Source organism: Arthrobacter sp. 05T410 (assembly GCF_056396505.1).
Genome location: NZ_JBFTLP010000006.1, coordinates 169,502 through 281,074, shown reverse-complemented (window position 1 = coordinate 281,074; position 111,573 = coordinate 169,502). Strand labels below are relative to the sequence as shown.

Annotated in this window: 106 protein-coding genes and 1 pseudogene (2 of these 107 only partly in view); 64 read left to right on the top strand and 43 right to left on the bottom strand. The window is 67.8% G+C overall.

Features of this window, described 5'->3' with window-relative positions; all coding sequences use genetic code 11:
• From AC1DFR_RS11510 to AC1DFR_RS11495, 4 genes and pseudogenes are all read left to right on the top strand, one after another.
• Positions 1–82, top strand: partial view of an iron-containing redox enzyme family protein gene (locus AC1DFR_RS11510; RefSeq protein ID WP_476859570.1) — the 3' end only. The gene continues 983 nt to the left of window position 1, outside the view; 82 of the gene's 1,065 nt are visible here — the last part of the coding sequence; the start codon falls outside the window, past its left edge; it ends in the stop codon at positions 80–82.
• 30 nt (positions 83–112) lie between these two features.
• The gene (locus tag AC1DFR_RS11505; RefSeq protein WP_476849986.1) at positions 113–361 is read left to right on the top strand and encodes a CDGSH iron-sulfur domain-containing protein; all 249 of its coding nucleotides are present in this window, start codon (positions 113–115) and stop codon (positions 359–361) included.
• Between the two features lie 520 nt (positions 362–881).
• Positions 882–2,480: pseudogene (locus tag AC1DFR_RS11500) on the top strand (glycoside hydrolase family 68 protein).
• Positions 2,481–2,619: 139 nt separating this feature from the next.
• Entirely contained in the window at positions 2,620–4,233 is a 1,614-nt protein-coding gene (locus AC1DFR_RS11495; protein WP_476873354.1) for a glycoside hydrolase family 32 protein, read from the top strand.
• On the opposite strand, the gene AC1DFR_RS11490 is transcribed toward AC1DFR_RS11495, so the two are convergent.
• Entirely contained in the window at positions 4,234–5,109 is an 876-nt protein-coding gene (locus AC1DFR_RS11490) for a PhzF family phenazine biosynthesis protein (RefSeq protein ID WP_476873353.1), read from the bottom strand.
• 147 nt (positions 5,110–5,256) lie between these two features.
• Between AC1DFR_RS11490 and AC1DFR_RS11485 the strand changes: the two genes are divergently transcribed.
• Positions 5,257–6,057: a glycoside hydrolase family 25 domain-containing protein gene (locus AC1DFR_RS11485; RefSeq protein WP_476856060.1), complete on the top strand. Its 801-nt coding sequence runs from the start codon at positions 5,257–5,259 to the stop codon at positions 6,055–6,057.
• Between the two features lie 41 nt (positions 6,058–6,098).
• Here AC1DFR_RS11485 and AC1DFR_RS11480 read toward each other — a convergent pair whose 3' ends face one another.
• Entirely contained in the window at positions 6,099–6,560 is a 462-nt protein-coding gene (locus tag AC1DFR_RS11480) for a hypothetical protein (RefSeq protein ID WP_459383551.1), read from the bottom strand.
• Between the two features lie 489 nt (positions 6,561–7,049).
• On the opposite strand from AC1DFR_RS11480, the gene AC1DFR_RS11475 reads away from it, so the two are divergent.
• On the top strand, positions 7,050–7,868 hold the full coding sequence (locus tag AC1DFR_RS11475; RefSeq protein WP_476859566.1) for a GAF domain-containing protein: 819 nt from the start codon (positions 7,050–7,052) through the stop codon (positions 7,866–7,868).
• A 56-nt stretch (positions 7,869–7,924) separates the two neighbouring features.
• On the opposite strand, the gene AC1DFR_RS11470 is transcribed toward AC1DFR_RS11475, so the two are convergent.
• From AC1DFR_RS11470 to glyA, 9 genes are all read right to left on the bottom strand, one after another.
• A complete protein-coding gene (locus AC1DFR_RS11470; protein ID WP_476856062.1) occupies positions 7,925–8,518 on the bottom strand; it encodes an NADPH-dependent FMN reductase in 594 nt (197 codons plus the stop codon).
• 100 nt (positions 8,519–8,618) lie between these two features.
• Complete coding sequence (locus AC1DFR_RS11465) at positions 8,619–9,884, bottom strand: N-acetylglucosamine-6-phosphate deacetylase (RefSeq protein ID WP_476849978.1); 1,266 nt, start codon at positions 9,882–9,884, stop codon at positions 8,619–8,621.
• 10 nt (positions 9,885–9,894) lie between these two features.
• On the bottom strand, positions 9,895–10,770 hold the full coding sequence (gene purU, locus AC1DFR_RS11460) for a formyltetrahydrofolate deformylase (protein WP_476856229.1): 876 nt from the start codon (positions 10,768–10,770) through the stop codon (positions 9,895–9,897).
• 2 nt (positions 10,771–10,772) lie between these two features.
• The gene (locus tag AC1DFR_RS11455) at positions 10,773–12,188 is read right to left on the bottom strand and encodes an L-serine ammonia-lyase (protein ID WP_476849977.1); all 1,416 of its coding nucleotides are present in this window, start codon (positions 12,186–12,188) and stop codon (positions 10,773–10,775) included.
• On the bottom strand, positions 12,188–12,823 hold the full coding sequence (locus AC1DFR_RS11450; protein WP_476870248.1) for a sarcosine oxidase subunit gamma: 636 nt from the start codon (positions 12,821–12,823) through the stop codon (positions 12,188–12,190). Before AC1DFR_RS11450 ends, AC1DFR_RS11455 begins: the two co-directional genes overlap by 1 nt.
• Positions 12,816–15,770 carry a sarcosine oxidase subunit alpha family protein gene (locus tag AC1DFR_RS11445; RefSeq protein WP_476873352.1) on the bottom strand — a complete coding sequence of 985 codons (2,955 nt, stop codon included), beginning with the start codon at positions 15,768–15,770 and terminating at the stop codon, positions 12,816–12,818. Before AC1DFR_RS11445 ends, AC1DFR_RS11450 begins: the two co-directional genes overlap by 8 nt.
• A complete protein-coding gene (locus AC1DFR_RS11440; RefSeq protein ID WP_476870246.1) occupies positions 15,767–16,111 on the bottom strand; it encodes a sarcosine oxidase subunit delta in 345 nt (114 codons plus the stop codon). The genes AC1DFR_RS11445 and AC1DFR_RS11440 overlap by 4 nt, the downstream gene beginning before the upstream one ends.
• A 15-nt stretch (positions 16,112–16,126) precedes the next feature.
• Positions 16,127–17,347, bottom strand: coding sequence for a sarcosine oxidase subunit beta family protein (locus AC1DFR_RS11435; RefSeq protein WP_026539064.1), 1,221 nt, complete (start codon positions 17,345–17,347; stop codon positions 16,127–16,129).
• Positions 17,344–18,684: a serine hydroxymethyltransferase gene (gene glyA / locus AC1DFR_RS11430; RefSeq protein ID WP_476856067.1), complete on the bottom strand. Its 1,341-nt coding sequence runs from the start codon at positions 18,682–18,684 to the stop codon at positions 17,344–17,346. The genes AC1DFR_RS11435 and glyA overlap by 4 nt, the downstream gene beginning before the upstream one ends.
• A gap of 143 nt (positions 18,685–18,827) precedes the next feature.
• Here glyA and AC1DFR_RS11425 point away from each other — a divergent pair, with 143 nt between their 5' ends.
• The 4 genes from AC1DFR_RS11425 (at position 18,828) to AC1DFR_RS11410 (ending at position 23,758) form a co-directional block, all read left to right on the top strand.
• Positions 18,828–19,499: a GntR family transcriptional regulator gene (locus tag AC1DFR_RS11425; RefSeq protein ID WP_476873351.1), complete on the top strand. Its 672-nt coding sequence runs from the start codon at positions 18,828–18,830 to the stop codon at positions 19,497–19,499.
• 625 nt (positions 19,500–20,124) lie between these two features.
• The gene (locus AC1DFR_RS11420) at positions 20,125–21,534 is read left to right on the top strand and encodes an MFS transporter (protein WP_476873350.1); all 1,410 of its coding nucleotides are present in this window, start codon (positions 20,125–20,127) and stop codon (positions 21,532–21,534) included.
• Between the two features lie 63 nt (positions 21,535–21,597).
• Positions 21,598–22,854 carry an aminopeptidase P family protein gene (locus AC1DFR_RS11415; RefSeq protein ID WP_476873380.1) on the top strand — a complete coding sequence of 419 codons (1,257 nt, stop codon included), beginning with the start codon at positions 21,598–21,600 and terminating at the stop codon, positions 22,852–22,854.
• Between the two features lie 94 nt (positions 22,855–22,948).
• Positions 22,949–23,758 carry an IclR family transcriptional regulator gene (locus AC1DFR_RS11410; protein ID WP_476856070.1) on the top strand — a complete coding sequence of 270 codons (810 nt, stop codon included), beginning with the start codon at positions 22,949–22,951 and terminating at the stop codon, positions 23,756–23,758.
• 36 nt (positions 23,759–23,794) lie between these two features.
• Here the strand turns inward: AC1DFR_RS11410 and AC1DFR_RS11405 are convergent, their stop codons facing one another.
• Positions 23,795–25,339, bottom strand: coding sequence for a PucR family transcriptional regulator (locus tag AC1DFR_RS11405; RefSeq protein ID WP_476873349.1), 1,545 nt, complete (start codon positions 25,337–25,339; stop codon positions 23,795–23,797).
• Positions 25,340–25,446: 107 nt separating this feature from the next.
• Here AC1DFR_RS11405 and AC1DFR_RS11400 point away from each other — a divergent pair, with 107 nt between their 5' ends.
• Both AC1DFR_RS11400 and AC1DFR_RS11395 read left to right on the top strand, forming a co-directional pair.
• The gene (locus tag AC1DFR_RS11400; RefSeq protein WP_476873348.1) at positions 25,447–26,976 is read left to right on the top strand and encodes a purine-cytosine permease family protein; all 1,530 of its coding nucleotides are present in this window, start codon (positions 25,447–25,449) and stop codon (positions 26,974–26,976) included.
• 15 nt (positions 26,977–26,991) lie between these two features.
• Positions 26,992–27,963 (top strand): polysaccharide deacetylase family protein, encoded by a 972-nt coding sequence (locus tag AC1DFR_RS11395; protein WP_476856072.1) that lies wholly within the window; start codon positions 26,992–26,994, stop codon positions 27,961–27,963.
• A 113-nt stretch (positions 27,964–28,076) separates the two neighbouring features.
• On the opposite strand, the gene AC1DFR_RS11390 is transcribed toward AC1DFR_RS11395, so the two are convergent.
• The 4 genes from AC1DFR_RS11390 to uriH form a co-directional block, all read right to left on the bottom strand.
• Complete coding sequence (locus tag AC1DFR_RS11390; protein WP_476873347.1) at positions 28,077–29,237, bottom strand: M20/M25/M40 family metallo-hydrolase; 1,161 nt, start codon at positions 29,235–29,237, stop codon at positions 28,077–28,079.
• Positions 29,238–29,538: 301 nt separating this feature from the next.
• The gene (locus AC1DFR_RS11385; protein ID WP_476856074.1) at positions 29,539–30,495 is read right to left on the bottom strand and encodes a ribokinase; all 957 of its coding nucleotides are present in this window, start codon (positions 30,493–30,495) and stop codon (positions 29,539–29,541) included.
• A complete protein-coding gene (gene uriT / locus AC1DFR_RS11380) occupies positions 30,492–31,916 on the bottom strand; it encodes a uridine transporter UriT (protein WP_243178258.1) in 1,425 nt (474 codons plus the stop codon). The genes AC1DFR_RS11385 and uriT overlap by 4 nt, the downstream gene beginning before the upstream one ends.
• Entirely contained in the window at positions 31,913–32,926 is a 1,014-nt protein-coding gene (gene uriH / locus AC1DFR_RS11375) for a uridine-preferring nucleoside hydrolase UriH (protein ID WP_243178259.1), read from the bottom strand. The genes uriT and uriH overlap by 4 nt, the downstream gene beginning before the upstream one ends.
• Before the next feature lie 166 nt (positions 32,927–33,092).
• Between uriH and AC1DFR_RS11370 the strand changes: the two genes are divergently transcribed.
• From AC1DFR_RS11370 to AC1DFR_RS11345, 6 genes are all read left to right on the top strand, one after another.
• Positions 33,093–34,142 (top strand): LacI family DNA-binding transcriptional regulator, encoded by a 1,050-nt coding sequence (locus AC1DFR_RS11370; protein ID WP_243178260.1) that lies wholly within the window; start codon positions 33,093–33,095, stop codon positions 34,140–34,142.
• A gap of 50 nt (positions 34,143–34,192) precedes the next feature.
• Positions 34,193–35,392, top strand: a complete 1,200-nt coding sequence (locus tag AC1DFR_RS11365; RefSeq protein ID WP_476870239.1) for a metal-dependent hydrolase family protein — start codon at positions 34,193–34,195, stop codon at positions 35,390–35,392.
• A 319-nt stretch (positions 35,393–35,711) separates the two neighbouring features.
• Positions 35,712–36,806, top strand: a complete 1,095-nt coding sequence (locus AC1DFR_RS11360; RefSeq protein ID WP_018775012.1) for an extracellular solute-binding protein — start codon at positions 35,712–35,714, stop codon at positions 36,804–36,806.
• A 1-nt stretch (position 36,807) separates the two neighbouring features.
• Positions 36,808–37,695, top strand: coding sequence for an ABC transporter permease (locus AC1DFR_RS11355; RefSeq protein WP_476873346.1), 888 nt, complete (start codon positions 36,808–36,810; stop codon positions 37,693–37,695).
• Positions 37,682–38,509, top strand: coding sequence for an ABC transporter permease (locus AC1DFR_RS11350; RefSeq protein ID WP_026539571.1), 828 nt, complete (start codon positions 37,682–37,684; stop codon positions 38,507–38,509). The genes AC1DFR_RS11355 and AC1DFR_RS11350 overlap by 14 nt, the downstream gene beginning before the upstream one ends.
• Before the next feature lie 9 nt (positions 38,510–38,518).
• Positions 38,519–39,640 carry an ABC transporter ATP-binding protein gene (locus AC1DFR_RS11345; RefSeq protein ID WP_476873345.1) on the top strand — a complete coding sequence of 374 codons (1,122 nt, stop codon included), beginning with the start codon at positions 38,519–38,521 and terminating at the stop codon, positions 39,638–39,640.
• A gap of 210 nt (positions 39,641–39,850) precedes the next feature.
• Here AC1DFR_RS11345 and AC1DFR_RS11340 read toward each other — a convergent pair whose 3' ends face one another.
• Complete coding sequence (locus tag AC1DFR_RS11340; RefSeq protein ID WP_476849961.1) at positions 39,851–40,693, bottom strand: alpha/beta hydrolase; 843 nt, start codon at positions 40,691–40,693, stop codon at positions 39,851–39,853.
• Positions 40,694–40,949: 256 nt separating this feature from the next.
• Between AC1DFR_RS11340 and AC1DFR_RS11335 the strand changes: the two genes are divergently transcribed.
• Positions 40,950–41,366, top strand: coding sequence for a DUF7793 family protein (locus AC1DFR_RS11335; RefSeq protein ID WP_476849960.1), 417 nt, complete (start codon positions 40,950–40,952; stop codon positions 41,364–41,366).
• Positions 41,367–41,385: 19 nt separating this feature from the next.
• Here AC1DFR_RS11335 and AC1DFR_RS11330 read toward each other — a convergent pair whose 3' ends face one another.
• The gene (locus tag AC1DFR_RS11330) at positions 41,386–42,279 is read right to left on the bottom strand and encodes a helix-turn-helix transcriptional regulator (RefSeq protein WP_476873344.1); all 894 of its coding nucleotides are present in this window, start codon (positions 42,277–42,279) and stop codon (positions 41,386–41,388) included.
• Between the two features lie 144 nt (positions 42,280–42,423).
• On the opposite strand from AC1DFR_RS11330, the gene AC1DFR_RS11325 reads away from it, so the two are divergent.
• Positions 42,424–43,467 (top strand): NAD(P)-dependent alcohol dehydrogenase, encoded by a 1,044-nt coding sequence (locus tag AC1DFR_RS11325; protein WP_476849958.1) that lies wholly within the window; start codon positions 42,424–42,426, stop codon positions 43,465–43,467.
• 86 nt (positions 43,468–43,553) lie between these two features.
• Positions 43,554–43,961, top strand: a complete 408-nt coding sequence (locus tag AC1DFR_RS11320) for a (R)-mandelonitrile lyase (protein ID WP_476856078.1) — start codon at positions 43,554–43,556, stop codon at positions 43,959–43,961.
• Between the two features lie 107 nt (positions 43,962–44,068).
• Here the strand turns inward: AC1DFR_RS11320 and AC1DFR_RS11315 are convergent, their stop codons facing one another.
• The gene (locus AC1DFR_RS11315; protein WP_476849956.1) at positions 44,069–44,389 is read right to left on the bottom strand and encodes a GYD domain-containing protein; all 321 of its coding nucleotides are present in this window, start codon (positions 44,387–44,389) and stop codon (positions 44,069–44,071) included.
• A 228-nt stretch (positions 44,390–44,617) separates the two neighbouring features.
• Between AC1DFR_RS11315 and AC1DFR_RS11310 the strand changes: the two genes are divergently transcribed.
• Complete coding sequence (locus tag AC1DFR_RS11310; RefSeq protein WP_028275943.1) at positions 44,618–44,947, top strand: antibiotic biosynthesis monooxygenase family protein; 330 nt, start codon at positions 44,618–44,620, stop codon at positions 44,945–44,947.
• Between the two features lie 50 nt (positions 44,948–44,997).
• Here AC1DFR_RS11310 and AC1DFR_RS11305 read toward each other — a convergent pair whose 3' ends face one another.
• Both AC1DFR_RS11305 and AC1DFR_RS11300 read right to left on the bottom strand, forming a co-directional pair.
• Positions 44,998–45,600: a DUF6919 domain-containing protein gene (locus AC1DFR_RS11305; RefSeq protein WP_476849955.1), complete on the bottom strand. Its 603-nt coding sequence runs from the start codon at positions 45,598–45,600 to the stop codon at positions 44,998–45,000.
• The gene (locus AC1DFR_RS11300; RefSeq protein ID WP_476849954.1) at positions 45,601–46,140 is read right to left on the bottom strand and encodes an SRPBCC family protein; all 540 of its coding nucleotides are present in this window, start codon (positions 46,138–46,140) and stop codon (positions 45,601–45,603) included. It abuts the gene before it with no gap.
• A 283-nt stretch (positions 46,141–46,423) separates the two neighbouring features.
• Between AC1DFR_RS11300 and AC1DFR_RS11295 the strand changes: the two genes are divergently transcribed.
• The gene (locus tag AC1DFR_RS11295) at positions 46,424–47,407 is read left to right on the top strand and encodes an ABC transporter substrate-binding protein (protein WP_476849953.1); all 984 of its coding nucleotides are present in this window, start codon (positions 46,424–46,426) and stop codon (positions 47,405–47,407) included.
• A 170-nt stretch (positions 47,408–47,577) separates the two neighbouring features.
• Here the strand turns inward: AC1DFR_RS11295 and AC1DFR_RS11290 are convergent, their stop codons facing one another.
• The 7 genes from AC1DFR_RS11290 to AC1DFR_RS11260 are packed head-to-tail and all read right to left on the bottom strand — an operon-like array spanning position 47,578 to position 55,246.
• Positions 47,578–49,023: an NtaA/DmoA family FMN-dependent monooxygenase gene (locus AC1DFR_RS11290; RefSeq protein ID WP_476873343.1), complete on the bottom strand. Its 1,446-nt coding sequence runs from the start codon at positions 49,021–49,023 to the stop codon at positions 47,578–47,580.
• Positions 49,024–49,033: 10 nt separating this feature from the next.
• On the bottom strand, positions 49,034–50,194 hold the full coding sequence (locus AC1DFR_RS11285; RefSeq protein WP_476873342.1) for an LLM class flavin-dependent oxidoreductase: 1,161 nt from the start codon (positions 50,192–50,194) through the stop codon (positions 49,034–49,036).
• Positions 50,191–51,078, bottom strand: coding sequence for a DUF1684 domain-containing protein (locus AC1DFR_RS11280; RefSeq protein ID WP_476873341.1), 888 nt, complete (start codon positions 51,076–51,078; stop codon positions 50,191–50,193). Before AC1DFR_RS11280 ends, AC1DFR_RS11285 begins: the two co-directional genes overlap by 4 nt.
• The gene (locus AC1DFR_RS11275; protein WP_476873340.1) at positions 51,062–52,222 is read right to left on the bottom strand and encodes an LLM class flavin-dependent oxidoreductase; all 1,161 of its coding nucleotides are present in this window, start codon (positions 52,220–52,222) and stop codon (positions 51,062–51,064) included. Before AC1DFR_RS11275 ends, AC1DFR_RS11280 begins: the two co-directional genes overlap by 17 nt.
• The gene (locus tag AC1DFR_RS11270) at positions 52,219–53,277 is read right to left on the bottom strand and encodes an ABC transporter substrate-binding protein (protein WP_476873339.1); all 1,059 of its coding nucleotides are present in this window, start codon (positions 53,275–53,277) and stop codon (positions 52,219–52,221) included. Before AC1DFR_RS11270 ends, AC1DFR_RS11275 begins: the two co-directional genes overlap by 4 nt.
• A 14-nt stretch (positions 53,278–53,291) precedes the next feature.
• Positions 53,292–54,152, bottom strand: a complete 861-nt coding sequence (locus tag AC1DFR_RS11265) for an amino acid ABC transporter ATP-binding protein (RefSeq protein WP_476859542.1) — start codon at positions 54,150–54,152, stop codon at positions 53,292–53,294.
• Positions 54,149–55,246, bottom strand: coding sequence for an amino acid ABC transporter permease (locus AC1DFR_RS11260; protein WP_476873338.1), 1,098 nt, complete (start codon positions 55,244–55,246; stop codon positions 54,149–54,151). The genes AC1DFR_RS11265 and AC1DFR_RS11260 overlap by 4 nt, the downstream gene beginning before the upstream one ends.
• 241 nt (positions 55,247–55,487) lie before the next feature.
• Here AC1DFR_RS11260 and AC1DFR_RS11255 point away from each other — a divergent pair, with 241 nt between their 5' ends.
• From AC1DFR_RS11255 to AC1DFR_RS11245, 3 genes are all read left to right on the top strand, one after another.
• A complete protein-coding gene (locus AC1DFR_RS11255) occupies positions 55,488–57,494 on the top strand; it encodes an FAD/NAD(P)-binding protein (protein WP_476873337.1) in 2,007 nt (668 codons plus the stop codon).
• On the top strand, positions 57,491–58,069 hold the full coding sequence (locus tag AC1DFR_RS11250; protein WP_476873336.1) for a GNAT family N-acetyltransferase: 579 nt from the start codon (positions 57,491–57,493) through the stop codon (positions 58,067–58,069). Before AC1DFR_RS11255 ends, AC1DFR_RS11250 begins: the two co-directional genes overlap by 4 nt.
• An 80-nt stretch (positions 58,070–58,149) precedes the next feature.
• Positions 58,150–58,725 (top strand): LacI family DNA-binding transcriptional regulator, encoded by a 576-nt coding sequence (locus tag AC1DFR_RS11245; RefSeq protein ID WP_476873335.1) that lies wholly within the window; start codon positions 58,150–58,152, stop codon positions 58,723–58,725.
• Between the two features lie 5 nt (positions 58,726–58,730).
• Here the strand turns inward: AC1DFR_RS11245 and AC1DFR_RS11240 are convergent, their stop codons facing one another.
• Positions 58,731–59,780 carry a bile acid:sodium symporter family protein gene (locus tag AC1DFR_RS11240; protein ID WP_476873334.1) on the bottom strand — a complete coding sequence of 350 codons (1,050 nt, stop codon included), beginning with the start codon at positions 59,778–59,780 and terminating at the stop codon, positions 58,731–58,733.
• Between the two features lie 251 nt (positions 59,781–60,031).
• Between AC1DFR_RS11240 and AC1DFR_RS11235 the strand changes: the two genes are divergently transcribed.
• Both AC1DFR_RS11235 and AC1DFR_RS11230 read left to right on the top strand, forming a co-directional pair.
• Positions 60,032–61,552 carry a SulP family inorganic anion transporter gene (locus AC1DFR_RS11235; RefSeq protein WP_476873333.1) on the top strand — a complete coding sequence of 507 codons (1,521 nt, stop codon included), beginning with the start codon at positions 60,032–60,034 and terminating at the stop codon, positions 61,550–61,552.
• A 126-nt stretch (positions 61,553–61,678) separates the two neighbouring features.
• Complete coding sequence (locus tag AC1DFR_RS11230; RefSeq protein ID WP_028275954.1) at positions 61,679–61,963, top strand: DUF1540 domain-containing protein; 285 nt, start codon at positions 61,679–61,681, stop codon at positions 61,961–61,963.
• A gap of 171 nt (positions 61,964–62,134) precedes the next feature.
• Here AC1DFR_RS11230 and AC1DFR_RS11225 read toward each other — a convergent pair whose 3' ends face one another.
• Positions 62,135–63,241 (bottom strand): GTP pyrophosphokinase, encoded by a 1,107-nt coding sequence (locus tag AC1DFR_RS11225; RefSeq protein WP_223914734.1) that lies wholly within the window; start codon positions 63,239–63,241, stop codon positions 62,135–62,137.
• Positions 63,242–63,496: 255 nt separating this feature from the next.
• Between AC1DFR_RS11225 and AC1DFR_RS11220 the strand changes: the two genes are divergently transcribed.
• The 9 genes from AC1DFR_RS11220 to AC1DFR_RS11180 all read left to right on the top strand — a co-directional run bounded on the left by AC1DFR_RS11220 (position 63,497) and on the right by AC1DFR_RS11180 (position 71,594).
• Complete coding sequence (locus AC1DFR_RS11220) at positions 63,497–64,294, top strand: alpha/beta hydrolase (protein ID WP_223914733.1); 798 nt, start codon at positions 63,497–63,499, stop codon at positions 64,292–64,294.
• A gap of 136 nt (positions 64,295–64,430) precedes the next feature.
• Positions 64,431–65,813: a Na+/H+ antiporter NhaA gene (gene nhaA / locus AC1DFR_RS11215; RefSeq protein WP_476859535.1), complete on the top strand. Its 1,383-nt coding sequence runs from the start codon at positions 64,431–64,433 to the stop codon at positions 65,811–65,813.
• A 140-nt stretch (positions 65,814–65,953) separates the two neighbouring features.
• The gene (locus tag AC1DFR_RS11210) at positions 65,954–66,256 is read left to right on the top strand and encodes a rhodanese-like domain-containing protein (RefSeq protein WP_028275958.1); all 303 of its coding nucleotides are present in this window, start codon (positions 65,954–65,956) and stop codon (positions 66,254–66,256) included.
• A 30-nt stretch (positions 66,257–66,286) separates the two neighbouring features.
• Positions 66,287–67,648 (top strand): MBL fold metallo-hydrolase, encoded by a 1,362-nt coding sequence (locus AC1DFR_RS11205; RefSeq protein WP_476873332.1) that lies wholly within the window; start codon positions 66,287–66,289, stop codon positions 67,646–67,648.
• Between the two features lie 97 nt (positions 67,649–67,745).
• Entirely contained in the window at positions 67,746–68,699 is a 954-nt protein-coding gene (locus tag AC1DFR_RS11200) for a carbohydrate kinase family protein (RefSeq protein ID WP_476873331.1), read from the top strand.
• Positions 68,700–68,712: 13 nt separating this feature from the next.
• Positions 68,713–69,225: a YbhB/YbcL family Raf kinase inhibitor-like protein gene (locus AC1DFR_RS11195; RefSeq protein WP_223914728.1), complete on the top strand. Its 513-nt coding sequence runs from the start codon at positions 68,713–68,715 to the stop codon at positions 69,223–69,225.
• Positions 69,226–69,389: 164 nt separating this feature from the next.
• Positions 69,390–70,208, top strand: coding sequence for an HAD family hydrolase (locus AC1DFR_RS11190; protein ID WP_476859533.1), 819 nt, complete (start codon positions 69,390–69,392; stop codon positions 70,206–70,208).
• A gap of 187 nt (positions 70,209–70,395) precedes the next feature.
• The gene (locus AC1DFR_RS11185; RefSeq protein WP_476849936.1) at positions 70,396–70,659 is read left to right on the top strand and encodes a hypothetical protein; all 264 of its coding nucleotides are present in this window, start codon (positions 70,396–70,398) and stop codon (positions 70,657–70,659) included.
• Between the two features lie 92 nt (positions 70,660–70,751).
• Positions 70,752–71,594: a glycerophosphodiester phosphodiesterase family protein gene (locus AC1DFR_RS11180; RefSeq protein WP_476873330.1), complete on the top strand. Its 843-nt coding sequence runs from the start codon at positions 70,752–70,754 to the stop codon at positions 71,592–71,594.
• Between the two features lie 77 nt (positions 71,595–71,671).
• Here the strand turns inward: AC1DFR_RS11180 and AC1DFR_RS11175 are convergent, their stop codons facing one another.
• Positions 71,672–72,403 carry a histidine phosphatase family protein gene (locus AC1DFR_RS11175; RefSeq protein WP_476873329.1) on the bottom strand — a complete coding sequence of 244 codons (732 nt, stop codon included), beginning with the start codon at positions 72,401–72,403 and terminating at the stop codon, positions 71,672–71,674.
• 184 nt (positions 72,404–72,587) lie between these two features.
• On the opposite strand from AC1DFR_RS11175, the gene AC1DFR_RS11170 reads away from it, so the two are divergent.
• Positions 72,588–73,712 carry a glycerate kinase gene (locus AC1DFR_RS11170; protein ID WP_476873328.1) on the top strand — a complete coding sequence of 375 codons (1,125 nt, stop codon included), beginning with the start codon at positions 72,588–72,590 and terminating at the stop codon, positions 73,710–73,712.
• A 37-nt stretch (positions 73,713–73,749) separates the two neighbouring features.
• Here AC1DFR_RS11170 and AC1DFR_RS11165 read toward each other — a convergent pair whose 3' ends face one another.
• Together AC1DFR_RS11165 and AC1DFR_RS11160 are read right to left on the bottom strand one after the other, a co-directional pair.
• A complete protein-coding gene (locus AC1DFR_RS11165; protein WP_476873327.1) occupies positions 73,750–74,457 on the bottom strand; it encodes a DUF6766 family protein in 708 nt (235 codons plus the stop codon).
• Entirely contained in the window at positions 74,454–74,954 is a 501-nt protein-coding gene (locus tag AC1DFR_RS11160; RefSeq protein ID WP_223914724.1) for a DUF6328 family protein, read from the bottom strand. The genes AC1DFR_RS11165 and AC1DFR_RS11160 overlap by 4 nt, the downstream gene beginning before the upstream one ends.
• A gap of 221 nt (positions 74,955–75,175) precedes the next feature.
• On the opposite strand from AC1DFR_RS11160, the gene AC1DFR_RS11155 reads away from it, so the two are divergent.
• Positions 75,176–76,093, top strand: a complete 918-nt coding sequence (locus tag AC1DFR_RS11155; protein ID WP_476873326.1) for an SDR family oxidoreductase — start codon at positions 75,176–75,178, stop codon at positions 76,091–76,093.
• A gap of 83 nt (positions 76,094–76,176) precedes the next feature.
• Positions 76,177–76,698 carry a hypothetical protein gene (locus AC1DFR_RS11150; RefSeq protein WP_476859526.1) on the top strand — a complete coding sequence of 174 codons (522 nt, stop codon included), beginning with the start codon at positions 76,177–76,179 and terminating at the stop codon, positions 76,696–76,698.
• Positions 76,699–76,828: 130 nt separating this feature from the next.
• Here the strand turns inward: AC1DFR_RS11150 and AC1DFR_RS11145 are convergent, their stop codons facing one another.
• On the bottom strand, positions 76,829–78,184 hold the full coding sequence (locus tag AC1DFR_RS11145) for a uracil-xanthine permease family protein (RefSeq protein ID WP_223914722.1): 1,356 nt from the start codon (positions 78,182–78,184) through the stop codon (positions 76,829–76,831).
• Positions 78,185–78,415: 231 nt separating this feature from the next.
• Between AC1DFR_RS11145 and AC1DFR_RS11140 the strand changes: the two genes are divergently transcribed.
• From AC1DFR_RS11140 to AC1DFR_RS11130, 3 genes are all read left to right on the top strand, one after another.
• Positions 78,416–79,021 (top strand): malonic semialdehyde reductase, encoded by a 606-nt coding sequence (locus AC1DFR_RS11140; RefSeq protein WP_476873325.1) that lies wholly within the window; start codon positions 78,416–78,418, stop codon positions 79,019–79,021.
• A 217-nt stretch (positions 79,022–79,238) separates the two neighbouring features.
• Entirely contained in the window at positions 79,239–79,808 is a 570-nt protein-coding gene (locus AC1DFR_RS11135) for a hypothetical protein (protein WP_476873324.1), read from the top strand.
• Between the two features lie 168 nt (positions 79,809–79,976).
• Entirely contained in the window at positions 79,977–81,125 is a 1,149-nt protein-coding gene (locus AC1DFR_RS11130) for a GGDEF domain-containing protein (protein ID WP_476873323.1), read from the top strand.
• 1 nt (position 81,126) lies between these two features.
• Here AC1DFR_RS11130 and pgm read toward each other — a convergent pair whose 3' ends face one another.
• Positions 81,127–82,776: a phosphoglucomutase (alpha-D-glucose-1,6-bisphosphate-dependent) gene (gene pgm, locus AC1DFR_RS11125; RefSeq protein ID WP_243178293.1), complete on the bottom strand. Its 1,650-nt coding sequence runs from the start codon at positions 82,774–82,776 to the stop codon at positions 81,127–81,129.
• A 148-nt stretch (positions 82,777–82,924) separates the two neighbouring features.
• On the opposite strand from pgm, the gene AC1DFR_RS11120 reads away from it, so the two are divergent.
• A complete protein-coding gene (locus AC1DFR_RS11120; RefSeq protein ID WP_476873322.1) occupies positions 82,925–83,617 on the top strand; it encodes a DUF4190 domain-containing protein in 693 nt (230 codons plus the stop codon).
• A gap of 31 nt (positions 83,618–83,648) precedes the next feature.
• Here the strand turns inward: AC1DFR_RS11120 and AC1DFR_RS11115 are convergent, their stop codons facing one another.
• The 4 genes from AC1DFR_RS11115 to AC1DFR_RS11100 form a co-directional block, all read right to left on the bottom strand.
• A complete protein-coding gene (locus AC1DFR_RS11115) occupies positions 83,649–84,503 on the bottom strand; it encodes a phosphotransferase (RefSeq protein WP_476873321.1) in 855 nt (284 codons plus the stop codon).
• A 4-nt stretch (positions 84,504–84,507) separates the two neighbouring features.
• Positions 84,508–86,013 (bottom strand): peptide MFS transporter, encoded by a 1,506-nt coding sequence (locus tag AC1DFR_RS11110; protein WP_218670209.1) that lies wholly within the window; start codon positions 86,011–86,013, stop codon positions 84,508–84,510.
• Between the two features lie 127 nt (positions 86,014–86,140).
• Positions 86,141–87,286 (bottom strand): alcohol dehydrogenase catalytic domain-containing protein, encoded by a 1,146-nt coding sequence (locus tag AC1DFR_RS11105; protein ID WP_476873320.1) that lies wholly within the window; start codon positions 87,284–87,286, stop codon positions 86,141–86,143.
• 602 nt (positions 87,287–87,888) lie between these two features.
• Positions 87,889–89,364 (bottom strand): amidase, encoded by a 1,476-nt coding sequence (locus AC1DFR_RS11100; protein WP_476873319.1) that lies wholly within the window; start codon positions 89,362–89,364, stop codon positions 87,889–87,891.
• Between the two features lie 288 nt (positions 89,365–89,652).
• Between AC1DFR_RS11100 and AC1DFR_RS11095 the strand changes: the two genes are divergently transcribed.
• The 3 genes from AC1DFR_RS11095 to AC1DFR_RS11085 all read left to right on the top strand — a co-directional run bounded on the left by AC1DFR_RS11095 (position 89,653) and on the right by AC1DFR_RS11085 (position 91,297).
• Entirely contained in the window at positions 89,653–89,979 is a 327-nt protein-coding gene (locus AC1DFR_RS11095; RefSeq protein ID WP_223914713.1) for a rhodanese-like domain-containing protein, read from the top strand.
• Between the two features lie 18 nt (positions 89,980–89,997).
• Positions 89,998–90,981, top strand: coding sequence for a prephenate dehydratase (gene pheA, locus AC1DFR_RS11090; protein WP_476873318.1), 984 nt, complete (start codon positions 89,998–90,000; stop codon positions 90,979–90,981).
• A gap of 94 nt (positions 90,982–91,075) precedes the next feature.
• Entirely contained in the window at positions 91,076–91,297 is a 222-nt protein-coding gene (locus AC1DFR_RS11085) for a hypothetical protein (protein WP_018774949.1), read from the top strand.
• 50 nt (positions 91,298–91,347) lie between these two features.
• Here the strand turns inward: AC1DFR_RS11085 and AC1DFR_RS11080 are convergent, their stop codons facing one another.
• On the bottom strand, positions 91,348–92,412 hold the full coding sequence (locus AC1DFR_RS11080) for a diacylglycerol/lipid kinase family protein (RefSeq protein WP_230008895.1): 1,065 nt from the start codon (positions 92,410–92,412) through the stop codon (positions 91,348–91,350).
• Positions 92,413–92,490: 78 nt separating this feature from the next.
• Between AC1DFR_RS11080 and serS the strand changes: the two genes are divergently transcribed.
• Both serS and AC1DFR_RS11070 read left to right on the top strand, forming a co-directional pair.
• Positions 92,491–93,771 carry a serine--tRNA ligase gene (gene serS / locus AC1DFR_RS11075; RefSeq protein WP_230008894.1) on the top strand — a complete coding sequence of 427 codons (1,281 nt, stop codon included), beginning with the start codon at positions 92,491–92,493 and terminating at the stop codon, positions 93,769–93,771.
• Between the two features lie 145 nt (positions 93,772–93,916).
• Positions 93,917–94,837, top strand: coding sequence for an HAD family hydrolase (locus AC1DFR_RS11070; RefSeq protein WP_476873317.1), 921 nt, complete (start codon positions 93,917–93,919; stop codon positions 94,835–94,837).
• 51 nt (positions 94,838–94,888) lie between these two features.
• Here the strand turns inward: AC1DFR_RS11070 and AC1DFR_RS11065 are convergent, their stop codons facing one another.
• The 3 genes from AC1DFR_RS11065 to AC1DFR_RS11055 all read right to left on the bottom strand — a co-directional run bounded on the left by AC1DFR_RS11065 (position 94,889) and on the right by AC1DFR_RS11055 (position 96,942).
• Positions 94,889–95,488, bottom strand: a complete 600-nt coding sequence (locus AC1DFR_RS11065; RefSeq protein WP_223915353.1) for a hypothetical protein — start codon at positions 95,486–95,488, stop codon at positions 94,889–94,891.
• Between the two features lie 79 nt (positions 95,489–95,567).
• Positions 95,568–96,323, bottom strand: coding sequence for a DUF429 domain-containing protein (locus AC1DFR_RS11060; RefSeq protein WP_476873316.1), 756 nt, complete (start codon positions 96,321–96,323; stop codon positions 95,568–95,570).
• A gap of 127 nt (positions 96,324–96,450) precedes the next feature.
• A complete protein-coding gene (locus tag AC1DFR_RS11055; RefSeq protein WP_018774943.1) occupies positions 96,451–96,942 on the bottom strand; it encodes an inorganic diphosphatase in 492 nt (163 codons plus the stop codon).
• 142 nt (positions 96,943–97,084) lie between these two features.
• On the opposite strand from AC1DFR_RS11055, the gene dacB reads away from it, so the two are divergent.
• The 15 genes from dacB to AC1DFR_RS10980 all read left to right on the top strand — a co-directional run.
• Positions 97,085–98,578, top strand: a complete 1,494-nt coding sequence (gene dacB / locus AC1DFR_RS11050) for a D-alanyl-D-alanine carboxypeptidase/D-alanyl-D-alanine endopeptidase (RefSeq protein WP_476873315.1) — start codon at positions 97,085–97,087, stop codon at positions 98,576–98,578.
• 207 nt (positions 98,579–98,785) lie between these two features.
• Positions 98,786–99,946: a zinc-dependent metalloprotease gene (locus AC1DFR_RS11045; RefSeq protein WP_476856110.1), complete on the top strand. Its 1,161-nt coding sequence runs from the start codon at positions 98,786–98,788 to the stop codon at positions 99,944–99,946.
• Positions 99,947–100,044: 98 nt separating this feature from the next.
• Positions 100,045–101,079 (top strand): tRNA lysidine(34) synthetase TilS, encoded by a 1,035-nt coding sequence (gene tilS, locus AC1DFR_RS11040; protein WP_476873379.1) that lies wholly within the window; start codon positions 100,045–100,047, stop codon positions 101,077–101,079.
• A gap of 30 nt (positions 101,080–101,109) precedes the next feature.
• Positions 101,110–101,661: a hypoxanthine phosphoribosyltransferase gene (gene hpt, locus AC1DFR_RS11035; protein ID WP_018774939.1), complete on the top strand. Its 552-nt coding sequence runs from the start codon at positions 101,110–101,112 to the stop codon at positions 101,659–101,661.
• Positions 101,662–101,859: 198 nt separating this feature from the next.
• Positions 101,860–103,926 carry an ATP-dependent zinc metalloprotease FtsH gene (gene ftsH, locus AC1DFR_RS11030; RefSeq protein ID WP_028276931.1) on the top strand — a complete coding sequence of 689 codons (2,067 nt, stop codon included), beginning with the start codon at positions 101,860–101,862 and terminating at the stop codon, positions 103,924–103,926.
• A gap of 9 nt (positions 103,927–103,935) precedes the next feature.
• Complete coding sequence (gene folE / locus AC1DFR_RS11025; RefSeq protein ID WP_230007204.1) at positions 103,936–104,580, top strand: GTP cyclohydrolase I FolE; 645 nt, start codon at positions 103,936–103,938, stop codon at positions 104,578–104,580.
• Positions 104,581–104,591: 11 nt separating this feature from the next.
• Positions 104,592–105,533 (top strand): dihydropteroate synthase, encoded by a 942-nt coding sequence (gene folP / locus AC1DFR_RS11020; RefSeq protein WP_230007205.1) that lies wholly within the window; start codon positions 104,592–104,594, stop codon positions 105,531–105,533.
• Positions 105,534–105,546: 13 nt separating this feature from the next.
• Positions 105,547–105,906 carry a dihydroneopterin aldolase gene (folB, locus tag AC1DFR_RS11015; protein ID WP_476849912.1) on the top strand — a complete coding sequence of 120 codons (360 nt, stop codon included), beginning with the start codon at positions 105,547–105,549 and terminating at the stop codon, positions 105,904–105,906.
• Entirely contained in the window at positions 105,903–106,472 is a 570-nt protein-coding gene (folK, locus tag AC1DFR_RS11010) for a 2-amino-4-hydroxy-6-hydroxymethyldihydropteridine diphosphokinase (RefSeq protein ID WP_476870204.1), read from the top strand. The genes folB and folK overlap by 4 nt, the downstream gene beginning before the upstream one ends.
• Positions 106,469–106,993, top strand: coding sequence for a DUF3180 domain-containing protein (locus AC1DFR_RS11005; RefSeq protein ID WP_223914701.1), 525 nt, complete (start codon positions 106,469–106,471; stop codon positions 106,991–106,993). Before folK ends, AC1DFR_RS11005 begins: the two co-directional genes overlap by 4 nt.
• Positions 106,974–107,486: a PH domain-containing protein gene (locus AC1DFR_RS11000; protein WP_476859510.1), complete on the top strand. Its 513-nt coding sequence runs from the start codon at positions 106,974–106,976 to the stop codon at positions 107,484–107,486. Before AC1DFR_RS11005 ends, AC1DFR_RS11000 begins: the two co-directional genes overlap by 20 nt.
• Before the next feature lie 18 nt (positions 107,487–107,504).
• On the top strand, positions 107,505–109,103 hold the full coding sequence (locus tag AC1DFR_RS10995; protein ID WP_476873314.1) for a PH domain-containing protein: 1,599 nt from the start codon (positions 107,505–107,507) through the stop codon (positions 109,101–109,103).
• Positions 109,096–110,016: a Rossmann-like and DUF2520 domain-containing protein gene (locus tag AC1DFR_RS10990; RefSeq protein WP_476859508.1), complete on the top strand. Its 921-nt coding sequence runs from the start codon at positions 109,096–109,098 to the stop codon at positions 110,014–110,016. The genes AC1DFR_RS10995 and AC1DFR_RS10990 overlap by 8 nt, the downstream gene beginning before the upstream one ends.
• 1 nt (position 110,017) lies before the next feature.
• The gene (panC, locus tag AC1DFR_RS10985) at positions 110,018–110,920 is read left to right on the top strand and encodes a pantoate--beta-alanine ligase (RefSeq protein WP_476856118.1); all 903 of its coding nucleotides are present in this window, start codon (positions 110,018–110,020) and stop codon (positions 110,918–110,920) included.
• A gap of 182 nt (positions 110,921–111,102) precedes the next feature.
• Positions 111,103–111,573, top strand: the start of a protein-coding gene (locus AC1DFR_RS10980) for an MDR family MFS transporter (protein WP_476873313.1). Its footprint extends 1,029 nt past the window's final position; the window shows 471 of its 1,500 coding nt (coding positions 1–471); it begins with the start codon at positions 111,103–111,105; the stop codon falls past the right edge of the window.

Sequence of the window (111,573 nt, the reverse complement as noted above, 5' to 3'; positions counted from 1 at the left end):
CGCCCGACTCACCGCGCACATCATGGGGGCGTGGGAGAGCGGCACGTCGTCGCTGAAGCCGCCTGTCCCCGCCGGGGTCTGACCCGGGCACGAACCCAGTCAGGGAGCATCTATGAACCAGAACCCGCAGGAATCGTCCAACGACGCCGCCATTGTTATTTGTCCCGATGGACCGATCCTGGTCCGCGGCGAGTTTGAGATCGTCACCCCGTCCGGGGGAGCAGTGCCGCGGTCGCGCAAAACAGTCGCCCTGTGCCGCTGCGGCGCGTCCGCGATCAAACCCTACTGCGACGGCACCCACAAATTGATCGGGTTCCGAACCGAATTCCCTGCCACCCCGGGGACGAGAGAAGCGACGTGAGGCACCCCGGGAATGGTTGGGGATCTGTGGCACTTATCGCCGGATTCGTGGCCTCCGGTGACCGGAGTACGAACGCTTTGGACACCCGGCGCCTCACTCAAGGCGCCGGCGTCGTGCTCCGCAGTGTGGGCTGGGTGAAGGACGGCTGCGGGGCAACGAACGGGCAAACAGCGGGCGACTTGAAAAAGAAAGCATATTTTTTAGGAAATATTTGACTCAATCTTAGAGTCGTGGCACGCGCGCGGAGAGTTTGTGCAAGCGCTTACATCGACCGGGGTATGAGCCGTTTTGGTGTTTGAAATGTGGTTTTGAATCCTCGCCGGCACTGTCTACGGTGATGAACGTCCAGGAGGTCAGCACCCTCCCGGGCCACCGACGGGGCCCTACCGAGGCCCCGTCCCCTCGACACGATGGCGTCCTCGATGACGCCTGCGGTGTCATCGGGGCTGCCGGAGTTTCGGGGAATGAGGGCATATGCCCGTCTTCCACGAATGGTCTCAACTCCGCGAGAAGAGCAAAAATGCACGAGCACCCCAATACACACCGGAAGCTGCGGTGGCGTTCTGTCGCCGCGGCACTGGCGGCGGCCGTGGCGGCCTCCGTCTTCCTTGCCGTTCCGTCAGCCCAGGCAAACACGCCCTCGGATCCGCCGAGCGGCGGGCAGATGCCGGCTCCGACACCCGGCTTCCCCCTGCCCACGAAGCACACCCAGCAGGCGTTCGATCCGGCCGCGGCCTTCACCTCCAAGTGGACGCGTGCCGATGCCAAGCAGATTATGGCCCAAAGCAGCACAAGCGTAACCCCGGGCCAGAACTCCATGAGCCCGAACGTCACCATGCCGGAAATCCCCCAGGACTTCCCGGCCATGAACGACGACGTCTGGGTTTGGGACACGTGGTCCCTGACCGACGAGAACGCAAACCAGATCAGCTACAAGGGCTGGGACGTGATCTTCTCACTCGTTGCCGACCGCCACGCCGGCTACGGCTTCGACCAGCGGCACTGGAACGCCCGGATCGGCTAGTTCTTCCGCAAGACCAACGCCGATCCGGCCAAGGACAAGTGGAACTACGGCGGACACCTGTTCCTGGACAACACCTCCGTCGGCAACACCGAATGGTCCGGTTCCACCCGCCTCATGCAGGGGAACCACGTCAACGTCTTCTACACCGCAACGACGTTCTACGACGTTGCCGAGCGCAACGCCGGCGGCGGCGGAATCGCCCCGGATGCCGTGATCGCCAAGGCACTGGGCAACATCCACGCTGACAAGAACGGCGTGAGCTTCGACGGCTTCGAGCACACCAAACTCCTTGAGCCGGACGGCGTCATGTACCAGAACAAGGCCCAGAACCCAGGGTTCGCCTTCCGGGACCCCTACACGTTCGTAGACCCGGCGCACCCGGGCAAGACCTTCATGGTCTTCGAAGGCAACACCGGCGGCCAGCGGGGCGACTACAAGTGCACGGAGCAGGACCTGGGCTACCAGCCCGGGGACCCCCGCGCCGAATCCGCGAACACCGTCAACGCCACCACCGGTGCATGGTTCCAGACGGCCAACGTGGGCCTGGCCGTGGCGGACAACAAAGACCTGACCAAATGGCACTTCCTGCCGCCGATCCTGTCCGCCAACTGCGTCAACGACCAGACCGAGCGTCCGCAGATCTTCATCCAGAGCGAGGGCGGCAAGAACAAGTACTACCTGTTCACCATCAGCCACCAGTTCACCTATGCGGATGGAATGCGCGGCCCCGACGGAGTTTACGGCTTTGTAGGCGACGGCGTCCGTTCCGACTACCAGCCCATGAACAACAGCGGCCTGACGCTGGCATCCCCCACGGACCTGAATATGCCAGCCAATGCGCCCGAAGGGCCGGATCCCCGGCAGAACGGCCGCCAGTTCCAGGCCTACTCGCACTACGTGCAGCCGGGCGGGCTGGTGCAGTCCTTTATCGACAACGTGGACGGCGTCCGCGGCGGGTCCCTCTCGCCCACCGTGAAGATCAACTTCCGCAACGGAGTTTCGGCCGTTGACCGCAGCTTCGGCCAGAACGGCCTGGGCCCGTTCGGGTACCTGCCCACGAACCTCAACGTCGGCGGTGCCGGGCTGTACAAGTAGTGCAGTAGGCAGTCATGAGGCGGAAGCGCCCGGATTTCCGGGTGCTTCCGTCCCCCCGCAGGCCCTGGACCGACAGGGCCTAGACCGACGGGCCATAGATGGGCGGGATGGCTTCCACCAAGACCAGGAATGTTAAATCATGAAAAACCATTGGACGATCTGGATGGTGGCCGCCGTGGCCGCCGCCGCGGCCGTTCTGATCGCGGTGGCGCTGGTCCCTTCGCCGGGATCCAGCCCGGGTTCCCAGAGCCACGCCGGGCAGGCGCAGCCAGCTTTCGACCGGCCCGAGGGGGCATCCGAGTTCCGGCCGAGCTATCACATAACGCCCGGGAAGAACTGGATGAATGATCCGCAGCGTCCCATCCTGCTCGACGGCGTGTGGCACTACTACTACCTCTACAACGCCGGGTACCCGAAGGAGAACGGCACCGAGTGGTACCACCTGACCAGCACGGACCTTGTGCACTGGAAGGAGGAGGGAGTGGCGATCACCAAGTACAAAAACGGGCTGGGCGACATCGAAACCGGAAGCGCCGTGGTGGACCAGGACAATTCGGCCGGCTTTGGCAAGGGGGCTGTCATCGCGGTCATGACGCAGCAGGACCAGGGAATCCAGCGGCAGTCCCTGTTCTATTCCACTGACCACGGATACTCCTTCACCGCCTATGCGCAGAACCCGGTCATGGAAAACCCGGGCGAACCGGACTGGCGGGATCCCAAAATCATTCGGGATGCGGCCCACGGCCAATGGGTGATGGCCCTGGCCGAAGGCGACAAGATCGGCATGTATACGTCGTCGAACCTGTTGGACTGGCACTACGCCTCAGGCATCGAACGCAAAGGTCTGGGCGTCCTAGAGTGCCCGGACCTCTTCCAGTTGGATCTCGACGGTGATCCATCCAAACGGACCTGGGTCCTGGCCGCCAGCGCCAACGGGAGCGAAGAGGGCTTCACCACGGGCGTTGCCTACTGGACTGGCGAATGGGACGGAACCCGATTCACCCCGTCTGACGGGCCGCACCAGTGGCTCGACGCCGGCTCCGACTTCTACGCCGCCGTGACGTGGGATGATCCCAGGCTCACCGAAAGCCAGCGGATGTCCTCGCGGCACGCCATCGGGTGGATGAACAACTGGCAGTACGCCCGGCAGCTGCCCACTCAGGACTGGCACGGCGGCGCCGACTCCATAGTGAGGGACATACGGCTGCAAAAAATCGCCGGAAAGCCAACGCTGGTGTCGAGCCCCACGACTGCCATGAAGTCCCTTGAAGGCCCGGCGGCAACCACCGGGGAACGTCGACTGACACCGGATGGCGCAGGACAACTGCCGGTCCCGGAAGGCGGGGCGTACCGGCTCGATGTAACTCTAGAGCGGACAGCGCAGGACGACGGTTCCGTTGCCAGGATCGAACTCGAAAGCGGCGGGGGCACGTTTGCCACCGTCGGATACGACTTCGCCACCGAGTCAGCATTCATCTCCCGGGAGTCCGATGTTGCCGCCACCGGCAAGGCAGAACTCAGCCCCGACTATCGGGCATCGCGGCGCGCAGCCAGCCCAGCGCGGAACGGGACGGTGGAGCTAACGATTTTCGTCGACTATTGCTCGGTGGAGGTTTTCATCAACGGCGGGGAAAAGACCATGACGTCACTCGTTTTCCCCGCTGCGGGGACGCCGGGGGTCAAAGCCGTCACGGCAGGGGGCACGCTGACGCTGAAGTCCTTCAGCTACCGGCGCTTAGCCTCCACCCAGTGATCAGCTGTTGCCCGCAGCGGCGGAGATCCGGACGGCCCTGCCGCTGACCACTATTCCGCCGGCAGCGGGAATGTCCACGGTGAGCAGGCCCGGACGGCCGACGTGCCGTCCCTGGTGGATGAGGACTCTCGACGGGGGATCGACCAGGCCCAGGATGCGCAGGTAGGCGCCAACGGCCGCCGCGGCCGCCCCGGTTGCGGGGTCCTCCGTGATGGCACCCACCGGGAACAGGTTCCGGGCTTCGAATTCGCCATCTGCAATCGGGTGCAGGACGGTCACCGTCGCGGCCCAGCCCTGTGCGTCCATCAGCCGGCGCACGGCCTCCGGATCGAAGGAAAAGGAGTCGAAAAGATAGCGGTCCGCGACGACCAGCACCGGATGCCAGTTCCCCGAATACGCGATCCGCGGCGGATAGGCCGGATCGAGATCGTCCAGACCGAAACCGAGCAATCCAAGAAGTTCAGCCAGGACGTCGTCGTCGAAGGCGGCCAGTTGCGGTTCAACGCCCGTGAACGATGCCGTGATCTCGGCACCGTCCCCCGCCGTTTCAATGCGGACGGGGCCGACGGGGGTCTCGAAGGTGAAGGCGCCCGCCCCGTCGCGTGCGCTCAGCGCAACGGCCAGCGCAATCGTCGCATGCCCGCAGAATGGCACCTCGGCGATCGGCGAGAAGTACCGAACCCGGCTCCGGCGCGGGTCGCCGTCGACACCCGGCTCCGTCACGAAAGCCGTCTCTGCGTACCCGATGGCGGCCGCCACCGCCAGCATCCCGGCATCATCCAGATCACGGGCATCCAGCACCAGGCCTGCAGGATTTCCGCCGTTGGGCGTCGTGGAAAAGGCCGCATAGCGCAGGACCTCCGGGGTGGTTTCCATACACCGATCCTCCCATGCCGGGCCACCGCGTCTGTGGGAGCCGCCGGCGGACCGGCCCATGAACTCACTACCGAAAGCCTTGACCGGGCAAACCTGCGGCGGCCATGCTGTGCTAACTGCTCAGCAGCATCGACGGGAAGGCCCACCATGTCCCTTGCACCCTTTTCCTCGCGTTGCCGGGTGATCCTTGCGGCCGCCGCAAGCTTCGCGCTGATGCTGGCCGGAACGCCGGCCCACGCAGCCGGGGCTGCGGGCCCGGGCAACGATGTGTCGTGGCCCCAATGCGGCAAAACGCTGCCCCGGGGCCAGACGTTCGCCGTCGTCGGCGTGAACAATGGGCTGGCCAACACCACCAACCCGTGTCTGGCGACGCAGCTGTCCTGGGCCGGGACGTCCACCGGCGGGACTGGCCAGCCCCTGGTCGCGCTCTACGTGAACACCGCCAACCCCGGTACTTCAGGATCCTGGTGGCCTACCAGCAACAACTACGGAGGAACCACCGTCGCCAACCCCTACGGACAGTGCACCGAGGGTTCAGTCGAGGAAGCCTGCTCCTACATGTACGGCTATGCCAAGGCCTACGACGATGCCAACATCCGGGGGATAAGCAACGCGGCGGCCTACACGTGGTGGCTCGATGTCGAGACCGGCAACAGCTGGTCAACCCGCCCGGCGGCGAACCGTGCCGATCTGGAGGGGATGGCGGCCTACTTCGCGAGTGTCGGAGCCCGAACGGGCCTTTACTCCGCCAAGACGCAGTGGACCCAAATTGTGGGAACGGTGCCGTCCTCGAGCAACCTTTACACGCTGCCCAGCTGGCTGGCCGGGGCGAAGTCACTCGCCGTGGCAAAACGCAAATGCTCCGAGGCGCCACTGACGGCCGGCGGGAAAGTCACCATTGCCCAGTACGTGTCGGGAGGATTCGACTACGACCATTCCTGTATCTGAGGGCCCAACGGGCACCGATTGGGACAAGACATGTCAGACCGCTAACACTTGACCTCAGTCCGGAGGTCGCGGATCGCGGCCTCGACGTTGGAGGCTTCGTCCCGGAGGGAATCAGCTGCTTGAGTCAACGTGGCATTGTCAGGCACCGCGGCGACTGCGGCATTGAACTTGGCTTCGGCGGCCATAACCGCCTCCGCCCGTTGCTGGGCGAGGTTCTCGCTTGCCTTGGCCAGCTCTTCATAGGTCTTGGAGACTTGGTCTTGGGCCGCGCGCACCTGCTCGATGGTGGCGTCCGGCTTGAGCGTGGCCTTGAAATTCGCCAGGGCCGCGGCATGGGCATCGGCAGCAGCGCAGATTTCCGACACGCTCGCGGGCGGGCTCGAGATGGCCGCGGTGGGGCTTGGGGTGGCAGCCGGCGGACTCGTGGGGCTGCATCCGGTGAGCAGTACGACGGCGGTCGCAAGCGCGATGGATCCCACGGTGATTGCGTGCGGTCTTGACATTTGGAGGCTCCTCTCCCAGCTGGGATCGCCCCCGAGCAGTGGGGCATCGAAGGGCATATCCATCGTCTGCCCGGACGCGCGTGCGGACCTCATCCGCCGGGGGTGAAATGGGCGGTAGTGCGCTGCCGGCCGGCACGGGCCCAAAGGCCCTTTTGGGACCTGCGGAACGCGGGTATTAATGGTTGTGCCACGGCGGGACGGGTCCTCCGCGACTGGTGTTGAAGCCGGGGCGGGCGGTCCAGGGCGGATGTTAAAAGCCTCCCTGGGCCGCCGCGGCGCTGAAGCAGATTTCCCGCTGTCTCGGGAACAGCTCAGCGGAACAGCTGAGGAACAGTTCATCGAAACAGGTCGCCGGGACAGCCCGGAACCATACCAAAACGACAGAGGCCCTGGCTCTGACAAATGGGAGGCGCGGCGGTGTCCGCCCGGACGTATGCTGTTTTCATCGGTTCAGCAGTGAGCTGCGTGCTTTGATCTCGAGCGTGGAACATGACCCAAGGAATTGCAGGAGACGGCCGGCAGGATCGTTATGCCTCCTTCTGGGAGCTGCACTTCAACGACCCGGATGTCGGTGCCTTCCTCAGCGAAGCCGTGAGCGAGTTTGTCGACGACATCGGTGGTCCCGGCCGTGGGATCAGCTGGGCAGTGACACTGGTCGGGTCCGCGGAGGCCCTCACGCTGACTGCGGGCAGCGCACCGGCGCGGGCCGCCGACGAGGCGCAGCGTTCCTTCGATGACGGGCCCGCCCGCACGGCGGTCCGAACCGGCGAATATGTGTTCGTGGGCGACACTTCCCTGGAGCGGCGCTGGCCCGGGTACGCCAGCGCTGCCGCAGCCTTCGGGGTCCGGTCCCTCGTATCCGTTCCACTGGCACCACAAGCGGTCTTCCATGCCGCCGTGAACCTGTACGCCGCGTGGCCGCACGTCTTCACCAGCGCAGACATCATCGCAGCGGCTCGGCTGGCCCGCTACATCTCCCGTGCACTGCGTTTGGTCCAGGAGTTGGCGCTGAGGTCCGGGGGCGGCGCAGATCTCTCTTCGGCGCAGCTCTCCCGGGCACTGGCAGGGCTGGCGCTGCGGACGCTGGTGCGGGAGTACGGGTTCAGTGAAGAAGGGGCGCTTGACTACCTGCGCAGCGTCGCGGGCGGAGCCGCGCGGGAATCATCCGGCGCCACGGTCCACGTCCTGGTGCCCGATTCCGTTCCGGGCCAGAACGTGCCCCTGCCCAGTCCCTATGCCGCGGCGCCACACGGCGGAGACACGCCCCCCGTCCGGCGGCGGCGGCGCAGGACGGGGACTCCGGCGTAGGCGGACACCGGCACGCGGCCCGCGGGACGGCAAACCGGGCCCAGCCAGGGCAGGGGTCACGCCGCGCTGGCGTCTTCTGTTCCGTGGGCATGGCCTGGCCGGAGGACCTTCAGCGCGCCGGCCCACGCGATCACCTGGTCAAACAGGATCTGCAGGCTCTTTTCCGCGGCCGCCGTCGGGATGAATGTGCGGTAATTCGCGAACTCCGTGGCCAGGGGCAGCGCCACCTGGGCCCGGACGTCGGCCATCTGCAGCTCCGCGGACACTCCGCGGAAGTGTTCGACGGCGCGGATGCCGCCGCTGCTTCCGTAGCTGACAAACCCGGCCGCCTTGTTGTTCCACTCCTTGTAGAGGTAGTCCACAGCGTTCTTCAGTGCGCCGGGAATCGAGTGGTTGTACTCGCCCGTGACGAAGATGTAGCCGTCGAATCCGTCGACAGCTTCGGACCAGGCCTTGGTGTAGGGCTGGCTGTACCGGCCGAAGGAGGGTGGCAGCGGCTCGTCCAGCAGCGGAAGATCAAAATCGGCGACGTCGAGGACGTCAAAGGTGGCATCGCCGCGTTCTGATGCCCGGGCACTTACCCAGTCGGCGACGGCCTTTCCGAGGCGACCGGGCCGGGTGCTCCCGAGCACGATAGCGATGCGGATCATGGCGGGCTCCTTTCCGGAAGTAATGTTTGCCCACACTCAGAACAACAAAACGAAGGGCTCGAAACTTCCGCAACCGCCGTGGGCCCCGCGGGTTCAGGGGCTAACGCGCGGCACGTCGATGGTCCGCCAGGATCCGTCCGCCGCGCAGCACGGCCACGATGTCGAAGCCCGGGTCAACGGCGATGATATCGGCGCGCATTCCAGCCCGGAGGGCGCCGATCTCCGTCTCCAGGCCCAGGACCCGGGCCGGGACCAGGGTGGCCGCCGCGACAGCGTCGGCCGGACTCACCCCCGCCGCGATGGCCATGCGGACAACCTCCAACAGGGTCGCCGTGCCCCCGGCAAGGGCGCCGTTGCTCCGCAGGGTGGCCACGCCGTCGTGCACCACCACTTCCACGGGGCCGAGTTCGTAGTCGCCGTCGGGCAGCCCGGTTGCCGCCATGGAGTCCGTCACCAGCGCGATGCCCCCGGCTCCGACCAGGTCAAAGACCATCCGGACCGTCTCCGGGTCGAGGTGGACGCCGTCGCCGACGAGCTCGACCACGACCGTGCCGGCGGCCGCCAGCCGCAGGCACGCGGCCGCCGGTCCGGGACTCCGGTGATGCAGGGGAGGCATGCCGTTGAACAGATGGGTCACCGTGGGCCGGGCCCGCGGCCCGAAGACCCCGGAAGCCGCGCCCCCGCGGATGAGGTCCGCGGCTTCCGCCAGTGAGGCCGCGGCAACGGGGGCAGCGGCATCGGTATGGCCCAGTGAGGGGATCACCCCGTGGTCCGTGAGGATCCGTAGGAGCTCACTCGCGCCGGGCAGTTCGGGGGCGTACGTCATGGTCCGCAGGGCTCCGCCGGCCGCCGCCACCAGCCGCCGGAGCAGCGCAGGGTCGGGGGCGCGGAGCCAGCGCGGGTCCTGCGCGCCGCACCGGGCGGCGGAGAGGAAGGGCCCCTCGGAGTGCACGCCGGCGATCAGTCCCTCGGCCGCCAGGACGTTGAGTACGCCGAGCGACCCCACCAGCTCATCTTCCGGGGCGGTGACGAGGCTCGCCAGGAGGGTGGTGGTCCCGTTGCGGTGCAGGAAGTCCACGGCCGCCCGGCAGCCCCGGTCATTGCCGGCCGGGAATCCGCCGCCCGCGGCGCCGTGGCAATGGAGGTCGACAAGCCCGGGAAGCAGGGAGCTGCCGGGCGGCAGCGGGAGCTCCTCCGCATCCGGGAAATGTGCGGCGTCAAAGCCGTCGCCGGGTCCCGCGTAGGCGATCCGGCCGCCGTTCACCGCCACCACGCAGCCCGGTGTGCAGGCGCCGTCCGTGATGAGGGCACCCCGCAGGATGTAGGCAGGGGCGGCGGCTTCGCGGTCCTCGAGGGGCAGGATCATGGTGCCAAACCTAGCGCAGCACGACGGTCCTGTTGCCCTGGAGGATGACGCGTCCCTCGCAGTGCCAGCGGACGGCATTGGAGAGTGCCCTGCATTCGGTATCGCGCCCGGCGGCCACGAGATCGTCCGGACTGAAAGTGTGGTCCACCTCCACCACTTGCTGGGAGATGATGGGCCCTTCGTCCAGTTCCGCGTTGACATAGTGGGCGGTGGCGCCGACCGTCTTCACGCCCCGGGCGTGCGCCTGGTGGTAGGGCTTCGCGCCCTTGAAGCTGGGCAGGAAGGAGTGGTGGATGTTGATGGCGCGGCCATCCAGCTGGCGGGTGAGGTTGTCGCTGAGGACCTGCATGTAACGGGCCAGGACCACCAGTTCGACGTCCATCCGGTCGATCAGTTCCAGAAGCCGCTGTTCGGCCGCGGGCTTGGTGTCCGGCGTGATCGGCACATGGAAGAACGGGATTCCGTGCCACTCGACGGTCCGCCGGTGGTCGGGGTGGTTGGAAACGACGCCGACGATCTCGATGGGCAGTTCTCCGGTGCGTGCCCGGTACAGCAGATCGTTGAGGCAGTGCTCGAATTTCGAGACCATGATCAGCACGCGCCGTTTGGTCCCGTGCCGCCGAAGCTCCCAGCGCATGCCGAATTTTTCGGCGACCGGCACAAATGCGTCCCGCAGCAAAGCCAGGGTGGTTTGGTCTCCGGCCGACGCGCAATGGACCCGCATGAAGAAGTGGCCGTCGAGCTGTGAGTCGAACTGCTTGCTTTCCAGGATGTCGCAGCCCTGGTCCAGCAGGAAACCGGACACGGCGTGGACTATCCCGCGCGTTTCCGGGCAGTCCAGTGTCAGGACGTGCTCAACGGTGTCGGGTGTCTGGTCCGGGACCATGGTCAGCACTCCACGACGTTCACGGCGAGGCCCCCGCGGGAGGTTTCCTTGTACTTGGTTTTCATGTCTGCTCCTGTTTCGCGCATGGTCTTGATTGCTTTGTCCAGCGAGACTTTGTGGCTGCCGTCGCCGTGGAGGCACAGGCGGGCGGCGTTGATGGCTTTGACGCTGGCGATCGCGTTGCGTTCGATGCAGGGGATCTGCACGAGCCCGCCGACGGGGTCGCAGGTCAGCCCGAGGTTGTGCTCGATCCCGACTTCGGCGGCGTTTTCCACCTGCTCCGGGGTCCCGCCCAGCACTTCGCAGAGTCCCGCCGCCGCCATGGAGCAGGCGGATCCGACTTCGCCCTGGCAGCCGACCTCTGCCCCGGAGATGGAAGCGTTGATCTTGAACAGGATCCCGACGGCGGCCGCCGCCAGCAGGAAGCGGATGACGCCGTCGTCGTTGGCGCCGGGGACGAACTTGACGTAATAGTGCAGCACGGCCGGCACAATGCCGGCGGCACCGTTGGTGGGCGCGGTGACGATCCGGCCCCCCGCGGCGTTTTCCTCGTTGACGGCCAGCGCGAAGAGGTTCACCCATTCCATGGCGAGCAGCGGGTCGGCCGGGACCTGGACCGGCGATGGGTTCCGGGCGTCCGCCTCGGCGCTGACGGCGGATGCTGCCAGCGTCCGAAACAACGACGGGGCGCGCCGTTTGACGTTCAACCCGCCGGGCAGGATGCCCTCGGCAGCGCAGCCGTTGTCCACGCACTGGCGCATGACCGCCCACAGGGCCAAGAGCTTCTCCCGGAGGTCGGCTTCGGTACGCCAGACGAGTTCGTTGGCCAGCATCACGTCGGAGACGGACATATTCTCTCGATGGCATATTTCAAGGAGTTCGTCAGCTGTTGTGAACGGGTAGGGCAGCACCGTGTCGTCGGCCACCACGTGGTCGGCGCCTTGTGCATTGCCATCGACGACGAAGCCGCCCCCAACCGAATAGAAGCTCCGTTCGCTGAGGACGTCGCCGGCGTGGTCAAGGGCCCGGAAGGTCATGCCGTTCGGATGGGCGGGCAGCGACTTGCGGCGGTGCAGAACCACGTCCTCATCCCAGTTGAAATCCACCCGGTGATGGCCGGCGAGCTGCAGCTCCGCATCCAGGGCAGCGGCTGCCACCTGGTCATCCGCCGTAGCGGTGTCCACTGTCTCGGGGTCCTGGCCCTGGAGGCCCAGGACTACGGCCTTGTCCGAACCGTGGCCCCGGCCGGTGGCGCCGAGGGAACCGAACAGCTCGGCCTGCACCCTCGCCGTGGAACTCAGCTGCCCGTCGCTCTTGAGCCCGTCGGCGAACCGCTTGGCCGCCCGCATCGGGCCGACCGTGTGGGAGGAGGACGGCCCGATGCCAACAGAAAACAGGTCGAGGACGCTGAGCGCCATCAGGGGACCTCGGTGGAGGCATATTCGCGCATGGCGTCGAGGAGCCAGCGGCCGAGGAACTCCGCGAAGGATGCCCGCGGGAAGATCCGGTAGGTCTCGTCCCCGGTCTTCCACAGAACGACGGGGATGCCGCCGATTTCCGTGGACAGGGCCGTTCCGGGCTGGAAGACGCGGGGGTGCAGGTCCAGGGCGCAGCCCTTCTCCAGCACAGCACTGGCCCGGGGTCCGGAGAGCTCGAGCGTGGTGCGGTTGGCGGAGAGATCCACCACCTGGCCCTGGCCGTCGCCCAGTGCTGCGATGAGCGCCCGGGGGAGCTCACCGCCCAGGCTTTCGTGGGATTCGGCGGGGGCCACGAGCAGGAATTCTGCCGGGCCCAGCCACAGCACTGCGGTGTCGCCGCTGCCGCGGACTTCCCCGGAAGCGGAGGGCAGGCCACCTGTGAGGGCGCCCAGCCGCTTCCCTGCGTCGCCGGCAGGATCGACCCGGAGCCCTGCCATGGTCAGAAACGGCACCTCGCGCAGCTCCACGGTGCCCGCAACGGATCCCGCTTCAAAAGCCGTTCTCAGGAGCGACGCCGGACTCTTCCTGAGGGTCTGGATCTTCTTGGAATTTTCGAGTGCTGCGGTGTCAGCCATCTTTGCGGGCCCCTTCAGAGTCAAATAGTACGGTTTCTGCGACGATTACGTCCACGAGTTGGTCGCCGGCGGCGGCCACCAGGGTCTCGCCAATGCGGTTGCGGCCGTTCTTGATCAGGGCCAGGGCAAACGACCTGCCCAGCGCCGCACTGTGGTAGCTCGAGGTCACGAATCCCTGCATGGGCACGGGGCCGTAGGCGGGGTTGACGGTGATGCCCTGTTCCACCAGTTGGGTGCCTTCGGGGAGCCGGATGGTGCCGTCCACGGGGAGGACGCTGACCAGGTGTTTCCGGTCGGTGCGGCCGGCGTCCTTGCGGGTGTAGGAGCGTTTGCCGATGAAGTCCTTGACCTTGGACACGACCCATTCCATGCCGGCGTCCTGCGGTGTCACGGTCCCGTCAGTGTCCTGGCCGACGATCGGATACCCCTTCTCCGCACGCAGCACGTGCATGGTCTCGGTACCGTACGGGGTGATGTTGAACTCCGCGCCGGCCGCCGCCACGGCTTCCCAGGTGCTCAGCCCGTACCAGGACGGGATGTTGATTTCGTAGGCCAGTTCGCCGGAGAACGAGATCCGGCAGACCCGGGCCTGGACACCGGATGCCAGGGTGGTTTCCTTGAACGTCATGAACGGGAAGGCCTCGGCGTCCAGGCCGCCGTCGGCTGCCAGTTCCGGAGCCACTTTGGCGAGAACGGCGCGGGATTTCGGACCGACGACGGCGATGGTGGACCACTGCTCCGTGACGGAGGTGCAGTGCACATCCAGTTCCGGCCATTCGGTCTGCAGCCATTCCTCCAGCCAGTCCAGCACCTTGGCCGCGCCGCCGGTGGTGGTGGTCATGAAGAACCGGTCCTCGTCCAGGCGCAGGGTGACGCCGTCGTCGAAGATCATTCCGTCCGGGGTGCACATGACGCCGTAGCGGGCCGAACCCGGAGCGAGTTTCTTGAACGCGTTGGTGTAGATGCGGTTCAGGAACTCGCCGGCGTCCTTGCCGCGGATCTCGATCTTGCCCAGGGTGGTGGCGTCCATGAAGCCCACGGATTCCCGGACGGCGGCGCATTCACGGAGCACCGCAGTGTCCATGTCCTCGCCGTCCTGCGGGTAGTACCAGGGGCGCTTCCACTGGCCGACGTCTTCGAAGAGGGCTCCCTGGACGACATGCCAGGGGTGGATGGAAGTGAGGCGTGCGGGGTCGAAGAGTTCGCCGCGCTGGCGTCCGGCCAGGGCGGCAAACGCCACGGGCGTGAAGGGGGCGCGGTAGGTGGTGGTGCCAATGTCGCCGATCCCGCGGGACGCTTCGCCGGCTGTCCGGAGCGCGGCGGCGATGATGCCGATCGCATTCACCCCGGAGGTCTTGCCCTGGTCGTTGGCGGTGCTGATCGAGGTGTAGCGCTTGATGTGCTCCACGGACCGCATGCCGGCACCGGTGGAGCGGAGGACATCGGCCACGGACTGGTCGCGCTGGAAATCCACGAAGTGGTGGTGCCAGTCATCCGGGCCGCCGTCCTGCCCGGGTACCAGCCAGAGCTGGCGGGTGGGGGCGGCGGCGCGCGGCGGCGTCGGCGCAGACGGTTCAGCATCGGACTCAAAGCCCGCGGCGATGACCGCCGCGGCCCCGGCGGAGATGCCTTCGGCCACGCAGTCGTCGAGGTCGAAGCTGCCGCGTCCGGAGCCGGCCACCTGCTGGTTGGGGACCACGCTGTTGGGGACGAAGGCGGCGAGGTCTTCGTCCCAGCGGAGCCTGCCCTGGCGCTGGGAGTGCAGGTGCACCACCGGTGACCAGCCGCCGGAGACGGCCAGCAGGTCGCAGGCGAGGTGTTCGATGCCCGAGGTGAGTTCGCCGGCGTCGTTGATGCTCCGGACGGTAACGCCGAGGAGCCGGCCGTCGCCGGACACAGCGGCGGTGGTGTTGGCGACGGCGCTGCCGATCAGCACCCGCGTTCCCGCGGCCGCAGCTGCCGCGGCGGTTTCGCTCAGCTGTGGGCGGGCGTCCACGACGGCCTCGACCTTGATGCCGGCGGCGCGGAGGTCGGCGGCCAGGGCGTAGGCGCTGTCGTTGGTGGTGCTGATGACCACCCGGGAACCGGCGGCGACGGCGTATCGGTTGAGGTAGCTGCGCACCGCGGAGGCCAGCATGATGCCGGGGCGGTCGTTGTTTTCGAAAACGAGCGGGCGTTCGTGGGCGCCCGGGGCCAGGATGACCTGGGCGGCGCGGATGTGCCAGATCCGCTGGCGGGACACGCCGGGCGCGGCCGGGGTGAGGAGGTGGTCCGTCCGGTTCTGGGCCGCGATGATGTAGTTGGAGTCGTAGGAGCCGAAGGCCGTGGTGCGGTTCAGTACCGTGCACTCGGCCGCGGAGATCAGTTCGGCTTCAACATTGGCCACCCATTCCAGGGCGGGCTGCCCTTCGATGCTCTCGACGAGGGCCGGATCCGTGGAGCCGGACAACAGCGAGCCGCCCAGTTCGGGCTGGTCGTCGATAAGGATGACCCGGGCGCCGGAGCGGACGGCCTCGCGGGCCGCGGCCAGGCCTGCCGGGCCGCCACCGACCACCAGGACGTCGGTGTGGACATACTTCTTGTCGTATTCGGCGTGGTCCTCGGCCGGGTCCAGCTTGCCCAGTCCGCTGAGCAGTTCAGTGCTGAGGCCGTCCACGAGGGACACCGTGGTGGCCGGGAGCATGGATTCGGCCACGTGGCCCGGGAACCGGGCCGCGACCTTGACCAGGGCGTTGGATTCCTCGACGCCGGCGGACATGATGCCGCGGGGCCGGCCCTCATACAGGGAGTCACCCGCGCGGAGCCGGCCGTTGGCCAGCAGGGCGGAGGCGAGGGTGTCGCCGGGGTGGCCAGTGTACTCACGGCCGTCCAGGGTGAAGCGCCACGTGACGCTGCGGTCGATGCGTCCGCCGGTGCTAAGACGCGCGGGCTGCGGCTGAGCGGTCATTTGACTGCTCCTTCCGGGGAGACGGGGCTGGTGACGGTGGGGGCTGTGGGGCCCGTGGCTGCGTTTTCCTTGTCAGGGCGAAGCTGGCCCATCGGATATACGGCCTGGATGTCGTAGGTGACGGTGTCGCGGAGCATGTTGAACCATTGCCGGCAGCCGGTGCTGTGCAGCCAGCGTTCGGCGAAGGCGCCCTTGGTGTTGTCGCGGTAGAACAGGTACTCGGCCCATTCGCGGTCCGTGAGCTCTGCCGGGTTTTCGGGGTAGGCCACGTGGGCCTGTCCGCCGTAGTGGAATTCGGTCTCGTCGCGGGGACCGCAGTTGGGGCAGGGAATCAGGAGCATGTCCTTACCTCTCTTCTAATGGGCCACGGCGGCGGCGCCGTGTTCGTCGATCAGGGCGCCGGTTTCGAAGCGCTCGAGTGCAAAGGGCTTGTTGAGTTTGTGCGGTTCTCCGGTGGCGATCGTGTGGGCGAACGTCAGCCCGGCCGCCGGTGTGCCCTTGAATCCGCCGGTGCCCCAGCCGCAGTTGACGAACATGTTTTCCACCGGGGTGGTGCCTACGATCGGGGAGGCGTCCAGGGTGGTGTCCACGATCCCGCCCCACGTCCGGAGCACGTGGGCCCTGGCGAAGATCGGGAAGAGTTCGACGGCGGCTGCCATCTGGTGCTCGATCACGTGGAAGGATCCGCGCTGGCCGTAGCCGTTGTAGGAGTCCACGCCGGCGCCCATGACCAGTTCGCCCTTGTGCGCCTGGGAGACGTAGACGTGGACGTGGTTGGACATGACGACGGTGGGGTGGACGGGCTCGTGGAGCTCGGACACCAGTGCCTGGAGGGGGTGGGACTGGATGGGGAGCCGGAATCCGGCCATTTCGGCAAGCACCGAGCTGTGCCCGGCGGCGCAGAGTCCGACCTTTTCGGTGTTGATGGTGCCGCGGGTGGTCTTGACCCCGGTGACGCGGTTGCCGTCCTTGATGAAGCCGGTGACCTCGCAGTTCTGGATGATGTCCACGCCGAGCTCGTCGCATTTGCGGGCGAACGCCCAGGCGACGTGGTCGTGCTTGGCGATGCCGGCGCGCGGCTGGTAGGTGGCGCCCATGACCGGGTAGCGGATGTTGTCGTTGATGTTCAGGATGGGGCAGAGTTCCTTGACCTGCTGCGGGTCCAGCCACTCGGCGTCGACGCCGTTGAGTTTGTTGGCCCCGACGCGGCGGACGCTTTCGCGGACGTCACCCAGGGTGTGGGCCAGGTTCATGACCCCGCGCTGGCTGAACAGGAAGTCGTATTCGAGTTCCTCCGGCAGGATCTCCCAGAGTTTCAGGGCGTGCTCGTAGATCGCCGCACTCTCGTCCCAGAGGTAGTTGGAGCGGATGATGGTAGTGTTCCGGGCCATGTTCCCGCCGGCCAGCCAGCCTTTTTCCAGGATGGCGATGTTGGTCATCCCGTGGTTCTTGGCCAGGTAATACGCCGTCGCCAGTCCATGTCCGCCGCCGCCCACAATCACGGCGTCGTAGGAGGATTTGGGGTCCGGGTTGCGCCAGAGGAAGTCCGGGTGCTCCGGCAGGTGTTCGGTGGTCATTGTGCTGCTCCAATCAGTTCTGCCTCAAGCCCGGTCGCCGTCGTGCCGGTGCCGAGATGCGGGTAAAGGGGGAACCGGTCCGCGAGGGCGCTGACGCGTCCACGCAGTTCAGCGGCGGTTTGGTCGCTGAGTTCGTCCCCGGGCGCCTGCGAGATGAGGGCGGAGGCGATGATGTCCGCCACCTCGGTGAACTCCGCGGCACCGAAGCCGCGGGTGGCCAGGGCGGGGGTGCCGATCCGCAGCCCGGAGGAGACCATAGGCGGGCGGGGATCGAAGGGGACGGCGTTGCGGTTGACGGTGATGCCGATCCGGTGGAGCCGGTCTTCGGCCTGCTGCCCGTCCAGTTCCGAGTCCCGCAGGTCCACCAGGACCAGGTGCACATCGGTGCCGCCGTTGACCACGGAGATCCCGGCCGCCGCGACGTCGTCCTTAAGGAGCCGGGACGCGAGGATCCCGGCGCCTTCGAGCGTGCGCTCCTGGCGTTCCTTGAACTCCGGTGACGCCGCGATCTTGAAGGCCACGGCCTTGGCCGCGATCACGTGTTCCAGCGGGCCGCCCTGCTGGCCGGGGAACACGGCGCTGTTGATCTTGCGTGCGTACTCCTCCTTGGCCAGGATCACGCCGCCGCGCGGTCCGCCGAGGGTCTTGTGCGTGGTGGTGGTGACGACGTCGGCGTAGGGGACCGGGTTCGGGTGAAGCCCGGCGGCCACGAGGCCGGCGAAGTGTGCCATGTCCACCATGAGGTAGGCGCCCACGAGGTCGGCGATGCGCCGGAACTCGGCGAAGTCCAGCTGCCGGGAGTAGGCGGACCAGCCGGCCACGATCATCTTGGGCCGGTGTTCAAGGGCCAGGGCCTCCACTTCGGCCATGTCCACCAGGTGGTTGTGCTCGCTCACGTGGTACGGGACCACGTTGTAGAGCTTGCCGGAGAAATTGATTTTCATCCCGTGGGTGAGGTGGCCGCCGTGGGCCAGGGCCAGTCCCATGATGGTGTCGCCCGGTTCCAGGAGGGCGAACATGGCGGCGGCGTTGGCCTGCGCGCCGGAGTGCGGCTGGACGTTGGCGTACTCGGCGCCGAACAGGGCCTTGACCCGGTCGATCGCGAGCTGTTCGATCACGTCAACGTGCTCGCAGCCGCCGTAGTAGCGCTTGCCCGGGTAGCCCTCGGCGTACTTGTTGGTCAGCACCGAACCCTGTGCCTCCATGACCCCGGCGGGGGCGAAGTTCTCGGACGCAATCATTTCCAGGGTGGACTGCTGGCGCTTCAGTTCGCGCGCCACGGCCTCTTCGACCTCGGGATCGACTACGGAAAGTCGCTCGTTCAACTGCTCAACCACGGTTGCTCCTTTGAAATACCACTATTGCTATGACTGATATATCAGTGTGAGAACAATGGTATGATTGAGATCACACCAGAGTCAATAGCCGGAAGCCAAGTGGAACCAGGCTTCCGGTTGAAATCCAGAAACGGAGCCGAGCTGTGAATGCACTCACCGTCCTGCCGCCCGCAGAGGACGAAGCCATCTCCCAGGCGGAGGCCGCGTACAGGCAGTTGCGCGACAAGCTGATCATGCTCGAAATCCGGCCGGGCGAACCCATCAATGACGGGCAGCTCGCCGCCGAGCTCGGGTTCGGCCGTACTCCCGTGCGCGAGGCGATCAAGCGGCTGGAAGTGGACCACCTGGTGGTTTCATACCCGCGAAGGGGGACCTTTGCCACCACCGTGGACTTTACGGAACTGGCCGACGTCTCGGAAATCCGGGAACTGCTGGAACCCCTGGCGGCGCGGCGGGCGGCAACGCGGGCCAACGCCGCCATGCGCCGCGAACTGCTGGATGTCGCCAAGACCATTGCAGAACTGGCCCCGAGCCCTGCAGAGTCCCGGGAGCTGATGCGCTACGACCTGACAGTGCACCGCCTGATCTACCGGGCCGCGGCCAATCCGCACCTGGAGGATACGCTGATCCGCTACGACAACCTGGCCACGCGCATCTGGTGCCTGGTCCTGGACAAGGTCCCCTCGGTCAGCGGCCACATCACCGAGCACGTGGAGCTGCTCAAGGCGGTGGCCGACGGCGACGCGGACAGGGCCGGCGAGCTCGCCCTGCACCACGTCACCAGCTTCGAGGAGACCATCCGCAAGGTCCTCTAGCCGCGGCGACCCTCCCGCCGAGGTCGCGGGAAGCGTGCGGGCTCGCCTTAAGCTTCCGGCGAGCCCGCACGTGACCGGCGACTTCGACCACGACGGGCGCCCGAGTCACCGCCGCAGTGGATTAGAGTTCCGGAACTTCAGCCGTTTTTCTTCCAGCGCTTCGGCCACTTCACGTTCATCAGAAGCAGCCCCAGCAGGAGCGAGTCGACGGTCATGATTCCGGCCATGAGATAGGCCCACCCGGCCATCATGGCTCGTCCGCCGTCCGGCGGCCGGAAGTGCGCGTGCGTACCAGAATGCCCAAGACGATCTCCTGACCTGGCCCCCCAGTCGCTCGATAGTTCACCAAGTCTCGCACCGCGGCGCCCCGGAGGGAACCGCGCCGCCGCCCGGCCCAAGCTTTTCACAAGGCAGCAGGTCAGAGGCGCATCTGTCGCAACCCCGTCTCGTTGAACGCAACATTGGGTTCCAAGGTGGGCCGCTCCCAGGGCTGGCGCGCCCGGGCATCTTCATTGACTTAATCCACAAGCCTGAAACAAAAAGGCATTGACTGTGTCATGCGTCACGCCTATTCTGGTGCAACAGCGTTGCGCTGATTGCAACTTCAAAACACTTTGGTGGACACATGAGTAACGAAACTTCCTCCCCCGCCACTCTTGCGGGGCAGACCAGCCCGGAGTCGAATAGCGGGCATGGCAGTACGTCCTCGGGACAGACCACGTTGAGCGGCCATGCGGCCCCTGGCGGCCACGATCCCGCAGTCAGTAAGGAAACCCGACGGCGGGTCGTCGCCGCCAGCTTCATCGGAAACTTCGTCGAATGGTTCGACTACGCCGTCTACGGCTACCTGGCCGCAACAATCGCCGCGGTCTTCTTCCCCGAGTCCAATCCCCAGACGGCGCTTCTACTGACTTTCGCCCTCTTCGCCATCTCGTTCCTGGTGCGGCCGCTTGGCGGCTTCGTCTGGGGCCACATCGGTGACCGGGTGGGGCGCCGGACTGCCCTTTCCCTGTCTATCCTGATCATGTCCGGAGCGACCTTCTGCATCGCACTTATCCCGGGGTACAACTCCATCGGCATCTGGGCCCCGATCCTGCTCCTGGTGGTGCGCGTCGTCCAGGGCTTCTCCGCCTCCGGCGAATACGCCGGCGCGTCCGCCTTCCTGGTCGAGTACGCCCCGGCCAACAAACGCGGCCTGTACGCGGCGGTGGTTCCGGCCAGCACGGCCGCGGGCCTGCTGCTCGGCTCCCTGCTCGCGGGCCTGCTGACCGTCCTGCTCAGCGCCGAGGCGATGCAGAGTTGGGGATGGCGCCTGCCGTTCCTGCTCGCAGCACCGATGGGCCTGATCGGACGCTACATCCGCACCAAGCTCGAAGACACGCCGGTGTTCCGCGAACTGGCAGAGGAGGACCAGGCCATCAAGGCCCCGGTATCCAGCCTCTTCCGGAAGCACTGGCGGTTGCTGCTGAAGGCCGTCGGAGCCGTGCTGCTCAACGCCGTCGGGTTCTACGTGATCCTGAGCTACATGCCCACATATCTGTCCTCGGAGCTCGGTCTCGGCGCGGCCGAATCCTTCCTGGCCACCACCATCGCCCTGGTGACGTACATCGGGTTCATCTTCCTGACCGGAATGCTCTCGGACCGCTACGGCCGCAAAAAGGTGCTGATCGCCGCATCCTTGAGCTTCATCCTGCTGACCGTACCGGCCTTCGCCCTGCTGGGCACCGGGAACTTCCTGGTGATCGTCCTGGTCCAGATCCTGCTGGGCGGCATGCTGACGCTCAACGACGGTACGCTCCCGAGCTTCCTGGCGGAGATGTTCCCCACCCGCGTCCGCTACAGCGGCTTCGCCGTCAGCTTCAATCTCTCCAACGCGCTCTTCGGCGGCACGGCGCCGTTCGTGGCGACCCTCCTGATCGCCACGACGGCCAATAGCCTGGCGCCGGCCTGGTACCTGGCCGGCGCCGCGGCCATCTCCCTGATCGCCGTAGCGCTTTCCCGGGAAACCAGCAAAGAACCGCTGCGCCACGAGTAGCCCGCGCCGGCGCCCCCAAATTTTCCCCTCCAAAGAACAGCAATGCAGAAAGGCACCACCACCATGACCATCGCAACGTCCAACAATGCTTCGTCCATCGCCGAACTGGAGCGACTGAAAGTCCTGCACAACGGGCAGAAGGAAAAGTTGACCTTTTCCAACGCCGAATTTGAGCGCCGGCTCGGCGGGCTGCGCCGCATCATGGCAGAGAAGGACCTGGACGCCGTCGTCCTGACCAGCTACCACTCCATCAAGTACTACTCCGACTTCCTCTTTACCTACTTCGGCCGGTCCTACGCCATGGTGGTCACGAAGGACGGCACCGTGACCGTCACGGCCAACATCGACGCCGGCATGCCGTGGCGGCGCAGCTATGGCGACAATGTGGTGTACACGGACTGGCGCCGGGACAACTACATCTTCGCCATCCAGGAGGCGCTGCGCACCCGCGGCATCAACCCCCGCCGGCTCGGCGTCGAAGACGATTCGCTCCCGCTGGATAACCGGAACAAGATCCAGGCGGCGTTTGCAGGGGCCACCCTGGTGGACGTCGCCCAGGCGGCGATGCGCCAGCGGATGATCAAGTCGGCCGAAGAGATCGAGGTGATCAAGCACGGGGCCCGCATCGGTGACCTGGGCGGCGAAGCCATCCGCAACGCCATCACCGGCGGTATCACCGAATATGAGGTCGCCCTGATCGGCACCGAAGCCATGGTCCACGAAATCGCGCGGACGTTCCCGGATTCGGAGATCCGTGACACCTGGGTGTGGTTCCAGTCCGGCATCAACACCGACGGCGCCCACAACTGGGCCACCACGCGCAAGATCCAGGAACACGACATCCTGTCCCTGAACTGCTTCCCCATGACCTCCGGCTACTACACCGCGCTGGAGCGCACTCTGTTCTACGGCGAACCCGACGCCCGCTCCCTGGAGCTGTGGAACATCAACGTCGAGGTCCACAAGCGCGGTCTCGAGCTCATCAAGCCCGGAGCTGTCTGCAAGGACATCGCCGCCGAGCTGAACGAGATCTACGTGGGCCACGGACTTCTCGCCAACCGGACGTTCGGCTACGGACACTCGTTCGGCGTCCTGAGCCACTACTACGGCCGCGAAGCCGGACTGGAACTCCGCGAGGACATCGACACCGTACTGGAACCGGGCATGGTGGTCTCCATGGAACCCATGATCACCGTCCTGGACGGCCAGCCCGGGGCCGGCGGCTACCGTGAGCACGACATCCTGGTGGTCGGCGAGGACGGAGCCGAGAACATCACGAAGTTCCCGTTCGGCCCCGAATACAACATCATCGGAGCCTGAGGCGCCCAGACCCCCTGAAGGCAGGACCCAGAAGCGGCGCCACGTCCACCGTGGCGCCGCTTTTGGGCCCTCATGCGGAATGATGGTAGACACCATGACCCCAGCAGAATCTCCCGGGACCACCGGAAACGGCGACACCAAGGGCACCTCCGTCATCGTCAACGCCATCGCCGTGCTGCGAACCTTCACGGCGGACGAACCGTTGCTCGGAGTCACCGAGATCGCCAACCGGGTGGGCCTGCACAAGAGCACGGTTTCCCGGATCCTAGCCACGTTCGAACAGGAACACCTGGTGGAACGCGATCCGGAAACCCGCCGCTTCCGGCTGGGGCTGGGACTGATCGCCGTCGCCGGGCCGTTGCTGGCCGAACTGGAAGAACGGCGGGTGGCGTATCCCGTCCTGCGTGAACTTACCGAACAGACCGGCGAAACCAGCGCCCTCATGGTGTGGAACGGCGCAGAGTCAATGTGCGTGGAGCAGATCGCCAGCCACCACCAGATCAAGCACACCACCCCGCTGGGAGCCCGGTACACCGACGCCATGAGCGCCTCCGTGCAGGTCTTCCTGGCCGCAGCGCCCGTCGAACGCGTCCGTGTGCTCCTGCGCAGCGGGGCGATCAGCTACCCGGGGCTCGATGATGCGGGCCTGGATGGCTACCAGATCAAGCTCAAGGACGTGACGGCCCGGGGCTGGGCCATCAACTACGGCGAATCCTCCATCGATGAAGTGGGCGTGGCCGCTCCCGTCCACGACCACCGCGGCGACATCGTGGCGGCCGTCCTGATCTCGGCGCCGCGGTTCCGCGTCTCACGCGAAGGGCTGCAGGGCCTGGGCGAAGCGTGCGCCGCTGCGGCCGACAAGATCACCAGCCGGCTGGGCGGCCGGGCGTCCAGCAACGGCTGACGCGGCGCACGCCCGGACTAAGGCGCCGAGCGCACGTCAGCTGAGCCGGGCCAGCCGCGCGGCCAAATGCAACGCTGCGAGCCGGCCCGTCCGCCGGGGGTCGCCGCCGCACAGCTCGAAGATCCGCTGCAGCCGTTGATGCATCGATTGCCGCTCCACGTGCAGTTCCCTCGCCGCCTGGGCCGTGTTGCAACCGGAATCCAGCCACATGGCCAGGGTGTCAAGCAGCCGGGAATTGCGTTGCGCATCATAATCCAGGAGGGCCCCCAGCTGCTGGCGCACGAAGTTCCGCCGCTGCCCGGTATCCAGGCTTCCAACGGCGAGGCGTTCGACGGCGAATGCCTCGCAATCGATCACGGGACCGTGCGGTCCGGTTGCCCCCGCCGGTGACCGTCCCAGCGCGCCCGCCAATTCCAGGGTCAGTCTGGCCTCCGACAAAGACCAGGGGGCTTCCGAAATCCCGGCGGCCAGCGGGCCGACGGCAACCAGCGTGTCTGACGGGGCCGGTAGCGCCCGCAGGCCAGCCAGAAGTGCTTCCCTGCTGTCTAGCGGACTATCGCCCGCGAGGACCGCCACCGCCAGCAGTTCGGCATTATCGACATAGGTTGCGCTGGGCTGCGCCCCCCGGGCCAAGAGCTGCTCCACAGAAGCGCGGAGGCGTTGGAGCATGCCGGAGCGGACCACGATGGCCACGATTGTGGCACCCGGCGGAATCCCGGCCGCGGAAGCTAATTGCTGGAGCCGCCACGCCTGACTGCCGGAATCAATCGCGCGAAGCAGGGCCGCTCCGGCGACTTCCTTGAGCCCGGGGGACATCCGCTGCAGCAACGCCAGGGCAAGGATGTCCACAGAACGATTTCCGGCCGTCCGGGCCAGGTTCTGGTCCTCGTCCGCCGGGACCCGCAGCAACAGTTGAGCCGCAAGGATGCCGCGGATAGGCACGTCGATGTGAATCAGGCGTGCCTGCTCCTGCGGCCCAACGGTGGAGGCATCGACGTCGGCGGCCTCGGCCCGCCCCGGGTTTGCGCTGGCCAGGGTCGCGCCGGCTATGGATGTCAGTGTCACCTCGGCATTGATGATGCCGGCCAGCACGGCGAGGATCCGGTCCAGGCCACCGCCGTGCGCCAGTTCGACGGCCATCGCGTGACTGGCCTCATCGGCCCGCCGCAACTGCGATACCGAGTCGCTGACCAGCATCGAATTGATGGCCTGCGTGATTCCGACGAACGGCACCACCCCGCGAAGTTCAATCAGGGGCAGTCCGGCCGCCTCGGCGGCCGCCACCATAGACGATGGCAGGGACGGAAGGGCGGCCCCGGTTTCGATAGCTACGGCGGCAACGCCCCGCTCCGCCAGTTGGCGGATGTAGTTGACCTGCCGCTCCTCCGAGGCGAGGGCCAGGGCTTCTCCGCCCGTCAGCAGAAGTTCCCCGCCGGCCAGCAGGGGCGCGATATCAATGATTTCACTGGAGTGGATCCACCGGAGCTGCGCTCGGGCGGCGGCCCTGGCCGCGGCCCGGACAATGGGGTCGGCGGCCGCCATGGTCGGGTGGTTCAGGACGTCTTGAAGAAGGATGGACATTACACTCCGTCGCGTTGCTCTGGGTATATCTAGACACATTGTATATAGTCGTATGTGGCCCACGACACATAATCTTGAGGAATCCCACACACCCTCGGAGGCTCCACATGCGTCAAAAATCCCCAGCGGCCCCTGCCGGCACCGCGCCGGAAGCGAGCGTAGACCACGAAGCATGGCTCCAGCCCATCCCCGAATCACAACGGACCCGCAAGGTCTCGGGCCAGTTCTGGATCTGGGCCGGCGCCAATCTCGCCCCGATCAACTGGGTGCTCGGAGCGCTCGGCATCCAGCTTGGCCTGGGGTTCGCGGACACCGTCACGGTTCTTGTCCTCGGAAACCTCATCGGGATGCTGCTCTTCGGTTGCTTCGTCCTGCTGGGCCAGAAGACCGGAGCGACCGGCATGGTGCTGGCCCGCGCCGCCTTCGGCCGGCGCGGCAACTACCTGCCCGCCGGCATCCAGGCTCTCCTGGTGATCGGCTGGTGCGCGGTCAACACCTGGATCATCCTGGATCTGGTCATGGCCTTGTTCGGAACGCCCGGCTGGGTTGACCCGGAGGCCAAGAACTACGCCTGGAAGATTGGCATCGCCACCTTCATCATGGCTGTACAGGTAGCCATCGCCTGGTTCGGCTATAAAGCCATCGCCGCCTTCGAGAAGTGGACCGTGCCGCCCACCATCATCATCTTGACCGTGATGTCGGCAGTGGCCTGGTTCGGCATGAAGATCAACTGGACCTACGCCGGCCCGGCGGGGCACATCCTGGAAGGCTCGGAACGCATCGCCGCGATGAGCGCGGTCATGACGGCCATCGGCATCGGCTGGGGCATCACCTGGTTCACCTACGCTGCGGATTACTCCCGCTTTGTCAGCACCACGGTGCCCAAGCGCAAGGTCTACCTCGCCTCGGTGCTGGGCCAGTTCATCCCGGTCGTCTGGCTGGGCATCCTGGGGGCCAGCCTGGCGACCAACACGGGTGAAATTGATCCCGGCAAACTCATCGTCCAGAACTTCGGCGCGCTGGCCCTTCCGGTGCTGCTCATGGTGCTGCACGGCCCGATCGCGACCAACATCTTGAACATTTACACCTTTTCCGTCGCCACGCAGGCCCTGGACATCTCCATCAGCCGGCGCAAGTTGAACCTGTTCGTCGGCGTCTTCTCCCTCGCGGCCGTGATCTTCTTCATCTTCCAGGAGGATTTCGCCTCCGTGCTGGATGCCTGGCTGATTGGGCTGGTCGCCTGGGTGGCTGCCTGGGGCGGAGTCATGCTGGTCCATTACTTCTGGATCGAGAAGCGCTGGCCCGGCGACCCGTCCCGGCTCTTTGACGCCGTCGGCACCAAACGCCTGCCGGGCGTGAATCCGGCCGGTGTCGCTTCCCTGCTCATCGGCATCTTCGCCACCTGGCTGTTCATGTACGGACTGGTGCCGGCCATGCAGGGGCCCATCGCCGTCGCCCTGGGCGGATGGGACCTGTCCTGGCTCGCCGGGGGACTGGCCAGTGCCGCGGCTTACGCCGTCCTCGGTCCGCGGTTCCACAGGAAGTTCCTGGATGTCCCCACCCCCAGCGAACAGACCGCAGATTCACCTGACGCTACCGGCCTTGCGGTCACATCAACCACGCCCGCCGCCCTCTAGCAGGAGATCAACCCCGTGAACTTCCCCGCTTTCGCCGACACCGCCCATCCCATTACCTGGCCCGAAGGTCATCGTGCCGCGGCGTCCTTCACCTTCGACGTCGACGCCGAATCCTGCACCATCGCCCATGACCCGCAGAGCACCAGGCGCATGTCCCTCATGACGCACCAGTCCTACGGGCCCAAGGTCGCCGTCCCGCGGATTCTGCAGATCCTCGAGCGCCAGCAGATCCAGGCGACGTTCTTCGTCCCGGGTTTCACCGCCGAATGCTACCCGGACGTGGTCCGCCGGATAGCCGACGGCGGCCACGAGATTGCACACCACGGGTACCTGCACGAACCCATGCAAGGCATCGACGCCGCCACGGAGGCGCGGTACCTGGACCGGGGCCTGGATGCCCTGGCCAAGGCCGCCGGCGTCCGGCCGACCGGCTACAGGGCACCGTGGTGGGAGCTCAACTGGCATTCCCCGGCCCTCCTTGCCGACCGCGGGTTCCTGTATGACTCAAGCCTGCTCGACGGCGACGCGCCGTACCGCTTCAGCGTTGCCGAGGCAGACCCCCGCGATCTCGTGGAAATCCCTGTCGACTGGGCTTTGGACGACTGGGAGCAGTATGCCTTCTACCCGGGCGTCACCGGAAGCGGCGTCATCGAAAGCCCGGCCAAGGTCCTCGAAATGTGGACGCTGGAGGCCGAGGCCCACCACGCTGCCGGGAGCTGCTTCGTCCTGACCAACCACCCCTTCATTTCCGGCCGGCCGTCCAAGGCCGTGGCCCTGGAACAGCTGATGGACCGGGTCAAGTCGATGGACGGCATGTGGGTCACCACCATGGAGAAGATCGCGCAGCACACGCGCGACTCCGTCGAGGAGATCCACACCCACGCGCGCATTGCCGTGCCCGGATTCCCGGACACCGGCGCACAGTTCACACCGGCCGGCGTGCGGCAGCCCCAAGGAGCCACGGCGCGGCGCGGGGCCGGAATCTAGGGCACAAATTCGGCCCTGGCAAGCACAGGTCCCCGGCACGGCCCCTCGTCAGAAGGTGGCTGGGCCGGGGACCTTCCTGCGGGGCGGCCCGCAGCCGGCGGCGAAGCTGGTGTTTAGCCGGTCTTGGCCATCGCGTAGGCCACGGTGCCGTAGGCCAGGGCGCCGGACATTTCGGTGAGCAGTTCCGGGTTTGTGTTGGCGATCGTGTCGCAGGCCTCGTGGTAGCAGGGATCGAGGTCCTTGCCCGCCACCCCGCCATAGGCCTGCGCCTGGGCCTGGGTCTTCCTCTTCTCATCCCCGGTGAACAGCCCGCCGCCGGGAATGCCGGCCGAGAGGAAGGCGTCGTAGTCCGAGCCCCCGTCAAAGGGCGTGGTCTCGGCCGGCAGCGCGTTCTCCTGGAAGTAGCGGAACAGGATGTCCTCGATCGCCTTGGACCCGGCCGGGCCGGCGTGGCCAAAGTCCGTGCCGTCCCCGTCATGGACCGAGCGGACCCCGTTGGGCGAGGCCACCATGTCCACGTTCAGGTTCGCCGCGGTCTGGCCGATCTCGGCCGCACTCAGTTCGTCGACGTAGTGCTGGGACCCGTACAGCCCGTCCTCCTCGCCGCCCCAGAACGCGAACCGGACCCGGTTGGCCGGGGTGATCCCGGCCTCCTTCATCCACCGCGCGGTCTCCAGGACGGCCGCGACCCCGCTGCCGTTGTCATCAATGCCCGGTCCCTCCTGCACGGAGTCCAGGTGCGCGCCCACCACCACGGTGTGCCCGGCACTGCCCCCGGTGTCGGCGAGGATGTTGAAGGACTCCACCGTCTTGCCGCGGCGGCCGTCCTCTTTGAACGTGAAGCTCTGCCGCACCGGTTCATACCCGGCGGCGCGCAGCTGTTCCTCGACGTAGCGGGCCGACTCCTCATACCCCGAGGTGCCCGAGGCCCGGTTCCCGCCGTTGGCATCGGCCACCCGCTGCAGCGCCTGCAGGTGCCCCACCATGTCCCGGGACTTGAACGCCGCCAGCACCGTGCGCGCATCCACCGTGCTCGCCGGGGTTAGCTGCGGGACCGCAGCACTCGGGCTGACGGACTCGGCGGGTGCGGCGGATTGGCTCGTCCCGCCGCCGGATTTGCTCGGTGTGCCACCTGAGGGTGTGCCAGATGGTGTGCCACCGGACGGAACGCCGGCCGACGGGATGCCAGCCGCGACACCGGAGGTACAGGCCGACGTCGAGAGCAGGACCAGGGCGAGGAGCGAGGGAAGTACGTGCTTGCGGAGAGTGATCATGCCGGGAGCCCATCACTAGTCGGTACAAGTTCGCTTGCTCCGGCTCGATTGGTCAGGACGCTCGCCACTGACGCTCCAGTAAGTCGCGGCCACCATCGCCCGGCAAATACTCCTATCAGGTCGAACCATTGTCGGCCCCGCGGCTGTAACTTCAATAGCGCCTCGCTGTGAATCTGCTGTGCAATTGGGTTGCATCAACCAAGGACCACCAGACCGGTCCGGCGCTTAACCGGGAGGGGGCGCCGCAGACAGGCTCTGCGGCGCCCCCTCCCGTGGCGGCCCTAACTGGCGGGGGTGGCCGTTAAGCGAGCAGTCCCTCCACATCCGCCGCTTTCGGGTACGCCGTTTGCGTCCCCTTCCTGGTCGCTGCCAAGGCCGCGGCAACGGACGCGAAGGCGGCAGCGGCCGGAAGTGAATCGCCGGCGGCAAGGCGCGCAGCCACGGCCCCGGTGAATGCATCGCCTGCACCGGTGGTGTCCTTGGCGTCGACCCTGGTGGGTTCAATGCGGGTGATGCGGCCCTCGGCGCCGGCTCCGGAGTCCAGGACGACGGAGCCGTTCGCCCCCAAAGTGACCACAACGCGGTGCAGTCCGCGATCGGCGAACTTGTCCCGGACCGGCGCCCACGCCGCGGTGTCAGCCCCGGCGTCGGGCACGGCGGCGCCGCCCAGGAACAGCGACGCCTCATGCGCGTTCACCAGCAGGATGTCGCAGAGTGCGGCCAAGCTCGACGGGATCTCGGCGTAGGGCGACAGGTTGAGCAGAACTGTCGCCCCGGCGTCGTGGCCCAAGCGGGCCGCGGCCTCAACGGTGTCCAGACCGACCTCGAGGCACAGGCACATCACGGACGCGCCCTCGAACAATTCGGCGGAAGCGGCAACATCCCCGGGCGCCAGTGTGCCGTTGGCTCCGGCCGAGATGATGATGTTGTTCTCACCGTGGGCGTCGACGGAAATGACGGCGACGCCGGTCGCAGCATCAGGCGTGCGGCGGACGCGGGAAATGTCCACCCCGGCCCCGGCGGTGGAGGCCAGAAGCATGGTCCCGTTGGTGTCGTCGCCCACCGCACCGATCAGCGCGACCCGGCTTCCGAGTTTGGCCGCCGCGACCGCCTGGTTGGCGCTCTTGCCGCCGGGATTGACCGCAAAGCCATTCCCGTGCACCGTTTCGCCGGGGAGGGGGAGCCTGTCGCAGTAGATGGTCAGGTCCGCATTCAGTGAACCGACGACGACGATCCGGCCAGAGTCCGGGCGGGTCATTTCGCCTCAGCTTCCAAGGGCTTGGGAATCAGGAGTGAGGCGGCGAAAGCCGCCACGGTGATGATCAGGCCCACCGTGATCGCGGTCAAGTAGGATGCCTGGGCATCGCCCAGTGCAGAAGAGGCCACCAGCGCTGCCGGCAGGACCAGGAAGCTCAGGCCGGCGCCCAGGTTGAACGCGCCGGCGTTCATGCCGGGGAGAAAGCCGGGGTTGCCAGCTGGGGAGAGGACAACGCCAAGGCCGTTCAGCATGATGTTGACCGTACCCGCGTACATGATGCCCAGCAACGCTGTTCCGGCAATCATCATGGGCAGGCTGCTGAGGCCGAAGAAGGCGATGATCGCCAGGGCCACGACGCTGCCGGCCATGCCGATCCGCAAAACTTTGGTGTAGCCGAAAACCGGGGCCAAACGGCCGCTGATGGGTCCGACAACCCAGCCCAGGAGGGCGTAGGGAGTCAGGATGATGAGTGACATTTCGGTCGGTCCCACGCCGAAGCCGGGAGCCGTGGCCTGCACGTAGGCGGGAACGATCCCGTTGATGACCGCGAAGACGCCGGTCATGGTCAGGATTGTGGTCAGCAACGGCGCCCAAGTGGAGCGCTGGCGCAGGTGGGCGGTCTCCACCATGGGCTGCCGGGAGCGCTTTTCCACCGTCCAGAACCCGAAGAAGGCGATCACTGCAACGGCGATGAGGGCAGTCGCCAGTGCGAGGGTGCCGGGGGAGAATCCGCTGACCAGTTTGGAGGCCTCGTTGAGGGCTGTGAGCAGGGCGCCGACCGCGATCACGATGAAGAAGACGCCGGGCCAGTCCATCTTGGTGCCCACCGCCGGCTTGCTCTCACCGGCCAGAACGGCGACCAGGCCCGCCGCCACGACGGCCAGCACCACCATGAGCCAGAAGATGCTGCGGAATCCGTAATGCTCGGCGAAGTAACCGCCGACAAAGGAGTCGACGCCGGCAACCCCGCCGTTGACGGCGGTGATGAGGCCCATGAGGGCACCGTACTTCCGCGGGTCACTGACGGCGGAGCGCAGCATGATCAGGCACAGCGGGACCGTGGGGCCGCTGACGCCCTGGATGATGCGTCCGACGAAGAGCCAGGTGATATCGGGAGCCATGGCCGCGATCACCGAGCCGACAGCCATCATCAACATCATGCCCAGCAGGATCTTCTTGCGCCCCACAATGTCGCTCAGGCGCGGCAGGAAGAGGGAAAACAGTGCTGCCGCGGTGAAGAACCAGGTCTGGGACAGGCCGATCACGGCCTGATCGGTGTGGAGTTCGTTGCCCATCGTGACCAGGGCGGGGCTGAGCATCGATGCGTTGAGCTGGAAGGCAATGCAGGCCGTCAACAGGGCCGCCGTGAGTGCAGCGACGCTTCGTCCCGTTGTCTTGGATTCGTAAGTCAGAGTGCTCATGAGTTGGCTCCGTTTCCTGCGCCGATGCTGACGGCGGCGGACGGGTCCACGTCGCCGATGCGCACCAGGGCGTCTGTGACGAGGTTCCAGAACTTCGCGTGATCGAGGTCCACAGCAACAGACGTGTGGCAGTCCTCCGGTGCCGGGGCGCGGAAATCGGCGACGGTCATGCCGAGCGTCAGTTGGCCCTGCAGTTCGATGTTCACGGGGACTTTGCGGGTGGTCATCACCGTGGGATCGATGACGTAGGCCACCGCGCAGGGGTCGTGGACGGGCGGGTAATCGAAGCCCTGGGCGTCCTTGTACGTCTTGGTGAAGAACTCCATCAGCTCCAGCACGAACTGGGCGGGCTTGGTACCCACGGCGGCGATTTTTTCCACGACTTCGGGGGTCGCGAGGGCCTGGTGCGTGAGGTCCAAGCCCACCATGACCACCGGCCACGGCTCGTTGAACACAATATGTGCGGCCTCGGGGTCGATGATGATGTTGAATTCGGAAACGGCGCTCCAGTTGCCTACGTGGTACCCGCCGCCCATGAGCACAACTTCTTTCACGCGCTCCACGATGCGCGGCTCCTTGCGGGCCGCCATGGCAATGTTGGTCAGTCCTGCCGTGGGCACCAGCGTCACAGTGCCAGGCTCGTGCGCCATAACAGTGTCGATGATGAGGTCGACGGCGTGGCGCGGGTCCAGTTCGATGCTGGATTCGGGCTGGGCGGGGCCGTCCATGCCGCTCTCACCGTGGATGTCGGGGGCGGTTTCGATGCTGCGGACCAAGGGCCGATCGCAGCCGGCGGCGAAGGGGACGCCGGTGATGCCGGCAATCGTGCCCACCGACAGGGCGTTGCGGGTGACCCTTTCGAGGGTCTGGTTGCCGACGACCGTTGTGACCGCGAGCAGCTCAATGTACGGATTGCCGTGAGCCAGCAGCATGGCCACGGCGTCGTCATGGCCTGGGTCGCAGTCCAGGATGATCTTCCTGCGTTCCGGTTTCAGGGTGATGGGATCCACGTAAATATCTCCACGTCGTTGGGGGTCCGCCGGGGCGGTGCGATAAAGCGTTCAGAGTGAGTTTGGCACTGTCAAGCGTCAAGCGTCAAGCGCTTAACGTAAGTGACGTCAAGCGCTTGATGTCTTGCGGCAGGTGCGATGCGTCACTCCCGGCTACGATCGAGGTATGGAATCCGGCGAACAAGTACACGAGCTTCGGGGGCGCACCCCGCGCGTCACTGCGGCGATGGTGGCTGCGCGGGCCGGGGTCTCCACCGCAACGGTCTCCCTTGTGGCCAACGGAAAGACCCAGGGGCGGGTCTCGGAGGACAACATTTCGCGGGTCCGGGAAGCCATTGCGGAACTCGGCTATGTGGTGGACAGTATTGGCAGTTCGCTAGCCAAGGGCATCAGTTCGATCGTCATTCTCGTGGCGCCGGACATCTCCAACCCTTTCTTCGCCAACGTCATTGCAGGTGTCCGCGGCGCGCTCGGCGCCGAATACCAGCTGCTGCTCTCCGTCACGGACGCCGGGGAGTTCCCGCGCGTCGACGACGTCCGCAGGCTCCTGGCTTTGCGGCCGGCCGGGCTGCTCGTAGATGCGCCCAGCGCGGAGTTCCTGGAGGATCTTTCCGTCGCTGGGCCTCTCGTTCTGCTGGACGCCCCCGGCTTGGAGTCCTTCGCCCCCTCGGTGAATCTCGACGTCGGACACGGCGCCCGCCTGCTGGCCCGGCACCTGGCGGACGCCGGACACAAACAAGCGGCGTACATGGACAGTGTGACCGGCACGGCGACCTTCGATATCCGGCGGGCGGCATTCCTAGAGGAGTCCGCGGCGCTGGGCATCACCGTGGCCACGGACCATGTCATCGGCACCACCATTGACGTCGGCGCCGCCGCCGGCGCGTTCGCCGCGGCGTGGCCGGATTGGCAGCGGGACGGTGTCACCGCCGTCGTCTGCGCCACCGATACCCATGCCTACGGCGTGCTGCAGGAAGCCAGGGTGGCCGGCGTCCGCATTCCGCAGGAACTGGCCGTGGCAGGCTTCGATGACCTGCCCTATTCGGCCACGTCCAACCCGGGCCTGACCAGCGTCCACCTTCCGGGCGACGCCCTCGGGGCCAGGGCCGGCGAACAGCTCCGCAGGGTCATGGAGGGCAAGGGCTTGGAACAGCACCAGCTGATCCTCCAGGGTTCACTGATGGTCCGCGGTTCCACGGAACCGGCCAGCACCTAGAGAACCGGACCGAGCCCACCCACGAACATCTCACCCGAGGAGTTGTCAGCATGACCAACGCAGACGCCCTGACCATCCACAATGCCCGGATCTTTGACGGACATTCGCCCGAGCTGGCGAGCGGATCCATCCTGTTCCGGGACGGGATCATCCAGGAGACCGGCGACGTCATCCCCGAAGGTGAGGTGATCGACGCCGGCGGCCGCGTCGTGGTGCCAGGGCTCATCGATGCCCACTTTCACGCGTACGCCGTGGGCTTGGGCGGCCTTGAGGTTGAGCGCTCGCTCCTGAGCTACACCGCACTGGTGGGGGCGCGCCGCTTGGGCGCCGCCGTGCGGCGGGGATTCACGACCGTCCGCGATGTGGCCGGCGGGGACAGCGGGCTGGCCCGGGCCATCCGCAGCGGCCTGGTCACGGCTCCGAGATACTACTACACGGGTCCGGCCCTCAGCCAAACCGGTGGCCATGGCGATCCCCGGTCCGCGGATCTGGATGTCTGCTTCGATCACGGTCACATGTGCGCCGTGGTGGACGGGGTGGACAACCTGCGCCGGGCAGTTCGTGATCGGTTCCGCACGGGAAGCCACGCCATCAAGATCATGACTTCCGGAGGCGTGGTCTCCCTGACAGATCCCATCCGGCTGCCGCAGTATTCAGCGGAAGAAGTCCGGGCGGTGGTGGACGAGGCCACCCGGCGCAAGAGTTACGTGGCGGCCCATGCGTATTCACCCGAGGCAATCAGGCATTCCGTGGAAAACGGGGTACGTTCCATAGAACACGGGAACCTCTTGGACCGGGACACGGCGCAGATGATGGCCGAGCACGGGAGCTTCCTCGTGCCGACGCTTGCCGCCTACGACGCCATGAGCCGAAGGGGAGCTGCAATGGGCCTGAACCCCGTTTCCCAGGCCAAGAACGCCGAGGTGCTTGAGGCCGGCAAAATTGCTGTGGAACTGGCCCTGCAGGCCGGAGTCAAGGTGGGCTTCGGATCCGACCTGATGGGGGACCTTGAGGATGATCAGCTTGTCGGCATTCGGCTGCAGATCGAGGCGGCAGGCGTCTTGGAGACGCTGAGATCCCTTACCTCAGTAAACGCAGAGCTCCTTCAGGACCCAAGCATCGGGAGCATCGGCGCTGGAATGGCGGGCGATGCCGTGATTCTGGACGGCGACCCCTTTGTGGACCCGGCAGTTCTCTGGGACCACAACAGGTCGAGGACTGTTATCCACGACGGGCGCATCATTCGGTGACCCTGGAGATGCCCGGGCGGGCTCAGGAGGGCCGGCGTTAGGGGAGCTCGCGGGGCAGAAATCTCGTTGTTTCTTAAAGCAATACAACTGTTGACTAGTGAGCAACTTCACAGTTACAGTTGCGAAACCGAAAAGCCGCCGGAAGGCGGACTCGAGATCTCCAGCTGGAATGGATGGCGCGCGCGAACCGCAGCTGTCACTTCTCCTTCTCTCTTCACTTCTTCTCGCTTCACTGCGTCACACGCACCGCACCCCGCCACGCCCGCAATCCTGCACGCCCTCTTTTGGCGTGCCCGCGTCCATGAGAGGCACTTCCCCCATGACAGCATTCCGTTCCACTCCCTTTGACCGCAGGCAGCTCCTCAAGGCGGCAGCGCTGACGCCATTTGCGGGTCTGGCGCTCTCCGGCTGCGCGGCGAAGCCCGCCGAAAGTGCCGCTGCCAACAAGACGGTGACCGTCACGTCCTATGGTGGCTCGTACAACGACCAGCTGACCCAGACAATCCTGGACCCGTTCTCCAAGCAGTCGGGGATCCAGACGACACTGCTGGCCAACACCTCCCTGGCCGCGCTCAAGGCCCAGGTCCAGTCCGGCGACGTGCAGTGGGACCTCGTGGAAATCACGGCGCCGGAGTATGAGGTGGCCGTGGCCGAGGGGCTGCTGGAGAAGTTCGACTACGACATCATCAGCGACAAGGGCCTGCCCGGATACGCGAAGGCTGAATACGGCATCAAGTACCTGAGCTTCCTGTTTGTCATGGCCTGGGACCAGAAGGTCATTTCCGACGCGCAGGCCCCGAAAGACTGGGCCCAATTCTTCGACCAGGGCAAGTACAACACCAAGCGCTCGGTGTACAACCAGCTCTCCGACAGCTCCGTCCTGGAAGCCGCGCTGCTGGCCGACGGTGTCCCCTTCGACAAGATCTACCCGCTCGACGTCGACCGGGCCCTTAGGGTCCTGGGCCAGCACCCGGGCAAGGACCGGCTTCTGTACCACGCCGCCAACCAGGAGCCCATCCAGCAGCTCACCTCCGGCGAGGTCTCGCTCTCCACCAGCTTCAACAACCGCATTAACGCAGCCCGCAACGACGGCGCGAAACTGAACTTCTCCGCCGAAAACGCCGTCCTCGCCGGCGACTACTTCGTGGTTCCGAAGGGCGCCAAGAACAAGGAAGCGGCCTTCAAACTGATGAACTTCATGTCCAACGACGCCGAGGCCGGCGCGGCGTTCGACAAGGTCACCAACCTGACCCTGGCCAACACCCCGGCGCTGTCCAAGCTGCCGAAGGAAATCGCCGACACGCTCCCCACCAGCCCCCGACTCGCGGACAAGATCCTGGTCCGCGACGACAAGTGGTGGTCGCAGAACCTGAAGAAGACCGAGCAGCAGTTCAAGCTCTGGCAGGCCAGCTGACATGAGCAACGCAACCCTCGAACGGCCCCGGCCGCGGGGCCGCGGCGCGCCTGCCTCCGCCGAGACAGCACCCCGACGGCGGCGCAGCGGCTGGTGGCTGCTGCTGGCTCCGATCCTTGCCTTCGACGTCGTGCTGTTCCTGACGCCGCTGGGCAAACTGGTCGGCGCAAGCTTCGCCGACAACGCCTACCAGCGGGTCCTCGAGGACCCGCTGGTGATGCGCGCCCTGGTCAACACCCTGACCATCAGCCTGGCCAGCACCATTGTCACCGTGGTGCTGGGCTACATCATCGCCATGGTCCTGTGGCGGGCCGGCAACGTCACCCGGGTGATCCTGTTCGCCGTCGTACTCCTGCCGTTCTGGACCGGCATCCTGGTGAAGAACTTCGCCTGGGCGGTCCTGCTCCAGGACAACGGCATTGTGAACGCCTTCCTGCAGGGAATCGGGCTGACCGGTGCGCCGATCCCGTTGCTGCACAACCGGTTCGCCGTGATCGTCGGCATGGTGCACTGCCTCCTGCCGTACGCGGTGTTCCCGATCTTCTCCTCGCTGACATCGATCGATGACCGGCTCGGGCTCGCGGCCCGCTCCCTTGGCGCGCGGGAAGGATCCGTCTTCCGCAGGATCACGCTGCCGCTGAGCATGCCCGGCATTTCCGCGGCCGGGCTGCTGGTCTTCATCATCAGCACAGGCTTCTTCATCACCCCGGTGGTGATGGGCGGGCCCGGCGACATGATGATCGCCAACCAGATCGACTACTACGCCCGACAGCTCACGGACTTCTCCGGGGCCGCTGCGCTGGCCGTCATCCTGACGGTCATGGTCAGCATCCTCGTGGCCGTCTACCAGCGCGTCCTCAAGGCAGGAGGCCAACATGAAGACAACTAATCCACAGCACCGGCTGCTGGCGCTTCTTTCCATCCCGGCCTTCCTGTTCCTCGTCATTCCGACGGCGATTGTGGTGCCGGTCGCGCTGAACGACAGCCGCTACATCACCTTCCCGCCGGAGGGAATCTCCTTCGCCGCCGTGGCCGGATTCTTCGCCGACCGGGCCTGGACCTCCGCCCTGACGGCCAGCCTGCAGTCGGCGGCGATCGCCGTCGTGATCGGCGTGCTGCTGGGCGCCACCGCGGCGATCGGCCTGCACGGGCGCAAGTTTCCCGGCCAGCCCGCCGTGGTGGGTCTGATCCTCGCGCCGATGATCGTGCCGACCGTGGTGCTGGCGCTGGCGTTCTACCAGTTCTTCATCTCGATCGGCATGGTGGGCAGCATCGTCCCCATCGGCCTTGCGCACGCCGTGATCGCGACTCCCTATGTGTACCTGACCACCCGCGCCAGCCTCGCCGGGCTCAACCCGGCCCTGGTCCGGTCGGCGCAGAGCCTCGGGGCCGGACCGCTCTCCGTCCTGCGGCACGTGTATCTGCCCATCATCCTGCCCGGCCTGATCTCCGGGGCGCTCTTCGCGTTCTCGGTCTCCATCGATGAGACGGTGATGTCCCTGTTCATGCAGTCCCCGGGGGCCACCACGTTGCCGGTGAAGATGTTCACGGATATCCAGTTCAACCTGACCCCGAAGATCGCGGTGTCCTCCGCCCTGCTGGTCAGCGTCGCCACCATCGGGCTGCTGCTCCAGGTCTTGTTTGTCCTCAAGCGCCGCTCTTCAACCCGGATGCTGCCGCTGGCCGTGTCCGCACAAACGTAAGGAAAGTCGATGACCGCATCAGTGATTTCCGCGGGGCCCATTCCCGGCACGGGCAGGGCCGCCCAGGGCGCCATTGAGCTCCGCCAGGTCAGCAAGCACTACGGCGACGTCGTTGCCGTGGACGAACTGGACCTGACAGTCCAGCCGGGGGAGTTCGTGACCCTCCTGGGCCCCAGCGGCTCCGGCAAGACGACCACCATGATGATGGTGGCGGGGTTTGAAGAACACACCGCCGGAGCCATCCTCATTGACGGCAAACCCGTGGACATGCTGCCGCCCCGGGACCGCAATCTCGGTGTCGTGTTTCAGAACTACGCCCTGTTCCCGCACATGAGCGCGCTGGAAAACGTGGAGTTTGCGCTGCGCATGAGGAAGGTGCCGCGCGCGGAACGCCGCCAGCGCGCCGAGGAAGCTCTCGACCGTGTGGGACTGGGCAAGATGGGCGGGCGCAAGCCGCGCCAGCTCTCGGGCGGACAGCAGCAGCGGGTGGCGCTGGCCCGGGCACTGGTCTTCAACCCGGCGGCCCTGCTGCTGGATGAGCCGATGGCAGCCCTGGACAAGCGCCTTCGCGAGCAGATGCAGGAGGAGATCAAGACCCTGCAGAAGGGCCTGGGCATCTCCGTGCTGTTCGTGACGCACGACCAGGACGAGGCCATGGCCATGTCGGACCGGATCGTGGTGATGCGGGACGGGAAGATCGTGCAGTCCGGCCCGCCGGAGGAGGTGTACAACCATCCCATGACCGACTGGGTGGCCAGCTTCCTGGGCGACACCAACCTCATCCCGTGCACCATCGTGGAGCGCAACGGCGAGGAAGCCGTGGTGGACCTCGGCGGACTGGGTATGGCAAAGGTCCGGGACCGCGGGGCAAGCGGTGAGAACTACGCCGTCTCCATCCGCCCGGAGCACCTCAAATTCAGGACACGGGCCGCGGCGGGCAACGGATGCGCCGCGACCCTGGTGTCCTCCACGAATCTTGGCGCCACGGTCCGCCACCGCCTCACTGCCGGCGGCCACGACCTCCAGCTCCGTGAGCTGAGCTCCGACAGTGTCGCCGGGATCCGGCCGGACGAGGAGCTGTGGGTGGGCTGGGACGCGGACAAGGCCCAGCTGCTGGTCCTGGAGTCCTGACCGCCGGATGCTGTGACGGCCGGGCCGGTTCCGGCATCCCTCCGCGGGACATGCCCTCCTCCGGCGCCCAGGGATGGACATATGCCCACTATGTCCATCCCTGGGCCGCGCCGGGGGACAAGTCCATTCCTGAGAGAGGGACATGTCCACTGCTGAGCGCCGGCAGGGGGCATGCCCTCGGCCGGACACGTTGACTCTGGCCGGCAGTACTCAGCCGAACTCTTTGATGAAGTCCAGGGCGGTTTGGGCGACCTCAGGCCAGCCGTGATCGATCGTGAGAGAGTGGCCGCGGTCCGGCAGCTCCTTGATTGCCGTGTGCGCCGAATTTCTTTTTTGACGCTTGTAGGACGCATTGGCGATGGCCCACGGCACGGTGTGGTCTTTCTCCCCGGAGATGATCAGCAACGGCCCCCGATCCGGATTCTTCGTGTCGACCTTGGCCTCGGTGAACGGGTTGAGGTTTGCGGTTGCAGCCTGGAACAGAGGCACGCCAGAGGCCGCGACATGAAAGGTGTCAAACAATTGACGGGCTTCGTCCTCGTCCAGGGCATTGGCCCAGCCGAAACGGAATTCGTCAAAAGTCAAAGACACTGCACGCTTTGCGTTGGCGGGATTCGCGATCACAGGCGCTGCTGACTTTAAGGCGGAGGCCGGCAGCGGCAGGACTCCCCGGAACGGTGCGGGATCGATCGCCACCGTGACTGCGGCGGCTCCGGTTCCGGCGATCCTCTGGGCGATGAGTCCGCCGAAGGAATGCCCCACGACAGCGGGCTTGATGGTGAGCTGGCCAATCGCGTCGAGGTAGTGGTCCGTGACTTGCCTGACCATCTTCTTGGCAAAGACCTCCGGGTCGCGTCTGGCCTCATCGACGCTTTCGGGATCATCGGGCCACGTGGGGGCGAGCGTGGTGTAGCCGTTCTCCTCATACAGGGCCCGCCACCGGTCCCAACTGCTGGACAGGAGCCACAGTCCGTGGACGAAGACGACGGGTTTGAGGCCGGAAGCGTTCGCCCGGTCCACCTGCTGTTGCTCGAGGTTCGTCATATCAGCCATGGCGCTCATCCGTTCGCGTGTGCATCGCGGGTCGTCGGTGGGGGACGCGGGGACGTCCTCCCGCAGGCACGAGTATGCCTGCGGGGCATGGCGAAGGCAATGCCTTTGCTGAATACCGGCACGGGCTGCGGGCCACGTGGCACCCGGGGTACGCCTTGCCGGTCAGCGACGCGGAGTGCAGCCATGGTTTGCGGTCCGCCACGCGCACCGGGCCCCAAACCCGTGGCTTGTCAGGACCGGCCCTACAATGGTCTCGATGATGCCAGGACATATAGCAGCTGCTGACGGAAAGAACGTGCTGAGCATCAGTGCGGGCATCATCACATCCGTCTGGCAGCCGGGCACGTTTGTTGATGTCGACGATGCCAGGGACGCGATGCTGGCCGTAGCGCAGATCAGCGGCGGAATACCGATGCCGATGCTCTCCGAAATGACGGACGTGGAGATCAGCGCGGCCGCCAGGTACGAGTTCGCGCAGACAACAGGGGTTCTGGCGATTGCCGTGCTTGGATCGAGCACAGTGGATCGTGTGATCGCGGCGGCCATGAGCCGGCACACCCGCTACCCCCACGAATTCTTCACGTCCCGGGACGAGGCCATGGCCTGGCTGAACAACTTCACCTCCAGCGGCCAGTCCGGTGGATACACGGACGGCATATCCGCCCTGGCGTGACAGTGCCGGCCTGCCCCGGTTAGGCCTTGTCCACCGTAAAAGCCGCCCCGGCCTCCTTGACTTGCTGGTTGGTCGCGGCCCAGCTGGCCAGCAGCCGCAGCGCATCTTCCGACGCGGAGCCGGGCTCGGCGTTGTAGACCAGCAGGGACAGCCCGGCGTCGGCGGAGACGTCCATTGCCTCGTACATCAGGTGGAGATCCCCGACCACCGGGTGGTGCAAGTGCTTGAGCCCGGTGTAGTGCTGGCGCACGTTATGCGCCGCCCACAAGGTGCGGAATTCCTCGCTCCGCGTCGATAGTTCCCCGACCAGGTCGGTCAGCCCGCGGTCGTAGGGGTCCCGGCCGGCCTCGGTGCGCAGGATCGCGACGGTGTCGCTCGCCGCACGGCCCCAGTCCGGGTAGAAGCTGCGCGATCGTGCGTCCAGGAAGATGAACCGGGCATGGTTGGCCGGGCGGGCCGGACCCGCGTACATGTCCGTATACAGGGCATGGCCCAGCGGGTTGGCCGCAAGGATGTCCATGCGTCCGTTCCGCACAAAGGCGGGCGCGTTGGCGATGGCGTTCAGCGTCAGCTGAACGCTGCGCCGGACGGACTCCGCGGGACGGGGACGACGGCGGGTCCGGCTGCCCGGGGCCGCTGCCCGGGCCAGATCGAAGAGGTGGGCCCGTTCGGCGTCGTCGAGTTGCAGGGCCCTGGCCACAGCGTCCAGCACCCCCTCCGAAACGCCGGACAGGTTTCCCCGCTCCAGCCTCGTGTAGTACTCGACGCTGACGCCGGCCAGCATGGCGACTTCCCCGCGGCGGAGTCCGGGGACCCGGCGTTTCGCGCCGTAGATCGGCAATCCCGACTCTTCGGGGGTGATCTTGGCCCGGCGCGAGGCAAGGAACTCGCGGGTCGCCTCTCGATTATCCATGCCATCAACGTTAGGCCTTTGGGCTCTCTGAGGGAGGCCCTGCCAGTACCCCTATCAGCAGGGACTCCCTCACGGCTGCGTTACCGGGTTTGATGGATGGTGTTCCGTTGAACAACCCCCAACGATCAACAAGCAGGAGATTCATTGCCTACCGTCAACGCTTACGCATCACCGTCCGCGACCGAGCCGCTCGCCCTCACCACCATCGAGCGCCGCGACGTTGGACCGCACGATGTCCTGATCGAGATCAAGTACGCCGGGATCTGCCATTCCGATATCCACACTGTCCGCGGCGACTGGGGCCCGCAGACCTATCCGCTGGTTCCCGGCCATGAAATTGCCGGCATTGTCACCGAGGTGGGCACGGCCGTGACCAAGCACGCCGTCGGTGACCGGGTCGGCGTCGGCTGCATGGTCAACTCCTGCGGCGAGTGCGTCAACTGCCAGGCCGGCGAGGAGCAATACTGCCTCGCCGGGAACACCGGCACCTATGGCGCCGTCGACCGTGACGGCACCATCACCCAGGGCGGCTACTCCACCCACGTCGTTGTGACCGAAGATTTCGTGGTCACCATTCCCGAGGGCATCGAGCTCGACGTCGCCGCGCCGCTGCTGTGCGCCGGCATCACCACCTACTCGCCGCTGAACCACTGGGGCGCGGGTCCCGGCAAGAAGGTCGCGATCGTCGGACTCGGCGGACTCGGCCACATGGCGGTCAAGATCGCCCACGCCATGGGCGCCGAGGTCACGGTCCTGTCGCAGTCGCTGAAGAAGCAGGAAGACGGGCTGAAGCTGGGCGCGGACCATTACTACGCCACGAGCGACGAGAACACTTTCACGGACCTTGCCGGCACTTTTGACCTGATCATCAACACGGTCAGTGCCGCGATCGACATCAGCTCCTACCTGCAGCTGCTGACCCTCGACGGCGCACTGGTCAACGTCGGCGCCCCCGCGGAACCGCTCCCGGTGAACGCGTTCGCCCTGATCATGGGCCGCCGTTCCTTCGCCGGCTCGATGATCGGCGGCATCCGGGAAACCCAGGAAATGCTCAACTTCTGCGCCGAGCACGGCCTGGGCGCCGAAATCGAGGTCATCCCGGCCGCGAAGATCAACGACGCCTACGAGCGCGTCCTGGCCTCCGACGTCCGCTACCGCTTCGTGATCGACACCGCGACCCTGAATTAGGACGCAGGAGCGCACGAAGAACCCCGGGAGTGGGCGGACGCGGCCTCCGGTCGCGCCCGCCGCCCGACAAAACACCCTGTGAGGAAATGACAGTGGAGATCCAAGCCAGGAAGCCAAGCGTCAAGGGACCGGCGCAGATGTTCACCGGCGACGTCTGGTTTGACGTCGTCGCGGCCCCGCAGCCCGAACCGTCCCGCATGCGCGTCAACGCGGTGCACTTTGCCCCGTGCGCCCGCACGGCCTGGCACTCGCACGCCGTCGGACAGACCCTGCACGTCACCGAAGGTGTCGGCCTGGTCCAGGCCCGCGGCGGCGAAGTGACCGAAATCCGCCCCGGCGACACGATCTACACGCCGCCGGGCGAATGGCACTGGCACGGGGCCGCGCCGGACCATTTCATGACCCACCTCGCGATGTGGGAAGCGCCCGCGGAGGGCGCGGAGTCCGAGTGGGGTGACCTCGTGACCGACGAGGAATACAACGGCGCCAAGTAGCACGACCGCCAGGCAGTTAGCGCGGCTGCGCTAAAACATCCGGCGCTGCCGGTGCGGGGCCAGCCCGGGGGACTGGCCCCGCACCGGCACGCCGGGCACCGCGTGGGCTATTGCCCGGGGGCCCGGTACGACGGCGTCTTCTTGGCTGCCGCGTCGAGATCCTCTGCTGACATGAGCGGTTTCATGTGCAGGTTTACGGCGCCGGTGGAATTGATCATCAGCGACAGGGCGACGGCGTTGGCCTGGTCGGGGATATCGAAGACTCCGACGACGTCGGTCTCCCCGAAGGCGTAGTAGAAGCTTTCCAGTGAGCCGTCCACCGATTTGAGGGCTTCGACAACGGCATCACGCCGTTTGGTGCCGCCCTCACGCATGAGTCCCTTGATTCCGTCGCCGACGTAGTTCGCTTCGAACAGATATTTGCTCATCGTTTTTCCTATCCTGTGTTCGCCCAGGACATCGGCATCCGAACGTGTGCCCGCTCCCAACGATGGAAGGTCCGAGGCTGGCCCCAGAGTGGGGGTCTGCCCACATGCTAGGCCTTCCACTTCACCCTTACAACGGTTCATTTGCGGCCACAACCGGGCTCCGGGCGGTCCGGCACTACCGCCGGCCGGAGGACAGGAACATAATCGGCGTATCAACCCGTACGGACAATGGAGGCGATCGACGTGTCTGTTTATACGCTCGGAATCTGGCTGGTGCATCCCGGCCGCGAGAACGATTTTGTGCAGGCCTGGCGGGATCTGGCCAGGAAGACGAAGGAAGACTTTCCCAACGCCAAAGCCGTGCTGATGCACGATCGCGACGTCAAGAACAGGTTCATCAGCACCGGCCCGTGGGAGTCCCTGGAACAGATTGAACAGTGGCGGGATTCTGCCCTGTTCAAGCAGGGCCTCGAGGCAATGAAGGACATGCTGGAGCATTTCGAGGCGCGCACCCTGGACGAGGCCGCGAGCATCGGGTGGGATGCGACCGATATGTGAATTTACCGGGAACCGGGTCGCCGCCGGCTGCGCGGCGCGCGTTCCCGCGGCTAAGCGGCCTGCAGCGCCTCGAGTACGGCGGCCAACAGGACATCGTTCCGGCCCCAGACGGGATCGAAGATTTCCACATACCAGGCATCCGCCAGGACCAGGGCCAAGGTCTCATTGGTCTCGGCTGCCCAGTCCCTGAGCTGGTCCTCCCCAACGGGCCCCTCGCTGCTGCCGAGCAAGGTCGCGACGTCGTCGTCCTGTACGGTCACCGGGATGGAGACGCTGCTCGCCTCACCGGGGTCGTGGACGACCGTCACCAGACCGGTCCTTGCGGACAGGGCCAGGAGTGCCGTCGCCGCCTCCGGGCCGCAGAAGGCCGTCACGTAGGCGCGCTGCGCGTGGCCCCCGGCCTGAACGCCCGGCTGCGATTCCTTGGTGAAGAGCCCGTTGCGGTTCAGCCGGGCGAGCTCTCCGGCGATGGCCGCGGTCTCCTCGTCGAACCCGGGCGCGAAGACTCCCGGCTGGTATTGGCTGTTGCCCTCCAGCCAACGGGCGGTCAGTTCGCCGGCCGCCGGGATGGTGGAGGCCTGCCGCCAGACTTCGCGGTCCGCGAGAAGCCGGCCGAAGCTGTCCCGTTCCGTCGTGAACCTGGCCTCTGACATTTAGGCCTCCTGTGCTGTGGGGTGCGGGGTGGACTGCGCCGTGAGATGTGGGGTGGGGTGCGTCTGCGGGGCGTGGTGCTGCAGGAGGACGGACAACCGTTCGCAGCTGATCCGCAGCGCCTCCAGTTCACGCCGGCTGTAGTCCTCGATGATCGCACGGATCCGCTCGGTGAGGTGCTCGTCGTCGACCTCGAACTCATGGTTCAGCGTGACCACGGAGAGCCCGTCCGCCGGCAGGATCGCCCAGTCGCCGCCGAGCTCCCGGAACGGGGGCTCGAGGTCCAGCTGGTGGAACTGGGCGCGGTGGCTGGCGGTGTCAAAGACGCGCCAGCAGTGGCTTGAACTGAGTGAGCCGTTGGACACCACGGACGTGCGCAGCTCGTGGCCGGCGTCGTCGCCGCTGACGCGCTCCGAGTACACCGTCAGGCCCTCGAGGTAGGGCCAGTGTGAGGCGTCGCGCAGCATGCTGAAGACAAGGTCCGCCGGGGCGTTGATGCCGAGCCGGTGCGTGGTCCGGTGCGTTTGCTGGTGCGTGCTCACTGACAAGTTCACCCCTCCTGTGTCGTGCTGTCACCTTGCAGGTCTTCTATGCAGGCTAGGCCAGTTGCGGCCTGCCGTGAACAATTCCGTCCCGTCGCGTCACGCAGGGCAATCTTCGGTAACACAGGGCGTCCGCAGGCAGCGTCCGCGGACGCCGGATGAACGGGTATTACCGCCTGTATCCCTTGGTTTCACCCGGTTTCACGGCGCTTTGACCGGCTCTCCCGGGCCCCGGATAGTTGCTGGCACCAGCACCATTTCAGTCCACTCTCAAGGGGAGAACATGTCCAGTCTTTCGCTTAAATCAGGCGCCGCGGTCGCGTTGGCGGCCACCACTGTCCTGGGTCTGGCGGCCTGCTCCGATCCCGGCGCCGCCGCTGCCGGCGGCCCGTCGGCAGCGGCGTCGTCGTCCACCGGGGTGAAGCAGTTCAACCTCTCGCCGCAGCAGGACCGCGTCAAGGCCACGGTGGATGCCGCGGCCGCCGCGCTCGTCCCGGAAGCCATTAAGAAGGACGGGAAGCTGACCGTGGCGGTGAGCCCGTTTGCGGCGCCGCTGGCCGTTTACGCCACCGACAACAAGACCCCGGTGGGCAACGAGGTGGATATCGCCGTCGCTCTGGCCGAGTCCCTGGGCCTGGAGGCAGACATTGTCCCGACGGCCTGGGCCGACTGGCCGCTCGGCGTCGATTCCGGCAAGTACGAGGCTGTGCTCTCCAATGTCACCGTCACGGAGGAGCGCAAGCTCAAGTTCGACTTCGCCAGCTACCGTGAGGACAAGCTCGGCTTCTACGCCAAGGCGGACAGCAGCGTCACCAAGGTCGAATCGGCCCCGGACGTCGCCGGCAAGCGCGTGATCGTCGGTTCCGGCACCAACCAGGAGGCAATCCTGCTGCGCTGGGATGAGGAGAACAAGAAAAACGGCCTCAAGCCCGTGGAGTTCCAGTATTACGACGACGACTCCGCCTCCCAGCTCGCCATCCAGTCCGGACGGGCGGACCTCACGTTCGGCCCCAACGCCACGGCGGCCTACAAGGCGGCCTCCGACGCCAAGACAAAGCTCGTCGGCCTGGTCGACGGCGGCTGGCCGCTGAAGGCCAGCATCGCCGTCACCACCAAGAAGGACAACGGGTTTGCCGCAGCGGCCCAGGCCGGACTGAACCATCTGATCCAGGACGGAAGCTACGCCAAGATCCTGGACCGCTGGGGGTTGTCCGCGGAAGCCGTCGCGAAGTCGGAGCTGAACCCGGCGGGCCTGCCGAAGCAGTAGCCCGCCCTAAATCCAACGCGGGGTCACATCGCGCCCATCCCGGAGAGGATTATGGGCGCGATGTGACCCCGCGTTGGTTGTCTGAACGGTGCCGAAAGCCAACGAATCCCCGCCGGGAACGTCTCCGGCGGGGATTCGTTGTGCCTGCGTGGTGAAGCAGCGGTGATCGTCTAGGCCTGTGCCGTGACCGAACCTGAATCGATGCCGGCCTCGACGCTGGCACCTGTGCGCACCGGCACGGCCAGGCCGAGGTTCTCCCGCAGCGTGCTACCCGCGTATTCCGTGGGGTACACGCCGCGCTCCTGCAGTTCCGGGACGAGGTGGTTGACGATGTCGTCGAGGCCGGACGGGATCAGCCACGGCGAGATGTTGAAGCCGTCGACGGCACCGGTCCGGGCATACTCGCTGAGCCGGTCCGCGACCTCGGTGTACGAGCCGGTGAAGGTGGAGTCGCCCCGGCTGGTCTTGGCCGAGACGAATTGGCGGATGGACAGGCCCTTCTCCGTGGCCTCGGCCCGCCACTGGTCGGCCAGCTGGCGTGCCTTGGCGCCGTGGAATCCGCTGCCGCGCGTTTCGGAGGTTTCTTCGACCACGGGGTCGATGTCCGGCAGCGGGCCGTCGGGGTCGTAGCCCTGCAGTTCCCGGCCCCAGAACTGTTCGAGGTACGCGATGGCCTGCTGCGGGCCGATCTGCAGACTGCGGACCCAGGCCTTCTTTTCGAGGGCCTCCCGCGGCGTGGCGGCGAGGATGAACTCGCTGGCTGGCATGATCTTCACGTCCTGGGCGCCGCGGCCGGCCCGGAGGGTGCGCTCCACGATGTCGCGGCGGAACTCCAGGGCGTCATCGAGCTGCGGGTGCGCGGAAAAGATGACGTCCGCCTGCCGGGCGGCGAAGTCCCTGCCCGCGGGCGAATCCCCGGCCTGGAACAGCACCGGCCGGTACTGGGCGCTGCGCGGCAACCGCGGGGTGACGTCGACGGTGTAGTGCCGGCCGGTGTGGCGCACCCGCCGGACCGCGCCCTCCGCCGACCACCGCTCGGCGGAGGCTGAGCCCGCGACGGCGCCGTCGTCCCACGCGTCCCAGATCCGCTTGGCGGTTTCCACGAAGGCCTCGGCGTGGGTGTACCGGTCGGCGTGGTCCAGGTAACCGCCGCGCCGGAAGTTGGCGCCGGTCCAGGCGTTGTCCGTGGTGACGATGTTCCAGGCGGCGCGGCCGCCGGACAGCAGGTCCAGCGTGGAGAGCCGGTGCGCCAGGTCTGCGGGGTCGTTGTACGTGGTGTTCTGGGTTGCGACCAGCCCGATCTTGGTGGTCACCGCGGCCAAGGCGGCGAGGGCGGTCTGCGCGTCGGGACGGCCGGCGACGTCGAGCGCGTGCGGGCGGCCAAGATGCTCGCGCAGCCGCAGGCCTTCGCCGAGGAAGAACGCCGCGAACAGGCCGCGCTCGGCGGTTTGGGCGATGCGCCGGAACGATTCGAAGTCGGTCTGGGAGCCGGACTCGGTCGCCTTCCAGACGGTTCCGGAGTTGACGCCCTGGAAGAACACGCCCAGCTGGAGCTGACCAGAGGGGATGAACCCGGACGCGGTGAATTCAGCGGCGGGGTGGGTGCTGTGGCTCATGGTGGGCTCCTTAGTTTTCCGCGCCGGGGGCGCTGGATGCGGCGGCGTAGCGGCTGGCTGGCCGTGCCAGCCCCAGCTGATCGCGGAATGTGGCGTCCGGGCTGGTGGGGGCGAGGACCCCGCGCCGGCGCAGTTCGGGCAGCACCAGCCGCGTCAGTTCCTCAAGATCCGTGTCCAGCACGGCGGGGTGCAGGCGGACCCCTTCGGCCCAGGCCAGCACCTCGGTGAGCAGATCGGTAAGCCCGACCGCCGAGCCGATGAACTGTGCGCGCGGGCTCTGCCACGGGGTGTGGCCGTTCAGCCCGGCCAGCCGCTGGGCGGCGGCCTGGCCGCGGGAGTCCAGCACGACGTCGAGCTCGGCGATCAGCGCAGGACCGTTACCGCCGGCGGCGAGTCCTGCGCGCGTCGCCGCGAGCTCGGCGGCCAGGAGTCCGGGCGTCGGGGCCGAGACCAGGAGCGCGTCGGCTGCCCCGGCCGCGACGGCCTCCGCGGTGAGGAGCCCGGCCGGGGCCAGTACGGGCAGCTGGCCCTGGGGCGGCCGCGGAATGATCAACGGACCCTTGACGGAATAGCTGCCGTTTTCGACGTCGATGTAATGCAGCTTGTCGACGTCGAGGTAGCGCCCGGTGGGGACGTCGCGGATCACGGCGTTGTCCTCCCAGGAGTCCCAGAGCCTGCGGCTGACCTCGATCGAATCGGCGGCCTCGCGGGCGAGCCGGTCCCCGCGCAGGGTGTCGCGTCCGACGGCGGCGGCATCGGCCGCGCTTGATGAAGCGGATACCAGCCAGCCGGCCCGTCCGCCCGAGACATAGTCCAGGCTGGCGAGCTGGGTGGAGATGTGGAACGGCTCGGTGTAGGCGGTGTCCACTTCCGGAATCAGTGCGAGGGAGCGGGTCACGGGGCCGGCGAACGCGGCGCGCTGCAGGGCGTTGAGCCGGGCCGCGGCGTCCGGGTGCCCGGGGTCCGGCAGGCCGGGGTCGGAGAACGTCGCCGCGTGGAATCCGGCGGACTCGGCGGCGAGCACGGCGCCGCGGAGGTGTTCCGGGCCCAGCACGGCTGCCGGGGCCGTCCGGGAAACCCGCCACGCGGCCGGGTGGCTGCCGGCGCCGTCGAGCTCCAGCAGGAGCAGGCCGTGTTCGCGGGGGCCGTTCTTGGCGGGATGGGTGCTCATGATGCGTCCTGTCGTTCGTGGGGGATCTGTTCGCCGGCCTCGATGGGCACCGGCAGGCGGTTCTCGGCCGGCGGCAGCGGGCACGTGGCGAGGTCTGTGTAGGCGCACGGCAGGTTCACCGCCCGGTTGAAGTCGAGCCAGACCGTGCCGTGGGCGCCCGGAGCCGCCACGGTGAGCGAGCGGTTGGCCGCGTAGGTGCTTTTGCCCGAGGTCGCGTCCGTGAAAAGGACAGACAGCGTGCCCGGAGTGTGGCCGTTGAATGCGGTGAGGCTCAGGTCCTTGCCGCGGAGCCGGAAGTGGATTTCCCCCGGGGCCTCGTAGACGTGGTGGATTCCTTCGACCGCCGCGCCCACGGTGGTGGGCCGCGGTTCGGCGAACGGGACGAATATTCCTGAAATGGCATATTCAGGGGTGGGGGCGTAGGCGGGCGTCCCGCGGTAGCCGGTGAGCAGGGGGTTCAGGGGATGCCGCGGCCGCACGACATAGCGGCCGCCGCGTTTGGCGAGCTCGATCACGGTATGGCCGGCGCCGGCATCCTCCACCCGCAGATTCAGGCCGTCGCGCTCGGGGATGGGGCCGAGGAACACTGTGGCTCCGGTCCCGTCGGCGTTCAGTTCCCGCCCGTCGCGAAGGACGCGTTCGCCGGCCCCCAAAGCCAGGCGGACTGCGCCGTCCTCGACGCTCCAGGTGCCCGGCGCGCCGTCCAGCCGGGCGGGCGCGGCATCGAGCCAATGCAGGTGCGTAACGGCGAGGAAGCCGTGGGGGTCGGCGCGGTGGCGTTCGTGCGCGGCATGCCAGTCCGCCCAGGCGGCTTGGAATTCATTGTCGGGACGGCGGTCGGGACGAATGTCAGGACTGCCGTCGGTGTCAGTGGGCGTGGACATGAGAGCTCCTGTGGTGGGTGTGGTCGGCCGTGACGCGGGCGGCGGCGTCGGTCTCAGTTGTGCCGGCGAATGCAGGCCGGCCGGCGTGCGGGTCGCCGTCGGCCCAGAGCGTGGTGGGCGCGGCGGCGCGGACGGCCGGAATGATTTCGAGGGCGAAGCGCTCGAGGATTTCCAGCTGCTGGGCGAAGGGCAGTGTGGTGGGCAGCGAGATGGACTGCAGGTCGTGGCCGTAGAGCGCGTGGTAGCTGAGGATCTTGTCGATCACCTGCTCCGCGCTGCCCACCAGGGCCGGACCGTCGGCGACGGCGTGGTCGATGTCCCGGTAGGGGGAGTTGTTGCCGGGAACGTTCCGGCCGGTCGTGAAAGCCTCGTAGACCGGGCCGAACTGCCGCTTGGCCTCCTGCGTGGTGTCCGCGATGAACACCCCGCCCGCGCCCGATCCGGAGCCCAGGTACTGGTGCCGGGGATCGTGGCCGTGGCGCGCGTATTCCTCGCGGTAGTGGTCAATGAGCACCTTGTAGTTTTCCCGCGGCTGGATCGCGTTGGCCGTGAACAGCGGATCGCCCCACTGCGCCGCCAGCGCCGCCGAGGCCAGGCTGGTGGCGGAGCCGTGCCAGACCCGCGGCGCCCCGGCGAAGGGCCGCGGCGTCGTGGTGGTGGGCTCCGTCAGCGCGGCGCGGAACCTCCCGGACCACGTGACGTTTTCCTCGGTCCACAGCTGGCGGAGCAGGGCATATTTCTCCGCGAGGAGCTCCCACTGGTCCGCCAGGTCCAGGCCGAACAGCGGGTACTGCAGCACCTCATTGCCCTTGCCGATCACCAGTTCCAGCCGGCCGCGGCTGAGCTGGTCGATCGTGGCGTAGTCCTCGGCGACCCGCACCGGGTCCAGCACGGACAGCACCGTCACGCCGCTTTGCAGCCGGATCCTGGTGGTGACGGCGGCGATGGCGGCGAGCACGGTGGTGGGGGAGGAGGAGATGAACTCACCCGCGTGGCGTTCCCCGACGGAGAAGCTGTCGTAGCCGAGGCCCTCCGCCCGGCGCGCGGTCTCCACCACCTGGTTGAGCCGGTCCGCGGTGGAGACGATCTCCCCGGTGACCGGGTTCTTCAGGTGCGGGATGATGTCGAGGACCTGGAACCTCACTGTGTTTTCCCTGTCTGGGTCTTCCCTGCAGGGGCTGGCCCGAAGTTGCCCTCAGTGACGGTCGTGGACTCGGGAAGGGCTTCCTCGGAAAGTCCCCAGCGGTCCAGGACCTTGGCGTAGGAGCCGTCCTTGATCGCGGAGTTCAGGGCGTCCGTGATGGCCGGGGCCAGGCCGTTGCCCTTGAGCGTGGTGGCCGCGACCAGGGTCTCGGACGGCCAGCCGGCGTTGACCTTGCCCACCACCTTGAGGTCGTCGCGGGTGTTTTCCCGGTACGTGACGGACGGGTAGGGCGCGAGGTTCAAGTCGGTGCGGCCGGAGGACAGCGCCAGGATGGTGTCGGCGTCGGAGGAGTAGTACTGCAGCACCGCGGGCGCCTTGCCCTTGGCCTCGAGCTCCTTGTTCCAGGCGATCAGGATCTTCTCCTGGTTGGTGCCCGAGCCCACCGAGATCTTCAGCCCGGAGATGTCGTCCGAGCCCTTGATGTTGTAACCGGAGCTCTTCTTCGCCTCGAAGCCCATGTACGCGGCGCGGTAGCTGGAGAAGTCGAAGAGCTTCACGCGGGCGGCGTTGATGCCCACATTGGAGAACACGGCCTCGAAGTCGCCGGACTGGGTCTTCAACGGCCAGTTCTCCCAGGAGGTCACCTGGACGTCCAGGTCCAGGCCCAGCTTGTCCGCGACCAGCTGGGCCAGGTCCACCTCCACGCCGATCGGGGTCTTGTCGTCCGTGGCGTGGAAGGACAGCGGAATCGCGCCCGCCGTCGTCGCGACGGTCAGCTTGCCGTCCTTGCCGATCAGCGCGGGGACCTTCGCGGCCAGGGATGCGTCCTTCTCGGCCCGGATCCGCTGCTGGTCCGGCGAGGTGTTGTAGACGACGCCGTTGCGGGCAGCCGTCGTCGCCGGCTGCCCGCCGGACGCGGCAGATGCGCCGGGATCCGCGCAGCCACTCAGGGCCACGGTGCCGGACAGGGTGCCGATGAGGACGACGGCGGGAAGCGCCGCACGCGTCCGCCGGGGACCAGTACTCGCGCGGGCGGTGCGGAGGGCGGAGCTCATTGCCATGGGGTTCCTTAGATGTTGAAAGCGGGTTCGATGACTTTGGAGAAGAAGCTCCGGGTGCGAACTTCGCGCGGGTTGGTGAAAATTTCCTGGGGTGTGCCTTGCTCGACGATCTGGCCCTGGTCCATGAACACCACCGTGTCGGCGACGTCGCGGGCGAAGCCCATCTCATGCGTGACGATGATCAGCGTGGTGCCGGACTTGGCCAGCCCGCGGATGACGTCCAGGACCTCGTTGACCAGTTCCGGGTCCAGGGCCGACGTGGGCTCGTCGAAGAGCAGGATCTTCGGGTCCAGGGCAAGCGCCCGGGCGATCGCGACGCGCTGCTGCTGGCCGCCGGACAGCTGGCGCGGGTAGGCGCCGGCACGGTCCTTCAGGCCCACGCGGTCCAGCAGTTCCAGCCCGCGGTCGCGGGCCTCGGTCTTGGAGAGCCGGGGTTTTCCGGTCCGCGGCGCGACGATCGGTGCCTCGGTGACGTTTTCCAGCGCGGTCAGGTGCGGGAAGAGGTTGAAGTTCTGGAACACCATGCCGATCTCGGTGCGCTGCTTCAGGATGTTCTTTTCGCGCAACTCGTGGAGCCGGCGCCCGCGGACCTCGTAGCCCACCAGCGTGCCGTCGATCGCGATGAACCCGGCGTCGACCTTTTCGAGGTGGTTGATGGTGCGCAGGAGGGTGGATTTGCCGGATCCGGACGGTCCGACGATCACGGCGACACCCCCGGGCTCGACCGTCAGCGTGATGCCCTTGAGGACTTCCGCGGCGCCGAAGGACTTGCGGACCTTCGTGATCTCGACAAGGCCGCGGGTGGTTACGGCGTCCGTGGCAGCGGCCGCGGACGGGGTCTGGGTGGTCGTACGGAGTGCGGTGCTCATCGGGTGCCCCTTTCCTGGTTCGATTCCCGGGCGGCGGGCGTATGGATGGCGAGGAATTTGCGGGCCTTCTGCAGCGGGGTCAGGGGCAGCGTGCGGACCGCGCCCTTGGAGTAGTGCCGCTCGATGTAGTACTGGAAGACGCTCAGGACCGAGGTGATGACGATGTACCAGAGCGTGGCCACGAGCAGCAGCGGCAGGACCTGCTGGGTGCGGTTGTAAATGACCTGGACGGTGTAGAACAGCTCGGAATAGGCCAGGACGTAGACGATTGAGGTGCCCTTGACGAGGCCGATCACCTCGTTGAAGGCGGTGGGGAGGATGGCCCGCATGGCCTGGGGGAGGACGATCCTGGTGGAACGCCGCCAGGCCGGGATGCCCAGGGCGGTTGCGGCCTCGAGCTGGCCCTGGTCCACGGACAGGATGCCGCCGCGGATGATCTCGGCGGAGTAGGCGGCCTGGTTCAGGGTCAGGCCGAGGACTGCAGCGGCGAACTGGCTGATCAGGGTGGTGGTCTGGGCTTCAAAGAAGCGCACGTCCGTGAAGGGGAGCCCCAGGCTGATTTTCTCGTAGAGGTAGCCCAGGTTGTACCAGAGCAGCATCTGCACCAGCAGCGGCGTGGACCGGAAAATCCAGGAGAACGTCCAGGAGACGGAGACCAGCAGGGGCGACGCGGACAGCCGCATCAGCGCCAGGATGAACCCCAGGATGAAGCCGAGCGCCCCGGAGATCGCCGTCAGTTTCAGGGTCTCCAGCAGGCCGTTCACGATCGACTGCGCCGTGAACCACCGCGCCACCACGCCCCACTCCCAGCGCGGGTTGGTGGCCAGCGACCAGGCAATGCCGGCCACGCCCACGGCGACGACGGCGGTGCCCACCCAGCGCCACGGATGGCGGGCCGGGACCAGCCGGTAGTCGGCGTAGTCGGTTGCGGCCTTGCGGCCCACCGAACCGGAGCCGACAGTTCCGGCCGGTGCGGTCTCGCCGGCGGGTACGGGTCCTGCGGGCCGGACCTCCGCGGTCTCGGGTGCGGATTCGATGCCGGCGGACGCCGGCTCCGGGGAGGACTGTGCCACCGGGGTTGCTGTTGAACTCATGCGCCACCTCGCTTCTTCCAGTTGCTGTGGGGGTAGTTGGCTGCCAATCTAGGGCCGTGCGAAAACGCGCGGCAAGGCGGCAGGTTGCATACGTTCACGCAGGTTCGCACGGCGTCACACGACGAATTCTTGCCTCGATTTACGCCGCATTACGCGGGGTGAACGGCCGTGACCGGCGCCTCGACCGGCTCCATTTCGGGTGCCTAGCATGAGGGCTCCGCACCCGAGCCAGGAGACCGTCATGCCAGTGAATGCCCCATCCGTGGTCCTCATCGGCGGCGGCCCGCGCGCGGCCGGGCTGCTGGAACGCCTCGCCGCCAACCGGCCGGAGCTGCTCGACGGCGCCCTGCAGATCCACGTCGTGGAGCCGCACACCCCGGGTGCCGGCAGGATCTGGCGTTACGAGCAGCATCCCGGGCTGATGCTCAACTCCGCGGCGGCGGACGTCACGATGTTCACGGATGCCTCCGTCCAATGCGAGGGACCCGCGGTCGACGGCCCCGGCCTGGCAAAGTGGGCCGCCGGGGTCCTGGACGGGTCCATCGCGGATGTTCCGGAGCTGCCGGCGGAACTCCGGCGCCAGCTGGCCGCCCTCACCGGTGCCACCTTCCCCACTCGGCAGCTGCAGAGTGTCTACCTGGAATGGTTCTTCCGCCGCTCCGTCGCCGCCCTTGGACCGGACACCACCGTCACCGCGCACCGGGACACGGCGTCCGCCGTCGAGCCGGTGCAGCATGAAGCCGACCAAGGTCCGGAACGCTACCGCGTCCGGCTGGCCGGCGGCGCGGTACTGCACGCCGACGTCGTGATCGCCTCCCTGGGGCACACGGATGCGCTGCCCAATGAGGAGTCTGCGGCGTGGGCAGGTTTTGCCGCCCGGCACGGCGCGTTCCACGCGGCGCCCAGCTACACCACCGACGTCGACTACTCACCCCTCGCCGCCGGCCAGGACGTGATTGTCTCCGGCATGGGCCTGGCCTTCGTGGACCTGCTGGTCCTGCTCATGGAGGGCCGCGGCGGCAGATTCGAGGAGCTGCCAGGCGGCCGCCTGCGCTACGTGCCCTCCGGTGCCGAGCCGCGGCTGTGGGCCGGCTCCCGCCGCGGCGTGCCCTACCACTCCAAGATCACGTCCGCCCTGCGCGGCGACGCAGCGGGCGAGCCGGCGTTCTTCACGGCCGACGCCGTCACGGCGCTGCTGGATGCGCCTGGCGAGGTGGACTTCCGCGCCCAGCTGTGGCCCCTGATCGCCAAGGACGCCGGTTACGCGTACTACCGCGAGCTGTTCACCGGCTACCCGGAACGGGTCCGGATCGGCTGGCGGGAATTCGCCGAACGGTTCGCCGCTGCGGACTGGTACAGCCAGGAGCGCCGGCGGCTCGTCGCCGGGTCCGTCCCGGACGCAGGGCTCCACCTGGACCTCGAACGGCTGGACCATCCCTTCGCCGGCCGCGTTTTCGCCGGCCACGCAGACTTCCAGTCGGCGGTGGCAGCGTACATTGGCCGCGACCTTGAGCTGCGCACCGGGCCGGACCATTCGGAAACCCTGGCCCTGTTCACTTCCTTGCTGAAGTCCTACATGGACCTGGGCCGGCTGGTGCCGTCCGAGCGGCTGAACGCACGGTCGCAGCGGGAGGTCCAGGGCTGGTGGCACGGCTTCTTCAGCTTCGTGGATTCCGGGCCGCCGCCGCGCAGGCTGCGGGAGATGCTGGCGATCCACCGGGCCGGTCTGCTGCAGTTCATTGGCCCGGGACTGGAGATCGAGGCCGCGGAGTACTCGGGCCGGTTCGTCGCCCGCTCGGCCCAATCCGGGATCAGCGTGTCAGCGCCGGCCCTGATCGAGGCCCGGCTCCCGGCGCCGTCGGTGGCCCGCTCCGCGAACCCGCTGCTGCGCCAGCTGCACGCCTCCGGGCTCGGCACTGAACAGCAGCTCCTCACTGCCGACGGCACGCACGCGACCGGACGGCTCCTGGTGTCCGCCCACAACGAGCTCATCAGTCCGGTGGGGGAGCGGCGCGAACGGCTGTTCGGCGTCGGGCCCGGTACTTCCGGCTGGGGCGCCGGCGCCTTCGCCCGGCCCGGCACCAACGCCGCGCCGTTCCGCGAAAACGATGCCCTGGCCCGGCGAGTCCTGAACCTGCTGGCGAACCCCAACAACGGCCCGGCCGACAGCGGCCTGGCGAACAACGATCAAACGGACGCCGGCCGGGCGGTGCCGCAGGCCGCCGCCGGCGGAAAGGATCCGTCATGACCCCGTCCCCACTACACACCCCGCCCGTGGACACCGCCGCGCTGACGGTCCTCAATCTCCCCATGAGCGATCCCAGGGTCCGTCCGCTCCTGGACGAGCTCGCGCTCGAATACGACACCCGCTACGGCAGCCTCTTTGGCCGCGGGGCCGCCGCGGAGGAACTCAACCGTTACCCGGCCGAGGAATTCGCCGCGCCGGGCGGGGCCCTGCTGATTGTGCGCGAGAACGGCGAATCCGTGGCCGGCGGCGCGTTCCGCCGGCACGGCCCGCAGACCGCCGAGTTCAAGCGGATCTGGACGCATTCAGCGCACCGCCGCCGCGGACTGGCCCGGTTTGTCCTTGCCGAGCTGGAGGCGCTGGCCGGCCGTCGCGGCTACCGGAAGGTCTACCTGACAACCGGCCCGCGCCAGCCGGAGGCGAAACACCTCTACCTGAGCACCGGTTACGAGGCACAGTTCGATCTCTCCGCCGACCCGGAAACCATCGGGCCGCTGGCATTCACCAAGGACCTGCCCGCCGCAAACCCCGCCGCGCTGCTTGGTCGGCGTCGGCCGGGAACCGGCGCTTCGGGCTAGAGTTCACACAGGGGGTCTGCCCTAAAACAACGTTTTCACGAGCCGCCGCGGACCCGCGGAGAAACAGCCGGGAGTCATCAGTGCGGCCTGGATCCAAGCCCACCATCCGCGATGTCGCGCAGACGGCCGGGGTCTCCCTGACCACCGTCTCCTATGTGCTCTCCGGCCGCTCCGGCGGTACCACCCGGATCAGCGAAGCCACCCAGGACCGGGTGCACGCCGCGGTCCGTGAACTTGGCTATGTGGCCAACAGTGCCGCCCGGGGAATGCGCCGGGGCCGGACGGAGCTGGTGGCCGTGGCCGTCCCGGACCTCGAGCAGCCCCGGGACAGGGCCATCGCCACGGTGCTGGCCAGGATCCTGCCGGAGCACGGCTACCAGTCGGTCATCCTGCTGGGCGGGAACTGGCGGCAGTTCATGCTCTCCGGCGGAGCCGACGGCGTGATCCACACCAGCGCGCCGACGACGGACGACGATTCCGGCGCCATGGCAGAGCCCGCTGGCCGCGGCACGCCCCACGTGTTCATCACGGACGACGCCGGGCCCGGCAGCCTTGCTGTCCAGGGCGGACACGAGGTGGTCCCCGCCGGCACGGACACCCCCGAGATCCTGGCCGGGCGCGCCGTCATTCTGCTGCTGGCACAGTTGCGGGGTTAGGCACCTTAGGCTTTCAGCGCGGCCTCCGGTGCTGCGTCCTGGGTTGCGGCCTCCCGGAGGGGACGGCGGGCCAGCCACGCGGCCACGATCGCGCCGGAGACGTTGTGCCACAGGGAGAAGACCGCAGACGGCAGCGCCGCCAACGCGCCGAAGTGCGCGGTGGCGAGGGTGGCGGCCAGGCCGGAATTCTGCATCCCGACCTCGAAGGCGAGGGCCCTGCGCGCCTTGTCATCCAGGCGCCCCAGCTTGCCGGCCAGGTAGCCCAGACCCAGGCCGAAGCCGTTGTGCAGCACCACGGCGAGGAACACGATGCCGCCCGCGGCGACGATCTTGCTGGCGCTGCCGGCCACGACAATCGCGACGATCAGGGAAATCACGACGGCCGAGGCCCACGGCAGCGCGGGCAGGACCTTGGCCACGAGCTTCTTGAGGAAGAGGCGGGCCAGCAGTCCGGCGATGACCGGCAGGAGGACGGTCTTGACGATGTCCTGGACCATGCCCCCGGCGTCGATGTTCAGGTACGAGCCGGCCAGGAACAGCACCAGCAGCGGCGTCACGATCGGCGCGATCAGGGTGGACACGGAGGCGACGGCCACGGACAGGGCGACGTCGCCCTTGGCGAGGAACGCCATCACGTTGGAGGCGGTGCCCGACGGCGCGCAGCCCACCAGGATCAGGCCCACCGCAAGCTCCGGCTCGAGGTGGAGGCCGACGGCGATCAGCCAGCCGGCCCCCGGCATGATGACGTAGTGCGCCACAATTCCCAGGGCCACGGCCCAGGGCCGCTTGGCCACCGACGCGAAATCGGGCGGCGTCAGCGTCAGGCCCATGCAGAACATGATGATGCCCAGCAGGAAGGGCACGCTGGGGGCGAGGGGTTTGAACGCGCCGGGGAGCAGGAAGCCGGCGAGTCCGGCCACCACCACAAGGACCGGGAAGACCGTCACCGCGATGCGGGCAATCTTTGCCTCGGCGGCGAGGGCGGGATTGGCCGGGACGTCGGCGGCAGTGCCCGCGTCCCGGGCGGTATTCGAAGTTTTAGTTGCCTCAAGCATCCAAGAATGGTGCCACCGGCGTCCACGGGGTGGCCACTTCGTGACCACCTGTCGGACAAATATGTCAGATTTTTATGCCGCCGTGCGGCCGTGCGGGCGGGAATCCGACGGGTAGGGTTCATTGCGTGGGTGAGCCCGAAAAGGCGAACTCCCCACCCCGGCGCGACGCAGCGCCCCACCTTCCCTGATTTCTGCACATTCTTTGACATCTGGAGGCCGTTCGGCCTCCTTGACCACGAACGGAGCCAGCGATGGCCACCAGTATCGACGCGCAGGCCCCGGCCGCCACGCCTGCGCAACTGCAATCGGTCCGAGGCGCCTTGACGTCCCCGCGACGGCTCAAGACCGAGGTTTTGGGCGGCCTCGTGGTGGCACTGGCTCTGATTCCTGAAGCGATCGCCTTCTCGATCATCGCCGGCGTAGACCCGAGGATCGGGCTCTTCGCGTCCTTCACGATGGCAGTGACCATCGCCTTCGTCGGCGGCCGTCCGGCGATGATTTCTGCGGCCACCGGCGCCGTCGCCCTGGTGATCGCCCCACTGGTGAAGTCCCACGGACTGGATTACCTTGTGGCGGCGGTGATTCTGGCCGGCATTTTCCAGATCGTGCTGGGCCTCTCCGGCGTGGCGAAACTGATGCGGTTCATCCCCCGCCCGGTCATGGTGGGGTTTGTGAACGCCCTGGCCATCCTGATCTTTCTGTCGCAGGTGCCCGAGCTGATCGGGGTGCCCTGGCTGGTCTACCCGCTCACCGCGCTGGGCCTGCTGATCGTCTTCGGCCTGCCCAGGCTCACCAAAGCAGTCCCCGCACCCCTCGTGGCCATTGTGGCCCTGACGCTCATCACGGTGACGGCCGCCGTCGTCGTTCCCACTGTGGGGGACAAGGGTGCACTGCCGGACTCGCTGCCCTCTTTGTCACTGCCCAACGTGCCGAACACGTTCGAAACGTTGCAGGTCATCTTCCCGTTCGCGCTGGCCATGGCCTTCGTGGGCCTGCTCGAATCCCTCATGACCGCGAAGCTCGTGGATGACATCACGGACACGCGTTCAGCCAAGACCCGCGAGGCCTGGGGGCAGGGCGTCGCGAACATTGTCACCGGCATTTTCGGCGGCATGGGCGGTTGCGCAATGATCGGCCAGACCATGATCAACGTCAAAGCCTCCGGCGCCCGGACCCGGATCTCCACCCTTCTGGCCGGCGTCTTCCTGCTCATCCTCGTGGTGGCACTCGGAGACATTGTGTCCCTCATCCCGATGGCCGCGCTCGTGGCCGTCATGATTTTCGTATCAGTTGCCACCTTTGACTGGCACAGCATCCGGCCCGCCACCCTCAAGGCCCTGCCCAAGAGCGAAACCGCCGTCATGGCAGCGACGGTGGTGGTCACCGTTGCCACGCACAACCTGGCAACCGGCGTCGGCGTCGGCGTACTCGTCGCGATGGTCCTGTTCGCCAGGCGGGTGGCCCACTTCGTCACCGTCGAGCGCACCGTGACGGAACACGACGGCGGCCGGGCCACGTATCGCGTGGACGGCGAGCTGTTCTTCGCCTCCGCGAATGACCTCTACACCCAGTTCGAGTACGCACTGGACCCCGAACGCGTCGTCATCGACATGCGCGACTCCCACCTGTGGGACACCTCCACGATCGCCGCTTTGGATGCCATCACGGAGAAGTACCGGCAGCACGGCAAGAGCGTCGACGTCGTGGGCCTGAACCGGGCCAGCGCCCTGATGCGCGAACGCCTGGCCGGCAAGCTCGGCGCGGGGAACTGACGGGGCGGCGCGACCGGTCGGGCCGGTATTAGGTCACACGTTTGGGTCTTTTTGTTTGCCTTGGTGCGGCCTAGCGTGGATTTACGGCGCCGCCCGTCCGGGTGGCCGGAGCATGGAGGAAATCCAATGACGACGCACGTAGCCGACTGCAGCGTGAGCAATTGCTCCTTCAATGACCACTCCCACTGCAACGCGGCCGCCATTACCGTCGGCGGCGCCGCAGATCATGCCTCCTGCGCGACCTTTATAGACATCGGGGTGCACGGCGGGCTCCCCAAGGTGCTGGCCGACGTCGGCGCCTGCCAGCGTTCCGAGTGCACCCACAACGACCATCTGATGTGCAAGGCGCCCGAAGTTCATGTGGGTCCGGGCGTCGACAACGCCGACTGCCTCACCTACGCCCACACGTAGCCGCACCCGCCGTCCGCGTCCATCGAACATCCGCCCCGCTGGCGCTGAAATTCCCCACCTTTGGTCGCCGCACCCGGCGTGTCGGGCCGAACCGCCGGTGAGGACCGGCGTCGCTGGTTCAAAGGTGGGGAGAATCGGTGGTGGCAGAGGGCATCCGCTGAGGCAGGCGCGCTAGCCCTGGGTGAGCCGGTACCGTTCGATCTGCTTGAGCCGCCGCAGGAGGCTGTCGCGCCGGGGGTGCGGGACGGCGTCGGCCGGCTCGGCGGTGAGCTCGATGTGTTCGGTGCCGTACTGCCACAGCAGCAGGTCATCGAGCAGCCGGTCCGGCCCGGGGGAGTAGCGGTGGTCCAGGGCCTTGCGGACCTCGGTGATCCGGTTGGCGCTAAGCAGCCCGGCGAGCTGCATGGTCTGGTTGAGGCCGTGGGCGGCCATGAGCTCCGCGGCCCAGCCCCAGTCGTCGTCGACCTTCCGGTCCACGTGCGGCAGCAGGGTCCGCCAGACGTCGCGGATCCGGTTGGGCGTCAGCTGCGCGGCACCCTCACCGTCCATGTCCCAGTAGCCGCGGACCTCCTCGTAGCGTTCGTGCAGGTCCGAGAACGCGCTCTCCACGGTCTCCAGCATGGCGGCCGTCGCGGTGAACTGGCGGTCGAAGTGCGGGGTCCAGGCCCGCGGGTCCTCGGCCTTGAACCGGATGTCGTGCTCGATCTCGCTCCAGGCGTGGGCGAAGACGGTGCGGATCTGGCACTCGAAGAAGTAGCTGCCGTTCGGCGGGACGTCCGGGTTGAAGGCCAGCTGGTAGTCCTTGACGGCCTCGTTCTGGATGGTCCGCAGGATCAGGTGCCGGCTCGAGTAGCCGTATGTGCCGGACTCGATCGAGCCGATGTCCTTTTCCCGGTCCCCCCGGCAGTCAAAGAGCTGGCGCTGGCGCTTGATCAGATTCGCCACCACCGCGTTTTCCGCCGGTAGCTTCGTGATCACACGGATTCCCACCATGTCATTCAGGGTCCGGAACGGGTCCGGGAACTTCAGCACAGGTGGCCCGCCCGGCTCCAGCGGTTCCTCAATGCGGGAAATCTTCTCGCGGAAGGATTCAACGGTCTTGGTGCGTCCGGTGACGAACAACGGCGTGACTTCGGTGTCCTTGAGCATGGTCCGCAGCGTGAGCAGGACCTCCCGGGTGACCAGCTTCAGGGCAGGCCGGACCCGCTCGTACAACTCCACGTTCTCCTGCACGGAATCGCGCAGGCTCACGTCCAAACGGTCCCAGTTGCTCGCCATGGATCCAGCTTACGGCGCACCACCGGCACCGGCCCGCAGGCTGGCAACGCCGGGCACGCCCGCAGGCAAGGGCGGCGCAGCAGGCATGGGAGGGGCCCGGCATGGGAGGGGCCCGGCCTGCGCTGGGCCGCTTGGTGCCCAAGGTAGGCTCAGCATATGGCTGAAATGCGGCGGCGGACTATGATCGCGGCCGCAGCGGCGGTGACTCTGGGGGCAGTCTCCGCCGCCTGTTCACCGGGCCCCAAGGAGGACGCTGTGAAGAGGCACAAGTACCAATATGGCGAGGACCCCAGCCAGTGGGGTGAGCTCTTCCTCCCGGATGTTGCCGCGCCCAAGGGCGTGGTGGTGGTGATCCATGGCGGGTACTGGCGTTCGCAGTACGGCGCAGAACTGGGGGAGCCCCTTGCCAAGGACCTCGCCGCGCACGGCATGGCGGCCTGGAACCTGGAGTACCGGCGGGCCGGCAACGGCGGAGGCTGGCCCAACACGTTCGCCGACGTCCTGGCCGGCATCGACAAGCTCGGTGAACTGGCTGACGAGCACGGGCTGGGACTGGACCGCGTGGTGGCCCTGGGCCACTCGGCAGGCGGCCACCTCGCCGTCTGGGCGGCGGGACGGCGCCGGCTCGCGGGGCTTGGTGCCCCGGACGCGGACCGCCAGCTGACGCGTCGGGGCGACGACGACGGCGCGGTGCAGCTCACCGGCGTCGTCAGCCAGTCGGGGGTACTTAACCTCGCGGCCGCCGAGCGGCTCAACCTCAGCAACGGCGCCGTCAGCAACTTCCTGGGCGGCTCATCGGAGAAATATCCCAAACGGCATAAATTTGCCGACCCCATGAGTGCGGTGCCGCTGGGCGTGCCCGTATATGCCGTTCACGGCACGGAGGACGATACCGTGCCGGTGAGCCAGTCCGAGACCTACGCCGGCGCAGCCAAGGCCGCCGGCGCGCCGGTCCAGCTGCTCAAGGTCCCGGGCGACCACTTCGCGCTCATCGATCCAAAGGCACCCGCATACCGGAAATGCCGTGAACTCGTGCAGCAGCTGCTGGTCTGAAGTCCGCCCGGCGGCCGGGATGGGGCCCCGGTGTCCCCGACGGCATCCCCTGGCCGGCGAAAGCGAATAGACTGGAGCGCAGGTGCGCCGGGAAGTCTGGTCGGCATAGTTCCGTCGACCCCATTTTGAGGATCCCATGAGCGCCCTGCCCCCTTCGCCAACACCCTCTTCACCAACACCGCCTCCTCCTTCGCCGCCCCGCCTCACCATTTTCGGCCGGGGCAGCTATGCCGAGGCCCTGCGGATCGGCGAGATCCTCCGCAAGGAAACCGTGGGCGGCGCCCTGCTGGTCGCCGCGGCGATGGTGGCCCTTATCTGGGCCAACTCACCGGCCTCGGAGAGTTACTTCGCACTGCGCGACTTCACCATCGGCTACGCGCCCTGGCATCTGGACCTGAGCCTGGGCGCCTGGGCCGCCGACGGACTGCTGGCCATCTTCTTCTTCCTGGTGGGGCTCGAACTCAAGCGCGAGTTCGTCGCCGGCGACCTGCGCGAGCCGAGCAAATCCGTGGTTCCGGTGGCCGCCGCCGTTGGCGGTGTGGCCGTTCCGGCACTCATCTACGCGGCCATCAACCTCTCCGGTCCCGAAACGCTGCACGGCTGGGCCATTCCCACCGCCACCGACATCGCCTTCGCCGTCGCGGTGCTGGCGCTCATCGGTTCCCACCTGCCCAGTGCGCTGCGGATCTTCCTGCTGACCCTCGCCGTCGTCGACGACCTCCTGGCCATCGCCATCATCGCGATCTTCTACACCAGCGATCTCCACCCCGAGCCGTTCCTGCTGGCCCTGCTCCCGCTGGGCCTCTACACGTTCCTGGCGCACAAATACCGGCGGTTCTTCGGCACGCACGCAGCCGCAGCCTGGGTGATCCTGCTGCCGCTCGGCTTCGCGACGTGGGCCCTCGTGCACGCATCAGGCATCCACGCCACCGTGGCCGGGGTCCTGCTCGGATTTGCCATTCCCGTCAAACGTTCGAAGGCCAGCGGCGGCCCTGAAGCCGGCCCGGGCCTGGCGGAGATTTTCGAACACCGGTTCCGCCCCATCTCGGCCGGGATCGCCGTCCCGGTCTTCGCGTTCTTTTCCGCCGGGGTGGCCATAGGCGGCTGGCAGGGCCTCGGCGCCGCCCTGACGGACCCCGTGGCGGTGGGCATCATCGTGGCGCTGGTTGCCGGAAAGCCGGCGGGCATCCTCGGCACCACATGGCTCATCACCAAAGTCACGCGGGCCCGCCTGGACGGGTCCTTCAAGTGGATTGACGTCTTCGGCCTCGCCATCCTCGCCGGCATCGGTTTCACCGTCTCGCTGCTGCTTGCCGAGTTGAGCTTCGGCCAGGGCACTGCGCATGAAGACCACGCGAAGGTAGGGATCCTCGCGGCCTCACTGCTCGCCGCGCTCCTTGCCACCACGGTGCTCCGGACACGCAACCACCAGTACCGGCGTGCGGAGGAGGCGGAACAGGTCGACTCGGACCACGACGGCATCCCGGACGTCTACCAGCAGGACCGCCCCGCAGGCTAGGTTGGCAGGCCAGGCCGACGGGCTATATTTAGGGGTGTGGCGGGAGGGGCCGTCCGGAGGGTCAATGATACCCCAAGGGGTATCATGATTGAGCTGGAATACGCGCGCCGGGCCATCTGGCGCCCGCGAAAGGAACAGGCATGAAGAGCATTTCCGTCAAGGACCTGGCCGCCCTGGGCGATGCCACCGAAATCGTCGATGTCCGCGAGGAAGACGAATACGTCGCCGTCCGCGTTCCCGGCGCCCGGAGCATCCCGCTCTCACGGTTCGTCCAGTCCCTCGCCGAGGTCCCGGCCAGCGGCACCGTCTACGTCATGTGCGCCGCCGGGGGCCGCAGTGCCCAGGCCGCCACCTACCTGGAGGACCAGGGATACGACGCCGTCAACGTCACCGGCGGGATCATGAAGTGGCAGGACGAGGGACACCCCGTCAACCGGGGCTGACCTTCAAGGGCTGACCGCACCGGAGGGACCATGGAAGTCATCGTCATCGAGACCCCGCAGCTCGGGGACCGCAGCTACCTGGTCCACGACGGCTCGGTGGCGCTGGCGATCGACCCGCAGCGCGACACGGACCGCATCGAGGCGGCCGCCCGTGACGCCGGGGTAGCCATCACGCACGTGGCCGAAACGCACATGCACAATGACTACATCACCGGCGGGCTGATCCTGGCCCGCGCCCACGGCGCCAGCTATCTCGTCAACGCCGCGGACGCCGTCGGGTTCGAGCGCACTCCCATCACGGACGGCCAAACGGTCCGCGTGGGCTCGCTTACGGTCAAGGCGGTCGCCACGCCGGGGCACACGCATACCCACCTGTCGTTCATCGTGGACGACGGCGGGAAGCAGGCCGTCTTCTCGGGCGGCAGCCTCCTGTATGGCTCGGTGGGCCGCACGGACCTTGTCGCCGAGGCGGACACCGTTGGCTTGACCCACGACCAGTACGCCTCGGTCCGTCGCCTCGCCGCAGAGGCCGGCCCTGACGCGGCGCTGTTCCCGACCCACGGATTCGGCTCGTTCTGCTCCTCCGGACCCGCCAGCGGTGCCCGGTCCTCCACCATCGGCGAGCAGCTTGCCGCCAACCACGCCCTGACGGACCCCGATGAGGACCACTTCGTCCGCCAGCTCATCGCCAACCTCACGGACCACCCCTCCTACTACGCGCACATGAGCCCGGCCAATGTCCGGGGCCCGGGCCCTGCCGAGCTGGCCGTTCCGGCATCGCTCGATGCCGCCGAACTCACCCGGCGCCTGGACGGCGGCGAGTGGGTGGTGGACCTGCGCCGGCGCGTGGCGTTCGCCAACAGCCACCTCAAGGGCAGCGTCAGTTTTGAGTATGGCTCCGGCTCCAGTTTCACCACCTATCTCGGCTGGGTGCTGCCATGGCGCGAACCGCTGACCCTGGTGGGCTCGCTGGAAGACGTTGAGAACGCCATCCGCGACCTCTCCCGGATCGGCATCGAATCCCCCGACGCCGCGCTCGGTTCCGAGCCGCACGCCCTCGCCCCGCAGGCCGGCCTCGCCTCCTACCCGCGCGTGGGCTGGGACGGCATGCTCGCCGGCCGGGCGCCTGAGGACACCGTCCTGGACGTGCGCCGGGCCGACGAATTCGCCGCCGCCCGCGTGGTGGGCGCGGTCAACGTGCCGCTGCACGAACTGTTGCTGCGCCTCGGCGACATTCCCGCCGGGAAACTTTGGGTGCACTGCGGCTCCGGGTACCGTGCCGGGGTCGCCGCCAGCCTCCTGCAACGGGCAGGCCGGGACGTGGTCCACATCGACGCCAGGTTTGCCCATGCCGCGTCCGCGGGGATCGCGCTGGACACCACCGCGGCCTGAGCGCCGGCAGTGACGCCGGGCAGTGACGCCGACAGGGCGGAATCGGGTGGGGGCGCAACACACGGCACCGGAGCGCATTCTCTGGCAGAGTATGGTCATGCTCACAGTTATTGGCGAGGGGCTGGTTGATGTTGTCCAGCGGTCCTCCGGCGTCCAGGCCCATGTCGGCGGCAGCCCCCTCAACGTGGCGGTGGGGCTGGCGCGGCTGGACCATCCGGTCCAGTTCATCGGCCGCTACGGCCGCGATGCGTATGGCGAGGCCCTGGCCGCGCACCTGAAGTCGAGCTCCGTGCTGCTCCCGCTGGGACCCGACGAGCTGCCCACCAGTGTGGCCTCCGCCCTGATCGACGACGCCGGCGCCGCCACGTATACCTTCGACCTCGCCTGGGAGCTTCCCGGCGTCGCGGCGCGACTGTCGTTCCTGCTCCAGGGAACCACGCTGCTGCACACCGGTTCGATCGCCACCATGCTGGCGCCGGGCGCCGCCGACGTGTTTGCCGCCGTCGAGCGCGCCCACCCGTCCGCCACCATCAGCTTCGACCCCAATTGCCGTCCCAGCATCATCCCGGACGTGGACTACGCCCGCGGGCAGGCCGAAAAGTTTGTGCGCCTCGCCGACGTTGTGAAGGCCTCCGACGAGGACCTCGAATGGCTATACCCGGGCGTGGACCCGCTGGACTCGGCCCGCCGCTGGCAGGCGTTGGGCGGTTCCGAAGGGCCGGCAATGGTGGTGGTGACCCGCGGCAGCAAGGGGCCCTGGGGCATCAACGCCGCCGGTGAGGCGCAGTTCCCGGCCCCTGAGATCAACGTCGCGGACACAGTCGGCGCCGGGGATTCCTTCATGGCCGCGCTCCTGTCCGGCGTGGTGGATCTGGGCCTGGACGGGGCACAAAACCGCAAGGGCCTGCGCGAACTCTCCGCCGAAAGCCTCCGCGATGTCCTCGCCCATGCCTCCCGGGCAGCGGCGGTCACCGTGTCCCGCGCCGGCGCGAACCCGCCCACGCGCGCGGAACTGGCACGGATGGAAATGGGGGCCCAGCCCCTGCAGTGAGTGAAAGGCAGCCATGACACGGCACGATGTTCCGGTGTTCCCCGTCCGCAGTGAATCCTACGCGGAGGGCCAGACGCTCCCGGCCGCCCAACGCAGCGGCAAAATGCGCGCCGGCGGCCGGGACGAATCCCCGCAGCTGAGCTGGAGCGGCGCCCCGGCCGGCACCAAGGGCTACGCGGTGACGATGTTCGACCCTGACGCCCCGGGGCGCGGCGGCTTCTGGCACTGGGCCGTGCTGGACGTCCCCGCCGACGTCACGTCGTTGCCGGCAGGAGCGGGCGCCGAGGGCGGCAGGCTCCTTCCCGCGGGCGCCATCCAGTTGAAGAACGACGCCGGATTCCATGGCTACCTGGGCGCCGCACCGCCTCCCGGACACGGGCCGCACCGGTACGTCATCACCGTCCACGCGCTCGACATCGCACCGTCCGGACTCAACGAGCACACCGCTCCGGGCAGCTTGGAGGCGAAGCTGTCGCAGCACACCCTGGGCCGGGGCACGCTGACCGGCATCTTCGAACGTCACTGAGCCCGCCGCCGCCCGCCGAGCCTGTCGCCCCTGTCGCCCCTGTCGCCGAGTTCGCCGGAACCTCCCCAGTTCGCCGTGATTGTCCGGCGAACCCGACGCGGTCCGGCGAACTCGGCGAATGCGGCCGCGAGGGCCTGCCGCCCCGGCGCACGTAGACTGGCACTATGCGGCTGGTAGCAAGTGACATTGACGGAACGATCCTCGGCCATGACGGCAAAATCAGCGACCGGACCGTCCGCGCGTTCCACGCCTGCCGCGACGCCGGGCTGGAACTGGTGTTCGTCACCGGACGGCCGCCGCGCTGGCTCCACCCCCTGCAGGACCAGCTGGGGCATGCCGGAACGGTCATCTGCTCCAACGGCGCCGTCGTGTGGGACCTCGAGGCCGACCGCCTGCTCTCGGCGCGGACACTGGACCTCGACGCCATGTTCGAGGCCCGCCGCATCATCAAGCGGCTGCGTCCGTCCGCGCTGTTTGCCGCCGAAACCCTGACCGGCTTCCATCTGGAACCGGGCTTTATCGAAAACGGCTCGAGCGAACTGCTCGCGGAATTCACCCCGGCCCCGCTTCACACCACCCTCACGGAGGCGGACGCCGTGGCGAAGTTCCTGGCCATTGTCCGCGAAGGCACCGCCGACGAGTTCCTCGCCGAGGTGACGCCCGCCGTCGCCCATCTGGCCGCCGCGACGCACTCGGCGCCGAACATGGCGCTCCTCGAGCTGTCCCTGCCAGGCGTGAACAAGGCCGTGGCCCTGGCTGAATATGCGTCGTCCCTCGGCATCGGCGCCGCGGACGTGGTGGCATTCGGGGACATGCCCAACGACATCGAGATGCTTCGCTGGGCCGGGCACGGCTACGCGATGGCCAGCGGCCACCCGGAAGCGATCCGGGCCGCCGGCCGGCAGGCCCCGCACTTCGACGACGACGGCGTCGCCCAGATCCTCGAGTCCAAGCTCGCCGAACTGGGCGTCCGGCTGCCCTAAAACCCCGGTCCCGCACCCGCTCCCCACACCCGCCCCGGCCCCGGGTCCCACGCCCGGCCCAGGTCCCCCCACCGGTCGCCCGGTTCCCGGCGGACACCGGATTCCCAGCTCGCGGTCAACTGGCGTTCACCTTGGCCTCCTAGGCTGGAAGCTCGCGACGAAACGTTTGACCGAGAATGGGGACATCATGGCCAGGCACCGCATCAACAACACGGACGAACAACCCCTGCACCCGGTGGAACCGGACCGACACTGGAGGCAGTTGCGCCAGGGCGACCGCGTCAGCGTCCGGCTCGCCCCGGGCCTTGAGACCGGCGGCCTTGTGGACGCCGTGACGGCGGACCACAGCGTCGTTTGGGTCGACCTCGACGGCGGCCGCGGCCGCACGCTGCTGCACTGCAGCGACGGCGTCGAAATCCGCCAGCAGGCTCCTGACACCCCGTCCCACTGAGGCCCACTGAGGCCCGCTGACCCGGCCCGCCAGTGCCGGCCCGCAAACCCCGGTCGAATCCCGGTCCCGGCAGACCAAGGTACGCTTCAGGAGTGACTGACCTGCACCCCTACTTTGCCCCTCGCGGGGATCGCGACGGCGGCCCGGAGGGCGCCGCCACCCCGGCCCCTGGCGGTTCCCGGGCGCCGCTGGCGCTGGCCCACCGGGGCTTCTCACTGGACGGGCTGGAGAACTCGATGGCCGCGTTCCGCGCCGCCGTCGACCTCGGGTTCCGGCATCTGGAGACGGACGTGCACACCACGGCCGACGGCGTGTTGGTGCTCTTCCACGACAAGACCCTGGACCGGATCACGGAGGGCCGAGGCCAAATCGCTGACCTTCCCGCCTCAACCGTGGCCCGGGCCAGGATCGGCGGGACCGAACCGATCCCGCGGTTCGATGAGTTGATCGCTGCCTTCCCGGACGTCCGGCTCAATATCGACGTCAAGGACTGGAACTCCGTGGGCACCCTGGCCTCGGCGATCGAACGCCACGGACTGCACGACCGCGTGCTGGTGGCCAGTTTCTCGGACCGGCGGCGCCGGGCAGTGCTGAAGCAGCTGAGCCGTCCCGCCGCGAGCTCGGCCGGCATCGTGTCCAACGCCGTGTTCGTCCTGCTGGGCCCCGTGCTGCCGACGCCGCTGATGTCCGCCGTGGTGCGCCGGGCACTGCGCGGAGTCCACGCCCTGCAGGTCCCCGTCCGCTACGGCGCCGTGACGGTGGTGACGCCGGGCTTCATCCGGCGGGCACACCGGCACGGGCTGCAGGTCCACGTGTGGACAATCAACGAGCCCGCGGAAATGCACCGGCTGCTTGACCTTGGCGTCGACGGGATTGTCACGGACCGCGCGGACCTGCTCAAGTCGGTCCTCCAGGAGCGCGGAACCTGGTCCTGAAGGGTCGCTCCGGCCAAGCGCGCAGCAAAGCGGGGGTGGCGGCCGAGACCTGGGGGCGGCGTTTCGTCTGCCGGAAATTAGCGGGGGTGGACATCGGCGTCTCCCGAGTGCTGGGTTACCGGGACTTCTTCGCTCGTGAGGTGGTCGGCCATATTGAACGCCTCCAGCTGCCATTCCCCCCGGCCGCCGGGCCGGACGAAGCGGCTGACGGAGGCGTTGAGGATGGGGGAGGCGGCCGCGATGTCCAGCAGCTGCTCCTCCGAGAGCCCCTCCAGGATGTAGCGGATGAGCAGGATCACGGCGTCGTGGCAGACCAGCAGGATGCCGCCGCCGGGATGCCTCTTGTCGAGGTCAGCGAGCAGCGAGCGAAGCCGCAGCACGACGTCCGCCCAGGACTCGCCGCCCGGGGGACGGTAGTAGAACTTGCCGAGCCGCCGCCGCCGGCCGGCCTCCTCCGGGAGGCGGGCTTCCACCCCGGCCGAAGTGAGCATGTCCAGGATCCCGAGCTCACGGTCGCGCAGCCGCTCATCGATCAGGATAGATGTTTGCCAGCCGCCGGTCTGGACGGCGAGTTCCGCGGTCTGGCGCGCGCGCAGGTAGGGCGAGGACCAGACTGGCGTGCGCCGGCCGTCCGGGTAGCCGGCGAGGAGCCTGCCCAGGGCCAGCGCCTGCTCCCGTCCCGTGTCCGACAATCCGATATCCGCATCCCGGGCCGGGACATCGATGACATGCGCGCCGGCCTGCTGAGCCAGCGTGGCGGCAACGTTGCCCTGGCTTTCACCGTGCCGCACGAGCAGTAACTCGGTCACGCCCGGAACGCCGTGTCCATAGTGGCTCACCGTTCCCCCCCATCCGTTGCTTTCCAACGTCGTCCTCAGCCGGGCTGGCCCGGGCTGGAATATGTGTGGCAGACAGGTTACTCCCGGTGGCGCGGATTTGTCCCTGCACCGGGGCGAGCAACATCCGGGGCCGCCGGGCTGGCAGGATAGAGCCATGCGCATCCTCATCGCCCCGGACAAGTTCAAGGGCTCCCTCACCGCCGTCGAAGCCGCCGCGGCCATTGCCGAAGGCGCCCTGCGCGTCTACCCCGAGGCCGACGCCATCCAGTTTCCGGTGGCCGACGGCGGCGAAGGGACCCTCGAGGCGGCCGTCGCGGCCGGCTATGAGGAACGGCTCAACGCGGTCGTCGGCCCGATCCTGGCCCCGATCGGTGCCGCGTGGGCCATCCGGGCGGATGCTTTCGGCGGGGCCACCGCGGTGATTGAAACGGCGCAGGCCTCAGGGCTGGCGCACATGGAGCCCACACCGGCCAACGCGCTGCGCGCCCACAGCTACGGCTGCGGCCAGCTGATCGCCGCCGCACTGGACGCCGGTGCCACGGAAATCGTGCTGGGCGTGGGCGGTTCGGCCATGAGCGACGGCGGCAGCGGGGCCCTCCGCGCCCTCGGACTCAAGCCGTTGGACGCCGCCGGCAACGTGGTGCCGCTCGGCGGAGGGTCGCTTGCCGACGTCGCGTCCGTGGACGTCAGCGGCCTCGACCCGCGGCTGGCCGGGGTGAAGTTCCGGATCGCCGTCGACGTCCAAAACCCGCTGTTCGGCAGTGACGGCGCGGCACACGTGTTCGGACCGCAAAAAGGCGCCGACGCCGATGCGGTGGAACTGCTCGACGCCGGCCTGCGCAACTGGGCTTCGGTCCTGCGCCAGAGTACCGGCCGGGACGTCAACGTGCCCGGCGCCGGAGCGGCCGGCGGGTTCCCGGCGTCGTTCCTGGCCTTCAGCACGGCCGCCCTGGAAGGCGGCTTCGAGCTGGTGGCCGGTCTCACCGGGCTGGACGCGAAACTCGCGGTGGCTGATTTGGTCATCACCGGGGAAGGCTCCATGGACAGCCAATCGCTGGCAGGCAAGGCGCCGATTGCCCTCGCCGATGCCGCCCAGGCCCTTGGCATTCCGGTGGTCGTGGTGGCCGGCCGGATCCTCGTCACCCCGGAGGACCTTGCCCGTCACGGCGTGGTGGCCGCGGCGCAGCTGCTGGACGTCGCCGGCAGCCCCCAGGACGCAGTAGCAAACGCCGCAAAGTACCTCACCTGGGTCACCAGCCAGGTCCTCGAAGGCGCCTGACGCGCCTTCCTGACGCCCGTGCCGGCCGGCCTGCCGTCTAGGCGCCGGTCTCATAGTGCGGTTCGGCCACGGGTTTGGACTCGGGGGAGCCCTTCTCGCGCAGGTATACCGAGGCGCCCACCAGGACCGCCACGGCGAGGAACTCGCTTTGCCAGTTCTGGAAGGACTCGAACCAGAATCGGCTCGTCGCCAGATAGCCCAGCACCGTCACGGTGGGCTGGCCGTGCGCCTGCTGGTCACTGTTGTAGTCCTCCGCGCCGCCAACCGCGTGCAGGGCGATCGACGCCAGGAACAGCAGGAGGAACATGATCGAAAGCGAGTGTTCATAGAGCTTGAGGACCCAGCCGCCGCGCCGCACGGGCCACGGCGTGGACTCCTTGAGCTTTGCCTGCCGGGGGTCCTCGTCCTGCGGGGCGGTCCGGCCCAGCGGCTTGGACTCGGAGGACCCCTTCTGGAACAGGAAGACGGTGAGGATGACGTACATGCCCATCTGCAGGAATTCCGACTCCCAGTTCTCGAAAGTCGCCTCCAGGAAGTTCCCGGTGCCAAGGTACTGCAGGACGGTCACGGCAGGTTCGCCGTGGGCAAGCTGCTCGTCGCTGTAGGTGCTTGCCCCGCTCAGGACCATGCCGACGAAAAACACGACGAACAGCCCGATGTTGGCCAGAAGCAGTCCATGTTCCTTGACCCACTTGCCCATGGTTCCCGTGCCTGCGGTGTGGCGCTCATGTGAAACGTTTGTCATAGCGACTCCTCTTTGCGGGCCCGTCGACGGATCCAGGCAGGGACAAGTACCAGCAGCAGCACCAGCACGGCGAGCAGCCCGACGCCGGCGATCACGCCCGCCGTCCGGCCTACGGTGACATCGAAGATCAGTGAGGTGGTGCCCACGCTCAGCAGCCCTACCCCGGTCAACGAAAACCTGACGATGATGTCCGCGCTGCTCACGAGGGCCTGCTTCAGCCCTTGCCGGAACAGCCGGCGGTGCACGCTCACGGGCAGCAGGATCGTGGCCGTGGTCAGGGCGGCCAGGACGACGTTGGCGAGATACAGGCGGGTCTGGTAGTCATCGAGCGTCTCGAAGCGCGACTGGAACGGCAGCGTCAGGAGAAAGCCGGCGAGAATCTGGACGCCGGTCTGGAGTACGCGCAGTTCCTGCAGCAGTTCGACCCAGTTGCGGTCCATCCGCTCGGCAAGGGACTCGTCCCTGCCGTCGTTCTTCGGCGCTACTGGGCCAGTCATCGGTACTCCTCCGCAAATCCTGAAACCAAGGGAACCCGACGCAGCACGCGGCCCCACCCTCAACCTAGGCTTGAGAGTTGCCAAAAACAAGTTGGTACTAAGCTTGCTGACGATATTGTGGTTAGGTAGAAACTGATTACTTCGCCGGGATGGATTCAGCGGGCCCCGGCCACACGGGACCGATGAACATCCCTGGAAACCGACACGTAGTTAGGCGGATTATGAGCGACTCAAGCGAACGGCAGGACCAGCCCAAGCAGCCCGACCAGCCGCGCGATCCGCGCGCCGGCTACCATTCCGGCCCGTTCCCGGAACAGGTCCAGAAGCAGCCCGGCCTCACCGCGCCCATGGAGCCCAAGCCGGACCACGGCGAGGAAAGCTACCGCGGCAGCGGTGCCCTGAGCGGCAAGGCTGCCCTGATCACGGGCGGCGACTCCGGAATCGGCAGGGCGGTGGCGATCGCCTTCGCCCGGGAGGGGGCCGACGTCGCCATCTCCTACCTGCCGGAGGAAGAAGACGACGCGCAGGACACCGCCGAGTGGATCCGAAAGGCCGGCCGCAAGGCCCTGCTGCTCCCCGGCGACGGCCGCAGCGAGGACTTCGCGGCGGACATCGTGAAGGCGACGCTGGCCGAATTCGGGCGCCTCGACGTCCTGGTGCTCAATGCGGCCTACCAGAAGAACCGCGAGAGCTTCGAATCACTGCCCACCGAAGAGTTTGATCGCGTTTTCAAAACCAATCTGTACTCCCTGCTCTGGACGGCCCGTGCCGCGGTCCCGCATCTGGAAGCGGGTGCGTCGATCATCACCACGGCGTCAATCCAGGCCTTCAACCCGTCCCCGGAACTCATTGACTACGCCATGACCAAGGCGGCCCAGGTGGCTTTCACCAAAGCCCTGGCCCAGGAGCTCGGACCCAAGGGGATCAGGGTCAACGCCGTGGCCCCGGGTCCCATCTGGACACCGCTGATTCCGGCCACCGAATGGCCCGACAAGCTCCCGTCCTTCGGCCAGGACACGCCCCTGCAGCGGGCGGGGCAGCCGGCGGAGCTCGCGGCCGCCTATGTCCTTCTCGCCTCCGACCACGGTTCCTACATTTCCGGAGCCGTGCTTCCGGTCACCGGAGGCAAGGGTCTCTGAACCCGCTCTGAACCCGCTCCGGACCCGTCCACTGCCAGCTAGTCGCATTTCCAGCACCAGTTTCCAGTACCAGGAGGAATGACATGACTGAAAACCAGCAGGATCCCAAGTCCGTCACCGAGGAAGCGGGCGGCTACGGCACGCCGACCGCCGAGCAGGAGATGGGCGGCGATGGGAAGAAATTTGCCCAGCCCCGCGAGGAGGAGGCCTTCGACGCCGCCGGGCTGAACCAGGACAGCCCCGACGGCGAGACGTATCCGGCCGGCGCGCCGGACCTGAGCCAGTTCGGTGCAGAAGACCAAGACAGTGCAGGAGAACCCGGAGCAGGACGCTTCGGAGGAGCGGAGGAACAAATGAGTTCAGAAAACGCCAGCGCAACCCCCGGCTTCGACCCGGACGCCTCGGAGAATTCCGAGACGGCAGTGCCGTCGTCGGAAGCGGAGATGGACGGTGCCAACACGGAAGAGCCCGACGCCGGGCGGCCCTTCTCCTCTGAGTCCGGACAGGACGCGGCGGGGCTGCCGGACGGCTCCGGGACGGACCTGCCGGAGAACAAGTCGCCGAAGGACCGCGACGATGACAAGAACGCCTTCGACGCCGGCTAGTCCCAGGCCCGTCGCGCCCCGGCGCTGCCGGCCGTGACAGCGAAAAGGCCGGACTCCTGCCCTTGGGCGGAGTCCGGCCTTTCTCGTCTGCTGGATTGCCCGCTCGCCGCGCGCTTCCGGGCGGCGTTCTTTAGCGGCGCTTCTTGGGGGAGCGCTTGACGGCTGCCTTGACCGCGGCCGTCGAAGCTGCGGCCGGCGCGGAATCTTCGGTTTCCGGTTCGGCCACCGTGCCGCGCACCTTCGCGATCGCCTTCATGCCGTGGTAGATCACCAGGGCCGCGGCCGAGCCGAGCGCAATCCCGGTGAACTTCAAGTCGCCGATGGTCCAGGTGTAGTCGGCAATCCCGACAATCAGGGCGACGGCGGCCGTGGTCAGGTTGATCGAGTTGGAGAAGTTCACCTTGTTCTGGACCCAGATTTTCACGCCCAGCACGCCGATCATGCCGTACAGCATCGTGGCCGCGCCGCCCAGGACGCCGGCGGGGACGGTGGCGATAAGCTCGCCAAACTTCGGCGAGAAGCTCAGGATCACAGCGAAGGCGCCGGCCACCCAGTACGCCGCCGTCGAATACACCTTGGTGGCGGCCATGACGCCGATGTTCTCGGCGTAGGTGGTCGTCCCGGACCCACCGCCAAGACCGGCAAGTACGGTGGCGGCGCCGTCGGCCAGCAGCGCGCGGCCGGAGACGCCGTCGAGGTTCTGCCCCGTCATGGCGGACACGGATTTCACGTGGCCGATGTTCTCTGCCACCAGCACCAGTACGACCGGCACGAAGAGGCCCACGACGCCCAGGTGGAATTCGGGGGTCTGGAAATGCGGCAGGCCCACCCACCCAGCACTGTCCACCTTGGAGAAGTCCACCTCGCCCCGGATCATCGCAACAAGGTAGCCCACCAGGACACCCACCAGGATGCTCAGCCGGCCCAGCATGCCGCGGAACAACACGCTGACCACGATGATGACGGCCAGGGTGATGAAGGCGGTGACGGGGGCCTGGTCGAAGTTGGCCTTCGCCGCGGGTGCCAGGTTCAGGCCGATCAGCGCCACGATCGCGCCGGTCACGATCGGCGGCATGACTCGGTTGATCCAGCCGGCGCCGAACTTCTGCACTACGGCGCCGACGACGGCGAGGGTCGCGCCCGCCAAGACCACGCCGCCGAGTGCCCCGGGGACGCCGAACTGCTGCTGGGAAGCCATGATCGGCGCGATGAACGCGAAGCTGGAACCGAGGTAGCTGGGCACCCGTCCCTGCGTGATGACCAGGAACAGGAGCGTGCCAATGCCGGAGAAGAACAGGGTGGTGGCTGGCGGCATGCCCGTGATGATCGGGACCAGGAAGGTAGCACCGAACATGGCCACAACATGCTGCATCCCGATCCCTACCGTCAGGGGCCAGGTGAGCCGCTCATCCGGCCTGACGACCTCACCGGGGCGGACGGACTTGCCGTTGCCGTGGAGCTTCCATTTGGTGCCGAGCATGCTCATGCCGGGAGCCTTTCAGAGAATGTGGGGCGGGCGGGAAGGAATCTTCCCGAGCAACTTTACCGCGCAGCATTTACCGGCCGTCCCGTCGGGCCGGCGTGCTGCGGGCCGGTCCGGTGTGCCCGAGGTCACAGGGCGCAGCGGGAAGCAGGCGCCGTCTGTTGAAGTTGCAACTATTGACAGCAGGAGACGCCGGCCGCCCAAGAGTGCGCCGGCCCAGCGAAAGGGATGCCCATGACACTCGCCCACGATGAAGCAGTAATCGAGGCAGCCGCCGTCGACGCCATCTTTGCCGAAGCCCGCACGGCGAACGCCTTCACCGGCGCCGTCACCGACGAGCAGGCCCGCGCGATTTACGAACTGACGAAGTTCGGCCCCACGGCGTTCAACTCCCAGCCGCTGCGCGTTACGTACGTGCGCTCCGACGAAGCCCGCGCCACGCTTGTTGATGCGCTGGCCGCCGGAAACCGCGCCAAGACGGCATCAGCGCCGCTCGTCGCGGTCCTGAGCTACGACACCGCGTGGCAGGACCAGTGGGACGCGTTCCTTCCCGGCTACAACGCCCCCAAAGCCATGTATGACGCCGCGCCGGATCTCGCCGCGGCCACGGGCAACAACAACGCCCACCTGCAGGCCGGCTACTTCATCCTCGCGGTCCGCACCCTGGGCCTCGCGGCAGGTCCCATGACCGGTGCCGACTTCGCCAAGATCGACGCTGCGTTCTTCCCCGACGGGAGCCAGAAGAGCTTCCTGGTGGTCAACATCGGCCAGCCCGGGGCAGACGCCTGGGGCGAAGCCAAGCCGAAATTCGCCTACGAGGACGTCGTCCGCACCGTCTAACAGCCTGCGGCGCCGTTCTCCGGCACTGTCCTTCCGCGGAGGTGCCTCCGGCACCATGGGGGACAGGCCGGAGGCACGCGGGATGCGATTCTGCGGTTCAGCGCAAGGCCCACATCCAAGGCCACTTCCCATTTTAGTCCGCGCCGTCGCCGCCGGCACTGTGAGTTTGCGGCGCCCGCCCGGCCCCGGAGGCGCCGCGGCGTGGCACACTTTTCCCATGCGGAACCTGATCGTGGTGGCTTTCGTGGAACCGGTAGCCGAAGGGCTCGAGTTTCCCCGGGATGACTGGCCGCTGCATCTCACCCTGGTCAAGTTCGACGTGGTCAAGGCCGGCGTCGTGAAGTCCGGCGTCGTCGAACCCGGCCAGGAAACCGGCGCCGAACCCGCGCCGGGCACGCCGCCGGCCGCGGGCGATCCACTCGCCGACCACATCGCCGCCCTCATGGCGGACCCGGTGGCCGCTGCCCTGGGCTGCCGGCTCAGCGTGGGCGGCGAAGCCGGGTTCGGGCGCGCAGGGTCAATCCCGGTCAACCTGATTGAACCCAGCAATGAGCTGCAGGTCCTCCACAACGAGCTGGTCCGGATCGTGGATCAGCTGCCCGGCCGGATCTCCACGCCTGCCTACACCCAGGAGGGGTACCGGCCGCACGTCTCGCACCACGGCGACAAACGGCTCCGGCAGGGCGACACGTTCGCGCTTGACCGAATAGCGCTCGTGGACATGGCGCCCGACGGCGGGCACGCCACGCGCCGGATCCTGAAGTTGTGGACTGTCGGCCAGGCGTAGGCGCCAGAACGGCGTCTTGGGAGGGCCCGGCGTCATATCCGCGACGCCGGCGCTGGATTCCTGCGGAGCGGGTGCCATACTTGGGTCAACTTCGGCAGCCATTCGACGGTAATTCGAAGACGAAGTGAGTATTTCGGGCAAGTCACAGCGGACCGGGGGGACCACTAAATGATGCTTGACGCCGCGACACTGCGGGTTGCCTTGGCGCTTGTCGATCTCACACTGCTCATGCTTTTCTACTTCATTACGTTCCGGCGCACCCGGTCGCACTACAGCGGCTGGTGGTGCATGGCGCTCCTGCTGTTCCTGGTCGGCAACGCCGCGTACCTGCTGGAGGGTACGGCGCAGCAGGGGTGGGCCATCCCTGCCGGCAACGTAATGCTGGTCGCCGGTGCCGCCAGCATCTGGGCCGGCGGACGATCCCTCCGTGCCCCCTCCCTCCGGCCTTGGCAGCTCGCGGCCGGTCCTGCCGCCACCGCCGTCGCTTCCTTCCTCGGCCACCCGGCCACCAACGTCTGGGCGGGAGGCCCGGTGTACCTGGGATTCATGGCCGTGTTGATCGGCCTGGCATCCCGGGAGCTGTTCCTGCTCGAGCGCGACTACTCGCGCGTCCACCGTCCCCTCGCCGTGGGCGCCGGCATCCTGGCCGTGTTCTACCTGGGCCGCCTCGTCGCTTTCCTGGCGAACGGACCGGACGGTGCCGTCTTCACATCGGTGTTCGGCTCCGTCCCCATGACCGTCTTCTCGACGATCACGCTCGTGGTTGCTTCCTTCACCATGGCCGAGCTGAGCTACGAACAGCAGACCCAGGATCTCCGGGCACGGGCCACCGTGGACGGCCTCACGGGCCTGCTCAACCGTTCTGCGTTCCTGGACCTCGCCGAAAACGAACTGCGCCGTTTGCGCCGGACCGGCACCACGGCATCGATCATCCTCGCGGACCTGGACCACTTCAAGGCCATCAACGATCAGTTCGGCCACTCGGCCGGGGACTCCGCTCTGCAGGCCTTTGCCAGGGCCTGCTCCGGCACCGTCCGCTCCACCGACCTCGTGGGCCGTTACGGCGGCGAGGAATTCATCCTCCTGCTGCCTGGCGTCACGCCGGACCGGGCACGGGAAATCGCTGCCGACATCAGCGTCCGGCTCCATCAATCCGGCTCCGCAGTCATTCCCCGGCTGCCCACCGTGAGCTACGGCATCGCGTCCACCGGCGCCGGACCGGGCGGCCTCGACGCCGCAGTGATCTCGGCCGACGCGGCCCTCTACCAGGCAAAGACGCTTGGCAGGGACCGCGCCGAGTTGGCCACCGGCGGCTGAACTACGAGATAACCCCGTCCACCAGCGCCTTCGCCTCGGCCTGGACCTGCTTGAGGTGCTCGGCACCCTTGAAGGACTCGGCGTAGATCTTGTAGACGTCTTCCGTGCCGGAGGGCCGGGCCGCGAACCAGGCGTTTTCGGTAACGACCTTGAGGCCGCCAATCGCGGCGCCATTGCCCGGCGCTTCGGTCAGTTTGGCCGTGATCGTTTCGCCGGCCAGTTCGGTCGCGGTGACGTCCGACGGCGAGAGCTTGCCCAGCGCTGCCTTCTGCTCCCGGGTGGCGGCCGCGTCGATCCGGGCGTAGACGGGGTCGCCGAACTGGTCGGTGAGGCCCTTGTACAGCTGCGACGGTGATTTGCCCGTCACCGCCGTGATCTCCGAGGCCAGCAGAGCCAGCAGGATGCCATCCTTGTCGGTGGTCCAGACGCTCCCGTCCATCTTGTTAAAGGAGGCACCGGCGGATTCCTCGCCGCCGAAGGCGCCCTCTCCGGACAGCAGCCCGGGGACGAACCACTTGAAGCCCACGGGCACTTCGACAAGTTTGCGGCCCAGGCTCTCGGCCACGCGGTCGATGATGGATGAGGAAACCAGGGTCTTGCCGATCACGGACTGCGGGTTCCAGCCGGTCCGGTGCCGGTACAGATAATCGATGGCGACGGCGAGGTAGTGGTTTGGGTTCATCAGCCCGCCGTCCGGTGTGACGATCCCGTGGCGGTCGGCGTCGGCGTCGTTGCCTGTGGCGACGTCGAACTTGGCGCCGTCGGACATGCGGTTGATCAGGGACGCCATCGCCGACGGCGAGGAGCAATCCATCCGGATCTTCTCGTCCCAGTCCAGCGTCATGAAAGCCCACTGCGGGTCGACGGTCGGGTTGACCACGGTGAGGTTCAGGTGGTGGCGCTCACCGATCTCGCCCCAGTAGTCCACCGACGCTCCGCCCATCGGGTCGGCGCCGATCCGGACGCCCGCCTCGCGGATCGCATTGAGATCCAGTACCGACGGGAGGTCGTCGACGTAGCTGCTCAGGAAGTCGAACTTGCCGGTGGTCCCGGCGGCCAGGGCCTCGGCCACCGGAATCCGCTTGACGCCGCGCAGGCCGTTTTCCAGCAGCTCGTTGGCGCGGTTGGCGATCCAGCCGGTGGCGTCGGTGTCCGCGGGGCCGCCGTGCGGAGGGTTGTACTTGAATCCGCCGTCGCCCGGGGGGTTGTGGCTGGGGGTCACCACGATGCCGTCGGCCTGCGGCGCGCCAGGGGCGGCATTGCGGTTGTGCGTCAGGATGGCGTGGCTCAGGGCAGGGGTGGGCGTGTAGCCGTGGCGGGCGTCGATGAGGACGTGCACGCCGTTGGCGGCCAGCACCTCGAGGGCGGAGTTTTGTGCGGGCTCGCTCAGGCCATGGGTGTCCTTGGCCATGTAGAGGGGGCCGGTGATGCCCTGGCCTGCCCGGTATTCCACGATCGCCTGCGTGATGGCGAGGATGTGGGGTTCGTTGAAGGACGCCTTCAGGCTCGATCCCCGATGCCCGGAGGTGCCGAAGGCCACCCGCTGGCCCGGGTCCGAAAGGTCCGGCGAAACGTCGTAGTACGCATCCAAAAGCGCAGTGAGGTCAACAAGGTCTTGGGGTTGGGCAACTGTGCCCGCGCGGCTAGCCATGGCACCAGCATGCCAGACGAGGGCGGGGTGCAACACGGTTTCGCGCCAAACCCGCTCCTGTGACGAAAGAAAACCAGCCAATAGGCCCGGTCCCAAGCCAACCGTGCGGCGGTACTCTGGATCCAGAGACTTCTTGAGGGGACAAGCCATGACTGAACAGCCAAAACAAGGCAAAGACGAGACCCCGGAGGGCTACCAGCCGACCCTGCGCCTCCCGGACCAGCAACCCGACGTTCCGCCGGGGCAGGCACCACCCGCCGGCCAGGATCAGGGACCGTCGGCGACGCAGCAGTTCGCGCAACCCGAATCCCCGCAGCAGCCCTACCCGGTCCAGCAGCCTCACGCAGGCCAGCAGCCCGACACGGGCGAGCAGCCCCACGTCGGACAGCAGCCCTACACCGGACAACAGCCCTACACCGGCCAGGCGGCACCTGACCGCGGCCAGCACTCAAGCCCGTACCCCCCGATCTACGGCCAGCCGGCCGCCCCGTACGGCCAGCCGGCCGCCCCGTATGGCCAGCCGTCGCCGTATGCCCAGCCGGGCAGCCCCAACGCCTACGGCCAGCCCGCGTACTACGGCGCGCCGCCGTCGCCCAAGAGTCTGAGCATCGCCAGCATGTGCTGCGGCATCGCGGCACTGGTGGGATTCGGATTCTTCCTGCTCCCGCAGCTGGCCGCCGTGATCCTGGGGCACCTGGCCCTGCGGCGCGAACCGGCCGGCCGGGGCATGGCGATCGCCGGTCTGGTGATGGGTTACGTGGGCATCGCCGTGACCATCCTGGTCCTCGTCATTTTCGGACTGGTCATCGGCACCGCGCGCAACAGCGGGTACGGAGCCTAGGTCTGCCCTGTGGCGCCGGAGCCGCGCCTGGTCAGGTTGTCAGCGCAGCCACCAGGGGCTTCGCGTTGGCTTCAAGCCAAGCGCGCCGGCGGTTGATCTGGCCGCCCACGCCGTCCTGCCACATCCGCGCCCAGCCGCCGCCCAGGGCGGCGGCGTTGTGCCGCATCCGCTCGTAGCTGAGCGCCGCGGCGTCGATCCCGGCGCCGGGCACCCGGCGTCGTTCATCCTCGCTCCAGCCGTAGGCATCGGCGAAGATGCGCAGCCGGCGGAACGGATTCTGGTCTTCCCAGCCCGGCCACCTATCTGACGGGTCGCGGAGCGGCACCCAGTGCATGGCGGTGTTGAGCGAATCGTGAAGTGCCGTGGCGGGTCCGGCGAGGTCAAAATCCACCAGTCCCGCGGCCAGGCCGTCCCGGACCACCACATTCTGGGGTGTCACGTCCAGGTGGCAGATGAGTCCGGCGGCGTCGGCGGGGTTCGGCCGGACCGGCCGGGGCGGGAACGCGTGGGCCCGCGGCACGAAGCCGGCGGACGCGGTGTGCAGGCGCCGCACCATGCGGGCCACGGAGGCCAGCAGGTCTTCGGACTGCACCCAGGATTCCGGCGGCGACCCGGCGCAGTATCCCGGCACGAAGCTCAGGGCGTCCCGGCCCTGAGGGTCGCGGCCGAGGAAGCGGGGGGAGCCTTCAAAACCGGCGTCGTCCAGCCAGTCGAGGTACTCGGCGACGGCGAGGGATTGCGGCTGGTGCGGGCGGCGGATAGTTCCGCCAACCCGCACCACGCCGTCGGTGACATCGCCTGCCGGCATGAGTTCGACGTCGGACGCCTCGCCGGGGGAGGGGGTGTAGACGCGCGAAGCAACCGGAACGCGATGTGCGGTGCTCATCGGGTCAGCGTACGCCGCCCATGAGCTTCTTGATCGCCGGTGAGGCGACCGCCAGGCCCACAGCCAGCAGCATTGCGGTTCCGCCGATGCCGATGAAGTAGGGCAGCTCGTCCTGCGGGTTGTACAGGCCGGACAGGATGCCGGCCAGGGTGGTGCCCAGGGACACGGAGAGGAAGAACAGTGCCACCATCTGGGTGTGGAAGGCCTTGGGCGCCAGCTTGGTGGTCACAGACAGGCCGATGGGGGAAAGGAACAGCTCTGCAAGCGTGAACAGAAGCAGGATTCCAACCAGAGCCAGCAGAGGGGTCTTGCCACCGCCGGCCAGCGGGATGAACGCCAGGAAAGCAAGGCCCATCACGAACAGGCCGATCGAGAACTTCAGGGCCGAACCGGGCTGCTTGCGGCCGAGCCGGGTCCAGAGGGCGGCCATGATGCCGGCGAAGATGATGATGAACACCGGGTTGATGGACTGGACCCAGGCGGCAGGCATTTCCCAGCCGAACAGGTTCCGGTCCAGCTTCTCCTCCGAGTACACGGCGATGAAGGTGAACTGCTGCTGGAACAGGGCCCAGAACGCGGCAGAGGCGATGTACAGCGGGATAAACGCTGCGACCCGTCCGCGCTCGGTGGGGGTGACCTTCTTGCTGCTGAAGATCAGCGCGAAGTACAGCACCGACGCGCCGATTGCGGCGTAGGCCATGGACATGGCCAGGTTTTCGGCGTTCACCGTGCCGGTCACGAGCAGCACGGCGATGATCACGGCGATGCCGGCGAAGACGAGGCCGTAGCGGGTGCGCTGGGCGGCCGGGAGCGGGTTCGGTACCCGGTGTGCTTCTTCGGGCAGCTTCTTGCGGCCCAGCGAGTAGATGACAAGGCCAATGGCCATGCCGACGGCGGCGGCGCCGAAGCCCCAGTGGAAGCCCTGGCTTTCCTGCAGCCAGCCGGTGACCAGCGGGCCGATCAGCGCACCGGCGTTGATGCCCATGTAGAAGATGGAGAACCCGGCGTCGCGGCGTTCGTCCTTCTCCCCATACAGGCTGCCGACGAGGGCGGTGGCATTGGCCTTCAGGCCGCCGGAGCCGACGCCCACCAGCACCAGTCCGGCGATCAGGCCGGGTATGCCGGGCACGAGTGCCAGCCCGATGTGGCCGGCCATGATCAGGACGGCCGCGCCGAACAGCACCCGCTCGGACCCGAAGAGCCGGTCCGCGAGCCAGGCGCCGAGGATTGTGGAGAGGTAGACGCCGCCGCCGTAGGCGCCGACGAGGCCGGCCGCCAAAGCTTGTGGAATCTCAAGGCCACCCTGGGCAGCCGTGAAGTACATGTAGTAAAGGAGGATCCCCTGCATTCCGTAGAAGGAGAAGCGCTCCCACATCTCTACGGAGAAAAGGCTGGCCAGCATCTTTGGGTGGCCAAAAAACGAGGTGTCGCCCGGTGTCTTGGTGGGGGGACGTAACGAGGGATCGCCCGGCGTTATAGCGGGGGGATTGGATAAATGAGTTGTGCTCATTTACTTAATGGTGACATTGTGACGCGCGATTGTCACATTCGAGCAGGCTCGAGGCAAGCAACCGCGGCCGTGTTTTGCCTCTCTTTCCGCCGGTTTCGCGGGGCGTTCCGGGCTGGGCGGCTGTGTCCTAGACGGGCTCGTCGGCGGGCTCCTGGGCGGGCTCGCCGGCGTCGAACATAATGATCTGCCGGATGGCGAGGCCGTCCGCCAGCTGGTCCATGGCCCGGTTGATATCGGCCAGGGCGATGCGGTCCGAGATCAGCTCCTCGACGGGCAGTTTCCCGTCCCGCCACAACTGGGCGTATCTCGGGATGTCCCGCGACGGGACGGCGGAGCCCAGGTAGCTGCCCACGATCGTCCGGGCTTCGGCGGTGACGGTCAGCGGCGCCAGCTGGGCGCGGGCCTCGGGGGAGGGCAGTCCCGCCGTGACGGTGGTGCCGCCGGCGGAGGTGGCGGCGAACGCGGTCTCGAACGCGCGGGGATTTCCCGCGCACTCGATCACGAACCTGGCTTTGACCCCGGCGTCGAGGACCTGCTGCGGGGTGTATGTCTCGTGGGCGCCGAGGCGGCGGGCGTGATCGAGTTTCTGCTCCAGCGTGTCCACAGCGACAATCCGCGAGATTCCTTGCGAGACGGCGGTAATGAGCGCCGCCATGCCCACCCCTCCGAGGCCGACGATCATGATGCTGTCCTGCGGGCGGGGCCGGGCCGCGTTGAGCACCGCGCCGCCGCCGGTCAGCACGGCGCAGCCCAGCACTGCCGCAATGTCCGCGGGGATGTCGTCGTCCACCGGCACGGCGGAAGCGCGGTCCACGACGGCGTGGGTGGCGAAGCCTGAGACGCCCAGGTGGTGGTGGACGGGCTCGCCGTCGCGGCTCAGGAGCCGGGATCCGTGCAGCAGGGTCCCGTCGTTGTTGCTCTTGGACCCTGCCGTGCAGGGCAGCCGGCCGTCCTCGGCGCAGTTCGCGCAGTTCTCGCATCGGGGCAGGAAGGACATGACCACCCGCTGACCGGGCTGCAGGTCCGTGACGCCGGAACCGACCGTCACGATGCGGCCCGCGGCCTCGTGGCCCAGCAGCATGGGAACGGGCCGGACCCGGTTGCCGTCGACGACGCTCAGGTCCGAATGGCAAATCCCGGCGGCCTCCATCCGGACCAGGATCTCGGTGGGGCCGGGAGCCGCCAGTTCCAGCTCGGAGATGCTGATCGGCCTGGACTCCGCGAAGGGGCGGGGGCGGCCGATTTCCTCAAGTACTGCACCGGTGATCTTCATCGATCCTCTTTCGCGGCCTGGTCGGGTTTGAGTGAACGATAGCCGCCTGCCGCCGCCAGCGTCCATTTGGGGGCTGGGGAGGTCCGACGGCGGACGCGGGCTTGGGGTGGCTGGGGGCTTGGGTTGGCTGGTCTCCTGGGCCTCACCGGGGGACATGCCCATTCTTGGCGCCCGGGGGGGTGTGTGTTGGCTGAGTTCCTTGGTGCCAGCTGGGGGCATGCTCATTCTTGGCGCCCGGGGGGTGAGTGTTGGCTGAGTTCCTTGGCCTCACCGGGGGACATGCTCATTTTTGGTGCCCGGGGGGTGAGTGTTGGCTGAGTTCCTGGGCCTCACCGGAGGACATGCTCATTCGTGGCGCCCGGGCGTGGACATGATGGCATTATGTCCACCCGCCTCGGCCACGGGCGGATATGTCCGTGATGAGCGCTGGACATGTCCATTGCGCGGCGTGAAGGGCGGGCGGGTCCGGTGCGCGGCGTGCGGAATGGGCATGTCCTGACTGGTGGAGGACGGACATGTCCGGTGCCCGATGTGAGTTCCGGACATGTCCCCTGCGCGGCGTCAGGAGTGGGCATGCCCACGGGTGAGTGCCGGGTCCACGGCTAGAAGCCCAATTGGGCGGCCACCTGCAGCAGGAGCCCCTCGGAGCCCATCGGCCCGATCACCTGGATGCCCATCGGCAGGCCGGAACCAGGGGCGCCGCCGGTCCAGTGCACCGGGATGCTGATGGCCGGCAGCCCGCAAACGTTGACCATGGATGACCATGGAGCGTACTCGCACTGTTTGCGGTAGTCGCCGTCGGCGTCGCCCGCCCATTCCGCGGTTGGCCAGTAGCCTCCGCCGTGGGTCGCGCCCGTGAACCAGCCCACCGGACGGGGTGTCTGCGCCAGGGCCGGCGTCACTATGAGGTCCCATTGGGCGTACTGGACAATCGTGTCCTGCTGGAACTGCCGGAGGAACCCGAGGGATTCGTTGAGTTTGGCTGCACTGCGCTGCTGTGCCCGCCGGCGGAAAGTCCTGGTGAGCGGCGTCAGGAGCGCCTCGCGCTGCGGCGAGATGCGCGCGCTGCCAATGCCGGCCGTCCAGGCTGTGGTGAAAGCATCCGGGTAGCGGTTGTCGTAGCGAATCGCGGCTTCCATGGTCTCGTGCCCCGCCGCCTCCAGCCGCGAGATGCCGTCCGCGAGTGCGTCGAGCGCCTCACTGTCCGGGATGAAGGGAAACTTCGCTTGCCACGGGCTGTCGAGACTTATGCCGATCCTCAGCGGTCGGGGCTCCCTGGCGGTCAGTTCGAGGTAGCCAGCGTGCGTCCGGCTGCCCATGCCCGGAACGCCCGCACCCTGTTCGCCCGCACCCTGATTGTCCGGGCCCGGCACCAGAGCATCCAGCAGCAGCGCAGCGTCGGCGGCGGAGCGGGCGAGCGGTCCGGCAACCACGAGCTGCGCGGGATCGCCTGAGCTTCCCCCGGCCGGCAGAAGCCCACGTCCGGGCTTCAACCCGACCAGTCCGCATGCCGCGGCCGGGATCCGCACGGAGCCTCCGCCGTCGGACCCTGGGGCGAACGGCAACAGCCCCGCGGCCACCGCGGCAGCGCTGCCGCCCGAGGAGCCGCCCGAACTGCGGCTGAGTGCATACGGATTGCGCGACGGCGGGGCGATCCGGTTCTCGCTGTAGGCGGTCAGGCCGAACTCCGGGACCTGTGTCTTGCCCAGCGAGAGGACCCCGGCGGCCTTAAGCGCGGCGGGAACTGCGCCGTCGGCCAAGGCCGGCTTGCGTTCCAGGGCCGCGCTTCCATGCGTGGTGACGACCCCTGCCACATCCGTCAGGTCCTTGAAGGCGACCGGCATTCCATGCAGCAGGGGCAAGGCGCCGCCGTTCCGGCTCCGGAGGGCGTAGCGCCGGTCAGCTGCCGTGGCGTCTTTCCGCGCCTGTTCCGCGGTGACCGTGATGAAGGCACCGAGGTGCGGATTCTCGGCTTCGATCCGGTCCAGGAAATGATCGGCGGCGGCCCTGGCGGACAGCTCGCCGGAACGGAGCGCATCGCGGAGCTCGACGGCGGAGAGTTCGTGGATTTCAGCCAAGGAGGCGGGACTCCGGCCGTACGTGGGGCCGCGCGGGCCGGCTACCCGGGGGACATGCCCATTCCTGGGTCCGGCGGAAGGACACGTTGGCATCATGCCCAGCGCGCGCGGCCAGGGGAGGGCATGTCCCGTGGCGGGGGCCGCGGACCGGCCGCTCCGCGGGGTGTTCGGCAGCCATGAGGTCTCCTTTGCGGTCCCCAGAAGCGTAACGTGCCGCCAGCGGGGGTGCGGTGCCAGCGGCGGGGGATACGCTGGGATCGGAGCTTGAATTCTGCGGAAAGGGTCAACATGAGCGACTTCCAGAGCGTAAGCGTGTCTGGCATCCCCGATGGTGCCAAGATCGTGGACGTCCGCGAGGACTATGAGTGGGCTGCGGGCCACGCCGAGGGTGCCCTGCACATTCCCATGGACCAGTTGCCGGCCCGGATCGAGGAGCTGGACCCGGACGAAGACGTCTACGTCATCTGCCGCACCGGCGGCCGCTCCTTCCGGGCCACCCAGTGGCTGGTCGGAATGGGATATTCCGCGGTGAATGTGGCCGGCGGCATGGACCAGTGGGTTGAGACCGGCATGCCGCTGGTGTCCGACAACGGCCTCAAACCGGTTGTCCTGTAACTGAAGAAGGAAGAACTGATGCCCGCACCGACGCTCACCTACACATTCCTCGGACCCGAGGGCACCTTCACCGAAGCGGCCCTGATGCAGGTCCCGGACGCGGCGGAGGCCATCCGCATTCCGTCCTCGAATGTGAACACGGCGCTGGACAAGGTGCGGGACGGCTCCGCCGATGCGGCCATGGTGCCGATCGAAAACTCGGTCGAGGGCGGGGTCACCGCCACCCTCGACGCCATCGCCACCGGCCAGGAACTCCGGATCCGCCGGGAGGCTCTGGTGCCCATCAGTTTCGTCCTGGTGGCCAGGCCCGGCGTGGCGCTCGGGGACATCCGGCGCGTCTCCACCCACGGCCACGCCTGGGCCCAGTGCAGGCTCTGGGTGGACGCCAATATTCCCAATGCGGAATACATTCCCGGTTCTTCCACCGCCGCTGCCGCCATGGGTTTGCTGGATGGCGACGGCGCCCACTACGACGCCGCGATCTGCGCCCCGATCGTGGCCACCGAGCAGCCGGGCCTGAAGGTGCTGGCGGAAAACATCGGCGACAACCCCGGAGCCGTCACCCGGTTCGTGCTGGTGGGCCGCCCGGGCGAACTGCCGGCCCCCACCGGAGCCGACAAGACCACTGTCGTGGTGCCGCTGCCCGAGGACCGGCCGGGTGCGCTGATGGAGATCCTGGACCAGTTCGCCACCCGCGGCGTAAACCTGAGCCGGATCGAATCCCGGCCCACCGGGCAGTACCTGGGCCACTATTTCTTCAGCATTGACGCCGACGGCCATGTCGCCGACGCCCGGGTGGCCGACGCGCTCGCAGGTCTTCACCGGATCAGCCCGGCCACCCGCTTCCTCGGGTCCTACCAGCGTGCCGACGGCCACCGGACCAGCGTCGCGCCGCACACCTCCGACCAGGCATTCCGCGCCGCGCATGCGTGGGTGAAAGACATACTGGGCGGCGCATCTGCTGTGCCGGAATATACCCCGGGGGCTTCGCCCAGAGCGTAGGCAAATGCCATATGGCGCACTTCCACGCCCTCCCAACTGTGCGTATGCTTGCCTGATCCATATTGGGGAATTCCCCTACGGGAGGGAGCGGGTCATGTCAGGCACCAGCACAGAAAATGACGGCCAGGGAATGATTGTCAATCCCAAGCCCACAGCTGAAAATCAGGACTGGGACGGCGACGACGCCGACCGCGCGGACCGCCTGCGCTTCGAAGAGGAGCAGGCAATGATCCGTGAGCAGTCCGAAGCCCGGGCCGCCAAGGCTGCGGCCGAGGCGAAGAAGGCGGCAGAGGCCAAGAAGGCCGCCAGCGCCTAGTCCCTCGCTCCTGGCGCACTCCAGCCTGGCGCGCTCCAGCCGCCGTCGGCCTAGCGGCCTTTGGCGCCGTCCTTTACCCTCACCAGCAGGGATCCCGGGTCCACCTCGACGGTGACCATCGTGGCCTCGCCGGAAGGATCGCCGTCGACCTGGGTGGGCATGGGTTCCGGGCACCGGATGGTGATCTTGCCGCACCGGTAATACGTCATGACCGGCAGGTCCTTCTTGTGCTTCAGGACGATCTTTGTGTACATGGCCAGCCAGCCGATCGCACTGCGCGGGCTCATCACCACCACGTCCAGCATCCCGTCATCGATCATGGCCTGCGGGATGAAGTCGATTCCCCCGGGGATCAGGCCGCAGTTCGCGAACAGGACGCTGCGGATCTTCCGGGCCTGCTCAGGCTGGCCATCCAGCGCGATGGAGACCTTCTTGCGGCGCCCCAGAAGGTGCCTGGCCCCGGCTTCCGTGTACGCCAGCCAGCCCACCGCCCTCTTCAGGCCGTCAAGGGTGTCGCTGACTACTTCGGCGTCCATGCCGATGCCCGCAATCACCAGGAACGTGTGTTGCGCTGACTCCCCGGTGAGCGAATTTTCCAGGGTGAGCCGCGCCGTATCGATGAACCGCTGGTGCCCGAACAGGGCGGCCTGCACGTTGCCGGCGAGGTCGTTGACCTCCAGATGCACATTGCGGGCCAAGAGGTTTGCGGTGCCCAGCGGGATCACGCCCATGGCGGTGTGCGTCCCGGCGAGGACCTCCGCCACCACACGCACGGTACCGTCGCCGCCGCCGGCCAGGACGACGTCGGCCCCGTAGGCCACCGCAGCCCGCGCCTGCGAGAAGCCGGGATCCTCTGCGGTGGTTTCAAAGACGCGGGGCGCCGGCCAGCCGGCCGCCGCGCACGCTGCCTCAATCAGGCCCCGGGCCTCGGCAGACTTGGCTTTGATGGGGTTCAGGACCACGGCCACCTTCTGGCGGCCCGGGCCCGGGCTGTGGGTTTCCTCCCACACGGCACGGCGGGTGTGCTTGGCCTTCAGCCGGCGCACCCCCCACCAGCTGGAGACGGCAAAGACCAGGGCCCCAGCGATGACGAGGTAGAGCAGCCAGTCGCGCATTGTGATCCAACAGTATCCCGCCAGCGCATGCAGGCCGGCTTGCCGGGCAACCGTGACCGGATTGGATACTCTTGTCTGGTGATCGACGTAAAAGACCTCAGCGAAAATCCGGACAAGTTCCGTGCCAGCCAGCGCGCCCGAGGCGCCGACGAATCCGCGGTGGACGCGATCATCGCAGGGGACTCGGCCCGGCGGGCAGCCCTGATCCGGTTCGAGAACCTGCGGGCCGAGCAGAATGCGTACGGCAAGAAGGTCGCGCAGGCCAAGGGCGAGGAAAAGCAGACCCTCCTCGCCGAGGTCAAGGCTCTGGCGGCCTCCGTCAAAGCGGCATCGGCCGAGGCCGATCTCGTCCAGGCCGCCCAGGACGAACTCCTCCGGACCATCCCGAACCTGATCGAGGACGGCGTCCCGGCCGGCGGTGAGGACGACTACATTGTGGTCAAGACGGTGGGCACGCCGCGCGAATTCCCCGACTTCGAGCCGAAGGACCACCTCGAGATCGGTGAGCTGATCGGGGCCATCGATATGGAACGCGGGGCGAAGGTTTCCGGTTCACGCTTCTACTTCCTGCGCGGCGTCGGCGCCCGGCTGGAAATGGCGCTGCTCCAGATGGCCATGGAACAGGCGATCGACGCCGGGTTCGTCCCCATGATCACGCCCACCCTGGTCCGCCCGGAAACCATGCAGGGCACCGGCTTTGACGTCAAGCACGACGCCGAGATCTACCGTCTCGCCGAGGACGACCTGTACCTTGTGGGCACCTCGGAGGTGGCCCTCGCCGGCTACCACGCCGACGAGATCCTGGACCTTTCGGCCGGCCCCATCCGCTATGCGGGCCAGAGCTCGTGCTACCGGCGCGAGGCGGGCTCGCACGGCAAGGACACCCGCGGCATCATCCGGGTCCACCAGTTCAACAAGGTGGAGATGTTCATCTACACCACGGTTGAGGACGCTGCCGCCGAGCACGCCCGCCTGCTGGCATGGGAAGAGGAGATGCTCGCCAAGTGCGAGCTCCCGTACCGCGTCATTGACACCGCCGCCGGCGATCTGGGCAATTCCGCGGCCCGGAAGTTTGACTGTGAGGCCTGGGTCCCCACCCAGGGCGCATACCGGGAGCTGACCTCGACGTCGAACTGCACCACGTTCCAGGCGCGCCGGCTGAACATCCGGGAACGGGTTCTGAACGAGGACGGCGCGCCCAAGGGCACGCGGGCAGTCGCCACGCTCAACGGCACCCTGGCCACCACCCGCTGGATCGTCGCCATCCTGGAGCACCACCAGAACCCCGACGGCTCCGTCAACGTCCCCGCCGCCCTGCAGAAGTACCTCGGCGGCATGACGGTCTTCCCCGTCCTCTAACCCCGGTCCCGACCCCAGCCAGGCCTCCGATGGCCGCCGGGTAAAAGCCCACAACGGGGACATTCCGTGGGTGTTTACCGCAAGTTCACGCCTCGCTGTGGCGTGTGTCCTAGCGGCAGTCGGGGGTCTCTGCTCTACTTGTGAGATGACAACAATGACTGAATCCTCAGTCGCCGGCAACGATGACCGGCGCACCACACACCAGAACACGACAGACCAGAACACGGCGGCCCCGGCCAGCGCGGCCCGGGTGGGAAAATCCCGGAACCGGGCCGGCGACAAGATGCTGATCGCCCTGGACGTCGATGGCACCCTCGTGGACCACGACGGGCACATGTCGGTTCCCGTCCGCGAGGCCGCCCAGGCCGTGGTGGCCGCAGGCCACCACGTCATGATCGCGACCGGCCGCTCGCTCAACGCCACATTGCCCGTCATCGAACACATCGGGATCGAGAACGGTTACGCCGTGTGCTCCAACGGCGGTGTGATCCTGCGCGTCGACTCCGGCCTGCCCGAGGGCTACGAAATCCTCCACAAGGCAACGTTTGACCCCGGGCCGGTCCTTCGCGCGCTGCGCAAGCGGCTGCCCTCGGCCAAGTACGCGCTCGAGGACGGGGACGGCAACTTCCTGTCCACGGAACGCTTCCAGGACGCCAGCTTCGGCGTCGAAGCGGTCGGCGTCGACTTCCAGACCATGCTGGAGGCAACCGCCGTGCGCGTGGTGGTCTTCAGCTCGGAGAATACGCCCGAAGAATTCAACACCGCGATCCGCCACATCGGGCTCGCCGGCGTCACGTATTCGGTGGGCTGGACGGCGTGGCTGGACATCGCCGCTGCCGGTGTCACGAAGGCCAGCGCACTGGAACAGCTCCGCGACCGGCTCAGCATCGAAACGCACCGCACTGTCGCCGTCGGCGACGGCCGCAATGACATCGAGATGCTGACCTGGGCGCGCCGCGGCGTGGCCATGGGCCAGGCCCCCGTTGAGGTGATTGCCGCCGCTGACGAAGTGACGAAATCGGTCTACGACGACGGCGCCGCGCACGTGCTTCGCAGCCTCCTCTAAGGCCTCAAAGGCGCGGCCGGGTCGGGCGGTTCCGGGGAGGGGCCGGGACGGCTAGCGGACGTCGAGGATGAGGCCCAGGAGCCGCGCCGCAGCGGGCCGGGCCGCGTGTTCTTCATTCCACTGGGACCGGGCCACGGCCTTGCTCACGGCCTGGGTGGTGATCCCGAGTTCCTCTGCGACCGCCTTCTGCTGACCCCGCACCCCCGGGGTGAGCAAGTCCAGTACGCGCCATTCCGCGTGGCTGCGGTCGTGCACAATGTGGCCCAGGAGGCGCAGCACGGCTTCCGCCTCTGCGGCAAGATCGGCCAGCGGACCCTCCACGGCCACCCGGACGCGGTCCTTGTGGTTCCGGAGGCGATCCACCGCGCGCCGGGCATAGATCAGCCCGTGCCCGGAGGCGTCCTTGATCTGGTTCGGCAGGGGTTCATTGACCGGGCCCACGCCAATGCCCACGTACCAGCTGCCGCTGCGCAGGGCGATCATGGCCGCTTCCACCGTCTGATGCGGACAGTCCAGGATCCCCTGGACCTCATCCTCGACGGAACGGTCGAAATCAAGGCGCGCCGGAATGTGCCGCAGGTCCTTGAGGAGCTGCGGCACGCGGTCGCCGTCGCGCCGGCTGTCGGTTTGATTGATGGTCAGCGTGAACATTCTGATGACACACTACCTGCTGGCACTTGCGGGGCAAGTTGTTGGCGGGCGTGCTGTGCCGGGGCCGTAACAGAGGCGGTTACCGGGAAGCGAGGCCGGAAAGCTGGCCGGAGGGCAGGTGGATCCAGCCTTCGGTGAGGGCCGCCGCGGCGTGCCCGGGCCCGGGCCGCAGCGTCGCGCCGACGGCGACGGCCCGCGCGGACAGGGAGGCGATGAGGGCATCGAACATGTCATCGGACGCCGCAAGATCGGCCCGGTACTCCGCCAGGTCCAGCCACGGCGCCTTCACGGCCAGGTCCGCCACCGCTGAGGACAGCATTTCCGCCTCCGGCGCCCCGCGCCCCTTGTAGCCGCGGGCATGGATCCCCCAGAGCTTCAGCGACGCCGCCGGGTACACCTCGGCAAGCCGGCCGCTGCCGTCCCTGGCCTGCGGACCGTACTCCCTTGCGATCTTCGCCTGAATCACCGCGCAACGCATCGCCGGGTGGGCCAGCCGGTCCGCGGAGACGCTGAGCGGGATCATGCCGGTGTTGCCGGTGACGAAACGGTCGGTGTCGCGGTAGGCGAGCAGCCGGCGGCCCTCGATCCCGTCATGGTCCAGCACCGGATGGGGTTCGAAGCTCAGGTGCCCGGCGATGAAGGGAAGAAACGCGTCCGGCCAGCCGAGGGGGGAATCGATCCCCGTCATGGCGCTGGTGTCGAAGAGGCGGAGGATCTCCTCGTCGCCCACGTTCAACGACAGATGCGCCAGGCGCGCCGCGCCGCCATCCCATTCGATGACGGCCGCCGCCGTCTTCTTCGCGGCGGCAGCGAGGTCGACGCCGAGAGTCCGCATCACCGCGCCCCAGCCACTTGACTGAACGCCAATCGAAAAACGCCCAACAAAAACGCGGGGTCACGTACCGCCCGTTCCGGAACCCCGGATGGGCGGTACGTGACCCCGCGCTGGAGTGCAGGAACGGTCAGTGGCCGGCTGCCGGAACGTAACGCTTGATAGAGGCTGCCAGTTCGGCTTCGGCGGCGGCACGGTCGCCCCAGCCCTCGGCCTTGACCCACTTGCCCGGCTCCAGATCCTTGTAACGGGTAAAGAAGTGCTCGATTTCCTTGATCAGGAACTCGCTGACATCGCTGATCTCTTTGATGTGGTCGAACCGGGCATCGGTCGGGACGCACAGGACCTTGGCGTCGCCGCCGCCGTCGTCGGTCATGTTGAACACGCCGATCGGTCGGGACTCGACGATCACGCCGGGGTAGAGGTCGAAGTCCTGCAGGAGCACCAGCGCGTCCAGCGGATCCCCATCCTCACCCAGGGTGTTCTCGAAGAAACCGTAGTGGGTGGGGTACTGCATCGACGTGAACAGGACGCGGTCCAGGCGGACGCGGCCGGTCTCGTGGTCGACTTCGTACTTGACGCGCGATCCCTTGGGGATCTCGATGGTCACGTCATGCTTCATGGAATGCTCCTTGACGAATTCAGGGGGTGCGCGGCACGTGCATAAGGGCTGTCGGTGCCGCCGACTACTATTGAGGATATAGCGAGAGGCGCTGGTTTCAGGAACTAGTGGGGACATTTCAGGACTAAGGACCAGCAGCAGCATGAAACCGAGAACCAGCCGCGAGGGTACCCAGCCGGCGCCCGGCAGGGGTCGCAGGATGCCCGCGCTGCTGCTCCAGACCCTCCTCGTGGTGGCCGTGGCAGTGCCGGCCGGCATCGCCATCGCCCCGGCGTTCCTCGGCCATGACAGGTCCTCCGACGCCTCGCAGACAGCACCGCCCTGGCAGCAGATCCCCGCCACACTGAGCCCTCCCGGCAACAGTTCGGGGGCAATCGGGCCCCTCAGCGCTTCCGCGCCGGTTCCGGCCGGGGCCGCCCTCGCCGCGCAGCTGAACCAGACCCTTAAGCCCGACGGCGCCGGCACCTTCACCGGCATCGTCCAGGACGCCGCCACGGGGCAGGTCCTCTTCGACCGGGCTGCCGACGAGGCCCGCGTTCCGGCGTCGAACATGAAGCTCCTCACAGCCGGCGCGGCCCTGCGGGTCCTGGGCCCCGACCGCCGCTTCAGCACCCGGGTGCTGGCAGGGCCGACCCCCGGCTCGGTGGTCCTGACCGGCGGAGGCGATGTCCTCCTGGGCGCCGGGGAATCGGCCCCGGGCGCCGTTCTGGGCCGCGCCGGGCTGACCACGCTCGCGAAGGCCACTATCGATGCCCTCAAAGCCGGCGGCGTCACCGGCACGGTGAACGTCCTGCTGGATGACTCCCTCTTCAGCGGCCCCTCGCTCAGCCAGGCGTGGAGCCCAGAGGACGTCGCCGCCGGGGAGATGGCCCCGCTGTACCCGCTGGCGCTGAACTCCGCGAGGTTCGATCCCGCCAAGACCACCGGACCCCGCCCGCAGGACGCCGCCATGACCGCCGCCGAGGTGTTCGCCGCCCGGCTCACGGCGGCCGCGGCGGCCGGGGGGCTGTCCGTTGCCCCCGGCGTCGCCCGGGGCCGGACCGGTGACGCGCCGGAGGGCGGGCACGCCAAAGTCCTGGCCGAGGTCCAGTCCGCCACGGTGGGGCAGCAGGTGGACATGATGCTGCAGACCTCGGACAACTACCTCGCCGAGGTGATGGGACGGATGACCGCCCTCGGCGTCGGCCGGCCCGGCAGCAGCGACGACGCCATTGCCGCCGTGCTGCAGCAGGTCAAGGACATGGGCGTTCCCACTGACTCGCTCCGGGCCGCGGACGTCTCCGGCCTTGCCCTGGCCAACCGGGTCTCGGCCCGGCAGCTCACGGACGTGGTCCGGGCCATGACCTCGGGCACGGACCCCCGGCTGCGTGCCGCCCTGAGCGGGTTCCCGGTCGCCGGGCTCACCGGCACCCTGGGGGACCGCTACACGGATGCGGCCTCGGCCGCGGGCGCCGGGCTGGTCCGCGCCAAGACGGGCACACTGAACACGGTCATTGCGCTTAGCGGTTCCGTGGTCGACGCCGACGGCCGGCTCCTGGTCTTTTCCTTCGTCGGCAACGGGCTGACCCCCGGTGCCGCGAACAAAGCCGCACTGGACCGCTCCGCCGCCGTCCTCGCCGGCTGCGGCTGCCGCTGACAGCGCGGGCCGGCCCGGACCCCGCGCCGGTCTGGCCCTTCGCGCCGGTCTGGCCCTTCGCGCCGGTCTGGCCCTTCGGCCCGGTCTGGCCCTTCGCGCCGGTCTGGCCCTTCGGCCCGGTCTGGCCCTTCGGCCCGGGGTCACGGAGCCCCGGCCGGTTCGCCGGTCAGCGAAAATTAAGGCGCATTGTCGGGGCCCTGTGATCTGATGGACCCCATGGAGTCCTCTGCAAGCGAGACATCAAGCGAGACATCACCCAAGACGCCGAGTGCGGCATCGGTCCAGGTCCCGGATCTCATCAACTGGGAGCTCGCCGCGTCCACGGCAGCCCGGCTGACGCCGGCGGGCCCCGTCCTGGGCAGCGCCGAGATCGGCGCCGCCGTCGAAAATCTGCGGCTCATGGCGGACATTTCCGTGCCGCACGTCCACCACATCACCGGACTGGACGCCGCCCGGGACCTGCGCGACTCCGAGGTCCTCGTCGTGGACAGGGCCTCATGGGCCAAAGCCAACACGCAGAGCTTCGCCGTCATGCTCAAGCCCGCCATGGGAAAGCTGCTGGAGGGCCGCGGTTCCCTCAGCCCCGGAGCTGCCGGAGTCAGCGCGGCCATCACCGGCAGCCAGCTCGGCGCCATCCTGGCCTTCCTTTCGAGCAAAGTCCTGGGCCAGTACGATCCCTTCTCCGCGCTGGCCGAAAACTCCACGGCCCCCGCTTCCGGACGGCTGCTGCTCGTAGCGCCGAACATCATCTCCGTGGAACGCGAACTGAAAGTCGAACCCGCGGACTTCCGGCTCTGGGTCTGCCTCCACGAACAGACCCACCGGGTGCAGTTCGCCGCCGCACCGTGGCTGCGGCACCACATGCTCCAGGAGATCGAAAACCTCAGCGGACTGTTGCTGGGCAATGTCGATTCCCTGATGGAACGGGCCTCGGCGGCCGCGAAATCGCTGAAGGACCGCGCGGCACCCGGCGCCGCGCCCGGACGGGGCGCCATCCTGGACCTGCTCCAGAACCCGGAGGAAAAGGCGGCCCTGTCCCGCCTGACTGCGCTCATGAGCCTGCTCGAGGGTCACGCCAATGTGGTCATGGACGCCGTGGACGCCAGCATCGTTCCCTCGGTGAAGACCATCCGGCAACGTTTCAACGACCGAGGCCAGGACCGCGGCATGATCGAGAAATTCATCCGCAACCTGCTCGGCCTCGACGCCAAGATGCGCCAGTACAGTGACGGCGCCAAGTTCGTCCGGGAAGTGGTGGCCGCCGCCGGCATGGCAGGCTTCAACAAAGTCTGGGAGTCCGCGGACCACCTCCCCAGCGAACCCGAGATCCACGACTCCAGGCTCTGGCTCGACCGGATGGGCCTCTAGCCGCCATGACTGCCCCCGACGGCGCCGGCTCTACCTCGATTTTCAGCGGACGACGCCGGCCCGGCCGCCTCGCGCCGGTGGTCGGCACGGCACGAAAAATGCTGCAGGACGCCCTCGCCGCGGCCGGCTACCCGGACCGCGTCCTGGTTGCCTGCAGCGGCGGACCGGACTCGCTGGCTCTCGCCGCCGTTGCCGCCTATTTCGGGCGCCGGGGCCACGTGGACGGCCATCTTGTCTCTGTCGGCGCCGTCGTCGTGGACCACCAGCTGCAGCCGGGCTCGGCCGGGGTCGCGGCCACCACGGCCCGCACCCTCGAGGAGCTCGGGCTCTCTCCCGTGACGATCCGGACTGTCGACGTCGCCTCCAGCGGCGCGGGCCCAGAGGCCGCCGCCCGGGACGCCCGCCATGCTGCCCTTGAGGCCGCCGCGGACGAGGCAGGTGCAACCGCCATCCTGCTCGGCCACACCCTCGATGACCAGGCCGAACAAGTGCTCCTGGGCCTGGCGCGCGGGTCGGGCACCCGGTCCCTCGCCGGGATGCGGCCGGCCCGCGGCCGGCTGCTGCGCCCGTTCCTGGGCCTGCGGCGTGCGGACACCCTGGAGATCTGCCGGGTGGAGGACCTCGAGCCCTGGCACGACCCGTCCAATGCCGATCCCGTATACGCGCGTTCCCGGACCCGGGTTGAGGTGCTGCCCCTGCTGGAGGACAAGCTTGGCCCCGGCGTTGCCGAATCGCTCGCCCGCACGGCCGCGATCCTGCAGCTCGACGCCGATTACCTGGAGGACGTGGCGAACGACACGTTCGAGCGGCTGCGCCAGCAGACAGGGGAGGAGATCAGCCTTCCGGAGGCCGGGCTGAGGGACCTGGCCCCGGCCGTGAGGTTCCGGGTGATCGCCAAGGCCGCCGCCGCCGTCGGCGGTCAGCAGCCCAGCTACCAGCGGCTGCTCGCGGCGGAAGCGCTCCTGCGCCGGCAGGGATCGGCCGGCCCGGTGGAGCTTCCCGGCGCGGTCAGCGTCTACCGGCTCTCGCTCGCGCAGCTCCTTGCGGCGGAGCCGTCCGCCGCAAGTGTTCCCCGCGAAGCCGCCCGCTGTGGGAAGCTTGTATTCCGGCCTCAACAGCCGCCCCGAAATTAGTCGCACCCCGCATCTACACAGGAGCCATTGGTGGATTCAAACGACGTCCAGGCAGACCTCAAACACGTTCTCTACACCAAGGAACAGATCCAGCAACGGATCACCGAACTCGCGGCGCAGATCGACAAGGACTACGAGGGCCGCGACCTCCTGATCGTCGGCGTGCTCAAGGGCGCCGTCATGGTCATGGCGGATCTGGCCCGTGCGCTGCACACCCACGTCTCCATGGACTGGATGGCCGTGTCCTCGTACGGCTCGGGCACGCAGTCCTCAGGCGTCGTCCGCATCCTGAAGGACCTCGACACCGACCTCATGGGCAAAGACGTCCTGATAGTCGAGGACATCATCGATTCCGGCCTCACGCTGTCCTGGCTCAAGACGAACCTGGAATCCCGCGGCACGGCGTCGGTGGAAATCTGCACCGCCTTCCGCAAGCCGACGGCCGCCAAGGTCAAGATCGACGTCAAGTACGTCGGCTATGACATCCCCAACGAGTTCGTGGTGGGCTATGGCCTGGACTACGCCGAGAAGTACCGCAACCTGGACTTCGTCGGCACCCTGGCTCCGCACGTCTACGAGTAAATCGTTCACGCGAAGGCAACCCCGCCCGGGCCCCGGGCGGCCGGAGGCCCTGCCCCGCTACGCCCACAGGGAACTTTTGCCCTTTGCCGTGCGTGAGGTAGTGCGACGGTGTATAGCTAGAAGCTGACGCAGCACCACACGCGCGCAGACCGGTCGCCGTGCAGCACTACCAGGAGGGACGGGGCCAGCCCCGAACAGATGAAAGCTAAGAGTTTCTTCAAGGGCCCCGGCATCTGGATTGTCGTCGTGGTGGCCATGCTGCTGCTGGCATTTGCCACGCTTGCGCCGGGCGGCGCCAGCCGGATCGACACCGACAAGGGCCTTGAGCTGCTGACAGCCGGCGGCAAGGTTGAACAGGCCAAGATTTTTGACGCCGAGAACCGGGTGGACCTGGTCCTGAAGGACAACCTTCAGGTCGACGGGCAGGACAAGGGCAAGAACGTCCAGTTCTACTTCGTCAACGCCCGCGCCCAGGACGTCGTCAAGGCCGTCACGGACTCCAAACCGTCCGGCGGCTTCACCGACCAGCCGATCGAAAACAACTGGTTCTCCGGGCTCTTCTCCCTGCTGGTGCCCGTGCTGTTGCTCGGCGTCCTGTTCTGGTTCCTGCTCTCCCGGATGCAGGGCGGCGGGTCCAAGGTGATGCAGTTCGGCAAGTCCAAGGCCAAGCTCGTCAACAAGGACATGCCCCAGGTGACCTTCAGCGATGTCGCCGGCGCCGATGAGGCCGTCGAGGAACTCGAGGAGATCAAGGAATTCCTGCAGGAACCTGCCAAGTTCCAGGCCGTTGGCGCCAAAATCCCCAAGGGCGTGCTGCTCTACGGCCCTCCGGGCACCGGCAAAACCCTCCTGGCCCGCGCGGTTGCCGGCGAGGCCGGCGTACCCTTCTTCTCCATCTCAGGCTCCGACTTCGTGGAAATGTTCGTCGGCGTGGGTGCCTCCCGTGTCCGCGACCTCTTCGAGCAGGCCAAGTCCAACGCCCCGGCGATCATCTTCGTCGATGAGATCGACGCCGTCGGCCGGCACCGCGGCGCCGGCATCGGCGGCGGCAACGACGAGCGCGAGCAGACCCTGAACCAGCTGCTGGTGGAAATGGACGGCTTCGACGTCAAGACCAACGTCATCCTGATTGCCGCCACGAACCGCCCCGACGTCCTGGACCCCGCCCTGCTGCGCCCCGGCCGCTTCGACCGGCAGATCGGGGTTGAGGCCCCCGATTTGATCGGCCGCGACCAGATCCTGCAGGTGCACGCCAAGGGCAAGCCGATGGCTGCCGGCGTCGACCTCAAGGCTGTTGCCAAGAAGACCCCCGGCTACACGGGCGCCGACCTGGCCAACGTCCTGAACGAGGCCGCCCTGCTGACGGCCCGGTCCAACGCCAACCTGATCGATGACCGCGCCCTGGACGAGGCGATCGACCGCGTCATGGCCGGCCCGCAGAAGCGCAGCCGGGTCATGAAGGAACACGAACGCAAAGTCACCGCGTACCACGAAGGCGGCCACGCCCTCGTCGCGGCTGCCCTGCGGAACTCCGCCCCGGTCACCAAGATCACCATCCTGCCCCGCGGCCGTGCCCTCGGCTACACCATGGTGGTCCCGGAAAACGACAAGTACTCCATCACCCGCAACGAACTGCTCGATCAGATGGCCTACGCCATGGGCGGCCGCGTCGCCGAGGAACTCGTCTTCCATGATCCGTCCACGGGTGCATCCAATGACATCGAGAAGGCCACCGGGATCGCCCGGAAGATGGTCACCGAATTCGGCATGAGCGAACGGGTCGGGTCCGTGCGCCTCGGCCAGGGCGGCGGCGAGCCGTTCCTGGGCCGCGACGCCGGCCACGAGCGCAACTACTCGGACCAGATCGCCTACATCGTCGACGAGGAAGTGCGCCGCCTGATCGACGGTGCCCATGATGAGGCCTACGCCATCCTGACCGAGAACCGGGATGTCCTGGACGAGCTGGCGCTGGAACTGCTCGAACGCGAAACACTGAACCAGGCCGAAATCGCGCAAATATTCACCCACATCCGCAAGCGCGACTTCCGCGATGTCTGGCTCTCCAAGGAGACCCGCACGCTCCAGACCGCCGGCCCGGTGGAGTCGCGCCGTGAAAAGGCGGAGCGTGAAGCGCAGGAGGAAGCCACCCACGCCCGGCTCGAAGAGCCCTTGGATGCCCAGCCCCCGCATGCCCAGGGCGTCGGCGGGCAGGAGTCCTTCCAGGGCGGTGCAACAGATATCGGGACTGATGGTCATCCCGGCTAGGCTTCTTCTGTGACTTCTAACTTCGACGACGACGTTCCCGCCCCCGCCGCTGCTTCGGCGGGGGACGGGGGAGCCCCGCATTCAAAGTCCAAAGTGGACCGCCCCAGGATCGAAGCGGCAGTACGGGAAATCCTGCTGGCGATCGGTGAGGACCCGGACCGCGGCGGCCTCATTGACACCCCGAAGCGGGTGGCCAAGGCCTACGTGGAAATGTTCGCCGGCCTGCACCACGACCCCGCCGAGATCCTGGCCACCACCTTCGACCTCGAGCACGAGGAACTCGTGCTGGTCAAGGACATTCCGTTCTATTCCACCTGCGAGCACCACCTGGTGCCGTTCCACGGGGTGGCGCATGTGGGCTACATCCCGTCCCACGACGGCAAGGTCACGGGCCTGAGCAAGCTGGCGCGCGTGGTGGACATGTTCGCCAAGCGCCCGCAGGTCCAGGAACGCCTGACCACCCAGATCGTCGAGGCCCTCGTCACGCACCTCAATCCGCGTGGCGCGATCGTCGTCGTCGAATGTGAACACCTGTGCATGTCCATGCGGGGAATCCGCAAGCCCGGCGCCAAGACCGTCACCAGCGCAGTGCGCGGGCAACTCCATGACCCGGCCACCCGTGCCGAAGCCATGAGCCTCATACTCGGAAGGTAAGAACACAGACCATGGACTCCCTAGCTGCAGCCCCGGGCACCGGCCCCGCCACTTCGCCCCTGCCCATCCTGCGCAAACCGCGCCCGGCGGCGAAGTTCCAGGACCTGCCCACGGACCGGACACTGGTGATGGGAATCCTCAACGTCACCCCTGATTCCTTCAGCGACGGCGGAGCACACGCGACGGCGGACACAGCGATCGCGGCCGGGCTGCGGATGTTCTACGCCGGGGCGGACATCATCGACGTCGGCGGCGAGTCCACGCGCCCGGGTGCCACGGCAGTCGGCGCTGACGAGGAACAGCGCCGGGTCCTGCCGGTCATCGAGGCCCTGGTCAAGGCCGGCGCCCTGGTCAGCATCGACACCACCCACGCCGCGACGGCTGCCGCGGCCCTGAAGGCCGGCGCCGCGATCATCAACGACGTCTCGGGCCTGACCATGGAACCGGAAATGGCCGAACTCGCCGCCCGCACCAAGGTCCCCTACATCCTCACGCACCGCCGCGGCGACGCCAGCACCATGAACTCCCTGACGGACTACCGTGACGTCGCCGGGGAAGTCGTGACCGAGCTCGCCGGCGTCCGCGACAAGCTGTACGCCGCCGGGGTCGCGCCGGAACAGATCATTGTGGACCCGGGACTGGGCTTCGCCAAGAACGAGGGCCAGAACTGGGAGCTCCTGCAGCACCTGGATGTCCTGCAGGCCATGGGCCACAAGGTCCTCGTCGCCGGCTCACGCAAACGCTTCCTCGGCAGCCTCCTGACCGTGGCCGGCAAGGCCGCCCAGCCGGTTGAACGCGACGCCGCCACCGCCGCCATGACCGCCATCAGCGCCTTCCGCGGCGCCTGGGCTGTGCGCGTGCACGACGTCGGCGCGAGCCTGGACGCCGTCAAGGTCGCCGCCCGCATGGTTCCCCCGGCACCGGCCGGTTCCGCCCACGCCGGCACCAACTGATCCGGCCGGCACCATGGATCAGATCACGCTGAGCGGCGTCACCGCCGTCGGCCATCACGGTGTGTTCGATTTTGAGCGCCGCGACGGGCAGCCCTTCGTCGTCGACGCGGTGCTGCACCTGGACTTCAGCAAAGCGGCCGCTTCCGACGACGTCCTGGACACCGCGCATTACGGCGAGGTGGCCAACTGCATCCGGGACTGGATCACGGGTGAGCCGCTGAACCTGATCGAGGCCCTCGCGGTGCGGATTGCCGAGGACATCCTGCAGAAATTCGCCGTCGACGCCGTGGACATCACCGTGCACAAGCCCAAAGCCCCGATCGAAGTCGACTTTGGCGACGTCGCCGTCAGCGTGCACCGGAGACGGACGTGAGCCCGCTCTACACCCGTGCCGTGATCGCGCTCGGCAGCAACCTGGGGGAGCGCAGCGACACCCTGTCCGCCGCCGTCGCGGACCTCGTCGACCCGCCGGAGGTGCGCCTGCTCGCCATCTCGCCGATCGTCCAGACCAAGGCCGTGGGAGGCCCGCCGGACCAGCCTGACTTCCTGAACATGGTGATTGCCGTCGAGACGTCGCTGCCGCCGCGCGGTCTGCTCGAGCACTGCCACGACGTGGAGCAGAAGCATTTGCGCGTGCGCGAGGTCCGGTGGGGGCCGCGGACCCTGGACGTGGACATCATCACGTACGGGGATGTGGTCAGCTCCGATCCCGAGCTCACTCTGCCCCACCCCCGGGCCGCGGAACGGGCGTTCGTGCTCTACCCGTGGTCGCTGATCGATCCCGCGGCGGAGCTCAACGGCGAACGCGTGGGCGACCTCGCGGCGAAAGCCGCCGATTTCGCCGGCCTTGCCACCTTTGACGGCTTCCAGAACCCCGCCGCAGGGGATGTCACTGCCACGGAGATCACCGGCGTGCCCGGTGCGGCGGAGCGGCCGTGAAGCTGACCAGCCCCCTGCTCCTGCTGGCCATTTGCGTGGTCCTGGCCGTGGCCGGCTGGTTCGCCACCATGCTCTCCGGCCGCTACGGCCTGGCCACCCCGGTGCTGCCGCTGACGGGCCTGGTGACCATGGGCGTGATCGTGGCCCTCACGCTGGTGCTGGGCATCCGCGTGCTCCGGTGGCGCAACGGCAAGAAGAAGAAAATCCTCAACCCCATCCTGGCTGCCTGGACCCTGGTCCTCGCGCAGGCCTGCGCCTACACCGGGTCGGTCCTGCTGGGCTGGCATGCGGGAATCGTGGTGGAGCAACTGCGGCTGTGGAACCTGCGCAGCAACCAGGAGATCACCTGGCAGGCCCTGGCCATGGCTGGCGGCGGACTGATCATGGTGATCGTCGGGCTCGTCGTCGAGCGGTTCTGCCGGATTCCCCCCGAGGACGGCGACGCCGAATCCCGGCCCGGCGTGCAGGGAAAGCGCAGCAAGCCCTCGGCGGAAGGCGAATATGCCTACCGAAGCGATTGATCCTCCGGGCATCGACTGGCTCCGGGTGTCCCCGAAATACGTCACGGTGCGCCTCGCGGGATGGGCGCTGGGAACCCTGGTCGCGGTGGCCCTGCTGTCGCTTCCCCTAATCCTGGTGCTGACCGGCGTGTGGACCTGGCTGCCTGTCTGGCTGGCCGTCGCCCTGCCCGCTGTCGCGCTGCTGCTGGCCCTGTGGCGGCTCGCGCTGATTCCCCGGCAGGTGCGCTCGATCGGCTACGCCGAGCGTGATGATGACCTCCTGATCCGGCGCGGCATTTTCTTCCAGCGCACGCTCGTGGTTCCTTACGGGCGGATGCAGTACGTCGACATCGCGGTGGGCCCGGTCGAACGCCAGCTGGGCCTGTGCACACTGAAACTGCACACCGCGGCCGCCGCGACCAGCGCCGAGATTCCCGGGCTGCCCGCGAGCGAAGGCGCCCGGCTCCGCGAACAACTGTCCGCCCGCGGCGAAGCCCGGCTGGCCGGGCTGTGACGGGAAGGCCGTGACGGGATGGCGCTGACACCGGAGGATGCCGGGCGCGCCGCCGACGGAACCGCCGTCGGCTCCGGTATCGAAGGAACTGCCGACGCCGGCTGGCTGCGCGTGCACCCCGCGTCGCCCTTTGTCCGCGGCTGGGTGGCGCTGGCTGCACTGCTGTTCTTTTTTGGACGCGACAGTTTCGAACGGTTCCTGCAGGGCGGCCCGCTTTTTGACGAGCGGCTGGCCGGACGGGCGCCCTGGCTGCTGCTCGGCGGCGGCGCCCTGATTCTGCTGACCGTTCTCGGCTACGTCCTGAGCTGGTACTTCACCCGCTACCAGGTAGCCGGCGGCTACGTGCGCGTCAACACCGGTTTCCTGTTCAAGCAGCAGAGGCAGGCCAGGCTGGACCGGGTGCAGGCGATCGACGTCGTGCAACCCCTGCTGGCACGGATCTTCGGACTGGCTGAATTGCGGTTCGAAGTCGCCGACGCCGGCCAGTCCGCGGTGCGCCTGGCGTACCTGCGCGCGGACGAGGCCCGGCAGCTCCGCGCGACAATCCTGGCCCGAGCCTCCGGTGCCGCGGGCGGGACGCCGGCGCGGGAGCCGGGAGACCCGGAGTCCGGAGAGCCGGCGGCCGCCGCCGTGGAAGCCCCCGAACAGGCCGTGCTCACCGTGCCGCCGCCGCGCCTGGTGGGCTCGCTGCTCCTGAGCGAACAAAGTGTCGTGATCCTGGCTGGCGGCATTGCCTCGGTGATGCTCTCCGCCGTCACGGAAAACCGGAACTTCACGGTCTTCCTGATCCCAGCCGCAATCGGGCTCATCGCCTCCTACTGGTCCTCGTTCAACAAGGGCTACAACTTCACCGCCGCCATTTCCCCGGACGGCATCCGGCTGCGCTACGGCCTGCTGGACACGCAGGCGCAGACCGTTCCGCCGGGCAGGATCCAGGCGCTGAAGGTCAGCCAGCCGCCGCTGTGGCGGATGTTCGGCTGGTACCGGATCCAGGTCAACGTGGCCGGCTACGGCCTGGCCGGCAGCGCCGGCGAAGGATCGGCCCGGACCACGCTGCTTCCGGTGGGATACCTCGGCGACGTCATGGACATCCTCTCCCTGGTGCTCCCGGATCCCGGGACCCAGGACCCGGTGGGGCTGTTCACCGCGGGGATCACCGGCCTCGCGGACCCTGCCGGGACCCCGGGCAGCCCAGCAGGGAAGGCCGCCGACGGCGGCTTCGTCACCAGCCCGCGCCGGGCCCGGTTCCTGGCGCCGCTGGGCTGGCGCCGCAACGGCTTCGCGGCAACGGAGACCGCCCTGCTCCTGAGGTCGGGCCGCTGGTGGCGGAACTTCGTGGTGGTGCCGCACCAGCGCACCCAGTCCATGGCGCTCCAGCAGGGCCCGCTCGCCCGGCGGTTCCGGGTGGCCGACCTGGTCCTGCACACCACGGCGGGTCCGGTGGCCCCGCGGCTCATACAGGCCGGCCTCGACGAAGCCCGGGCACTGTTCGATGCCCAGTCGGCCCGTGCCCGTGCCGCGCGCAAGCACCAGAAGAGCGAACACTGGCTGGAGCCGGCGGCCCAGCCGGCCGCACCACCCGCAGAAGACCACCAGGAAGGCCCGCATCATGGCTAAACCAGGACGCCTCGGCGTCGGAATCATTGGCGCGGGGAAGGTCGGAGCCGTCCTGGGGGCGGCGCTGCGCGGAGCCGAGCACGCCGTCATCGGGGCGTCGGCCGTTTCGGAAGCCAGCAAAGAACGCGTCGAAACGCTCCTGCCCGGCGTCCCGATCCTGGACGTGCAGGACATCGTGGAGCGGGCCGAACTGGTCCTGCTCGCCGTCCCGGACGATGCACTGGGCCCGCTGGTGAACGGACTGGCCAAGCTCGGCGCCTGGCAGCCCGGCCAGCTCGTGGCGCACACCTCCGGGCGCTTCGGCGTCGGGATCCTGCATCCGGTCCGCGCCGCCGGTGCCGTGCCGCTCGCGCTGCACCCGGCCATGACGTTCACGGGCATGAGCCTGGACCTCACCAGGCTCCTGGACTGCACCTTCGGCGTCACGGCCGACGCCGCGATGCTGCCGATCGCCCAGGCACTCGTCGTCGAAATGGGCGCCGAGCCCGTCGCGATCGCCGAGGCCGACCGCGTCCTCTACCACGCTGCCCTCGCGCACGGCTCCAACCACCTGGTCACGCTCGTGGCGCAGGCCTCGCAGCTGCTCCGCGACGTCGGCGTCGACGCCCCGGACCGGATGCTGGGCCCGCTGCTGCGCGCCACCCTCGAGAACGCCCTCGCCTCCGGCGAAACGGCCCTGACCGGGCCCGTGGCCCGCGGCGACACCGGCACGGTGGCCGCGCACGCCGGCGCCCTCCGCGAGTACGACGGCGGCGCCGCCGGCGATATTCTTGAGGCGTACCTGGCCATGGCCCGGGCGACAGCCCGCCGGGCAGGAAGCCGCGGACTGCTGAAGCCGGAACAACTCGACGGCATCGAACAGGCGCTCGGCGGCCCCGGCCAGAACGGGACGCCCGCCCCGGAAGGACCCTGACATGGCAATCCAACTCGTCACCACTGCTGCCCAGCTCCGCGCCGCAAGCGCCCGGCTGCTGGCACAGAAAGGCGGCACGTCCCAGGGCCTCGTGCCCACCATGGGCGCCCTGCACGAGGGACATGCCCAGCTGGCCCGGACGGCCGTCGCCCAGAACGACGTCGTGGCGGCCACCATCTTCGTCAACCCGCTTCAGTTTGGCGAGGCCGCGGACCTCGAACGCTACCCCCGGACGCTCGACGCCGACCTCGCGCTGCTCGACGCCGAAGGGGTGGACCTGGCGTTCGCGCCGGGTGTTGAGGAGGTCTACCCCGGCGGGGCACCCCTCGTGCGGATCACGGCGGGACCCCTGGGCGAAAAATGGGAAGGCGCGTCCCGGCCAGGGCACTTCGACGGCGCGCTGACCGTCGTCGCGAAACTGCTCCACTACGGCATCCCTGGGGCCGGCCTGCCCGGTGGCGGCCAGCCCGCGTACCGCGCCTATTTCGGCCAGAAGGACGCGCAGCAGCTGGCCCTGGTCCAGCGCATGGTGGCTGACCTGAATTTTCCCGTGGAGATCGTGCCGGTGCCCATTGTGCGCTCGGCCGACGGCTTGGCGCTGTCCAGCCGCAACCGCTTCCTCTCCGAAGACCAGCGCGAGGCGGCCCTGGTGCTCTCCCGCGCACTGCGGCTCATCGAGGAGCGCGCCAACGCCCATGAGCCGCTGGACATCGAATCGGCGCAGGCCCTCGTCCGGTCCCAGCCGCTCGTGGAGCTGGACTATTTCGAGGTAGTGGATCCGCGCACCCTCGAGCCCCTCGCGGAGAACTGCCGGGACACCCCGTTCCGCGGCGAGGGGCTGGCGATTATCGCCGCCACGGTCGGCCCCGTCCGCCTCATCGACAACGTGCCCCTGAATTCCTAGCCCCAACCCCACCACAAAGCAACGCGGGGCCAGATACGGCCCATGCCGCCGCCCGTCATGGGCCGTAACTGACCCCGCGTTGCTTTCGCGGTGACGGGAATGCCCCCGGGCCCTAGACTGTTGGAACCTGCAGCAGCGCCGACGCTCGCCGGACCCACACCAAACTCCCTGAGGGAATTCCCATGTCAACAGACGTCTCTTCCAACGCCTCTGGCGATCCCGCACCGGGCGGTGCCCCCGCCGTCGCCGGATCGGCCACCCCGGCCGCATCCAGCGCGCCCACTGCGCCGGCAAAGATGCCCCGGGAGTCCGTGGCCATCATCGCCACGCTGCTGGTGGCCACCTTCGTCGTGATCCTCAACGAGACCATCATGAACGTGGCCCTGCAACGGCTGATGGTGGACCTGAACATCGATGCGCCCACCGTGCAGTGGCTGTCCACCGGTTTCATGCTCACCATGGCCGTCGTGATTCCCACCACCGGATTCATCCTGCAGCGGCTGACCACCCGTGCCGTGTTCATGCTGGCCATGGGACTGTTCTCCGGCGGCACCCTGCTGGCCGCCCTCGCGCCGGGCTTCGAAGTCCTGCTGCTGGCCCGCATCGTCCAGGCCGGCGGCACCGCCATCATGCTGCCGCTCCTGATGACCACC

What these genes read in the sequence shown, in the direction of transcription:
- AC1DFR_RS11455 (WP_476849977.1), bottom strand. Translation starts at nt 12,188, where the DNA reads ATGGCGCTCAGCGTCCTCGACCTGTTTTCTGTTGGCATCGGGCCGTCC.
- AC1DFR_RS11225 (WP_223914734.1), bottom strand. Translation starts at nt 63,241, where the DNA reads ATGGCGAGCAACTGGGACCGTTTGGACGTGAGCCTGCGCGATTCCGTG.
- uriT (WP_243178258.1), bottom strand. Translation starts at nt 31,916, where the DNA reads ATGAGCACTCTGACTTACGAATCCAAGACAACGGGACGAAGCGTCGCT.
- AC1DFR_RS11335 (WP_476849960.1), top strand. Translation starts at nt 40,950, where the DNA reads ATGATGCCAGGACATATAGCAGCTGCTGACGGAAAGAACGTGCTGAGC.
- AC1DFR_RS11085 (WP_018774949.1), top strand. Translation starts at nt 91,076, where the DNA reads ATGTCAGGCACCAGCACAGAAAATGACGGCCAGGGAATGATTGTCAAT.
- AC1DFR_RS11450 (WP_476870248.1), bottom strand. Translation starts at nt 12,823, where the DNA reads ATGGCTGACACCGCAGCACTCGAAAATTCCAAGAAGATCCAGACCCTC.
- AC1DFR_RS11250 (WP_476873336.1), top strand. Translation starts at nt 57,491, where the DNA reads ATGACCCCGTCCCCACTACACACCCCGCCCGTGGACACCGCCGCGCTG.
- pgm (WP_243178293.1), bottom strand. Translation starts at nt 82,776, where the DNA reads ATGGCTAGCCGCGCGGGCACAGTTGCCCAACCCCAAGACCTTGTTGAC.
- AC1DFR_RS11145 (WP_223914722.1), bottom strand. Translation starts at nt 78,184, where the DNA reads ATGAGCATGCTCGGCACCAAATGGAAGCTCCACGGCAACGGCAAGTCC.
- AC1DFR_RS11255 (WP_476873337.1), top strand. Translation starts at nt 55,488, where the DNA reads ATGCCAGTGAATGCCCCATCCGTGGTCCTCATCGGCGGCGGCCCGCGC.
- AC1DFR_RS11195 (WP_223914728.1), top strand. Translation starts at nt 68,713, where the DNA reads ATGACACGGCACGATGTTCCGGTGTTCCCCGTCCGCAGTGAATCCTAC.
- AC1DFR_RS11290 (WP_476873343.1), bottom strand. Translation starts at nt 49,023, where the DNA reads ATGAGCCACAGCACCCACCCCGCCGCTGAATTCACCGCGTCCGGGTTC.
- dacB (WP_476873315.1), top strand. Translation starts at nt 97,085, where the DNA reads ATGAAACCGAGAACCAGCCGCGAGGGTACCCAGCCGGCGCCCGGCAGG.
- AC1DFR_RS11235 (WP_476873333.1), top strand. Translation starts at nt 60,032, where the DNA reads ATGGCCACCAGTATCGACGCGCAGGCCCCGGCCGCCACGCCTGCGCAA.
- AC1DFR_RS11440 (WP_476870246.1), bottom strand. Translation starts at nt 16,111, where the DNA reads ATGCTCCTGATTCCCTGCCCCAACTGCGGTCCCCGCGACGAGACCGAA.
- AC1DFR_RS11155 (WP_476873326.1), top strand. Translation starts at nt 75,176, where the DNA reads ATGAGCGACTCAAGCGAACGGCAGGACCAGCCCAAGCAGCCCGACCAG.
- pheA (WP_476873318.1), top strand. Translation starts at nt 89,998, where the DNA reads ATGCCCGCACCGACGCTCACCTACACATTCCTCGGACCCGAGGGCACC.
- AC1DFR_RS11420 (WP_476873350.1), top strand. Translation starts at nt 20,125, where the DNA reads ATGAGTAACGAAACTTCCTCCCCCGCCACTCTTGCGGGGCAGACCAGC.
- AC1DFR_RS11000 (WP_476859510.1), top strand. Translation starts at nt 106,974, where the DNA reads ATGCCTACCGAAGCGATTGATCCTCCGGGCATCGACTGGCTCCGGGTG.
- AC1DFR_RS10995 (WP_476873314.1), top strand. Translation starts at nt 107,505, where the DNA reads ATGGCGCTGACACCGGAGGATGCCGGGCGCGCCGCCGACGGAACCGCC.
- AC1DFR_RS11475 (WP_476859566.1), top strand. Translation starts at nt 7,050, where the DNA reads ATGACCCAAGGAATTGCAGGAGACGGCCGGCAGGATCGTTATGCCTCC.
- AC1DFR_RS11390 (WP_476873347.1), bottom strand. Translation starts at nt 29,237, where the DNA reads ATGATCACTCTCCGCAAGCACGTACTTCCCTCGCTCCTCGCCCTGGTC.
- AC1DFR_RS11435 (WP_026539064.1), bottom strand. Translation starts at nt 17,347, where the DNA reads ATGACCACCGAACACCTGCCGGAGCACCCGGACTTCCTCTGGCGCAAC.
- purU (WP_476856229.1), bottom strand. Translation starts at nt 10,770, where the DNA reads ATGGTCCCGGACCAGACACCCGACACCGTTGAGCACGTCCTGACACTG.
- ftsH (WP_028276931.1), top strand. Translation starts at nt 101,860, where the DNA reads ATGAAAGCTAAGAGTTTCTTCAAGGGCCCCGGCATCTGGATTGTCGTC.
- AC1DFR_RS11345 (WP_476873345.1), top strand. Translation starts at nt 38,519, where the DNA reads ATGACCGCATCAGTGATTTCCGCGGGGCCCATTCCCGGCACGGGCAGG.
- AC1DFR_RS11285 (WP_476873342.1), bottom strand. Translation starts at nt 50,194, where the DNA reads ATGAGCACCCATCCCGCCAAGAACGGCCCCCGCGAACACGGCCTGCTC.
- AC1DFR_RS11355 (WP_476873346.1), top strand. Translation starts at nt 36,808, where the DNA reads ATGAGCAACGCAACCCTCGAACGGCCCCGGCCGCGGGGCCGCGGCGCG.
- panC (WP_476856118.1), top strand. Translation starts at nt 110,018, where the DNA reads ATGGCAATCCAACTCGTCACCACTGCTGCCCAGCTCCGCGCCGCAAGC.
- AC1DFR_RS11095 (WP_223914713.1), top strand. Translation starts at nt 89,653, where the DNA reads ATGAGCGACTTCCAGAGCGTAAGCGTGTCTGGCATCCCCGATGGTGCC.
- AC1DFR_RS11385 (WP_476856074.1), bottom strand. Translation starts at nt 30,495, where the DNA reads ATGACCCGCCCGGACTCTGGCCGGATCGTCGTCGTCGGTTCACTGAAT.
- AC1DFR_RS11295 (WP_476849953.1), top strand. Translation starts at nt 46,424, where the DNA reads ATGTCCAGTCTTTCGCTTAAATCAGGCGCCGCGGTCGCGTTGGCGGCC.
- AC1DFR_RS11240 (WP_476873334.1), bottom strand. Translation starts at nt 59,780, where the DNA reads ATGCTTGAGGCAACTAAAACTTCGAATACCGCCCGGGACGCGGGCACT.
- AC1DFR_RS11045 (WP_476856110.1), top strand. Translation starts at nt 98,786, where the DNA reads ATGGACCCCATGGAGTCCTCTGCAAGCGAGACATCAAGCGAGACATCA.
- AC1DFR_RS11205 (WP_476873332.1), top strand. Translation starts at nt 66,287, where the DNA reads ATGGAAGTCATCGTCATCGAGACCCCGCAGCTCGGGGACCGCAGCTAC.
- AC1DFR_RS11265 (WP_476859542.1), bottom strand. Translation starts at nt 54,152, where the DNA reads ATGAGCACCGCACTCCGTACGACCACCCAGACCCCGTCCGCGGCCGCT.
- AC1DFR_RS11340 (WP_476849961.1), bottom strand. Translation starts at nt 40,693, where the DNA reads ATGGCTGATATGACGAACCTCGAGCAACAGCAGGTGGACCGGGCGAAC.
- AC1DFR_RS11190 (WP_476859533.1), top strand. Translation starts at nt 69,390, where the DNA reads ATGCGGCTGGTAGCAAGTGACATTGACGGAACGATCCTCGGCCATGAC.
- AC1DFR_RS11260 (WP_476873338.1), bottom strand. Translation starts at nt 55,246, where the DNA reads ATGAGTTCAACAGCAACCCCGGTGGCACAGTCCTCCCCGGAGCCGGCG.
- AC1DFR_RS11365 (WP_476870239.1), top strand. Translation starts at nt 34,193, where the DNA reads ATGACCAACGCAGACGCCCTGACCATCCACAATGCCCGGATCTTTGAC.
- AC1DFR_RS11070 (WP_476873317.1), top strand. Translation starts at nt 93,917, where the DNA reads ATGACAACAATGACTGAATCCTCAGTCGCCGGCAACGATGACCGGCGC.
- AC1DFR_RS11200 (WP_476873331.1), top strand. Translation starts at nt 67,746, where the DNA reads ATGCTCACAGTTATTGGCGAGGGGCTGGTTGATGTTGTCCAGCGGTCC.
- AC1DFR_RS11490 (WP_476873353.1), bottom strand. Translation starts at nt 5,109, where the DNA reads ATGGAAACCACCCCGGAGGTCCTGCGCTATGCGGCCTTTTCCACGACG.
- AC1DFR_RS11165 (WP_476873327.1), bottom strand. Translation starts at nt 74,457, where the DNA reads ATGACAAACGTTTCACATGAGCGCCACACCGCAGGCACGGGAACCATG.
- AC1DFR_RS11210 (WP_028275958.1), top strand. Translation starts at nt 65,954, where the DNA reads ATGAAGAGCATTTCCGTCAAGGACCTGGCCGCCCTGGGCGATGCCACC.
- AC1DFR_RS11495 (WP_476873354.1), top strand. Translation starts at nt 2,620, where the DNA reads ATGAAAAACCATTGGACGATCTGGATGGTGGCCGCCGTGGCCGCCGCC.
- AC1DFR_RS11060 (WP_476873316.1), bottom strand. Translation starts at nt 96,323, where the DNA reads ATGCGGACTCTCGGCGTCGACCTCGCTGCCGCCGCGAAGAAGACGGCG.
- AC1DFR_RS11140 (WP_476873325.1), top strand. Translation starts at nt 78,416, where the DNA reads ATGACACTCGCCCACGATGAAGCAGTAATCGAGGCAGCCGCCGTCGAC.
- AC1DFR_RS11080 (WP_230008895.1), bottom strand. Translation starts at nt 92,412, where the DNA reads ATGCGCGACTGGCTGCTCTACCTCGTCATCGCTGGGGCCCTGGTCTTT.
- AC1DFR_RS11405 (WP_476873349.1), bottom strand. Translation starts at nt 25,339, where the DNA reads ATGTCCATCCTTCTTCAAGACGTCCTGAACCACCCGACCATGGCGGCC.
- nhaA (WP_476859535.1), top strand. Translation starts at nt 64,431, where the DNA reads ATGAGCGCCCTGCCCCCTTCGCCAACACCCTCTTCACCAACACCGCCT.
- AC1DFR_RS11400 (WP_476873348.1), top strand. Translation starts at nt 25,447, where the DNA reads ATGCGTCAAAAATCCCCAGCGGCCCCTGCCGGCACCGCGCCGGAAGCG.
- AC1DFR_RS11445 (WP_476873352.1), bottom strand. Translation starts at nt 15,770, where the DNA reads ATGACCGCTCAGCCGCAGCCCGCGCGTCTTAGCACCGGCGGACGCATC.
- tilS (WP_476873379.1), top strand. Translation starts at nt 100,045, where the DNA reads ATGCTGCAGGACGCCCTCGCCGCGGCCGGCTACCCGGACCGCGTCCTG.
- AC1DFR_RS11110 (WP_218670209.1), bottom strand. Translation starts at nt 86,013, where the DNA reads ATGAGCACAACTCATTTATCCAATCCCCCCGCTATAACGCCGGGCGAT.
- AC1DFR_RS11415 (WP_476873380.1), top strand. Translation starts at nt 21,598, where the DNA reads ATGACCATCGCAACGTCCAACAATGCTTCGTCCATCGCCGAACTGGAG.
- AC1DFR_RS11485 (WP_476856060.1), top strand. Translation starts at nt 5,257, where the DNA reads ATGTCCCTTGCACCCTTTTCCTCGCGTTGCCGGGTGATCCTTGCGGCC.
- AC1DFR_RS11105 (WP_476873320.1), bottom strand. Translation starts at nt 87,286, where the DNA reads ATGAAGATCACCGGTGCAGTACTTGAGGAAATCGGCCGCCCCCGCCCC.
- AC1DFR_RS11410 (WP_476856070.1), top strand. Translation starts at nt 22,949, where the DNA reads ATGACCCCAGCAGAATCTCCCGGGACCACCGGAAACGGCGACACCAAG.
- AC1DFR_RS11120 (WP_476873322.1), top strand. Translation starts at nt 82,925, where the DNA reads ATGACTGAACAGCCAAAACAAGGCAAAGACGAGACCCCGGAGGGCTAC.
- AC1DFR_RS11160 (WP_223914724.1), bottom strand. Translation starts at nt 74,954, where the DNA reads ATGACTGGCCCAGTAGCGCCGAAGAACGACGGCAGGGACGAGTCCCTT.
- AC1DFR_RS11360 (WP_018775012.1), top strand. Translation starts at nt 35,712, where the DNA reads ATGACAGCATTCCGTTCCACTCCCTTTGACCGCAGGCAGCTCCTCAAG.
- AC1DFR_RS11270 (WP_476873339.1), bottom strand. Translation starts at nt 53,277, where the DNA reads ATGAGCTCCGCCCTCCGCACCGCCCGCGCGAGTACTGGTCCCCGGCGG.
- folB (WP_476849912.1), top strand. Translation starts at nt 105,547, where the DNA reads ATGGATCAGATCACGCTGAGCGGCGTCACCGCCGTCGGCCATCACGGT.
- AC1DFR_RS11470 (WP_476856062.1), bottom strand. Translation starts at nt 8,518, where the DNA reads ATGATCCGCATCGCTATCGTGCTCGGGAGCACCCGGCCCGGTCGCCTC.
- AC1DFR_RS11315 (WP_476849956.1), bottom strand. Translation starts at nt 44,389, where the DNA reads ATGAGCAAATATCTGTTCGAAGCGAACTACGTCGGCGACGGAATCAAG.
- AC1DFR_RS11055 (WP_018774943.1), bottom strand. Translation starts at nt 96,942, where the DNA reads ATGAAGCATGACGTGACCATCGAGATCCCCAAGGGATCGCGCGTCAAG.
- AC1DFR_RS11330 (WP_476873344.1), bottom strand. Translation starts at nt 42,279, where the DNA reads ATGGATAATCGAGAGGCGACCCGCGAGTTCCTTGCCTCGCGCCGGGCC.
- AC1DFR_RS11370 (WP_243178260.1), top strand. Translation starts at nt 33,093, where the DNA reads ATGGAATCCGGCGAACAAGTACACGAGCTTCGGGGGCGCACCCCGCGC.
- AC1DFR_RS11115 (WP_476873321.1), bottom strand. Translation starts at nt 84,503, where the DNA reads ATGAGCACCGCACATCGCGTTCCGGTTGCTTCGCGCGTCTACACCCCC.
- AC1DFR_RS11130 (WP_476873323.1), top strand. Translation starts at nt 79,977, where the DNA reads ATGATGCTTGACGCCGCGACACTGCGGGTTGCCTTGGCGCTTGTCGAT.
- AC1DFR_RS11350 (WP_026539571.1), top strand. Translation starts at nt 37,682, where the DNA reads ATGAAGACAACTAATCCACAGCACCGGCTGCTGGCGCTTCTTTCCATC.
- AC1DFR_RS11280 (WP_476873341.1), bottom strand. Translation starts at nt 51,078, where the DNA reads ATGTCCACGCCCACTGACACCGACGGCAGTCCTGACATTCGTCCCGAC.
- AC1DFR_RS11505 (WP_476849986.1), top strand. Translation starts at nt 113, where the DNA reads ATGAACCAGAACCCGCAGGAATCGTCCAACGACGCCGCCATTGTTATT.
- AC1DFR_RS11230 (WP_028275954.1), top strand. Translation starts at nt 61,679, where the DNA reads ATGACGACGCACGTAGCCGACTGCAGCGTGAGCAATTGCTCCTTCAAT.
- AC1DFR_RS10990 (WP_476859508.1), top strand. Translation starts at nt 109,096, where the DNA reads ATGGCTAAACCAGGACGCCTCGGCGTCGGAATCATTGGCGCGGGGAAG.
- AC1DFR_RS11310 (WP_028275943.1), top strand. Translation starts at nt 44,618, where the DNA reads ATGGAGGCGATCGACGTGTCTGTTTATACGCTCGGAATCTGGCTGGTG.
- AC1DFR_RS11465 (WP_476849978.1), bottom strand. Translation starts at nt 9,884, where the DNA reads ATGATCCTGCCCCTCGAGGACCGCGAAGCCGCCGCCCCTGCCTACATC.
- AC1DFR_RS11480 (WP_459383551.1), bottom strand. Translation starts at nt 6,560, where the DNA reads ATGTCAAGACCGCACGCAATCACCGTGGGATCCATCGCGCTTGCGACC.
- AC1DFR_RS11305 (WP_476849955.1), bottom strand. Translation starts at nt 45,600, where the DNA reads ATGTCAGAGGCCAGGTTCACGACGGAACGGGACAGCTTCGGCCGGCTT.
- AC1DFR_RS11065 (WP_223915353.1), bottom strand. Translation starts at nt 95,488, where the DNA reads ATGTTCACGCTGACCATCAATCAAACCGACAGCCGGCGCGACGGCGAC.
- AC1DFR_RS11185 (WP_476849936.1), top strand. Translation starts at nt 70,396, where the DNA reads ATGGCCAGGCACCGCATCAACAACACGGACGAACAACCCCTGCACCCG.
- AC1DFR_RS11150 (WP_476859526.1), top strand. Translation starts at nt 76,177, where the DNA reads ATGACTGAAAACCAGCAGGATCCCAAGTCCGTCACCGAGGAAGCGGGC.
- AC1DFR_RS11320 (WP_476856078.1), top strand. Translation starts at nt 43,554, where the DNA reads ATGACAGTGGAGATCCAAGCCAGGAAGCCAAGCGTCAAGGGACCGGCG.
- AC1DFR_RS11135 (WP_476873324.1), top strand. Translation starts at nt 79,239, where the DNA reads ATGCGGAACCTGATCGTGGTGGCTTTCGTGGAACCGGTAGCCGAAGGG.
- AC1DFR_RS11170 (WP_476873328.1), top strand. Translation starts at nt 72,588, where the DNA reads ATGCGCATCCTCATCGCCCCGGACAAGTTCAAGGGCTCCCTCACCGCC.
- folP (WP_230007205.1), top strand. Translation starts at nt 104,592, where the DNA reads ATGGACTCCCTAGCTGCAGCCCCGGGCACCGGCCCCGCCACTTCGCCC.